At 73.0% G+C, this 112,858-nt stretch carries 100 protein-coding genes and 2 pseudogenes (2 of these 102 cut by a window edge); 47 read left to right on the top strand and 55 right to left on the bottom strand.

What is annotated here, in order from left to right; all coding sequences use genetic code 11:
- Together ACFZCD_RS10915 and ACFZCD_RS10910 are read right to left on the bottom strand one after the other, a co-directional pair.
- Positions 1–590, bottom strand: the 5' portion of a protein-coding gene (locus tag ACFZCD_RS10915; protein WP_391829489.1) for a FecCD family ABC transporter permease. It extends 535 nt beyond the left edge of the window; 590 of the gene's 1,125 nt are visible here — the first part of the coding sequence; it begins with the start codon at positions 588–590; its stop codon lies off the left edge, out of view.
- Positions 587–1,540 carry a FecCD family ABC transporter permease gene (locus ACFZCD_RS10910; protein WP_391829488.1) on the bottom strand — a complete coding sequence of 318 codons (954 nt, stop codon included), beginning with the start codon at positions 1,538–1,540 and terminating at the stop codon, positions 587–589. The genes ACFZCD_RS10915 and ACFZCD_RS10910 overlap by 4 nt, the downstream gene beginning before the upstream one ends.
- Positions 1,541–1,791: 251 nt before the next feature.
- Here ACFZCD_RS10910 and ACFZCD_RS10905 point away from each other — a divergent pair, with 251 nt between their 5' ends.
- The gene (locus tag ACFZCD_RS10905; protein ID WP_391829487.1) at positions 1,792–2,742 is read left to right on the top strand and encodes an ABC transporter substrate-binding protein; all 951 of its coding nucleotides are present in this window, start codon (positions 1,792–1,794) and stop codon (positions 2,740–2,742) included.
- Between the two features lie 105 nt (positions 2,743–2,847).
- Here the strand turns inward: ACFZCD_RS10905 and ACFZCD_RS10900 are convergent, their stop codons facing one another.
- Positions 2,848–3,690: a (2Fe-2S)-binding protein gene (locus ACFZCD_RS10900; RefSeq protein WP_391829486.1), complete on the bottom strand. Its 843-nt coding sequence runs from the start codon at positions 3,688–3,690 to the stop codon at positions 2,848–2,850.
- A 113-nt stretch (positions 3,691–3,803) separates the two neighbouring features.
- Here ACFZCD_RS10900 and ACFZCD_RS10895 point away from each other — a divergent pair, with 113 nt between their 5' ends.
- On the top strand, positions 3,804–4,841 hold the full coding sequence (locus ACFZCD_RS10895; protein ID WP_391829485.1) for an NAD-dependent epimerase/dehydratase family protein: 1,038 nt from the start codon (positions 3,804–3,806) through the stop codon (positions 4,839–4,841).
- A 110-nt stretch (positions 4,842–4,951) separates the two neighbouring features.
- Here the strand turns inward: ACFZCD_RS10895 and ACFZCD_RS10890 are convergent, their stop codons facing one another.
- Positions 4,952–7,711: a discoidin domain-containing protein gene (locus tag ACFZCD_RS10890; RefSeq protein WP_391829484.1), complete on the bottom strand. Its 2,760-nt coding sequence runs from the start codon at positions 7,709–7,711 to the stop codon at positions 4,952–4,954.
- A gap of 101 nt (positions 7,712–7,812) precedes the next feature.
- Entirely contained in the window at positions 7,813–8,601 is a 789-nt protein-coding gene (locus tag ACFZCD_RS10885) for a 3-hydroxybutyrate dehydrogenase (RefSeq protein WP_391829483.1), read from the bottom strand.
- Positions 8,602–8,728: 127 nt separating this feature from the next.
- Here ACFZCD_RS10885 and ACFZCD_RS10880 point away from each other — a divergent pair, with 127 nt between their 5' ends.
- On the top strand, positions 8,729–9,409 hold the full coding sequence (locus ACFZCD_RS10880) for a transglycosylase SLT domain-containing protein (protein WP_391829482.1): 681 nt from the start codon (positions 8,729–8,731) through the stop codon (positions 9,407–9,409).
- 686 nt (positions 9,410–10,095) lie between these two features.
- On the opposite strand, the pseudogene ACFZCD_RS10875 reads toward ACFZCD_RS10880, so the two are convergent.
- Positions 10,096–10,650, bottom strand: a pseudogene (locus ACFZCD_RS10875) (TerD family protein); the annotation flags it as partial.
- Between the two features lie 169 nt (positions 10,651–10,819).
- Here ACFZCD_RS10875 and ACFZCD_RS10870 point away from each other — a divergent pair.
- Positions 10,820–11,395 carry a TerD family protein gene (locus tag ACFZCD_RS10870; RefSeq protein ID WP_391829481.1) on the top strand — a complete coding sequence of 192 codons (576 nt, stop codon included), beginning with the start codon at positions 10,820–10,822 and terminating at the stop codon, positions 11,393–11,395.
- Here ACFZCD_RS10870 and ACFZCD_RS10865 read toward each other — a convergent pair.
- Positions 11,344–12,564 (bottom strand): glycosyl hydrolase family 18 protein, encoded by a 1,221-nt coding sequence (locus tag ACFZCD_RS10865; protein WP_391829480.1) that lies wholly within the window; start codon positions 12,562–12,564, stop codon positions 11,344–11,346. The genes ACFZCD_RS10870 and ACFZCD_RS10865 overlap by 52 nt on opposite strands.
- 196 nt (positions 12,565–12,760) lie before the next feature.
- Between ACFZCD_RS10865 and ACFZCD_RS10860 the strand changes: the two genes are divergently transcribed.
- Entirely contained in the window at positions 12,761–14,110 is a 1,350-nt protein-coding gene (locus ACFZCD_RS10860) for a cytochrome P450 (RefSeq protein ID WP_391829479.1), read from the top strand.
- Positions 14,111–14,165: 55 nt separating this feature from the next.
- Here the strand turns inward: ACFZCD_RS10860 and ACFZCD_RS10855 are convergent, their stop codons facing one another.
- From ACFZCD_RS10855 to ACFZCD_RS10840, 4 genes are all read right to left on the bottom strand, one after another.
- Complete coding sequence (locus ACFZCD_RS10855; protein ID WP_391829478.1) at positions 14,166–14,705, bottom strand: alpha/beta fold hydrolase; 540 nt, start codon at positions 14,703–14,705, stop codon at positions 14,166–14,168.
- Complete coding sequence (locus tag ACFZCD_RS10850; protein ID WP_391829477.1) at positions 14,672–15,028, bottom strand: alpha/beta fold hydrolase; 357 nt, start codon at positions 15,026–15,028, stop codon at positions 14,672–14,674. Before ACFZCD_RS10850 ends, ACFZCD_RS10855 begins: the two co-directional genes overlap by 34 nt.
- 62 nt (positions 15,029–15,090) lie before the next feature.
- Positions 15,091–15,525 (bottom strand): ester cyclase, encoded by a 435-nt coding sequence (locus ACFZCD_RS10845; protein ID WP_391829476.1) that lies wholly within the window; start codon positions 15,523–15,525, stop codon positions 15,091–15,093.
- Positions 15,526–15,612: 87 nt separating this feature from the next.
- Positions 15,613–16,527: a LysR family transcriptional regulator gene (locus ACFZCD_RS10840; protein WP_391829475.1), complete on the bottom strand. Its 915-nt coding sequence runs from the start codon at positions 16,525–16,527 to the stop codon at positions 15,613–15,615.
- 228 nt (positions 16,528–16,755) lie between these two features.
- Between ACFZCD_RS10840 and ACFZCD_RS10835 the strand changes: the two genes are divergently transcribed.
- The 8 genes from ACFZCD_RS10835 (at position 16,756) to ACFZCD_RS10800 (ending at position 26,137) form a co-directional block, all read left to right on the top strand.
- Positions 16,756–17,160 (top strand): hypothetical protein, encoded by a 405-nt coding sequence (locus tag ACFZCD_RS10835; RefSeq protein WP_391829474.1) that lies wholly within the window; start codon positions 16,756–16,758, stop codon positions 17,158–17,160.
- A gap of 97 nt (positions 17,161–17,257) precedes the next feature.
- Positions 17,258–19,087, top strand: coding sequence for a hypothetical protein (locus ACFZCD_RS10830; RefSeq protein ID WP_391829473.1), 1,830 nt, complete (start codon positions 17,258–17,260; stop codon positions 19,085–19,087).
- 442 nt (positions 19,088–19,529) lie between these two features.
- Positions 19,530–21,566: an RICIN domain-containing protein gene (locus tag ACFZCD_RS10825; RefSeq protein ID WP_391829472.1), complete on the top strand. Its 2,037-nt coding sequence runs from the start codon at positions 19,530–19,532 to the stop codon at positions 21,564–21,566.
- A 5-nt stretch (positions 21,567–21,571) separates the two neighbouring features.
- The gene (locus ACFZCD_RS10820; RefSeq protein WP_391829471.1) at positions 21,572–22,183 is read left to right on the top strand and encodes a hypothetical protein; all 612 of its coding nucleotides are present in this window, start codon (positions 21,572–21,574) and stop codon (positions 22,181–22,183) included.
- Between the two features lie 83 nt (positions 22,184–22,266).
- Positions 22,267–23,106, top strand: a complete 840-nt coding sequence (locus tag ACFZCD_RS10815) for a papain-like cysteine protease family protein (protein WP_391829470.1) — start codon at positions 22,267–22,269, stop codon at positions 23,104–23,106.
- A 14-nt stretch (positions 23,107–23,120) separates the two neighbouring features.
- The gene (locus ACFZCD_RS10810; RefSeq protein ID WP_391829469.1) at positions 23,121–24,062 is read left to right on the top strand and encodes a hypothetical protein; all 942 of its coding nucleotides are present in this window, start codon (positions 23,121–23,123) and stop codon (positions 24,060–24,062) included.
- Between the two features lie 296 nt (positions 24,063–24,358).
- On the top strand, positions 24,359–24,523 hold the full coding sequence (locus ACFZCD_RS10805) for a CsbD family protein (RefSeq protein WP_391829468.1): 165 nt from the start codon (positions 24,359–24,361) through the stop codon (positions 24,521–24,523).
- Between the two features lie 150 nt (positions 24,524–24,673).
- Positions 24,674–26,137 carry an aminotransferase class I/II-fold pyridoxal phosphate-dependent enzyme gene (locus ACFZCD_RS10800; protein ID WP_391829467.1) on the top strand — a complete coding sequence of 488 codons (1,464 nt, stop codon included), beginning with the start codon at positions 24,674–24,676 and terminating at the stop codon, positions 26,135–26,137.
- An 88-nt stretch (positions 26,138–26,225) separates the two neighbouring features.
- Here the strand turns inward: ACFZCD_RS10800 and ACFZCD_RS10795 are convergent, their stop codons facing one another.
- Complete coding sequence (locus tag ACFZCD_RS10795) at positions 26,226–26,813, bottom strand: hemerythrin domain-containing protein (protein WP_391829466.1); 588 nt, start codon at positions 26,811–26,813, stop codon at positions 26,226–26,228.
- Between the two features lie 97 nt (positions 26,814–26,910).
- The gene (locus ACFZCD_RS10790) at positions 26,911–27,141 is read right to left on the bottom strand and encodes a DUF5133 domain-containing protein (protein WP_391829465.1); all 231 of its coding nucleotides are present in this window, start codon (positions 27,139–27,141) and stop codon (positions 26,911–26,913) included.
- Positions 27,142–27,328: 187 nt separating this feature from the next.
- Here ACFZCD_RS10790 and ACFZCD_RS10785 point away from each other — a divergent pair, with 187 nt between their 5' ends.
- Positions 27,329–27,457, top strand: a complete 129-nt coding sequence (locus ACFZCD_RS10785) for a hypothetical protein (protein ID WP_391829464.1) — start codon at positions 27,329–27,331, stop codon at positions 27,455–27,457.
- Between the two features lie 141 nt (positions 27,458–27,598).
- Positions 27,599–28,258 (top strand): phosphoribosyltransferase, encoded by a 660-nt coding sequence (locus ACFZCD_RS10780; RefSeq protein ID WP_391829463.1) that lies wholly within the window; start codon positions 27,599–27,601, stop codon positions 28,256–28,258.
- Between the two features lie 56 nt (positions 28,259–28,314).
- On the opposite strand, the gene ACFZCD_RS10775 is transcribed toward ACFZCD_RS10780, so the two are convergent.
- Positions 28,315–30,489 (bottom strand): catalase, encoded by a 2,175-nt coding sequence (locus ACFZCD_RS10775; RefSeq protein ID WP_391829462.1) that lies wholly within the window; start codon positions 30,487–30,489, stop codon positions 28,315–28,317.
- Between the two features lie 79 nt (positions 30,490–30,568).
- On the opposite strand from ACFZCD_RS10775, the gene ACFZCD_RS10770 reads away from it, so the two are divergent.
- Entirely contained in the window at positions 30,569–31,501 is a 933-nt protein-coding gene (locus ACFZCD_RS10770; protein WP_391829461.1) for an NAD-dependent epimerase/dehydratase family protein, read from the top strand.
- Between the two features lie 152 nt (positions 31,502–31,653).
- Positions 31,654–32,310, top strand: a complete 657-nt coding sequence (locus tag ACFZCD_RS10765; protein WP_391829460.1) for an HAD-IA family hydrolase — start codon at positions 31,654–31,656, stop codon at positions 32,308–32,310.
- A gap of 40 nt (positions 32,311–32,350) precedes the next feature.
- Here the strand turns inward: ACFZCD_RS10765 and ACFZCD_RS10760 are convergent, their stop codons facing one another.
- From ACFZCD_RS10760 to ACFZCD_RS10750, 3 genes are all read right to left on the bottom strand, one after another.
- Complete coding sequence (locus ACFZCD_RS10760; RefSeq protein ID WP_391829459.1) at positions 32,351–33,451, bottom strand: PP2C family protein-serine/threonine phosphatase; 1,101 nt, start codon at positions 33,449–33,451, stop codon at positions 32,351–32,353.
- Positions 33,452–33,572: 121 nt separating this feature from the next.
- The gene (locus tag ACFZCD_RS10755; RefSeq protein WP_391829458.1) at positions 33,573–34,988 is read right to left on the bottom strand and encodes an amino acid permease; all 1,416 of its coding nucleotides are present in this window, start codon (positions 34,986–34,988) and stop codon (positions 33,573–33,575) included.
- A 149-nt stretch (positions 34,989–35,137) separates the two neighbouring features.
- Complete coding sequence (locus tag ACFZCD_RS10750; RefSeq protein WP_391829457.1) at positions 35,138–35,968, bottom strand: class I SAM-dependent methyltransferase; 831 nt, start codon at positions 35,966–35,968, stop codon at positions 35,138–35,140.
- Between the two features lie 76 nt (positions 35,969–36,044).
- Between ACFZCD_RS10750 and ACFZCD_RS10745 the strand changes: the two genes are divergently transcribed.
- Together ACFZCD_RS10745 and ACFZCD_RS10740 are read left to right on the top strand one after the other, a co-directional pair.
- Entirely contained in the window at positions 36,045–36,650 is a 606-nt protein-coding gene (locus tag ACFZCD_RS10745; RefSeq protein ID WP_391829456.1) for a TetR/AcrR family transcriptional regulator, read from the top strand.
- 63 nt (positions 36,651–36,713) lie between these two features.
- Positions 36,714–40,412 (top strand): hydantoinase B/oxoprolinase family protein, encoded by a 3,699-nt coding sequence (locus ACFZCD_RS10740; RefSeq protein ID WP_391829455.1) that lies wholly within the window; start codon positions 36,714–36,716, stop codon positions 40,410–40,412.
- Between the two features lie 19 nt (positions 40,413–40,431).
- On the opposite strand, the gene ACFZCD_RS10735 is transcribed toward ACFZCD_RS10740, so the two are convergent.
- Positions 40,432–41,475, bottom strand: coding sequence for a zinc-binding alcohol dehydrogenase family protein (locus ACFZCD_RS10735; protein ID WP_391829454.1), 1,044 nt, complete (start codon positions 41,473–41,475; stop codon positions 40,432–40,434).
- 366 nt (positions 41,476–41,841) lie between these two features.
- Here ACFZCD_RS10735 and ACFZCD_RS10730 point away from each other — a divergent pair, with 366 nt between their 5' ends.
- The gene (locus ACFZCD_RS10730; RefSeq protein ID WP_391829453.1) at positions 41,842–41,976 is read left to right on the top strand and encodes a hypothetical protein; all 135 of its coding nucleotides are present in this window, start codon (positions 41,842–41,844) and stop codon (positions 41,974–41,976) included.
- A gap of 309 nt (positions 41,977–42,285) precedes the next feature.
- Here ACFZCD_RS10730 and ACFZCD_RS10725 read toward each other — a convergent pair whose 3' ends face one another.
- The gene (locus ACFZCD_RS10725; RefSeq protein WP_391829452.1) at positions 42,286–43,191 is read right to left on the bottom strand and encodes a phytoene/squalene synthase family protein; all 906 of its coding nucleotides are present in this window, start codon (positions 43,189–43,191) and stop codon (positions 42,286–42,288) included.
- Positions 43,192–43,441: 250 nt separating this feature from the next.
- On the opposite strand from ACFZCD_RS10725, the gene ACFZCD_RS10720 reads away from it, so the two are divergent.
- From ACFZCD_RS10720 to ACFZCD_RS10705, 4 genes are all read left to right on the top strand, one after another.
- Positions 43,442–44,593, top strand: coding sequence for a glycosyltransferase family 4 protein (locus ACFZCD_RS10720; protein ID WP_391829451.1), 1,152 nt, complete (start codon positions 43,442–43,444; stop codon positions 44,591–44,593).
- Entirely contained in the window at positions 44,593–45,522 is a 930-nt protein-coding gene (locus ACFZCD_RS10715; protein WP_391829450.1) for an NAD-dependent epimerase/dehydratase family protein, read from the top strand. The genes ACFZCD_RS10720 and ACFZCD_RS10715 overlap by 1 nt, the downstream gene beginning before the upstream one ends.
- 36 nt (positions 45,523–45,558) lie before the next feature.
- On the top strand, positions 45,559–46,461 hold the full coding sequence (locus ACFZCD_RS10710; protein WP_391829449.1) for a phytanoyl-CoA dioxygenase family protein: 903 nt from the start codon (positions 45,559–45,561) through the stop codon (positions 46,459–46,461).
- A 93-nt stretch (positions 46,462–46,554) separates the two neighbouring features.
- Positions 46,555–47,139 (top strand): class I SAM-dependent methyltransferase, encoded by a 585-nt coding sequence (locus ACFZCD_RS10705; protein ID WP_391829448.1) that lies wholly within the window; start codon positions 46,555–46,557, stop codon positions 47,137–47,139.
- 39 nt (positions 47,140–47,178) lie between these two features.
- On the opposite strand, the gene ACFZCD_RS10700 is transcribed toward ACFZCD_RS10705, so the two are convergent.
- The 4 genes from ACFZCD_RS10700 to ACFZCD_RS10685 form a co-directional block, all read right to left on the bottom strand.
- On the bottom strand, positions 47,179–48,159 hold the full coding sequence (locus ACFZCD_RS10700) for an aKG-HExxH-type peptide beta-hydroxylase (protein WP_391829447.1): 981 nt from the start codon (positions 48,157–48,159) through the stop codon (positions 47,179–47,181).
- A gap of 344 nt (positions 48,160–48,503) precedes the next feature.
- Positions 48,504–49,397: a class I SAM-dependent methyltransferase gene (locus ACFZCD_RS10695; protein WP_391829446.1), complete on the bottom strand. Its 894-nt coding sequence runs from the start codon at positions 49,395–49,397 to the stop codon at positions 48,504–48,506.
- A complete protein-coding gene (locus ACFZCD_RS10690; RefSeq protein WP_391829445.1) occupies positions 49,390–50,187 on the bottom strand; it encodes a class I SAM-dependent DNA methyltransferase in 798 nt (265 codons plus the stop codon). Before ACFZCD_RS10690 ends, ACFZCD_RS10695 begins: the two co-directional genes overlap by 8 nt.
- 76 nt (positions 50,188–50,263) lie before the next feature.
- The gene (locus ACFZCD_RS10685; RefSeq protein WP_391829444.1) at positions 50,264–51,529 is read right to left on the bottom strand and encodes a YcaO-like family protein; all 1,266 of its coding nucleotides are present in this window, start codon (positions 51,527–51,529) and stop codon (positions 50,264–50,266) included.
- Between the two features lie 145 nt (positions 51,530–51,674).
- Between ACFZCD_RS10685 and ACFZCD_RS10680 the strand changes: the two genes are divergently transcribed.
- Complete coding sequence (locus tag ACFZCD_RS10680; RefSeq protein ID WP_391829443.1) at positions 51,675–52,511, top strand: sulfotransferase domain-containing protein; 837 nt, start codon at positions 51,675–51,677, stop codon at positions 52,509–52,511.
- 51 nt (positions 52,512–52,562) lie between these two features.
- Here ACFZCD_RS10680 and ACFZCD_RS10675 read toward each other — a convergent pair whose 3' ends face one another.
- Positions 52,563–53,339, bottom strand: a complete 777-nt coding sequence (locus ACFZCD_RS10675) for a carbonic anhydrase (protein WP_391829442.1) — start codon at positions 53,337–53,339, stop codon at positions 52,563–52,565.
- Between the two features lie 275 nt (positions 53,340–53,614).
- On the opposite strand from ACFZCD_RS10675, the gene ACFZCD_RS10670 reads away from it, so the two are divergent.
- From ACFZCD_RS10670 to dmpI, 4 genes are all read left to right on the top strand, one after another.
- A complete protein-coding gene (locus ACFZCD_RS10670) occupies positions 53,615–53,836 on the top strand; it encodes a hypothetical protein (RefSeq protein WP_391829441.1) in 222 nt (73 codons plus the stop codon).
- Between the two features lie 162 nt (positions 53,837–53,998).
- Positions 53,999–55,624, top strand: a complete 1,626-nt coding sequence (locus ACFZCD_RS10665) for an ABC-F family ATP-binding cassette domain-containing protein (protein ID WP_391829440.1) — start codon at positions 53,999–54,001, stop codon at positions 55,622–55,624.
- Positions 55,625–55,718: 94 nt separating this feature from the next.
- Entirely contained in the window at positions 55,719–56,657 is a 939-nt protein-coding gene (locus ACFZCD_RS10660) for a LysR substrate-binding domain-containing protein (protein ID WP_391829439.1), read from the top strand.
- Between the two features lie 138 nt (positions 56,658–56,795).
- The gene (gene dmpI / locus ACFZCD_RS10655; RefSeq protein ID WP_190021457.1) at positions 56,796–56,978 is read left to right on the top strand and encodes a 4-oxalocrotonate tautomerase DmpI; all 183 of its coding nucleotides are present in this window, start codon (positions 56,796–56,798) and stop codon (positions 56,976–56,978) included.
- Positions 56,979–57,079: 101 nt separating this feature from the next.
- On the opposite strand, the gene ACFZCD_RS10650 is transcribed toward dmpI, so the two are convergent.
- From ACFZCD_RS10650 to ACFZCD_RS10630, 5 genes are all read right to left on the bottom strand, one after another.
- Entirely contained in the window at positions 57,080–57,691 is a 612-nt protein-coding gene (locus ACFZCD_RS10650) for a restriction endonuclease (RefSeq protein WP_391829438.1), read from the bottom strand.
- Between the two features lie 585 nt (positions 57,692–58,276).
- Positions 58,277–58,837 carry a GNAT family N-acetyltransferase gene (locus ACFZCD_RS10645; protein WP_391829437.1) on the bottom strand — a complete coding sequence of 187 codons (561 nt, stop codon included), beginning with the start codon at positions 58,835–58,837 and terminating at the stop codon, positions 58,277–58,279.
- Positions 58,838–59,019: 182 nt separating this feature from the next.
- Positions 59,020–59,757 carry a transglycosylase SLT domain-containing protein gene (locus ACFZCD_RS10640; RefSeq protein WP_391829436.1) on the bottom strand — a complete coding sequence of 246 codons (738 nt, stop codon included), beginning with the start codon at positions 59,755–59,757 and terminating at the stop codon, positions 59,020–59,022.
- A 325-nt stretch (positions 59,758–60,082) separates the two neighbouring features.
- Positions 60,083–61,201: an aspartate kinase gene (locus ACFZCD_RS10635; protein ID WP_391829435.1), complete on the bottom strand. Its 1,119-nt coding sequence runs from the start codon at positions 61,199–61,201 to the stop codon at positions 60,083–60,085.
- A 51-nt stretch (positions 61,202–61,252) separates the two neighbouring features.
- The gene (locus ACFZCD_RS10630) at positions 61,253–62,668 is read right to left on the bottom strand and encodes an aspartate aminotransferase family protein (RefSeq protein ID WP_391829434.1); all 1,416 of its coding nucleotides are present in this window, start codon (positions 62,666–62,668) and stop codon (positions 61,253–61,255) included.
- Between the two features lie 756 nt (positions 62,669–63,424).
- Here ACFZCD_RS10630 and ACFZCD_RS10625 point away from each other — a divergent pair.
- Positions 63,425–64,714 (top strand): GDSL-type esterase/lipase family protein, encoded by a 1,290-nt coding sequence (locus ACFZCD_RS10625; RefSeq protein ID WP_391829433.1) that lies wholly within the window; start codon positions 63,425–63,427, stop codon positions 64,712–64,714.
- A 9-nt stretch (positions 64,715–64,723) separates the two neighbouring features.
- Positions 64,724–65,269, top strand: coding sequence for a GNAT family N-acetyltransferase (locus ACFZCD_RS10620; protein ID WP_391829432.1), 546 nt, complete (start codon positions 64,724–64,726; stop codon positions 65,267–65,269).
- Positions 65,270–65,328: 59 nt separating this feature from the next.
- Here ACFZCD_RS10620 and ACFZCD_RS10615 read toward each other — a convergent pair whose 3' ends face one another.
- The gene (locus ACFZCD_RS10615; RefSeq protein ID WP_391829431.1) at positions 65,329–67,050 is read right to left on the bottom strand and encodes an acyl-CoA dehydrogenase family protein; all 1,722 of its coding nucleotides are present in this window, start codon (positions 67,048–67,050) and stop codon (positions 65,329–65,331) included.
- Between the two features lie 108 nt (positions 67,051–67,158).
- Entirely contained in the window at positions 67,159–67,719 is a 561-nt protein-coding gene (locus ACFZCD_RS10610; protein ID WP_391829430.1) for a PadR family transcriptional regulator, read from the bottom strand.
- Positions 67,720–67,936: 217 nt separating this feature from the next.
- Between ACFZCD_RS10610 and ACFZCD_RS10605 the strand changes: the two genes are divergently transcribed.
- Complete coding sequence (locus tag ACFZCD_RS10605; RefSeq protein WP_391829429.1) at positions 67,937–68,911, top strand: hypothetical protein; 975 nt, start codon at positions 67,937–67,939, stop codon at positions 68,909–68,911.
- A gap of 74 nt (positions 68,912–68,985) precedes the next feature.
- On the top strand, positions 68,986–69,990 hold the full coding sequence (locus ACFZCD_RS10600; RefSeq protein WP_391829428.1) for an NAD-dependent epimerase/dehydratase family protein: 1,005 nt from the start codon (positions 68,986–68,988) through the stop codon (positions 69,988–69,990).
- A 55-nt stretch (positions 69,991–70,045) separates the two neighbouring features.
- Here the strand turns inward: ACFZCD_RS10600 and ACFZCD_RS10595 are convergent, their stop codons facing one another.
- Positions 70,046–70,405: a zinc ribbon domain-containing protein YjdM gene (locus ACFZCD_RS10595; protein WP_391829427.1), complete on the bottom strand. Its 360-nt coding sequence runs from the start codon at positions 70,403–70,405 to the stop codon at positions 70,046–70,048.
- Between the two features lie 95 nt (positions 70,406–70,500).
- The gene (locus tag ACFZCD_RS10590) at positions 70,501–71,226 is read right to left on the bottom strand and encodes a transglycosylase SLT domain-containing protein (RefSeq protein WP_391829426.1); all 726 of its coding nucleotides are present in this window, start codon (positions 71,224–71,226) and stop codon (positions 70,501–70,503) included.
- 528 nt (positions 71,227–71,754) lie between these two features.
- On the opposite strand from ACFZCD_RS10590, the gene ACFZCD_RS10585 reads away from it, so the two are divergent.
- From ACFZCD_RS10585 to ACFZCD_RS10575, 3 genes are all read left to right on the top strand, one after another.
- Positions 71,755–72,372 (top strand): hypothetical protein, encoded by a 618-nt coding sequence (locus ACFZCD_RS10585; protein WP_391829425.1) that lies wholly within the window; start codon positions 71,755–71,757, stop codon positions 72,370–72,372.
- A gap of 60 nt (positions 72,373–72,432) precedes the next feature.
- Complete coding sequence (locus ACFZCD_RS10580; protein WP_391829424.1) at positions 72,433–73,365, top strand: LysR family transcriptional regulator; 933 nt, start codon at positions 72,433–72,435, stop codon at positions 73,363–73,365.
- An 87-nt stretch (positions 73,366–73,452) separates the two neighbouring features.
- A complete protein-coding gene (locus ACFZCD_RS10575) occupies positions 73,453–74,997 on the top strand; it encodes an AMP-binding protein (protein WP_391829423.1) in 1,545 nt (514 codons plus the stop codon).
- A 76-nt stretch (positions 74,998–75,073) separates the two neighbouring features.
- Here ACFZCD_RS10575 and ACFZCD_RS10570 read toward each other — a convergent pair whose 3' ends face one another.
- The 4 genes from ACFZCD_RS10570 to ACFZCD_RS10555 form a co-directional block, all read right to left on the bottom strand.
- Positions 75,074–76,081: a lytic polysaccharide monooxygenase gene (locus ACFZCD_RS10570; protein WP_391829422.1), complete on the bottom strand. Its 1,008-nt coding sequence runs from the start codon at positions 76,079–76,081 to the stop codon at positions 75,074–75,076.
- Between the two features lie 111 nt (positions 76,082–76,192).
- Positions 76,193–77,611 (bottom strand): cellulose binding domain-containing protein, encoded by a 1,419-nt coding sequence (locus ACFZCD_RS10565; protein ID WP_391829421.1) that lies wholly within the window; start codon positions 77,609–77,611, stop codon positions 76,193–76,195.
- A 195-nt stretch (positions 77,612–77,806) separates the two neighbouring features.
- Entirely contained in the window at positions 77,807–79,258 is a 1,452-nt protein-coding gene (locus ACFZCD_RS10560; RefSeq protein ID WP_391829420.1) for a sensor histidine kinase, read from the bottom strand.
- A complete protein-coding gene (locus ACFZCD_RS10555) occupies positions 79,255–79,992 on the bottom strand; it encodes a response regulator transcription factor (protein WP_391829419.1) in 738 nt (245 codons plus the stop codon). Before ACFZCD_RS10555 ends, ACFZCD_RS10560 begins: the two co-directional genes overlap by 4 nt.
- A 33-nt stretch (positions 79,993–80,025) precedes the next feature.
- Here ACFZCD_RS10555 and ACFZCD_RS10550 point away from each other — a divergent pair, with 33 nt between their 5' ends.
- Positions 80,026–80,562, top strand: a complete 537-nt coding sequence (locus ACFZCD_RS10550) for a hypothetical protein (RefSeq protein WP_391829418.1) — start codon at positions 80,026–80,028, stop codon at positions 80,560–80,562.
- 50 nt (positions 80,563–80,612) lie between these two features.
- Here ACFZCD_RS10550 and ACFZCD_RS10545 read toward each other — a convergent pair whose 3' ends face one another.
- The 8 genes from ACFZCD_RS10545 to ACFZCD_RS10510 all read right to left on the bottom strand — a co-directional run bounded on the left by ACFZCD_RS10545 (position 80,613) and on the right by ACFZCD_RS10510 (position 89,210).
- Entirely contained in the window at positions 80,613–81,290 is a 678-nt protein-coding gene (locus ACFZCD_RS10545) for a GntR family transcriptional regulator (RefSeq protein ID WP_391829417.1), read from the bottom strand.
- Positions 81,291–81,423: 133 nt separating this feature from the next.
- Positions 81,424–82,803: an aldehyde dehydrogenase family protein gene (locus tag ACFZCD_RS10540; protein WP_391829416.1), complete on the bottom strand. Its 1,380-nt coding sequence runs from the start codon at positions 82,801–82,803 to the stop codon at positions 81,424–81,426.
- The gene (locus ACFZCD_RS10535; protein WP_391829415.1) at positions 82,800–83,804 is read right to left on the bottom strand and encodes a proline racemase family protein; all 1,005 of its coding nucleotides are present in this window, start codon (positions 83,802–83,804) and stop codon (positions 82,800–82,802) included. The genes ACFZCD_RS10540 and ACFZCD_RS10535 overlap by 4 nt, the downstream gene beginning before the upstream one ends.
- Positions 83,805–83,847: 43 nt before the next feature.
- Positions 83,848–84,756, bottom strand: coding sequence for a dihydrodipicolinate synthase family protein (locus ACFZCD_RS10530; protein ID WP_391829414.1), 909 nt, complete (start codon positions 84,754–84,756; stop codon positions 83,848–83,850).
- Positions 84,753–86,225: an NAD(P)/FAD-dependent oxidoreductase gene (locus tag ACFZCD_RS10525; RefSeq protein ID WP_391829413.1), complete on the bottom strand. Its 1,473-nt coding sequence runs from the start codon at positions 86,223–86,225 to the stop codon at positions 84,753–84,755. The genes ACFZCD_RS10530 and ACFZCD_RS10525 overlap by 4 nt, the downstream gene beginning before the upstream one ends.
- Positions 86,206–86,520 (bottom strand): (2Fe-2S)-binding protein, encoded by a 315-nt coding sequence (locus tag ACFZCD_RS10520; protein ID WP_391829412.1) that lies wholly within the window; start codon positions 86,518–86,520, stop codon positions 86,206–86,208. The genes ACFZCD_RS10525 and ACFZCD_RS10520 overlap by 20 nt, the downstream gene beginning before the upstream one ends.
- Before the next feature lie 91 nt (positions 86,521–86,611).
- A complete protein-coding gene (locus tag ACFZCD_RS10515) occupies positions 86,612–87,763 on the bottom strand; it encodes an NAD(P)/FAD-dependent oxidoreductase (RefSeq protein ID WP_391829411.1) in 1,152 nt (383 codons plus the stop codon).
- Between the two features lie 76 nt (positions 87,764–87,839).
- The gene (locus tag ACFZCD_RS10510) at positions 87,840–89,210 is read right to left on the bottom strand and encodes an aminopeptidase P family protein (protein ID WP_391829410.1); all 1,371 of its coding nucleotides are present in this window, start codon (positions 89,208–89,210) and stop codon (positions 87,840–87,842) included.
- 140 nt (positions 89,211–89,350) lie between these two features.
- On the opposite strand from ACFZCD_RS10510, the gene ACFZCD_RS10505 reads away from it, so the two are divergent.
- The 6 genes from ACFZCD_RS10505 to ACFZCD_RS10480 all read left to right on the top strand — a co-directional run bounded on the left by ACFZCD_RS10505 (position 89,351) and on the right by ACFZCD_RS10480 (position 97,631).
- Positions 89,351–91,099, top strand: coding sequence for an ABC transporter substrate-binding protein (locus tag ACFZCD_RS10505; protein WP_391829409.1), 1,749 nt, complete (start codon positions 89,351–89,353; stop codon positions 91,097–91,099).
- Between the two features lie 13 nt (positions 91,100–91,112).
- Positions 91,113–92,063 carry an ABC transporter permease gene (locus tag ACFZCD_RS10500; protein WP_391829408.1) on the top strand — a complete coding sequence of 317 codons (951 nt, stop codon included), beginning with the start codon at positions 91,113–91,115 and terminating at the stop codon, positions 92,061–92,063.
- Entirely contained in the window at positions 92,060–93,046 is a 987-nt protein-coding gene (locus ACFZCD_RS10495; protein ID WP_391829407.1) for an ABC transporter permease, read from the top strand. Before ACFZCD_RS10500 ends, ACFZCD_RS10495 begins: the two co-directional genes overlap by 4 nt.
- Positions 93,046–94,074, top strand: a complete 1,029-nt coding sequence (locus tag ACFZCD_RS10490) for an ABC transporter ATP-binding protein (RefSeq protein ID WP_391829406.1) — start codon at positions 93,046–93,048, stop codon at positions 94,072–94,074. The genes ACFZCD_RS10495 and ACFZCD_RS10490 overlap by 1 nt, the downstream gene beginning before the upstream one ends.
- Positions 94,071–95,045 carry an ABC transporter ATP-binding protein gene (locus ACFZCD_RS10485; protein WP_391829405.1) on the top strand — a complete coding sequence of 325 codons (975 nt, stop codon included), beginning with the start codon at positions 94,071–94,073 and terminating at the stop codon, positions 95,043–95,045. Before ACFZCD_RS10490 ends, ACFZCD_RS10485 begins: the two co-directional genes overlap by 4 nt.
- A 207-nt stretch (positions 95,046–95,252) precedes the next feature.
- Complete coding sequence (locus ACFZCD_RS10480) at positions 95,253–97,631, top strand: collagenase (protein WP_391829404.1); 2,379 nt, start codon at positions 95,253–95,255, stop codon at positions 97,629–97,631.
- Between the two features lie 48 nt (positions 97,632–97,679).
- Here the strand turns inward: ACFZCD_RS10480 and ACFZCD_RS10475 are convergent, their stop codons facing one another.
- Positions 97,680–98,276, bottom strand: a complete 597-nt coding sequence (locus tag ACFZCD_RS10475) for a dihydrofolate reductase family protein (RefSeq protein ID WP_391829403.1) — start codon at positions 98,274–98,276, stop codon at positions 97,680–97,682.
- A 146-nt stretch (positions 98,277–98,422) separates the two neighbouring features.
- Here ACFZCD_RS10475 and ACFZCD_RS10470 point away from each other — a divergent pair, with 146 nt between their 5' ends.
- Entirely contained in the window at positions 98,423–98,920 is a 498-nt protein-coding gene (locus ACFZCD_RS10470; protein WP_391829402.1) for an Appr-1-p processing protein, read from the top strand.
- 59 nt (positions 98,921–98,979) lie between these two features.
- Here the strand turns inward: ACFZCD_RS10470 and ACFZCD_RS10465 are convergent, their stop codons facing one another.
- The 3 genes from ACFZCD_RS10465 to ACFZCD_RS10455 form a co-directional block, all read right to left on the bottom strand.
- Complete coding sequence (locus ACFZCD_RS10465; protein ID WP_391829401.1) at positions 98,980–99,351, bottom strand: peptidase inhibitor family I36 protein; 372 nt, start codon at positions 99,349–99,351, stop codon at positions 98,980–98,982.
- Positions 99,348–99,968 (bottom strand): hypothetical protein, encoded by a 621-nt coding sequence (locus tag ACFZCD_RS10460; protein WP_391829400.1) that lies wholly within the window; start codon positions 99,966–99,968, stop codon positions 99,348–99,350. The genes ACFZCD_RS10465 and ACFZCD_RS10460 overlap by 4 nt, the downstream gene beginning before the upstream one ends.
- 67 nt (positions 99,969–100,035) lie before the next feature.
- Entirely contained in the window at positions 100,036–101,247 is a 1,212-nt protein-coding gene (locus ACFZCD_RS10455) for a cytochrome P450 (protein ID WP_391829399.1), read from the bottom strand.
- 6 nt (positions 101,248–101,253) lie between these two features.
- Here ACFZCD_RS10455 and ACFZCD_RS10450 point away from each other — a divergent pair, with 6 nt between their 5' ends.
- Positions 101,254–102,111: an NADPH-dependent F420 reductase gene (locus tag ACFZCD_RS10450; RefSeq protein ID WP_391829398.1), complete on the top strand. Its 858-nt coding sequence runs from the start codon at positions 101,254–101,256 to the stop codon at positions 102,109–102,111.
- 13 nt (positions 102,112–102,124) lie between these two features.
- Here the strand turns inward: ACFZCD_RS10450 and ACFZCD_RS10445 are convergent, their stop codons facing one another.
- From ACFZCD_RS10445 to ACFZCD_RS10435, 3 genes and pseudogenes are all read right to left on the bottom strand, one after another.
- On the bottom strand, positions 102,125–102,832 hold the full coding sequence (locus ACFZCD_RS10445) for a DUF5701 family protein (RefSeq protein ID WP_391829626.1): 708 nt from the start codon (positions 102,830–102,832) through the stop codon (positions 102,125–102,127).
- Positions 102,833–102,885: 53 nt separating this feature from the next.
- Positions 102,886–103,827, bottom strand: a complete 942-nt coding sequence (locus tag ACFZCD_RS10440; protein WP_391829625.1) for a virginiamycin B lyase — start codon at positions 103,825–103,827, stop codon at positions 102,886–102,888.
- Positions 103,822–104,412: pseudogene (locus tag ACFZCD_RS10435) on the bottom strand (alpha/beta hydrolase fold domain-containing protein); the annotation flags it as partial. The gene ACFZCD_RS10440 and the pseudogene ACFZCD_RS10435, both read right to left, overlap by 6 nt.
- Positions 104,413–104,662: 250 nt before the next feature.
- Between ACFZCD_RS10435 and ACFZCD_RS10430 the strand changes: the two are divergent.
- Entirely contained in the window at positions 104,663–105,316 is a 654-nt protein-coding gene (locus ACFZCD_RS10430; protein WP_391829397.1) for a TetR/AcrR family transcriptional regulator, read from the top strand.
- A gap of 41 nt (positions 105,317–105,357) precedes the next feature.
- Here ACFZCD_RS10430 and ACFZCD_RS10425 read toward each other — a convergent pair whose 3' ends face one another.
- Complete coding sequence (locus ACFZCD_RS10425; RefSeq protein ID WP_391829396.1) at positions 105,358–106,998, bottom strand: FAD-binding oxidoreductase; 1,641 nt, start codon at positions 106,996–106,998, stop codon at positions 105,358–105,360.
- Between the two features lie 288 nt (positions 106,999–107,286).
- On the opposite strand from ACFZCD_RS10425, the gene ACFZCD_RS10420 reads away from it, so the two are divergent.
- Positions 107,287–109,083, top strand: coding sequence for a protein-arginine deiminase family protein (locus ACFZCD_RS10420; RefSeq protein ID WP_391829395.1), 1,797 nt, complete (start codon positions 107,287–107,289; stop codon positions 109,081–109,083).
- Between the two features lie 30 nt (positions 109,084–109,113).
- On the opposite strand, the gene ACFZCD_RS10415 is transcribed toward ACFZCD_RS10420, so the two are convergent.
- Positions 109,114–109,854, bottom strand: coding sequence for an HNH endonuclease family protein (locus ACFZCD_RS10415; protein ID WP_391829394.1), 741 nt, complete (start codon positions 109,852–109,854; stop codon positions 109,114–109,116).
- 199 nt (positions 109,855–110,053) lie between these two features.
- Positions 110,054–112,858: the 3' portion of a hypothetical protein gene (locus tag ACFZCD_RS10410; RefSeq protein ID WP_391829393.1), read on the bottom strand. Its footprint extends 1,500 nt past the window's final position; the window shows 2,805 of its 4,305 coding nt (coding positions 1,501–4,305); its start codon lies beyond the right edge, outside the window — the gene reads right to left on this strand; the stop codon is at positions 110,054–110,056.

Genomic DNA, 112,858 nt, shown 5'->3' with positions numbered 1-112,858 from the left:
TTGACGCCGACGCCCACCAGCAGCACGCGATAGCCCGACAGGCCGCGGTGTACGGCGAGCAGGTAGACGAGCACGGTCGCCAGGACACCGCCGAGCATCGCGGCGGCGGGGATGCCGACGCTGGCCAGGGAGCCGCCGACGCCGCCGTAGGCGCCGCCGAAGACGATGACGGTCACGGCGCCCACGCCCGAGCCCGCCGTGATGCCCAGGATGTCGGGGCTCGCGAGGGGGTTGCGGGCCAGGCCCTGGATGACGGCCCCGGCCAGCCCGAGGGAGGCGCCGACGAGGGCGCCGGTCACCGAGCGCGGCAGGCGCAGCTCCGTGACCACCATGCGGTTGCCCTCGTCTCCCCCGCCGAAGAGGGCCTGGGCCACCTGGCCGACGGAGATGTCGATGTCGCCGCGCCCGCAGTTGACGAGCACGCCGAGGAAGAGGATGCCGAGCGTCAGCAGCGGGATCAGCAGCGTGCGCGGGCGCCATACGGCGGAGACGGGACCGGCCCGCAGGGGGGTGCGTCCGGGAACGCGCAGGGTCGCGCGCCCGGACACGCCGGCTCCGGGCGTGCCGTTCCGTGCCGAGGTGTCGCTCATATCCTCACCGCCTTGCGGCGGCGGACGAGCTGGATGAAGACCGGCGCGCCGATGAGCGCCAGCATGATGCCCACCTGCAGCTCCCCCGGCCGGGCCACCAGCCGCCCGAGGGTGTCCGCGACGAGCATGAGCGTGGCGCCGATCAGCGCCGCCTGGGCCACGATCCAGCGGTAGTCGGGCCCGGAGAAGTACCGGGCGATGTGCGTTCCGACCAGGCCGACGAACCCGATGGGGCCGCACACGGCCACCGCCGTGCCGGTGAGCAGGGTGATGGCGGCCATGCCCAGAGCCCGGTTCCAGCCGATCCGCACGCCCAGCATCCGGGCGACGTCCTCGCCGAGGGAGAGGGCGTTCAGGCCGGGGGTGTTCAGGGCGGCCAGCACGAGCCCCGCCCCGATGAACGGCAGGGCCTGGAGCGTGAGGCCGAGGGGCTGTCCGCTCACCGACCCGACCGTCCAGAAGCGGTAGGTCTCCAGCGCCTGCCGGTCGAAGAGCACCATCCCCGCGGTGAGCGCGGTGAACAGGGCGTGCACCGCGGCACCGGCCAGAGCGAGGGTCACGGGCGTGGCGCCGCCGCGGGTGAGGGCACCCACCGCGTACACCAGCGTCCCGGCGACTGCGGCCCCGAGGAAGCCGAACCACACGTAGCCGTACAGGCTGCTGACGCCGATGAGGAAGAGCGAGGCCACGACCCCCACGCCCGCGCCGGCGCTGATGCCGAGCAGCACCGGGTCGGCGATCGGGTTACGGGTGTGACCCTGCATCAGGGCCCCGGCGGCGCCCAGCGCGAGGCCGGCGACCAGTGCGGTCACGGTCCGGGGCAGGCGCAGCGAGCGGACGATGACGTCCCCTTCGGTGCCGGAGGCGTGCCACAGGCCGTGCCAGATCTGTCCGGGGCCGAGGGGTTGCGCGCCCAGCCCGATGCTCAGCAGCACGGCGAGAACCAGCATGCCGAGCAGAGCAGCCGTCCAGATCCGCCGTGTTCTGACTCTCTCGGACGCAACCTGTCGGATATGCCCCTTTTTTACGGGTGGCGCAGGTAGCGCTTCGATCACGATCCCCTCCACAGCGAAATTCGGCCACTTAGGTGAGCCTATCCTTAGGATGTACAACGCGAACAGAGAAGGGACCCCCGCCGATGAGAGCCCGTTGGCTCAGTCGTTTCAGCCGCACTGTCGGAGCCGTCGCTGTTACCGCAGGCTTGCTCGCCACTGCCGCCTGTGGCGGCAGCTCGGACAAGGATACGGACGACAAGAGCGACAAGTCCCCGGCCGCCGTCGGCGGAGCGTTCCCGCGCACCATCGACCACGCCATGGGCAAGACGGAGATAAAGAAGGCTCCCAAGCGCGTGGTTGCGCTGGACATGACCTTCGTCGACGCCACGCTGGCCCTGCAGTCGGACGTCGTGGGCTACACGACGTTCGCCTCTCCGGACGAGAAGCTGCCGGCCTACTTCGGTGACGACGCGGCCAAGTACGGTGGCAAGGCCAAGCCCGTCGGCATGCTCGACGAGCCCAGCCTGGAGAAGATCCAGGCCCTCAAGCCGGACCTCATCCTCTCCGCGAAGGTCCGTCACGAGAAGCTGTACAAGCAGCTGTCCGCCATCGCGCCCACCGTCTTCACCGAGGACACCGGCGCGACGTGGAAGGACAACCTCAAGCTCGTCGGCAAGGCGCTCGGCAAGGAGAAGCTCGCCGACGAGAAGGTCGCGGCCTACGACAAGCGCGCCAAGGCGGTCGGCGACAACGTCCGCAAGAAGAAGGGGGCCAACCCCTCCGCCTCCGTGGTCCGCTTCGTGGACGGGCCGACGCGCCTGTACAAGGAGGACACCTACATCGGCGTCATCATGAAGGACCTCGGCTTCGACAAGCCGCAGGACGCCAAGGGCACCGGCTTCAACGCCGACATCTCCGAGGAGCAGATCAAGAAGGTCGACGCGGACGACATCTTCGTCACCGCCTACCCCGACCCTCAGGGCGCCTCGAAGAAGAGCCAGGAGAAGTTCCAGGCCAACCCGCTCTGGAAGCAGCTCAAGGGCCAGGTCCACGAGGTCGACGACATCACGTGGATGCTCGCCGTCGGACTCTACGGTGCCAACTCCGTGCTCGACGACGTCGCCAAGACGTACGGGGTCGACGCGGCTCGCGCCTGACGCACACGGAAGGCCGGGCACTCCCGAGAGGAGTGCCCGGCCTTCCGGCGTTCCGGGAACAGGGCGGCGTGCCCCGAGTCCGGCTCGGTAATGAATGACGGGGCGTCAGGCGCGGTTGGTGCGCGGGCAGGTGGCGCACAGCTTCTGCGGGCTGAGCGTGTACCACAGGCAGCAGTTGACCCGGGTGCGGGTGACCTCGCCGCTCTCGCCCCCGCCACCGTCCCCGTCTCCGCAGGAACGGAAGCCGGCAGCACCGACGAAGGGCCGGGTGTTCCCCGGCAGCAGCGCATCGGCCGCGGCCGCGGCCCGGCCCTCCTCGCCGGTGACCCGGCCGACGTACCAGATCCCCTCGGTGAGCTCGTCCGTGGCCAGACCCCACACGGCCCGCGGGCCCCGGCGCAGCAGCGGGCGGAACGCCTCCAGCACCGGCCCGAGGTGATGGGCCACCGCGGCGCGCAGCACCGACCGGAGTTGCTCCTCGTCCGCCACGACGCGGACGCCGGGCAGGCCGGCCGCCGGGTCGTCCGGCAGGCAGGTGATGTACGACGGAGAGACCGTCAGCGACCCCGAGGCCTCGTCGTAGCCGATGCCGTCGGGACCGACCCACGGCACGCGGCGCTCCAGGAACCAGGGGCCGCTCATCGCGAGTGCGGCGAGGAAGGCGTACTGGTGGAGCGCGTCGAGGGCCGCCACGTCACGGCGGGGCGTCACGCCGTGCGCGTCCTCCATGCGCCGGCCCGCCATGTCCACGAGCCACTCGCGGAGCCCGGCATCCCGGACGAGCCGCTCGCCGGTGACCGGCGCGCCCGCGGCACGCGGGCCGGCGTCCAGGCGGACGAGGGGGCGAAGCGTCTCCCCCAGCCGCGCGTAGGTCTCCCGCAGGACATCCGCACGGGTCGCCGTCCCGGGTACGCTGACCACCCGGGAAGTGGCCACTGCAGTCGTCACGAAGACCCCCAGCGGGTACTCGGCACAAAATCTAGGTAGGTAAGGCTTACCTTAACCTAGAAAATCATGCAAGTGCCCGTCCCGGCGTTCCTCCGCCACTACGCTTCCATTCCATGTCTCGTGCACTGATTCTCGGAGGAACCGGCCTCATCGGCCGCGCAGTCGCCCGGCGGCTGCTGGACGCCGGATGGGACGTCGACGTCACCGGCCGGGACCCGGAGCACATGCCGGCCGGGCTCGCGGCCGCGGGGGCCCGCTTCGTCGCGGCGGAACGGGCCGACGCCCGGGCCCTTCGCTCCGCCCTCGGCAAGGGATGCGACCTGCTGGTCGACTGCATCTGCTACACCGCTGCCGAGGCCCGGCTGCTGCTCCCCCTCGCCGGGGACGCCACTTCCACGGTGCTGATCTCCAGCCGGGCGGTGTACGCCGACGCCGACGGCAACCACTCCAACTCCGCCGTCCCGCCCCGCTTCGACGGGCCCGTCCGCGAGACCCAGCCCACCCTCGCCCCCGGCGACATGGACTACCGCTCCCGGGAGGGCTACGGCCCCAACAAGGTGGCGGCCGAGCACGTCTGCCTGGACAGCGGGCTGCCCATCACCGTGATGCGCCCGTCGCGCGTGCACGGCGTGGGCGCGGCCCGCCCGCGTGAATGGGTCTTCGTCAAGCGCGTCCTCGACGGGCGCGGGGCGGTGCTGCTCGCGCGCCGGGGTGCCGGGGTCGTCCACACCACGGCGGCGGCGAACATCGCCTCCCTCGTCGAGACCGTCGCCACGAAGCCCGGTGCCCGCGTCCTCAACTGCGCGGATCCCGACGCGCCGAGCGCGCTGGAGATCGCTCGCATCATCGCCCGGCACCTGGGCCACACCTGGGCGGAGGTCCTGCTCGACGAGTCGGCCCCGGAGAACCTCGGCCGGACGCCCTGGGACTCACCGCACCCGGTCGTGCTCGACACGAGCGCCGCCGCTGCGCTCGGATACCGGCCCGCGGGAGACTACGCGACGACCGCCGCCGCCGAGATCGACTGGCTTGTCGAAGCCGCACGCACGGGCGACCCCGCGGGGATCCTGCCGGCCGCGGACGACGAGTACTTCCGCCGGTTCGGCGACTACGCGGCCGAGGACGCCTTCCTCGCGGCCCGTCAGCACTGATCGCGGACGACCGCGTCGGGAACGCCGCTTCCCCCGCCTGCACCGAGGCGGGGGAAGCGGTGCAGGATTCCGTTCCTGTCGTTCCTTTCCTTCGTCCGCCAGGAAACCGGCTAGGAAACCGACACTTCGGCGATGCCCGTGCGGGACTTGGCGGTGGCGTCGCCGCGCACCACCACCCGTACGTACCGGGCCGGCGCCGGTGTGCCGGTGCTCTCGCGCCAGTGCTTCCCGTCGGCGGACAGCTGGACACCGTACGAGACGGGCTCCGGCCCGCTCCAGGCCGGGGTGACCTTGCTGACGCGCACGGCCTTCCCGAGGTCCGTCGTCAGGCTGCCTTCCGGCCCGTCGGGCACCCAGGCCGTGGCCGGATTGCCGTCGACGGCGGCGGCCGCGTACATGCCCGGCTCCTCGGAGGAGGCGGTGGCAGGCGTGCAACGGGCCAGGTTGGCGGTCGGGGCGAGGTCGGGGCGGCGGGTCTTGAGGACGGCCGGGGCGGCCTTGGTCAGGACCTGTTCCCCCTGCGGGGTGTCGAGGGTCATGGGAGCGCCGCCGGTGAGCCGGACGGTGGTGGCGTGGGCGCCGAGCTCGATGTCGTACGTGCGGCCCTGCCACTGCAGACCGCGCAGGGTGACGCCGCGGCCGAGCTGCGGGGGCAGCACCGGGTCGAGACGGAGCCGGTCCTCGCGCATCCGCATGCCGGTCAGGCCGTGGGTGAAGATCTGCAGGAAGCCGCCCTTGCCGGTGAGGAAGTCGTGCGCCGGCGAGCCGGCCAGCGGGTCCTCGGCCCCCGCCTTGGCGCCACGGGCCTCCGAGAACTGGGCGAAGGGCCCACGGACGAACGGCCTGATGGAACGCTGCAGGTAGGTGTACGTCGAGCAGCCCGGTTCGCCCGTGCCGGCGGCGGCGATGGCGTGCACCGAGTCCGTCATGGCGGGGCCGTCGGGGTCGGTCCGTTGGGCGTAGTAGTCGAGCGTGGCGGCCGCGGCGCCCTCCGGCATCGGCCACTCCAGGGGGTACGCCAGCAGCACCGTGTCGGCTTGCTTGATCTTGCTGCCGCGGTAGCCGTCGTACTGCTGGAAGACCTTGCTCCGCGCGTCGTACGGGATCCGGATCCGGTCGGCGATCGCCGTCCACTCCCCCGGGGCCCGCTCGCCCAGCAGCTGCGCGGCGCGGGTGGCGTTGCGCAGCGCGGTGACGGCGCCGGCGTTGGTGAAGACCGCGTCGTCGACGCCGTTGCTGTACTCGTCGGGGCCGGCGGTGTCCTTGACGGAGTAGCTGCCGTCCGTGTTGCGGCTGACCCTCCCGGCCCAGAACTCGGCGATGCCCTTCATCACCGGCCAGCCGCGCGAACGCAGCCAGCCGGCGTCGCCGGTGGCGAGGTAGTACTGCCAGGTGGCGAGGGAAATGTCCGACTGGAGGTGGATCTGGGTGCGGCAGTGGGGCGGGTCCACACTGTGGCACTCCTGGGCGAGGTCGCCCTTGCTGCCGCTGTTCCACGGGTAGAAGAGGCCCTGGTAGCCGAGCTTGCGGGCGTTCTCGCGGGCGCCGGGGAGGGTCCGGTAGCGGTAGTCGACGACGGTCCTGGCGAGTTCCGGCTGGGCGGCCAGCAGCGCCGGGTACATCCAGGTCTCGGCGTCCCAGAAGACGAGGCCCGCGTAGTTGTCGCTGGTCAGCCCGGCCGGGGCGATGCTGTTGTCGGCGCCTTCCCGGGTGCTGGACAGCAGCCCGTAGCGCGCGGAGCGCACCCATGCCTGCAGGTCACGCCGCCCCGGCACCTCGATGTCGGAGCGCCAGAGCCGGGCCCAGGCGGCGGTGTGGGCGCGAAGCAGCCCGTCCCAGCCGCTCCGGGCGGCGCGCAGGGAGGCGGTGGTGGCGTCCTGGCGGGGGGCGTGCGAGGTCAGCGCGGTGTCGACGCCGACGTACTTGGTGAGCTCGTAGGCCTGCCCCTTGCGGACGGGGAAGGCGAGGGACTGCCGTGCGCTCAAGTCCCGGGCGGCACCTGCCTCGTCCGCCTTCGCCGCGCGCACGCCGCGCCCGGGGCTCAGGGTGGAGGCGACGGCGCCGTCGGTGTCCGTGCCGTCGGTGCGGAAGGTGACGTCCATGGTGCGGCTGTCGGAGGAGCCGTCCCGGCCGGGCCCGGTGGTGGTGCGGTCGCCGCCACCGGTCTGGCGTATGCGCCGGGCGCCGTGCCCGTCGAGCAGATCGGTGACGGTGGCCTCGCCGCTCCAGTGCGGGGTCATGCTCAGGCGTACGGCGCCCACGTGGGGGTTGTCGCGGTCGGCCAGCACCTCGTAGACCAGGTCCGTCTTCCGTCCGTCGGCGGCGGTCCAGGTCAGGGAGGTGCGGACGATGCCGCAGTGCAGGAAGAGGGTCTGGCGGTACCCGGAGATGCGGCCCGCCTTCGTCAAAGAGTTGAAGGTATCGCCGTGTTCGCCGCCGGTGCCGACGGTGAGCCCGGTCCAGGTCGGCAGAGCCGCGACGGCCTGCCGGTCCTGGGCGGTCTGCTGGTTGTGCGCGTAGAGCCCGGACACGAACGAGCCGTCGTAGCCGGGGGTGAAGAGCGGCCAGCCTGTTTTGGCGCTGCTGCCGGTGTAACCGGCGCCGTTGGGCGGTACGCGCTGGCCCAGGTAGCCGTTGCCCACGTAGGCGTGGTGGGTGTCGTCGCTGCTGACCTGGGTGGTGTCGAGTGTCCAGCCGTCGCCCGTCCGGCAGTCGCCGGCGGGCGGGGCGGAGGCGGGAGGACGGTCGGCGGTGGGGGGATGTGGTGCTTGTGCGGCGGCCGCGGGTGGCACCGAGGCCACGAGCGCGCCTGCGAGCAGCAGTGCGGCCATGCGGGTGGGACGCGGCCGCGCACCGGGAGAGTACGTCATCGTTCTCCGTCGTGTTGACTCCTGCGAGAGTCCCGCGACCTTAAATTTAGTAAATGGCCGACGTCAACAGCCGTCCACTACTTGTACGACTTCCGAAGGCGTCAGTGGGCGGTCCAGCCGCCGTCCATGGTGAGGGTGGTGCCGGTGATGAAGGATGCGTGCGGTGCGCAGAGGTAGGCGACGGCCTCGGCGACCTCCTCCGGTTCGACGAGCCGCTTGAGCGCCTGGCGCGCGAGCAGCACCTCCGTGAGGACCTGCTCGGCGGGGAGGGAGTGGGCGGAGGCCTGGTCGGCGAGTTGTTTCTCGACCAGAGGGGTGCGCACGTAGCCGGGGCTGACGCAGTTGGACGTGACGCCGTGGGGGGCACCTTCGAGGGCGGCAGTCTTGGAGAGTCCTTCCAGGCCGTGTTTCGCCGCGACATAGGCGGACTTGTAGGCGGAGGCCCGCAGCCCGTGGACGGAGGAGATGTTCACGATCCGGCCCCACCCCTGCTCGTACATGTGCGGCAGCGCACCCCGTATGAGCCGGAAGGGAGCCTCCAGCATGACAGTGAGGATGTTGTGGAAGGCGTCCGGGGGGAAGTCCTCGATGGGACGCACGAGCTGGATCCCGGCGTTGTTGACGAGGATGTCGGCGCCGGTCGCGGCCTCCTCCGCCGCATCGAGATCGGCGAGGTCGAGCACCACGGCCTCGACGCTTCCGGGCAGGCGGTCCGCTCTGCCGGCGAGCTGCGCGAGCCCTTCGGCATCCCGGTCCACGGCGCGGACCGTGGCTCCGGCGGCGGCGATCCGCAGGGAGCAGGCTGCGCCGATACCACCGGCGGCGCCGGTGACGAGGGCGGTACGGCCCGCGAGATCAAGCGAGTTGACGGGGTCGGCATAGGTGGTCATGCCGGGATCCTAGGGCGCCGCGTGCGACCATACTGGTGTGAGCACCGGCGGCAGCCGGACGCCCCCGGAGCGCCTTGCAGATCACGAACGAATCGGGTGGTCGATTCACATAAGGAGAGGTGTGGCGATGGCGTACCGAGGGCTTCGGCAATGGAGTGTTGTTCCCGTTGTCTCCCTTGTCTCCCTCGTCGTGGCCGGTTGCCTGGTGGCCGGCTGCAGCGCGAGCGGCGGGACCACGACATCACCTGACGGCAGGGCTTCCGGGTCGGCCGGCGCCGCGCCCGGCCGGCAAGGGCAGGCCTCTCCCTCTTCCAATGCATCGGCCAACGACCCGGCCCGCCATGCCGCGAAGGTGGTCAAGCGCGCGTCGCAGGCAGGCGTCAGCGCCCAGTTGCTGATGGCGATCCTCTACAACGAGTCGTACAAGCCTCACGACCCCGAGCTGGAACGGCAGTGGCAGCGGATGAAGCCCGATGCCGCCTTCGGCGTCGCGAACATGCACAAGGCGACGTTCGACGAGGTCAAACAGGGCCGCGACTTCGCCGGCCGGTCGTGGGACGAGCTTCCGGACGACCCGGACCTGGCCATCGAGGCCGCCGCGTGGTACTTGCACGATCTCGCCGCCCAGCTGCCGGCGGGCTCCCACGGCTCCTACACCAAGGAGGAGTTGCTCGCCCTGGGGTACAACGCCGGCCCGGGCAACATGAGGGCCTTCGCCAAGGGCGCGAAGCCGGGGGCCATGGCCCAGTCGTACCTGGACCGGCTGCGCGGCAACTGGGACAAGGCGCGGCAGGCGGTACGGTCCTGAACGGTCCTGAGACCGCCGGCCGTACGGTGCTGAGGCAGACTGCCGTACGGCCCTGAGGCCGCTGTACGGCAGTCGGTGACCTCTTGCCCCGCGCCGCCCTTCCCCGGGTGGCCGGGCGCAGCCGGGTCGGCGGGTCCGGGTCAGTCCTCGTAGTAGTTGTTGACGACCACGTCCGGCTCGTCGTCGCTGAACGCCTCGTTGAGCAGCGCACCGCCGACCAGACCGGCGGCACCGGCGCCGATGAGGGCGCCGGTGCCGAAGCGGCGGCCGCCCTGCTGCTGGTCGCCGTGCTGGGCCGGATACCCCTGCGGCTGTGCCTGCGGGTAGCCCTGCTGCACCGGCGGCTGCGGGTAGCCGGCCTGCGGGTACCCCGCCTGGGGCTGCGTGTAGTGCGGAGGCGGCGTGGTCTGCACCCGGTGCGCACAGCCGCCGCACACCTGGACCGGCCGGGGCACGCCCCACTGCGGTGACCACGTCACCGTCGTCGCGCCGGCGCCGTGGCTGGGGTCGAAGAAGCAGGTCACAGAAGGACTCCCTGTCGATTTCTGGGATGCGGCGACCGGCGGCGCCACGGGTGGAGCGGGTGCCACGGGCGGAGCAGGTGCCACGGGCGGAGCGGGTGCCGATGAGGTGACGGCGGCCGGGGCGGAAGTAGAGACGGCGGCCGGGGCGGAAGTGGAGGTAGCGACGTCGACGCCGTAGTCGGAGGCGATGCCCGCCAGGCCGGAGGCGTATCCCTGTCCCACGGCCCGGAACTTCCACTCGGCGCCGTGGCGGTAGAGCTCTCCGAAAACCATCGCGGTCTCGTCCCCGGCGTGCGCGGCCCCGAGGTCGTAACGGGCCAGTTCGGCGCCGCTCCGCCGGTCGGTCACGCGGATGTGGGCGCTGCGGACGTCCCGGAAGCCCTGGCCGCGGGCCGCGGCGTCGTAGAGGGAGACCGGGAAGACGATCTTCGCGACATCCGCGGGGACCCGGTCGAGGTCGACGTGGATCTGCTCGACGTCGGCGCCGGAGCCGGTGGTGCCGGAGTGGCGGACGGAACCGTCGGGGCTGGTCAGGTTGTTGAAGAAGACGAAATGCCGGTCGGAGAGCACTTTCCCGGCCGCGTTGCACAGCAACGCCGAGGCATCCGGATCGCATCCGGGACCCGTCTGCCAGCCCACCCCGATCGTGACTGCGGTCAGGCCCGGGGCCTGTCTGCTCAGCGAGACGTTGCCGCCCTTGGTCAGGGGCACACCCATCTCCACTCCCTTCACAACTCCCCCGGCGCCCCTCGTTCAGCGCGAAGGCGCGCCCGGTCGTGCCATCACTCGACACAGAGACTTTAATACTTGCGCAAGCAGGGAACTGTATCGGCCGGCCCGGCGTTACCCGGTTCGAGCACAGCTTGAACGATCATTGGAGGATGCAGTGGCAGTGACCCTGTCCAAGGGTGGCAACGTCTCTCTGAGCAAGGAGGCGCCGGGCCTGACCGCCGTCACGGTCGGCCTGGGCTGGGACGTGCGGACCACGACGGGCGCGGACTACGACCTGGACGCCTCCGCGCTGCTGTGCGACGCGGCCGGGAAGGTGCTCTCGGACCAGCACTTCGTCTTCTTCAACAACCTGACCAGCCCCGAGGGCTCGGTCGTGCACTCCGGTGACAACCTCACCGGCGGGGGTGACGGCGACGACGAGCAGATCCAGGTGAACCTCGCCGCGGTCCCGGCCGAGGTCGCGAAGGTCGTCTTCCCCGTGTCCATCTACGAGGCGGAGCAGCGCGGACAGAGTTTCGGCCAGGTGCGCAACGCGTTCATCCGCGTCGTCAACCAGGCCGACGGCCGGGAGATCGCCCGCTACGACCTGAGCGAGGACGCCTCCACCGAGACGGCCATGGTCTTCGGCGAGCTCTACCGCCACGGCCCGGAGTGGAAGTTCCGCGCCATCGGGCAGGGCTACGCGTCCGGTCTGCGCAGCATCGCCCAGGACTTCGGCGTCAACGTCTGACGCCCTCGGCCATGCCGATGCGCCGCAGGCGGTGCCGGATTCCGGCCGGGCCGGGTCTCGGCCGGCGTCGGCGCCTGCCTGCGGCCACGACCCTTCGCGGGCGGTGAGCCGGCGAGTGTGGGCCATAGCCGGGGGTCCTCGAAGTCCAGTGCCCACAGTGCGGTGTTCTCGACTCCGTACTTGCGCAGGACGGGCAGGTGGGCCGCGATCCCCCGCGCGTCCTGGTACCAGACCTCGCGCTGCCGGCCGTCCTCGGTGTAGGTGAAGTGCGGCGTCCTCGATGCGGGGTCGAGCGCGTAGGGAGCGCCGACGCGCTGCCGCAGCGCCTCGGCCTCGCGGGACGTGCGGTGGGTGGCGCGGGCGGGGTCGCCCACGCGGTGGTCCCAGCCGTAGGCGGGGATGCCCATCTCGATTTTCCGCGGGGGTACGAGCGCGGTCGCGTAGCGCAGGATGTCGTCGTACCACGCGGGGCTGGACAGCGGGCCGGGCGGGTCCAGGGCGTTGTGCAGGTTGTAGCCCATGATCCGCAGACGGTCGAGGGTGCGGCCCAGGTGCGCGTAGTCGTAGACGGGTCCTTCGTCGCGGTTCGCCGTACGGGGGAAGACGGCGGCCGTGCATTCCTTGTGCAGGGCGTGCAGGCGGCCGCACACCTCGGTGACCAGGGAGTTGAAGCCCGTACGCACCTGCCGGACGACCGCCGGGGCGGCGCCGGTTTCGTTCATCTTCTCGTAGTCGAGGTCGAGCCCGTCGTACGGGCGGCCGGTCGCCAGGCGCACCAGGGTTTCGACGTGCACCGCGCGGGACTCCGGATCGCCCGTCAGGCGTGCCATGCCGGCCGCGTCCAGGCTTTCGGTGACGGTCGGCACGACCTTGATCCCGGCGTGGTGCAGCCCGTCGACCACGGCCCGGTCGCCGGCGCCGTCGTGTTCCTCGATGCGGTCGGCGGCGGTGGCCTCGTACCAGAAGGGGCTGACGGTGCGGAGCTGGTCGGCGTGCGCGAGGGCGTCCCGGTAGGCGCCCGGTTCCCAGAAGGGCAGCCAGGCGGATACGGTGCGCCGCTCCGGGGCCCGGGAGGCGGGCGGCCCGCCGGTCGCCGTTGCGGTGGCGGGCAGCAGCGCGCCGAGGAGGGCGGCCACTCCGGTGAGGGCTGCGGCGTATCTTCGGGCCATCCACTCAGCGTGGTACGGGGGTGCCCGGCGAGCGAGCCGGATGGTCCACTCGGGGAATGCGGTGCCGCACCGCCGCGCGCCTCGGAACCCCAGGCGCTCCCCTCGGAATTCACCCGGAAACCCACCCCGGAACTCGCCCCGCGCACCGATATGATCCGTGGCCATGTCGCCGTCCCTGCCGTCAGAAGAGCCCTTCGTGACCACGGCCGCCGCAGCCCCCGCGCCGCGCCCGCCCGCCGGCCCGGCGGTTCCCGCAGACCCTCCCGAACTCGCGGCCGAAGACCTCCGGCGGTGGCAGCGGAGCGGCGGCGAACTGATCGACCTGTTGCACATGGCGCACGCGCTCGGCCCCGTCAGCCTGCTCCGGCTGGGATCGAACCCGACCGTGCTCCTCACCGACCCCGCGGGAATCCAGCACGTCCTGGCCCTCAACCCGGACCGCTACCCCAAGAGGTCGCACCGTGCCCGGGCGCTCCTCGGCGACGGTGTCCTCACGGCGGGCGGCGAACTCTGGAAGCGCCAACGTCGCCTTCTGCAAAGCCACTTCACGGGCCAGGGGATCCGCCGTTTCACATCGGTCATGCACGATGCGGCGCGTCAGCTCGCCACGCGGTGGAGCCACAGCGCCGACAGCGGGCAGACCCGTGACATCACGGCCGACATGCGCTTCTACGCCCTCGACGTCATCTGGCGCACCCTCACCGGCCACGGCGCCACCGCCGACACCCTCCGCGTGCTCGGCGCCCTGGACGTCATCCTCACCGCGCTGCCCCTCCTGCCCCCTCCCGACGGCCACCAGCCGGACCTCGGCGTCCACCTCGCCACCATCCACGGCATCGTCGATGCGGCCATCGCCGAAGCGCGCGCCACGCCCGACCCGCCCGGTGGTCCCGCGCTCCTGCATTCCCTGATCCACGCCGCGGACGACCAGGCCTGGCCCGGCAACCTCATTCGCGACGAGGTGATGACCCTCCTCGTCGCCGGGCAGGAGACCACCGCCAACACGCTCGTCTGGCTGCACCTGCTGCTCGGCCGGCACCCGGAGGAACGCACCCGCGCCCTCGCGGCGGGCCCGGCGGGCAGCGACGGCCGCAACCGCGCCTTCCAGGCCCTGGTCAGCGAAACCCTGCGCCTGTACCCGGTGGCCTGGCTCCTCCCCCGCCACGCCACCGAGGACGACGTCGTCGCCGGCCACCGGGTGCGAGCCGGCACCACCGTGCTCGCCTGTCCCTACCTCACCCACCGCGACCCCGCCGTGTGGCCCGAACCGGACCGTTTCCTCCCCCACCGCTTCACCACCGGCCACCACCGCCCCACCCAGCCGGGCGCCTACTACCCCTTCGGCCTCGGCCCGCGCGCCTGCCTCGGCGCCCAGTTCGCACTCCGCGAAGCCACCATCCTCCTGGAGCACCTCCTCCCCTCTTACGCCGCCGTCCCCGACACCCCGCCGACCGACGCGGCCTTCGGCATCACCGTCTCCCCCGCCACCACCGTCCACGCCACCATCACGCGGCTCCCGCACGCTTCGCCGACGGAGGGCCGGTAGCGACCACGCCGGCGGAGCGTAAGGCCGCCCACGACGGCTGCACGCTGTCCGTCTTCTATCCCGAGGGCTGACCCCGCCGGTCGAGGAAGGCCGCAACCGTGCGGGCGAAGTACGCGGGGTCGTCGAGCCACGGGTAGTGGCCGGCGCCCGGCTGGACGGCCAGTTCGGCATGGGGGAACAACTCCGCCACGTCAGCGGCCACCCGGGGACGCGGGCCGCCGTCCAGTTCACCTGCGAACACCAGCACCGGCGCCGCCAAGCGGGCAACGGCGGCACGGGCTGCGGCGGGGTCGAAGGCACCGGACGACGCGTAGGCCTCCGCTGCCGCCTCATTGATCTGCTCGGCGTCGGCCGCGGCATGCGCCCGGGCGGCGGCGTCCCAGCGGCCGTAGAAGAACGGGACGGCCGCGTCGAAGTCGGCATCGGTGGCGGAGCCGTCCCAAAGCGATTCGTAGGCGGCGCGTGCCCCCTCGAACCACGGCTCGCCCGCGCGCAACGCGATCACCTCCCGCCGCTGCTCTCCGGTGAAGTCGACACCGAGGGCGCGGGCGCGGGCCGTGATCAGACTGAGGGTACGGACGTGCTGCGGGTACACCGGGCCGCGTAGAGGATGGCCAGGTCACCGCCCGCCGAGTGCGCGAGGATGTCGACGCTGTCCCGTCCGAGGTGTTTCCGGAGGGTCTCGACGTCGTCGACCTGCCGGTCACAGCGGTATGTGGCCGGATCACCGGGGACGGAGGAGTCGCCGGTGCCTCGGAGGTCGAGCATGACCAACTGCCGCCGCCTCGGCAGCCCGCCGAGGTCTCCGAGGTAGGCGGACGCGCGCATCGGCCCGCCGGGCAGGCAGAGCAGCGGCTCGCCTTCCCCCGTGACGTGATAGGCGAGTTCCGTCCCGTCGGCAGTGGTGAGCGTAGGCATGGCGCAATCCTCAACACCGGCTACGGCCGCGGCAATCGGATTACGCAGGGCCGCCCCGCCGTTCAGTCCATCGGTCCGCCGAGTGGTGGCACGACGCCGAGCTGCTGCAGGAAGCGCAGGGTGTCCCTGTCGGACCACTTCTCGGCCAGCTTGCCGTTCTCGATGCGGTGGACGACCGTCGCCGTGATCTCCACCTGGTTGCCCGTGGCGGGGATTCCCGGCAGGTCGCCCTCGTGGACGCCGCGGCACAGCAAGCGCGTGGCGACCTTGTCGCCCTCCGCCACCTGGTCCTGGATCTCGTGCGTGCCCGGCGTCGCCTCCCAGAAGACGTGGAAGATCTGTTTCAGCCCCTCCAGGCCCGGGCCGAAGCCCGGGAAGGGCGGCGGAGAGTGGTCCAGGTAGTCCTCCGCCACGAGCTCGTCGAGGGCGTCCACGTTGCCCTTGTCGATCTCCTCGTAGAAGCGGCGGACCAGTTTCTTGTTGTCTTCGGTGAGCACCTGTGCAGTGTGACGAAGGGCGTCACGTCCCACGGACATGACGCGCCCTGCCTCCGCCGAGGATCACTCCTCCGGCAACCCCGGACGCTATGGCGTGTCCCGGGGCTGGGGCGGACCCGTGAGGTGGGTCCGGGCCGCTTTGCGGAAGGCGGTGACCAGGCGTCTGTGGTCATCGGCGCGGGTGGCGAGCACGACGTGGCCCGGTTCGACGCCTTCCAGGGCGATCGTGACGAGGTCGGGGCGGCGGTTGGTCGTTCTGGCGCCCGCCGGCACGATGGCCACGGCCTGCCCGCTCGCGATGACCTCGTGCTTGTCCTCGACCGTCCCCACCACGGGACCGCCGGGTGCCCGGCGCCCGTCGGGGCGCGGGTCGACGCGCCAGAAGGCGTTCCACATCGGGTCGGGGAGACAGACCATGGGCTCCTCGGCTATGTCGTCGAGCGTGACGGAATCCTTGCCGGCCAGGCGGTGGTCGACGGGCACCATGAGGAGCCGGGGTTCGTCGTGCAGGACCGTCACGTGGAGGTCGTCGGTCGCGAACGGCATCCTGGCCACGGCCGCATCCACCTGGTACTTCAGCAGGGCCGCGCGCGGCTCGTTCCACGCGAGGTACCGCGTGCGCACCTCGGCTTCCGGGTGCCGCCGGCGCAGGTCGCGCACGGCGGGGGTGACGATGAGGCCGGTGGTGTAGCCGATGGTGATGTGGGAGGGCTCGGCGACCGCCCTGGTCCGCGCCACGGCCTGGCCCGCGGACCGCAAGAGCGTCCTCGCGTGCCGGAGAAACGCCTCACCGGCTTCGGTCAGCCGGGTGCCTTGAGGTGTGCGGTCCAGCAGGCGGGCTCCCAACTGTTCTTCCAGGCGGCGGATCTGCCGGCTCAGGGACGGCTGGGCGACGTGCAGGACGTCGGCCGCGCGACCGAAGTGCCGTTGCTCGGCGACCACGGTGAAGTAGCGCACCAGGCGTAAATCCAGATCCGGGGAGGACTCGGACGTCTCAGACATGCTCCGACTGTAATCGTGCAGGAGCGCGCCCGGAGGGCGGCGTCTGAGCTGTAGTGATGCTCATGGGGCATCGGGCGTTCCGGAACAGGTCTTGGACGGCCGGCACTCGGTACCTCCAGGGTGGAGACACCGGCCGGGAAATCCCTTTCGTTCGACTTCGTCGACCAGTCGAGCAGCCGCACATGCACGTGAACGAGACATCCACGTAAACGAGCAAGCGAGGTACTCATGAAACTCATCACCCGAACCGGGATCGCCGCAGTGCTGGCCGCGGGCGCCATCGCCGCGGCAGTCGTCCCCGCCTCCGCCGCCGTTTCCGGGGCCGAGCACACCGCTGTGGCCGGCGCGCACTCCGTGGTGGCCAATCCCAAGACGATCAAGGCCGCCGCGTACAACCAGGCGCGGAGCATCCTGGCGGCCGCGGGCAGCCAGACGGCCGCCAAGTCGCACCCCGTGCACGGGAAGCCCGACGTGCCCGTCAGCTACGGGACCAGCCTCCTGGCCGCCGCCCGGGACGAGTTCCGGCACGCCGACGCCAAGCTTCCGGCGAAGCAGAAGAAGTCCGGCATGTCGATCGCGCACTACAACGCCATTCACAGCGCGGCGAAGACGATGGGCATCACCCACTGGTGACCCGCCGCTAGTGCCTTTAGTGCCTTGACGCACAGGCCCCGCCCCCGGCAACGGGGGCGGGGCCGTGCGCGCTGGTGGCGGGACATAAGGTCCCGCCATGCCGGAGGGAATCGACGACATCGACTGGGCCACGCTGGAACACGCGTACGGGCCCGCTGACGACGTGCCCGGCCTCCTCCGGGCGGCCGGCTCGGCGGACGCCCGGGTGCGGGACGAGGCGCTGGAGGAGCTGTATTCGTCGCTCTGCCATCAGGGGTCGGTGTATCCGGCGACGGCCGCGGCCGTGCCGTTCGTCGCGCGGCTGGCCCTGGACGGCCCCGGTCACCGGCTGCCGCTGCTGTGGCTGCTGCACGGCGCGGCCGACGGAGCGGGGCGCGAAAGCCGGCAGGTGCGCAAGGCGGTGGCCGCGGCGCTTCCGGCGTTGCTGGGCCTGGCGGCCGGCGAGGACGTGTCCGTCCGGCAGGCGCTGGTGGCCATCATCGCCGCCTGCGAGGACGCTTCCCTGCCGCTGCTTCCCCTGCTGCGGGCCAGGCTGGAGGAGGAGACGGACGCCGAGGTACGGGCTGGCCTCGTCACGGCCCTCGGGCTGCTCGACGTCTCGCCGGGCGTCCGCGAGGCACGCAACCGGGCGCTTCTCGCCGATCCGGAACCACTGGTGCGCAGGGCGGCGGTGACGGATCTGCTGCGGACCGCGCCGTTGCCGTTGCCGGCCGCCCTGGTGGAGTCGGCGCTCGACGCGCACGAAGCGGCGGGGTCCACCGACGACACCGGCCCTCCCCCCTGGCCCGACGCGTACCGGCCGCTCACGGACCGGCTGATGGACGACCCGGATGCGGCGCTGCGAGCAGTGGAGCGGGGATTGCCGCTGGCCTGGGAGCTCACGGAGGCGTGGCGCGACCGCGAGCGGCACGTCCTGCCGTGGCTCGCGGCGTCGGCCGCGGACGCGGAGGACCTGTGCCGGGTGGCGAGGGTGGGGGCCGCGCTGGAGGGTGGGAAGCCGGCGCCGCGGCTGGAGCCCCACCTGGGTGCGGAGGACCCTGCCGTGCGGGTGGCGGCGACGCACGCTGCGGTGCGGTTGCGCGTTCCCGGTGCGCTCGGCCTCGTCCTGCGCCTGATGGACGAGCTGCCGGAGGAGGCCGCGGCGCTTCAGCTCACTCCCTTCACCGCGCCGGGCACGGTGGTGCCGGTGGCGGTGGAGGTGTTCGGCGCCGCGGCGGAGCCGGTGGCGCGGCGGGTCGCGGCCCGGCCGCGTGCCGAGTGGCTGGGCGCTCTGCTGCGCTTTCCCGTGCTCGCGGCCGGCTGCGTCGGCGACCTGGTCCGTCTGCTGCCGGCCTCGGCCGGGGTCCTGGCCTCGCTGGGCCCGGCGGCAGGCCCGGTGGCGGAACGAGCGCTGCGCGCCCGGGCGGGGGACGGTGACCTGACGGCGGCGACGGCACTGGCGCGCATCACGGGCGACGCGGGCCCTGCCGTGGCCGCGGTGCAGGCGCTTCCGGATGCCCGGGCGCGGCGCACGGCGGCCGTCCGGGTGGCCGGCGAACTCGGTCCGTCCGCAGGGCCCTTGCTGCCACTGCTGGAGGAACGGCTGGCGGCTCCGAGCCCGGAGGGCCGGGCGGACGCGGCCGCCGCGATCTGGCGCGTCACGGGCCGCACGCACGACACCGCCCCCGTGGTCGCGGGCCGGCTCGCCCGCCGCAGCGGCATGCACGAGCCGCACCTCGGCGCCCTGCGTGCGCTGACGGCGATGCGCCTGCTTCCGGCACCGGCCCGCCCGGCCGTGCAGCACATCGCCTCCTCCCGGCGCCGTGTCGTCTCCGGCTTCCCGTGTGACGGGACGCCGCACCCGGACGTGGCGGCGAGGAGGCTGGCGCGGGAACTGCTGCGGCGGACGCTGCCGGCGTCGCGGGAACTGCCGGGGCCGACCGGCTGAGAACGGGCGGCGGAGATGTACAGCGGCCGCACGGACCGTGCCATAAGCCGTCCTTGGGGTTCCTCCAAGGATTTCCCCGGCAAAGTGATCACGGGGTAACAGTCCTGCCACTCAGCGCCATTGCACACAAGCGGATTACACCCTTCCAAGGTAACGATCTTATTAAGCCTCCACGCAAGAACTGTCCGGGACTTGGAATGGACCATTTGTTTCCACCCGGTAAGGCTCCGCATTTCCCAGCGAGTTGACTGAGGGTAACCTCGATTCCCACGCCACCTATTGGCACATACACCGACTTTCGCGAACCAAGATCAAGACTGTCTGACGCTGCGTCCGGTCTGGCACACTTCCGGCCACCCACCATTCCCCCCACAGGAAATGAGGTACGGCCTTGCCCGGTCGCAGAAGACAGGTACGACAACGGCCGCGAAAACGCGGCCTGTTGATAGCCGCGACGGCCGCCACAGCGGTCGTCCTGGCCGGAAGTGCGGCACTCGGCGGCGTCTTCGACCACGAGTCGCCACGGCCGCAGGCCGTCACCGCCCAGACGGCGGCCGACGGTCCGGCTCCGGCCCCCGCACACGACAAGACACCGGAACCGGTGACCCGAATACCCGACGACGACCGTCCTCACGGCCTCGTCTATCAGGGCCTGGCTCCCGCACCGAAGGGCGACCGCTGCGCCGGCGTCCTGCGGACCACCGACGGCCGGTGCACCCACGGCCCCGACAAACCGCCCCGCGGCGTGAACATCGCCAAGGACACCCCGCCCGTCGTGAAGACGCGCGACGTCGCCGACACCCCCGGGACAACCGGAACCTCCGGCGCAACCGACGACGACAAGCCGTCGGAGAAACCGTCGGAGAAGCCCTCCGGCACCTCCTCCCCCGGCACCCCGGCCTCCGTCGACGCCCGCCAGGCGGGCACCGCCGCCGCCAAGACCCCGCCGGCCGCCCCGAAGCAGCCCGTCGCCGGCGGCAAGAGCGCGGCCTCCGGACAGACGGTGCAGTGCGACGGCGACGGCACCACCGGCAACCGCGTGCAGGTCGTGTACGCGCACGGCCCCGGCAACGACCGGTACGCCGAGTACCTGGCCTCCTTCCGCAAGTGGGCCGCCGACGCCGACACCATCTACTACGCCAGCGCGCAGGAGACCGGCGGCGTACGGCACATACGCTTCGTGACCGGCGCCGACTGCATGCCGTCCGTCCTCAACGTCGAGGTGACGGACTCGGCCCTGTCGGAGTTCAGCGCCCTCAACTCGGCGCTCGCGGCGAAGGGCTTCGACCGGCGGGACCGCAAGTACATGATCTTCGCGGACGCCAAGGTCTACTGCGGCATCGGCACCTTCAACGGCGACGAGCGCCCCGGCGCCGCCAACCTCAGCAACTTCGGCCCGTCCTACGGCCGTACGGACGCCGGATGCTGGAGCGGCTCGACCGCCGCGCACGAGCTCGGGCACAACCTCGGCGCCGTGAACAACAGCGCGCCCAACTCCAGCCGCGCGGCGCACTGCACCGACGAGTGGGACGTCATGTGCTACTCCGACGCGCCGTACTACCCGGCGATGCGCACGATCTGCCCCGATCGCGGCCACGACGAGCGCCTGGACTGCAACCACGACGACTACTTCCACACCAACCCGCAGCCGGGCAGCTACCTGGCCACGCACTGGAACGTCGCGAACAACCAGTTCCTGATGACCGGCAACGGCACGAAGCCCGACCCCGGCCCGACGCCCACGCCCACACCCACGCCGAACCCGACCGGCAGCACCGGTCCGTCGCCGTCGACGGGCCCCGTACCGGTCGTCGGACAGCTGACCTCCGACTCGGCCGTCGTCAGCTGGCCGGCCGCGCCCTCCGCCGCCTGGTACCAACTCCTGCTGAACGGCAGCCACCTGGCGTGGATCCAGCCGAACTCGGCGCGGATCCACAACCTCCGGCCCGACACCGAGTACACGGTGGCCGTCGCCGTCCGTGACGCCGCCGGACACGACTCCCGGGCCGGCCGCGCGGTGAAGTTCCGCACTCCGGCCGTGGGCAGCACCACCAAGACTGGTACGCGCTACACGCTGACCAACGGCTACAGCGGCCTGGCCGCCGAGCTCTGGGGCGGAAAGACCGCGGACGGCACCGTCCTCGTCGGCTCCCAGGCCAACGGCTTCACACCGCAGCAGTGGTACGTCGACGACGCCGGCAGCGGGCACGTGCGCCTGCGCTCGGCCGCGTCCGGCAAGTGCCTGCAGCTCGGCGGCGAGGCGAAGGCCGGCCAGTGGGTCGCACAGCAGCCCTGCTCCGGCAGCGGCGCCCAGCAGTGGCGGCTGGCCAAGGCGGGAGACGGCCTGCGGCTGACGGCCGGGGACGGATCGCTCGCCCTCGGCGTCAGCAAGCGGCCCTACTACGGGGGCCGGCTGCTCGAACTGCAGGACGCGGACGGCTCCGGCTTCCAGCTCTGGACCCTCCAGAAGGCGGCCTGACCTCCATGTCCCCACGCCGCTTCACGGCGTCGTCCGCCGTCGTCCTCGCGGGCCTGCTCGTTCTGGGGCCCGCGGCGACGGCGCACGCCCACGGCGACACCATCCGGCTGACCGTCACGGGCGTCTCCGCCGGCCATCCGGTCACGACGGCCGTGTGGGAGAACGACGGCGACCCCGTCGACGGGAAGGACGAGAAGGTCGCGGGCACCGTCACCGCCACCGGCGCCGACGGGACGACCCTCGGCCCCTGGCGGCTGGTGCCGGTGCCCGGCAAGGCCGGCTCCTTCACCACCGCCGAGGCGCTGCCCGCCGGCCGCTGGACCATCACGGCGCAGACGGCCTTCCCGGCGCTCGGCAGCGCCGAGCCCTCGACCACCGAGGTGACCGCCGCCTCCCTGGCCGGCCCGGCCACGGCGCCGTCCGGTGCACCCGCCGGCCCGCCCGCAGCGGGGCCGTCCGCGGCCCCGGCCGTGGCGAGCGGTGCCGCCGCCGGTTCCGGTTCCGGCGGCGGAACGGGGCCCGGAGCGGTGACGCTCGGCGTCACCGCCTCGGGCGTCGCCCTCGCAGGCGTCCTCGCCGCCCTCCTGCTGCGACGCCGCCGCGCCCGCCGCACCTGACCGGCACCGCGCCGGTACGGCATCCGCACCGCTACGGCATCCGCGCCACTTCGCACCACCTCCGCACTACCGAGGAAACCCCCATGCACAGATTCCGCATATCAGCGCGTAAGAAGGCGCTGCGCTCCACCGTCGTCGCCGCCCTCTCCGGCGGTCTGCTGATGGCCTTCGGGCCCCAGGCCCAGGCCGCCGCCACCGGCACGGTCGTCGGCGGCCAGGGCAACTTCAGCACCGTCAACCAGCGTTCGCAGCCGTCGCTGTCCGCCGGCATCACCGGTACTTCCCGGGTCGGCGACCGCGTCCCGATGGTCTGCCGGACCACGGGTGACGTCGTCGAGAACAACTCCCGCTGGATCTGGTCCGGCGGCTACTACCTCGCCGACGCCTTCATCCGGGAGGACACCGGCAGCCTGCCGGTCTGCTCCACCGCCCGCCCCGCCGGGCAGAAGCTGCTCAACATCGGCATGCAGAAGCAGGTCCGCGACCAGTGGTGCTGGGACGCCTCCGGCCTGACCATCGCCAACTACTGGGGCTACACCAACTACAACCAGTACGACTTCTGCCGTCTGGCGTCCCAGGGCAACAGCGGCCTGGACTGCAACAACCGGCCCGCCACGCTCGGCGACATGGCCAACGGCCTCGCCAACATGGGCTTCCGCGACAGCGGCCGCGACATCTACCGCGCGTCCTTCGGCGAGACGCAGACCGAGATCGCCAACGGGCGCCCGTTCGCCGTCCGCATCGGCTGGACCTCCGGCGGCGGCCACATGAACGTCATTTACGGCTACGACAGCAACAGCAACATGATCGCGGTCGGCGATCCCTGGCCGAGCACCCAGACCTACACGTGGTGGGACTACTCCACCTACGCCGGAAACAACTCCTTCCGGTGGACCCACTCGCGTACCGGCATCCACGCCTGAGGAGACCGCCGACCATGGACCAGAACCACACCACCCACGGAACCGGACGCACCAAGCGCACGACCGGACGCACCGCCGCCCTCCTGATCGCCACCGCTGCCGCGGCCGCCCTGTCGGCGGCGGGCCCGGCGCAGGCAGCCGGTGGTCCCACCGCTCCCCCTGCTCCCGCCCCCTCCGACTACGCCGCTGCCCAGCAGGTCCTCGGCTCCGACCAGGTCCACTCCACCGTGTCCCGGTTCCTGACGGCCGCCGCCCGGCAGGGCCAGGCCCCGGCGCCGGGCGCCGGGGCGGACGGCGGCACGGCGGGGGGCAGGCGCGGAGTCGTGCAGCAGCCCGCCGCCGCGCCCCGCTTCGACCTCCGGAAGCCGGTGCCGCTGTACGAGCTCGCCCCCGAGTTCGTGGCCGGCAAGGCCCGGCCCACCGCGGGCACGGCACTGCGGATGTCGTACCTCGCCTCCCGCGTGTCGGCCGCCGACGGCCACCAGGCCGCCGTCTTCCTGATGCCCAAGCCCGGAGGCAGCGGCTCCTGGCAAGTGGCCGGCATCCGCGACGGCGAGGCGGACATCAGCGCCGCCGAGCGCGGTGACGACCGGACGCACACGTTCCTGGAGCCGCAGATCCACGCCTGGTACCGGCTGACCGGTGCGGGTGCGGTGGAGCCCCTCAACAAGGAGGCCTCCACGGCCCTGCAGGGCAAGCAGAGCATCACGCTCGCGGCGTACCAGCAGCTCGTCACCAAGCGTTACGGCGACAAGCTGCCCGGCTCGTCCTACGACCGCAAGGGCCTGGCCGGCGGCTACGCCCAGCCCGGGGACGAGCCCGAGACCCTCGCCGCACAGCGGAACGACGCCGCGACCGTCTCCGGCCCGTGGCTCCCCGCCGCCCTGGGCACGACGGCCGTCGCGGCCTCGGGCGCGGCGGTGGTGGCCCTGCGGCGCCGGCGCTCCGCGGCCTGACGCCGCCCGCCCGCGGCCCGGCCCGCCCCGAACGGGGTGGGCCGGGCCCGGCCATGCTCAGGTTTGCCCGGGAGTGCAGCGGACATGCGGAGGATTACTCACCCGGCGGGCCGGGCGCCGCCCGGATTACGGTTCCGGAATACGGCTTCGGATGTGCGGTCCGGAATATGGATTTCGCCGCTTCGGAGCTTCGGAGTTCGGAGCTGAAATCCTCGGGAGTGGTGCACGCACAGTTGCGACCGGCCCGGTGCGGGTTGATGGTGGACTGGTTGTCCCAACAGGGAGAAAGGAACATCATGAGCAAGGCTCAGGGCAAGGCCAAGCAGGTCAAGGGTCAGATGAAGGAAACCACCGGCCGGGTCACCGGGAACCGGAAGTCTCAGGTCGAGGGCCGCGCGGAAAAGGTCGAAGGAAAAATCGAGGAGGCCGCCGAGAAGGCCCGTAAGAACCGGGACCGCTAGTCTCCCCTGCCTTTCGCCGCGGGGGACGGGTCATGCTGCGTGGTCCGGGCGGCCGGCGCGAGCGCCGGCGATGCACGACCGCATCCTCGATGGACGAGGCCGAGCCCCCCGCTTGAGGCTCACAGCCGTTTCGAGGAGGCGGAGGCCTTCATGGATCATGTGCACGCCCCCGTGCTGGAGGCGCTCGCCCGGTACCGGGCGGAGAGGCAGACGCCGTTCACCCCTCCCGGGCACAAACAGGGCCGCGGGGCCGACCCCAGCGTCCTGGACGTGCTCGGCGAGGCGGTGTTCCACGGCGATGTCCTGGCCACCAGCGGTCTCGACGACCGCAAGAGCTCCCACGACGTGCTGGAGCGGGCCGAGGCCCTCATGGCGGACGCCGTGGGAGCCGAGCACACGTTCTTCTCGACCTGCGGCAGCTCGCTGTCGGTCAAGGCCGCGATGCTGGCGGTCGCCGGACCCCACGAGGAGCTGCTCGTCGGCCGGGACGCCCACAAGTCGGTGGTCGCCGGGCTGATTCTCTCCGGGATGCGCCCCGTGTGGGTGGATCCCCAGTGGGACGGCGAACTGCACCTGGCGCACCCGCCGTCCGCCCGTGCCTACGAGGACGCCTTCGAACGGCACCCGGACGCCAAGGGCGCCCTGGTCACCAGCCCCACCCCCTACGGGACCTGCGCCGACGTGGCGGGGATCGCGGAGGCCTGCCACCGGCGGGACCGGCCTCTCATCGTGGACGAGGCGTGGGGAGCGCACCTCCCCTTCCACCCGGACCTGCCGGCCTGGGCCATGGACGCCGGGGCCGACGTCTGCGTCACCTCGGTGCACAAGATGGGCTCCGGGCTCGAACAGGGCTCCGTCTTCCACCTGCAGGGCGAGCGGGTCGCCGCGGAGAAGCTCAGCACCTGCGCGGACCTGCTCGGCACCACCAGCCCCTCCGTGCTCCTCTACGCGGCGCTCGACGGGTGGCGCCGCCAGATGGCCCTGCACGGCAAGGACCTCTACGACCGTGCTCTCGCCCTCGCGGGCGACGTGCGCGACCGCATCGAGGCCGTCGACGGCCTGCACGTCCACGGCCGCGCGGACTTCTGCGGTCCCGGCCTCGCGGCCGACCTCGATCCCCTCCAGGTGATCATCGACATCTCCCCCCTCGGCACCACGGGTTACCGGGCCGCCGACTGGCTGCGCGCACACCACCAGGTGAACCTGCACGTGTGCGACCACCGCCGCATCAGCGCCCAGCTGACCCACGCCGACGACGAGGGAACCACCGGGGCCCTGACCCGCGCCTTGGAGGACCTGGTCCGGAACGCGGCCTCCCTGCGGCCCGCCCGCACCGTTGCCGTACCGGATCCGCCCGAACTGCGCCTGGAGCAGGTGATGCTGCCCCGGGACGCGTTCTTCGGCCCGGTCGAGCACGTGCCCCGGGACGAGGCGGACGGGCGGATCGCGGCCGAGATGCTCACCCCGTACCCGCCGGGGATTCCCGCGGTGTTGCCGGGTGAGCGCCTCAACGCAGCGGTCCTGCGGTACCTGCGGACGGGCGTGGAGGCCGGCATGGTCGTCCCCGATGCCGCCGATCCTTCGCTGGACCACGTCAAGGTCGTCCTGGAATAGGCCGGTCGCTCAAAGCAAGCGGGGCAAGGCAAAGGGGCTGCCCCTCACCCGTTGCCGGGTGAGGGCCAGCCCCTCTTGTGGCCTCCGGTCAGGACCGGGAGGACGCTTCCTTGATGGCGTCCTTGGCGCGGTCGACCAGCGACGCGAGCGGGCCCACGCTCCACTGCGCGACCGGATTGCCCGCCGCCCCGGGGTGCGGGTGGGTCGGTGCGATGCGCTCCGCGGCGCGCAGCATGGTGCCCATGTGGCGGAGCTGCGCCTCGTCCCGCCCCTCGCGCAGGGCGGGGAACTCCTCGCGTTCCTCGTGCTCGGCGTGGCTCAGGACCGCGCGTTCGAGCTCGCGCAGGCGGGCGTCGAAGCCCTCGCTCGCGACGTCCATCTTCTCCAGCTCGCCGAGCACCCGGTTCGCCTCCGCTTCCTCACGGTTGCGGGCATCCGTTTCGCCCTTGCCCACGGTGTTCCGGGCGACCGGCCGCACCACCATCTCCTCGCCGGTCTCGTGCACCGCCAGCAGGGCCCTGAGCTCGTCGAACGCCTGCTTCTTGTGTTCTCCTCGCGCCGTCTTCACATCGCCGAACAGCTCCTGGATCCGTGCGTGCTGCTCCAGCAGGATCGCGACGACGTCGCCCTCGGGCAGGCGGGCGGCCCGGTCGCGAAGCGTCTTCACACCAGTCATGCGTCTTCACTCCTTCGGTAGGTCCCGGCAGGTCCTGAAGGTCACGTGACCGCGTGTCCGTACCGCGACGCGAGAAACATCGGATCCCGGTCAACGGTCAGAGGCCCTGGAGGACCGAGTCGTCCAGGGGGCGGGCGCCGGGCAGCCGGTGCCGGGCGGCGGCCAGGGCGGCGTCGACGTCGCCGGTGCCCGTGGCCACGCACAGGGTGTAGGCGATGTCGTCCATTCGCTGACGGGCCTCTTCACCGCCGTGGTCGGCGCCGAGGATCCGCAGGGTCTCGTACTCCCGGACCAGATCCCTCAGTACGACCGGGTGCGCCATCAGCATCGTCGTCCCCTTTCCGTCTCTGTGACCTCATGGCACGCAGGCGCCTTCCCGCAAGTGCCCCTGTCATTCCTGCCGGCACAAGACCTGCGGCCGGACCGCGTATCCCGGCGTGAGCCGTGAAGTGCCGGGCATGCGAAATGCTGACGACGGAACAAGCCGGAACACGACAATGGAAGGAGCAGCCGGTATGACGACCGCACGCGAGATCATGGCCGAAGGCGCCGCATGCATCGGCGTGCAGGAGAGCGTCCTGACGGCGGCACATCTGCCCGGCCCGGAGGTGGGCGACCTGGTCCGGGCCCTCTCCGCCGGCTGACCGTCCCGTCAGCGGCCCCGGGCGGGGAGCGGACGGCCGTCCCGGCCGCATAGTCTCCGGCCCGGCGGCTACTCGGAAGCCCAGGTTCCGGATCCTCCGGGGCCCCCGCAGACCCCGAGGCCCCGGAAGGGACGGTCGCCGATGCGGTTCCACGACCACCGGCACGCAGGCCGGGAGCTGGCTCTCGAGCTCCTGGAACGAGCCTCCGGCGGCGGCCTCGCCGACGCCGTCGTCCTGGCCCTCCCCCGCGGCGGCGTACCCGTCGCGGCAGAGGTCGCCCGAGCCCTCGGGGCTCCCCTCGACGTCCTGAACGTCCGCAAGATCGGCGTACCGGGCCATCCGGAGGCCGGCATCGGGGCGATCACCGGCGACGATCCCCCGCTCTACGACCGGGACCTCATGGCCCGCCTCGGCATGACCGAGGACCGCCTCGCCCCGTACGTCGATCGCGAACGCATGGAACTGCGCCGCCGCGAGGACCTCTACCGGCGCGGCCGCCCCCTGCCGGAGGTCATCGGCCGGACGGTGCTCGTCGTCGACGACGGGCTGGCCACCGGCCTCACCGCCCGCGCCGCTCTCCGCGCGCTCCGCCGGCGGGAACCGGCGCGCCTGGTCCTGGCCGTCCCCGTCTGCTCCCCGCAGGCGGCGGCCGCCGCGCGTCAGGAGGCCGACGACTTCGTGTGCCTGCACCAGCCGGACGGGTTCCGGGCCGTTGGCGAGTGGTACGAGGAGTTCGCCCAGGTGACGGACGACGAAGTGCTCGGCGAACTCCGCGCCTTCGACGCGTCCCGTGACGCGTGACGCGACGCGTCACGGGAAGGCGGCGGCCCGGCCGGAGAGGCATGACAGCCAGGAGTTCAGTTCAGAAGTCCCGGACGGTACGGGAACCGGTGCTGCTCCAGAGCACCGATGAGGCCCTCGGCCACGTCCTCGGCCGTCGCGGTGCCGTTGCCGGTGATGACGCCGTGGCCGGCGGCGGAATCGCCCAGGACGACGTCCTCGGGGAGTTTGGCCGCCGTCAGCAGCCGGGTGCCTTCGCCGAGGACGGCCAGAGGCTTGCCGTGCCGGTAGGCCTCCTCCACGAACCGCACGGCCGCCGGGTCGGCCGCGAGCTCGTTCACGGCCGCGGCCCCGTCCGGCACGAACACGGCGTCGTAGAGGACCGATGCCATGGTGGGCAGCGCCCGGTCGACCTTCAGCCCCTCGCCGCCGGCACCCTGGACCTCTCCGTCCTTGGCGGCCAGGACCTCGACCAGCGCGCCGGCGCCCGTCAGCCGCTCGCGGACCGAGGCGACCTGGCCGGCGTCCGCGCCGCCGGCGACCAGCACCGCCACCTTGCGGGTGCGGACGCCCTCGCCGCGGAGGTTCTCCTGGCTCAGGGCGGGCGACGCCGCCGTGGTGATGCCGGTGACGGGCTGCGGGGCGGGCAGCCCCAGCCCGTCGGCGACGGCGGCGGCCAGTTCGCCGCTGACGTTCGCCAGGTTTCCGGTCATGCGCTCGCGCACCTGGACCGAGACGACCTTGCCCAGCTCGAAGCGGAACGCCTCGACGATGTGCCGCCGTTCCCAGTCCGCCATGCTGTTCCAGAAGAGCGCGGCCTGGCTGTAGTGGTCCTGGAAGCTCGGGCTGCGCTCCCGGATCTTCCGCCCGTCCACCCGCTCCGCGTAGTGCCGGAACACTCCCGCGCCGCCGCCCGCGCCTGCGTGGGCGGGACAGCCGCCGCCGAGCGAGTTGGGGAAGTAGTTCGTGCCGGGGTGGATGACCTGCTGCCCGTAGCCGTCGCGGTGGTTGTGGTGCACGTCGGCGACGGGGCGGTTGACGGGGATCTGGCTGAAGTTCGGGCCGCCGAGCCGGATCAGCTGCGTGTCGAGGTACGAGAAGTTGCGGCCCTGCAGGAGCGGGTCGTTGGTGAAGTCGATGCCGGGGACGACGTTCGCCGTGTGGAAGGCGACCTGCTCGGTCTCGGCGAAGAAGTTCTGCGGATTGCGGTTCAGGACCAGCCTGCCGACCGGCCGGACCGGTACCTGCTCCTCCGGGATGATCTTCGTGGCGTCGAGCAGGTCGAAGTCGAACGAGAACTCGTCCTCCTCCGGCACCAGCTGCACGCCCAGCTCCCACTCCGGGTACGACCCCGCCTCGATGGCCTCCCAGAGGTCGCGCCGGTTGAAGTCGGGGTCGCGTCCCGCGGTGATCTGTGCCTCGTCCCACACCAGCGAGTGCACGCCCAGCACGGGCTTCCAGTGGAACTTCACGAACGTGCCGCGCCCGTCGGCCGTCACGAACCGGAACGTGTGCACCCCGAAGCCCTGCATCATCCGGAAGCTCCGCGGAATGGCCCGGTCGGACATCAGCCACATCAGCATGTGGGTGGCCTCCGGCTGCAGCGACACGAAGTCCCAGAACGTGTCGTGGGCCGAGGCGCCCGTCGGCATCTCGTGCTGCGGCTCCATCTTCACCGCGTGCACGAAGTCGGGGAACTTGATGGCGTCCTGGATGAAGAACACCGGCATGTTGTTGCCGACCAGGTCGTAGTTGCCTTCGCGCGTGTAGAACTTCGTGGCGAAACCCCGCACGTCACGGACGGTGTCGGCCGAGCCGCGCGGTCCCTGGACGGTGGAGAAGCGCACGAAGACGGGCGTGCGGCGGCCCGCCTCGGCGAGGAAGTCGGCGCAGGTGTACTCGCTCAGCGATGCGTACGGCTCGAAATAGCCGTACGCTCCGGCGCCGCGGGCGTGGACGACCCGCTCGGGGATCCGCTCGTGATCGAAGTGCGTGATCTTCTCGCGGTTGTGGAAGTCCTCCAGCAGCGTCGGGCCCCGGGTCCCGGCACGCAGCGCGTTGTCGGTGTCGTCGACGCGCACGCCCTGGTCCGTGGTGAGGGCGTCGTGCTCCGGAGCAGCACGGAATCGCTCCAGCTGCTCGTCCTTCGGATCCTGGGGCACGGCGTTCTCCCGGTGCGACGAGTCGTGGTGAGCGGACACGCGAGCACTTCCTTTCGCCGGATCGAGGCTGAACCGATCGTTCCGGCTCATCCGGGTGCCCCGGACACGCAGGCTGAAACGCCGCGAACCGGGGGCTGAGCGCATCGCACATTCGTACTAGTGTGCGTGGGTGAGTCTTTATGTCGTCGTGGGATACGGGGCCGCCGGGGCGGCCACTGCTCGTCTGCTGGCCGAAGAGGGCCATTCCGTACGGGTCATCACCAAGTCGGGCCGGGCCCCGGAGCCCGGAATCGAACACGTCGCACTGGATGCGGCGGACGGCGAGCGGCTGGCCGGGGCCGTGCGGGGTGCGGCCGCGGTGTTCGGCTGCGCCGCACCGCCCTACCACCGCTGGGCCGCCGGCTGGCCTCCCCTGGCCTCGTCGCTCTGCGCCGCGGCCGAGGCGTCCGGGGCCGTCCTGGTCATGCTGGGCAACCTCTACGGCTACGGGCCGGTGGACGGTCCCCTGACCGAGGACCTGCCGCTCGCGGCGACCGGCCCCAAGGGGCGGGTCCGCGCCGCCGTCTGGGAACAGGCGCGGACCCTGCACGAGCAGGGGCGCATCAGGGCGGTCGAGGTGCGGGCCTCGGACTTCTTCGGGCCCGGCGTGACCGACGGCGGACACCTGGCCGCACGGGTGATGCCCCGCCTGCTGCGCGGCAAGCCGGTCTCCGCGCTCGGGGACCCGGACGCCCCGCACAGCTGGAGCTACCTCCCCGACGTGGCCAGGGCCCTGGTCGAGGTCGCGGGCGAGAAGCGGGCCTGGGGGCGGGCCTGGCACGTCCCCACGGAGCCCCCGCTGTCCGTCCGGGAGATGACCGGCCGCCTCGCCGCCCGGGCGGGAAGGGAGCCGGTCGCCGTGCGCCGGACGCCGCCGGCCGTGCTGGGCCTCGCCTCGGTGTTCTCCCCGATGATCCGCGAACTGAAGGAGATCCGCTACCAGTTCGACCGCCCGTTCGTCATCGACGCGAGCGCTTACGAGGCCGCGTTCGCGGTCCGCGCCACGCCCGTCGACGAGCAGGTCGAGGCGACGGTGAACTGGTGGCGTGACATGACGCCGTAGACGGCCCGGCGCCGGTCCGGGCCGGGCCGGCGACGGTAGAAGCTGCCGCAGCGGCAACTGCAACCCCGGCAGACCTCCGGGGTGCACCACCGCGCGGCGGCAGGCGGGCACCGCCCGATGGCAGCATGTTCACGCCAGGTACGCTCCCGGTCATGCAATTCTCAGCGAGCGCCCTCCTGTTCGACAGCGACGAGACGCTGGTCTCGTCCTTGCGGTCCGTCAAGCGCGTGTGGAGCGCGTGGGCCGAGTCGTACGGCATGACCCTCGAAGAAGCGATGGCGCGCGTGGAGGTGCACGGCCGGCCCGCCGCCGAGATCGTCGCCGCGCTCCTGCCCGCCGGGCAGGCCGCCGAGGGGCTCCGGCGGCTGGTCGACGCAGAGGTCGCCGACGCGCTGGCGGGCGGGGTGGAGCCGGTTCCCGGTGCCCTCGCGCTGCTGGCCTCGCTGCCTCAGGACCGCTGGGCCGTGGTGACGTCCAGCAGCCGGCGCGTGGCGGAGACCCGGCTGGCGCAGGCGGGGATCGAGCCCAAGTTCCTCATCACGTCGGACGACGACCTCACCCACTACAAGCCCCACCCGGAGCCGTTCCTCCTCGCCGCCGAACGGCTCGGCTTCGACCCGGCCCGCTGCGTCGTCGTCGAGGACGCACCCGCAGGCCTGACGGCCGGCCGGGCGGCCGGCATGGCGACCATCGCCCTGACGACGACGCACCGGCCGGAGGAGCTCCGGGCGGACGCCGTGGTCGCGGACCTCACCGCCGTGTCCGCCCGGGTCACCGGGACGGGAGAGCTGGAGATCGTCGCGGGCTGAGCCCCGGGCCGGAGCCGGAGCCGGAGCTGCAGCACGGTCGTCACTCCGGCATCGCGCCCACCTGGGGATCGGCTTCCTCGGACCGGTCGAGGACGAGCATCGCCGCGTCGTCCGCCAGGCGCCCCCCGGTGTGCCGGATCAGCCCCTGGTGCAGCTCGTCGAGGAACTCCTGCGGGGTGCGGGCCTGCCCGGCCGCCATGGTCTCCATGGCCTCGGCCAGGGGGAAGAAGTCGTTGTCGCGGTTGCGGGCTTCGGTCACGCCGTCGGTGTGCAGGAGCAGGCGGTCGCCGGGGGCGAACGGGTAGCACTCCGCCTCGGAGAGGCCGATGGTGAGGTCTTCCAGCCCGAGCGGCGGCTGCGGCGAGGCGGGCCCCAGGCTCCGGGCCTTGCCGCGGCTCAGCACCAGCGGAGGGGGGTGGCCGCGGTTGACGATCTGGACGACGGGCCCGTCCGGCACCTGGGCCACGAGCACCGTCACGAAACCCTCGTCCAGGGCCTCCTGCCCGAACGCGCCCGGCACGGCGCACTCCCGGCGGAGCGCGGCCATGCAGTGCTCCACCACCTCCACCAGGTCGGTCTCGTAGTGCACGGACTCCCGGAACGCGCCCAGGACGGCCGCGGCCGCGCGCACGGCGGGCAGCCCCTTGCCCCGGACGTCCCCGACGATCACCCGGACCCCGTACCGGGTCTGGACGGCCTCGTACAGGTCGCCGCCGATCTGCGCGCCCTTCTCGGCCGCGAGGTACAGGCTGGCGGCCCGGACCGGGCCCAGCCGGGCGGGCACGGGCCGCAGGATGACCTCTTGGGCCGCGGCGGCGATCCGGCGGACCTGCTCGAGCTCGTTGTGCCTGCGCGTCCGTACGGCCGTGCTCATCGTGAGGCCGGCCACGGAGACCAGGAAGAGCGCCAGGAAATTGGTATAGACCTGCAGGGTGCCCCACGCCTGGTTGTAGGTCGCCGTGCACACGCTGACCGCCGCGGCGGCCCCCGCCGCGGCGAGGGTGCCCTTGGGTCCCATCGTCACCGCTGCCAGCGCCGGTATCGCCGTGAGGAGGGGGCCGGTGTAGAGGAAGTGCGCGGGGGAGAACTCGATGCCCACCACGATCAGGGCGATCGCGAACGGCGCACCCTGCATCAGCATGAAGAGGCCCCTGCTGTAGGCGCCCGTTCCTGGCCGAGGGGGTGAGCGGAGGAGCGACCCCATGTCTCCAGGCTCCCCCGGGGAGGCCCGGCGGTCCAGCCGGGCCCGGCGGTACGGCTCCTCACCCGCCGTGTCCGGCTTCGGCCGCCACCTCCCGGACGCCCCGCGGGCGGCCGGCCCTCACCCACAGCCGGTACAGCAGGGCGGCGATGAGCAGGGCCGCCACGAGCGAGACGACCGGTTCGCCGCGTGCCAGGTTGATCACCAGGACGAACGCGACCGCCACCGCCCCGACGACATTGATCAGAAACCGGACGGTTTTCCCCTCCGCCGCGGAGAAGCGCGCCATGGCGATCAGGCCGGCGAGGAACGACATGAACACCGAGACCGCGTAGAAGAGCACGAGCCGCTGGTCCTCTCCCCCGGCCGCAGCGATCACGGCCGCGGAGACGACGAGGAAGAGCAGCACGCCCCAGTACGGGGTGTGGTGACGGTTCGTCGTTCCCCACAGGGCGGGGAGGATTCCGGCGCCGGCGCTGCCGTCCGCCCGTCGGTGCCGTGCCAGCGCCTTGAGCAGACCGGGGCCGGCCTGGAAGGAGGACGACGCGGCGGAGAGCAGCAGCAGGGCCGTGACCAGCTGGAACGTGGCGTAGAGCGCGCCCGGGGCCGCTTGGTGTGCCAGCTCCGAGATCTGTGTCCGGTCTGCGGGCGGGATGCCGGTCTGCAGGTGGCGGGCCTCGGCGGTCAGCGCCAGGGTGATGCTCCCGACGATGCCGAGGGTGAGCCACAGGGTGATGCGGCCGAAGCGGCGGCGCCCGGCGTCGTCGAGCTGCCCGAGCTGGGCGATGGCCGAGGACGGGGCTTCGACGCCGGTCGCCAGGGCCATCGCCACGGGGAAGGCGAGAGCAACCGCCAGGGGAGCGGTGTGCGGTGCGGTGTGCGACACCGTGCCGACGGCGTGCACGGGGGCGCCGGCTCCTTCGACGAGCACGGCGGTGGTGACGGCGATGAAGGCCAGGGTCATGACCGCGAACACGGCCCGCCCCAGGTGCCCGAACCAGGTCAGTCCCGCGACTCCGGCGGTCAGGCCGATCGCGAGCGCGACGCGCCACGGAGCGGCCGCCGGCAGATAGGCGATGATCGCGGAGGCGCCCGCTGCCGAGCTGATGGCGATGGTCAGCACGAAGTCGACGATCAGCGCGCCGATGGGCACGAACGCCCACGCCTCGCCGAACGCCTCCCCGGCCGCGGCCGCCGCGCCGCCGCCCTGCGGGTAGCGGGCGACGATCTGGTGGTAGTTGAGGATCACCAGGGCGATCAGTCCGACGACGAGCCCCATCGTCGGCATCAGGAGCGCGAGGTCACCGCCCAGGGCCCGCAACGCGGCCTCGATCGCGTACGCCACCGATGACACCGGATCGGCCATCACCGCGAAGGCGAACGCCAGCAGCAGCACCGGACGCGCGTGCAGCACGGTCCTCACGGAGCGGTGGCCGGTGGTCTCGGACGACCCCCGGCGGATGACGCGCTTGGTCAAGGGCCTGCCCTCAGGACGGTGAAGGACACGACGTGGCCGGTCGCCGGCCGTACTTCCCGGCACACCGGCTCGAAGCATACGCATCCGCCGGCGCCGGGGAGGGGCGAAGCGCGCGGACCGCCGGACAGTCCCGGCAGCCCGGCGCGTGCTCAGGTGACGCCGCTCCGCTCCGCGACGACGGTCACCGTCGTGTAAGGCACCGTGAAGCAGCCGCCCATCGCGTCGATCGCGGCCCCCACGCTCTCCAGGACCTCCGTCAGCCGGTCCGGCGGGAGCCGGGTGAGGGGGCCGTGGGTGGGCATCTGGTCCAGCCAGGCGGCCCGCGTGTACGACCACTCCCAGTCGAAGCGCCACTGCTCCGGCTCGCCGAACCCGCCCGTCCCGCGGATCGCGTCGGCGGTCTTCGCGAGCAGAGGCTGGTTCCTGTCCAGGGACTGCTTCGTCAACGTCTCGCGGCCGAACGGGGAGCCGGGAGCGACCCGCTCGTAGGCCGTGGCGAAGGCTTCCACCACGGCGGCCGGCAACTGCGGCACGTTCCAGAACACCGCCAGCCGGCCGCCGGGCCGCAGCACCTGCGCGGCCTTGGCCGCGCCCGCCACCGGGTCGATCCAGTGCCAGGCCTGGCCCGCGACGACCGCGTCGAACGTCCGGCCGGCCGGGTCCCAGGTCTCGAACGTGGCCGTCTCGGCCTCGACCCCGAACCGCCGTGCCACGCCGGCCATCCGCGCGTCGGGCTCGACCCCCAGCACCCTGCAGCCGGCCTCCTGGAACTGCCGGGCGGCGATGCCGGTGCCGCAGCCGACGTCGAGGACCTCGGGGCCGGGACTGGCGGCGACGATGCGGTCCACCATGGCGTCGGGATAGCGGGGCCTGGCCCGGTCGTAGCGTTCGGCGTCCGAGCCGAACGACTCCGCCATCTGCCGCTGCCGGTGGAGTTCCTGCGCGGAGGGGCGCGATTGCCCCGGAGGTAGAGTGGGCATGCGCCCACTATGGTGGGCGAGTGCCCACTCGTCAACGGTCGCGGGCGGGCCCGGCGAAGCAGGAAAGGTGCGTCACATGCCGACAGGGGTGGCCTTGCGCGATGCGCGTGAGCAGCTGTTCGACGCCGCGGAGCGCATTCTGCTCCGGGCCGGGCCGAGCGCGCTGACCAGCCGCGCGGTCACCACGGAGGCGGGCTGCGCCAAGGGCGTCCTCCACCGGCACTTCGCCGACTTCGACGCCTTCCTCGCCGACCTCGTGCGCGACCGCGCCGCCCGCATCGACGGCCAGGCCACCGCCCTGCGCGACGCCGCCGGGACCGGGACCGTCGCCGGCAACCTCAGCGGCGCGCTGACGGACCTCTTCGGACCGGTCGCCGTGGCGATCGTCGCCCTCATCACCTTCCGGGACGACCTGCGCGCCCGGCTGCGCCGGTCCGGGCCGGCCGGCGTCCCGGTGCTGACGGAGGCCACGGCCATGCTCGCCGCGTACCTGACCGCCGAGCGCGAGCTGGGCCGCATCGCGGCCGATGCGGACGTCGAGGCCCTGGCTCCCGCCCTGATCGGCGCCGGGCACCTGCTCTTCGCCGACCGCAGCGGCACCCCGCCGGAGCCCGAAGCCGTCCGCAAGGTCGTGACGACGGTCGTCGGTGGCGTCCTGGGCCCGCACCGGCCTGCACCGTAGCGGCGGACGGGGCATGCTGAAGGCAGACCCCGGCGGGCGGCGGGCAGGGCGGAAAGGGGTGCCATGAGCTCCGGCACGACGCCGGCGACACCGTCCGGCACGTCCCCCGGCCCCGGTCGCGGCTGGCAGTTCTGGGTCGACCGGGGAGGCACCTTCACCGACATCGTCGCCCTGCGCCCGGACGGCGGCCTGCTCACCCGCAAGCTCCTGTCGGAGAACCCCTCCCGCTATCGCGACGCGGCCGTCGCGGGCATCAGGGAGCTGCTCGGTCTGGAGGAGCACCAGGAGATTCCCGCCGGCAGCGTCGAGGCCGTGCGGATGGGCACGACGGTGGCGACGAACGCCCTCCTGGAGCGCACGGGCGAGCGGACCGTGCTGGTGATCACGCGTGGATTCCGGGACGCGCTGCGGATCGGCTACCAGAACCGTCCCCGGATCTTCGACCGGCGGATCGTCCTCCCCGAGGCCCTGTACGAGCGGGTCATCGAGGTCTCCGAGCGCGTCACCGCCGACGGGACGGTGCTGCGCCCGCCCGGCCTCCGTGCCCTCGCCGCGGAGTTGCGGCGCGCCTACGACGACGGCATCCGCGCCGTGGCGGTCGTGTGCATGCACAGCTCCCTCCACCCGGAGCACGAGGAGGCGATCGGGGAACTGGCCCGGCGGCTCGGCTTCCCGCAGGTGTCGCTGTCCGGCCGGGTCAGCCCGCTGATGAAGCTGGTGCCGCGCGGCGACACGGCCGTCGCCGACGCCTACCTCTCCCCCGGCCTGCGCCGTTACGTGCGGCAGGTCGCCGACCGGATGCCCGGTGTCCGGCTGATGTTCATGCAGTCCAACGGCGGGCTCGCCGAGGCCGGCCGCTTCCGCGGCAAGGACGCCGTGCTGTCGGGCCCGGCGGGCGGCATCGTCGGCATGGCGCGCATGGCGCAGCTGGCGGGCTTCGGCAAGGTCATCGGTTTCGACATGGGCGGCACTTCCACCGACGTCTCCCACTTCGCCGGCGCGTTCGAGCGGGTCGTCACCGCCCAGGTCGCGGGGGTCCGGCTGCAGGCGCCCATGCTGGACATCCACACGGTCGCGGCCGGCGGCGGATCGGTCCTGCACTTCGACGGCAGCCGTTACCGCGTCGGCCCGGACTCCGCGGGGGCGCACCCGGGCCCGGCCTGCTACCGGGCGGGCGGCCCGCTGACCGTCACGGACGCCAATGTGATGCTCGGCCGCATCCAGCCCGCGCACTTCCCCCGCGTCTTCGGCCCGGACGGCGGCAGTCCGCTGGACGCGGACGTCGTACGGAGCGGGTTCGCCGGGCTCGCGCGGGACATCGGCGCGCGGACCGGTGACGAGCGCAGCCCCGAGGAGGTCGCCGAAGGGTTCCTGCAGGTGGCGGTGGCGAACATGGCGGCCGCCGTGAAGCGGATCTCCGTGCAGAAGGGCCACGACGTCACCGAGTACGCGCTGACGACCTTCGGCGGTGCCGGCGGCCAGCACGCCTGCGCCGTCGCCGGCTCGCTGGGCATCCGCACCGTCCTCGTACCGCCCATGGCCGGGGTGCTCTCCGCGCTGGGCATCGGTCTCGCCGACACCACCGCCCTGCGCGAGCAGTCCGTGGAGCTGCCCCTCACGGAGGCGAGCATGGAGCGGATCCACGCGGTGGCAGGGGACCTGGAGGAGGCGGCCCGGGCCGTGCTCCGCGCCGAGGACGTCCCCGCCGGACGCATCCGGGTGGCCAGGCGCGCACGGCTGCGCTACGACGGCACCGACACGGCGGTGACGGTGTCACTGGCCGGGCCCTCCGCGATGACCGAGGAGTTCGCCTCGGTTCACCGGGCGATGTACTCCTTCCTCCTTGACCGCCCCGTCATCGTCGAGGCCCTCTCGGTCGAGGCGACAGGCCTCACCCCGCAGCCGGACGCCCGCAGCCTGGCCGGCCCCGGGCCGGAGCCCGGCAGCGCCCCGGCCGCCGGCACCGTCCCGCTCTACACGGGCGGGGCATGGCGCGACGTCCCCCTGCGGGAGCGCGAACTCCTGCGCCCGGGCAGCGTCGTGGACGGTCCCGCCGTCATCACCGAGGCGAATGCGACCACGGTCGTGGACCCCGGGTGGCGGGCGCGCTCCGACACCACCGGGCACCTGGTCGTCGAGCGCGTGGCCGAGCCCGCCGGGTCCGGCGTGGAGGCCGCGGCCGACCCCGTGATGCTGGAGATCTTCAACAACCTCTTCGTGTCGGTCGCCGAGCAGATGGGGGCGCGGCTGGAGTCCACGGCGCAGTCCGTCAACATCAAGGAGAGGCTGGACTTCTCCTGCGCGTTGTTCGACCCCGGCGGCAGCCTCGTCGCCAACGCGCCGCACATCCCCGTGCACCTCGGGTCGATGGGGACCGCGGTCCGCGAGGTGATCCGCCGCCGGGCGGGGACCATGCGGCCGGGCGACGCGTACGCGGTCAACGACCCGTACCACGGGGGCACCCACCTGCCCGACGTCACCGTGGTGACCCCGGTCTTCGAGGAACGCCCCGAAGACCCCGGCCGCCGGGCGGATCCGGCCATCCTCTTCTTCGTGGCCTCCCGCGGTCACCACGCGGAGATCGGCGGGATGACGCCGGGGTCGATGCCCGCCGGCAGCCGCACGATCCACGAGGAGGGCGTGCTCTTCGACAACTGGCTGCTCGTCCAGGACGGCAGGCTCCGGGAGGCCGAAACCCTGGAGCTCCTGACCGGGGCGCCCTACCCGTCGCGCGATCCGGCCACCAACCTCGCCGACCTGCGGGCCCAGATCGCGGCCAACCGCAAGGGCGTCGAGGAGGTCGGCAGGATGATCGGCCACTTCGGGCCGGACGTGGTGCGCGCCTACATGCGGCACGTGCAGGACAACGCCGAGGAATCCGTGCGCCGGGCGGTGGTCTCCCTGGCCGACGGCGCCTGCCGCTACGAGATGGACTCCGGTGCGGTCATCGCCGTGCGCGTCGCGGTGGACCGCGGGCAACGGTCCATGACGATCGACTTCACCGGTTCGTCACCGCAGCTGGCGACGAACTTCAACGCACCCACTTCCGTGGTGAACGCCGCGGTGCTGTACGTCCTGCGGACGCTGCTCGCGGAGGACATCCCGCTCAACGACGGCTGTCTGCGGCCCCTGCGCATCATCGTCCCGGCCGGGTCGATGCTGGCGCCCCGTCACCCCGCGGCCATCGTCGCGGGCAACGTCGAGACGTCCCAGGCGATCACCGGGGCCCTCTACGCGGCGCTCGGCGCGCAGGCGGAGGGCAGCGGCACGATGAACAACGTCACCTTCGGCAACGACCGGCACCAGTACTACGAGACCGTCGCCTCGGGCTCCGGCGCGGGCCCGGGGTTCGACGGGGCGGCGGCGGTCCAGACCCACATGACGAACTCCCGGCTGACGGATCCGGAGGTGCTGGAGTGGCGCCTGCCCGTCCTCGTCGACGAGTTCGCCATTCGCGGGGGCAGCGGGGGCGCGGGCCGGTGGCGCGGCGGCGACGGCGCCGTGCGCAGGCTCCTGTTCCGGGAGCCGATGACGGTGAGCGTCCTGTCCGGGCACCGCCGCGTCCCGCCCTACGGCATGGCCGGCGGGGCCCCCGGCGCCCTGGGCTCGAACCGGGTGGAGCGGGCCGACGGCACCGTCACGCCGCTGGCGGGCTGCGACTCCGCCGAGGTCCTGCCCGGTGACTTCCTGGTGGTCGAGACGCCGGGGGGAGGCGGCTACGGCAGCCCGCCGGGCGCCCCGCCGGGCGAGGGCCCGGCCTGAGCGGCGCCTCGGTCCGCCATCAGTCCGCCATGAGCACGGCCGCTCCCGTGACGCGGTCCGCGGCCAGATCGGCGAGCGCCTCGGCGGCCCTGCTCAGCGGATAGGGCTGGACGTGTACAACGGGGCGGTGGCGTGCCGCCTCGGCGAGGTACGCGCGGCCGTCGGCGCGGGTGTTGGCGGTGACGCTGCGCAGGGTGCGTTCCTGGAAGAGGTGGCGCCGGTAGTTCAGGGGCGGGACGTCCGTCAGGTGGATGCCGGCCACGGCGAGCGTGCCGCCGCGGTCGAGGGCCGCCAGGGCGACGGGCACGAGGTCGCCGACGGGCGCGAACAGGATCGCTGCGTCGAGAGGTTCGGGGGGAGCGTCGTACGCCCCTGCCGCGGAGGCGGCCCCGAGGGCGAGGGCCAGGCGGCGCGCCTCCTCGGCGCGGGTCATCACGTGGACGGTGGCTCCCCTGGCCGTGGCGAGCTGGGCGGTGAGGTGGGCTGAGGCGCCGAACCCGTAGATGCCGAGGCGTCCGCCGGGCGGCAGCGCGGCGCGTTCCAGGGCCCGGTACCCGATGATCCCGGCGCACAGCAGCGGCGCCAGTTCCTCGTCCGGGAGGCCCTCGGGCAGGTGGTAGGCGTAGCGCGCGTCGGCCACGGCGTGGCGGGCGTAGCCGCCGTGGACGTCCCATCCGGTGTAGCGCGAGTGCGGGCACAGGTTCTCCCGGCCGGCCCGGCAGTACCGGCAGGCGCCGCAGGTGCCCGCCAGCCAGGCGAGGCCCACCCGGTCGCCCGCGGCGAAGCCCTCCGCGCCGGGGCCGGTGGCGAGCACCCGGCCCACGACTTCGTGGCCGGGGGTGCATCGCGGAACCCGGGGCGCCAGGTCGCCTTCGGCGAGGTGCAGATCGGTGCGGCACACGCCGCAGGCGCGCACCTCGATGAGGAGGCCGGCCGGCCCCAGGGGGGCCAGAGGGCGCTCGATGCGGCGCAGCGGGTGCTCGGCGGCCGGCGCCGTACGGTCGACCACCCAGGCCAGGGTGGTGGCCGGTCCGTCGTCCGTCGCGTGCGTCCGGCTCGGCACGATCGGGCTCCTCCCACAGGTGCGGCCACCCGTTCCATGGTGCGCCGCCGCGGCCCTCCCCGCCAGCGCCGCGTCGCTGCCGCCGGGCCGCTGCGCCCGCCGGCACTGCGCTCTCAGGGGCTCTCCTCTACTCCTCCCGGCTCCTGCACAGGAGGGGACTCGCCGACGTTCATCTGCCAAATGCCCCGCATTCAGGTACTTCGCCCGATAAAGTCACCTCGTGTCGTACCAGCGCTGACCCCGGGTCAGCACGTCACGTCGGGGCCTCACCCAGGGGTCTCGGGAGGGTCGGTAGCGCTGCCGCACCCCGAGGGCCCTAGGGTCTCGCCGGCCGGCGGGTCTCCTGGTCCGAGGAAAGGCGCACACATGGTGCAGCACAAAAGGCCGAAAGCGCCGGTCGACTGGAACCTGGTCCGCAGCGTGGCCCGAGCAGTGACGCCGTGGGTGGAGCTGCTGACGGCCCTGACCGCTCTGGCCCTGGCGATGACCGGCAGGGGCTGACCCGCGGGGCGTATCACCAGTACGCCCCGTGGAGCCAACCCTCGGCCGCCCGTCGCGGGGTTCGCCCCGCGACGGGCTCTTCTCGTCCGCACCGTCTGCGCGACGGCACGGACGGCACGACGGCGGGCCTGCCGTCGCCTCCCGTCAGCTGCCCGACGAGCCCACACACTAACGCACCGGACCGCCCGCGGCCCGGGACCGCGACACGACGAACAGCCACCTGGAGGACACCGTCACGCGCGTCCGGCGGCCCCGCGTCCCGCCCTCCGGGCGATGCCCGGACAGGAGGACGAGGCAGCGCGGCGGGGGTCAGCGGCCGCGCCGCGCGTACTCCCGGCGGAGCACTCCGAGCGCAGCGGGCACGGAGGGGCGCGCCGCTCCGCGGAGCACTCCGGTGCCCTTGCGCGCGGCCGCGTCGGCCGTGAGCACTTCCAGGGAGACGAACGCCCGGATGAACGCGCGATGCGCGGGCGGCGCGAAGCGGTGCAGGCCCCGGCTGGCCAGCAGGTCACGGCGCGCCGAGGCCAGCGAATCAGTCAGCAGGGCGCGTACGCCCGGGGTGTCCCGTCCCTGCTCCAGGTCGGCCCGGGAGACGCCGTGCTGCTGCAGCGTCTCTTCGGAGAGGGTGAGCCTGCCGTCCCGCAGGTCCTCGGCGAGGTCGTTGACGAAGTCGAGCCGCTGGCTTCCGTCGATGTAGGCGCGGCACAGTTCGCGGCCGCCCGTCTCCTCGGCGTCCGGCGTCAGCAGGAGGCAGGCGACCAGCATGAACGCCGGCAGTGAATACGCGTCGACGTACCGCTGGTACTCCGCTTCGCCGGCGAAGCCGGTGAAGTCCCGGTCGAGCGGGGCCCCGGCGAGGAACCGCCCGATGTGCCCCTCCAGCCGGGGGTGGGCGGAGACGGTGTGCAGCAGGGGGCGGAGCACCGGATGGCCGCTCTCGCCGGTGGCCAGCCCGCCGGCGACCTCCTTCTCCCAGGCGGCGAAATCCTCACCGTCCGGCCCCGGGCCCTTCCGGTCGAGCAGCTTGTCGGTGTGGTGCATGAACGCGGTGGCGGCGATGACGTGCGGAACGAGCTTCGCGGGCAGCAGCAGACGCACGGCCGCATACGCGTGACGGCGGTAGGCGGCGACCACGGAGCGCTGCCGGGTGTAGTCGTCGCGCAGCTGCGGGCCGTCGATTCCCGCGGCGGTGAGCGTCCTGCTCCATGGGGTCATGGCGGTGTCTTCCTGCGAAGGGTGCCGGAAAGCGCCGAGCCTACCGACCGCGGCCGGCCGCCCCGGACACCGCCCGGCAGCGCTGCCGCCCGGCGCATGAGGGCTCATTGACGGGCACCCCCGTCCGTAGTCACTGTGGAGGGCGTGGATCCCTCCGCCCGCCGTGCGGCCGGGCTCTCCCTGCATGACGTGAGTGTGCTTCCGGATCGGTGTCTTCTCGTCCGCCTTCTCGCGTTGGAGGTCACTGCTCATGCGGATCGCCTACCTGCACGGCGGGAGCGTCCCGTCGGTCTACGCGAACGGGGTCCACGTCATGCGGATGTGCGACGCGTTCGCCGACGCCGGGCATCACATCGAGCTGTACGCCGTGCCGGGGACCGTCCGGACCGGTGACCTCCACGCGTACTACGGCACCCGCAACCGGTTCCCGGTGCACACCGTCCCGCTGGGCACGGCGCCTGGGCTCGGGCCCCTGGTGCGTGCCCGGCGCGTCCGGGACGGTGTGCGGCGCGGCACCGTCCCGGACGTCGTGTACGGACGGGACCCCCACGCGCTTCTCGCCGCCGCCGGCACGGCCCCCGTGGTCTACGAGACGCACCTGTTGTGGACGGACCGCGTCGTGCGCGGCGTCGAGCGGCTGCTGTTGCGCCACAGAGGGCTCCGCCGGATCGTCTTCGTGTCCCAGGCGCTCGCCGACGACTACCGCGCGGCGTTCCCGCGGCTCGCGGCGCGCCGGGACGTCGACTGGGTCACCGCCTCGGACTGCGCCGACCCCGTGGCGGCCGGCGGCCCGGTGGCCGCACTGCCCGGCAGACCCGGAGCGCTCAAGGTCGGCTACGTCGGCCACCTCTACCCCGGCCGGGGCACCGACGTCATCCGCGAACTCGCCCGGCTCCTGCCCGCCGCGGACTTCCACCTGGTCGGCGGCACCCCGGAGGACCTCGCACACTGGCAGGACCGGTGCCGGGGCGAGAACGTGTTCTTCCACGGCCACCGTCCGCCGTCCTCGCTCCACCCCTACTACCGGGCCTTCGACGTCGTGCTGGCGCCGTACCAGAGGAAGGTGGCGTGCGCCGGCGGCATCGGCGACATCAGCCGCTGGGTGTCACCGATGAAGCTGTTCGAGTACATGGCGCACGGCAGGGCGATCGTCGCCTCGGACCTCCCGGTGCTGCGCGAGGTGCTGACCGACGGGGAAAACTGCCTGCTGTGCCCGCCCGGCGACGTGGCGGCCTGGGCGGAGGCCGTCGGGCGGCTGAGCGCCGATCCGGCCCTGCGGCGCGCCCTGGGAGAGACGGCCCGGCGCGAACTGACCACCCGTTACACCTGGCGGGCGCGCGCCGACCGCGTCCTCGCCGGCCTGCCCGGGCACGCGCCCGCGGCTGCCGCGGGGCGGCCGTGATGCGGGCGCTCGTGACCGGCGCCGCCGGGTTCATAGGCTCCCACCTGTGCGAACACCTCCTGGCGGAGGGGGACTCCGTCGTCGGCGTCGACGCCTTCACCGACTTCTACGACCCGGCCCTGAAAGAGCGCAACCTCCGCCGCCTGACCGGCTCCCCCGGCTTCTCCCTCGTCCGCGCCGACCTGCTGGAGGCGGACCTCGGTCCCCTCCTTGACGGCACGGACGTCGTCTACCATCTCGCCGGCCAGCCCGGGGTACGCCCCTCCTGGGGCGCGGAGTTCCCGGTGTACGCGGCCCGCAACATCCTCGCCACACAGGCCCTGCTGGAGGCCGTGCGCAACCGCCCGGTGGGCAGGTTCGTCTACGCCTCCAGCTCGTCCGTCTACGGGGACGCGCAGGAGTTCCCGACCGCGGAGACCGCCCCGCCCCGGCCGGTCTCCCCCTACGGGATCACCAAGCTCGCCGGGGAGCACCTGTGCGAGCTGTACCGCACGACGTACGGGTTGCCGAGCGTCTCCCTGCGGCTGTTCAGCGTCTACGGGCCCCGGCAGCGGCCCGACATGGCCTTCGCGCGCCTGCTCACCGCGGCGTCCGGCGGCGCGCCGTTCCCCCTGTACGGCGACGGCGAACAGACCAGGGACTTCACGTACGTCCTCGACGCCGTCACCGCCATGCGCGCCGCGGCCCGCTCCGGCTTCACCGGCGTCGCCAACCTGGGCGGCGGCTCCCCCGTGTCCGTCAAGCAGGCCGTGGCCACCGTCGAGAGCATCCTGGGGCCGGTCGAGCTCCTCCCCCGGCCCGCCGGGCCCGGCGACGCGCGCCACACCGGCGCCGACATCACCCTCGCCTCCCGCGCCTTCGGCTACCGGCCCCGTACGACGCTGCACCAAGGGATCACGGCCATGGCGGAGGAACACCTCCGGCCGTGATCCCTCCCCCCACACCTTCCGCCGGCAGGAGCCACGATGAACGAACCGACCGGCGTACGGCCCGCCCTCGTCCACACCGTGACCCCGGCCACGCACCGCATCCCCGTCTCGCTGCGCCACGTCCTCGACGGCGCGCTGGTCGTCGTCAAGGGCGGCCTGCACCACGGCGGGGCCCTGGAGCGGATCCGGCGCGAGACCGGGCGAGCCGTGGCGCAGGCGCTGCCCGGCCCCCGGGCCGCTCGGGCCGGGGCCTCCCTGGAAAAGCTGCACCTGGAGGCGCACACCGAGCAGATCGCGTCGATCCGCACGGATCTGGAGACCCGGCTCAGGGCGCTCGCCGAGACCGTCCTGCGCGACGTCGCACGGTCCCTGGAGCCGCAGGGCCGGCGCCTCTACCTCGGCGGCCATCTGGGCATCCGCATCATGCCCCCGCAGCACTCCCTGGCGGCGGGCAGCGAACCGCCCGGGCTCGAAGGGTTCCTGACCCCGCGCGAGGCGCACATCGACTCGTGGTTCAACACCGCCGTCAACTCCGTCAACCTGTGGATGGCCGTCGGCCCGGTGCGCAGGGGCAACGGGCTGGTCTTCTACCCCGGCGCCTACCGCCGCGGCCTGCGCCACGACGGCCGGCACGCGCTCCTCACCGGCCAGTACACCGGCCCGCCCATGGACATCGCCCTCGACCCGGGGGACATCCTGTTCTTCGCCGGGGACCACCTGCACGCCTCGCAGCCCAACACCACCGACGAGACGCGCTTCGTCATCACCAAGCGGCTCTGCCTGGGGACCCCGCGCTACTCCCGGCACGCCACCGGCTGGGTCCCCTACCAGGACCCGCGCCTGCTGGGGACCCCTCTCGAACCCCTCGCCTCACTGCGCTCCCGGCTCACCGCCGGGGGTGCCCGCCAGCTGTTGCGGGAGCGGCTCCGCCGCGGCTGAAGCGCGGCTCTAGAGTGTTCTCACGTGACTTCACCTTCCTCGCCTCCCTCACCTCCTTCACACCTGCGTGCGACCGCGGACGCCTACGATGCGATGGCCGTCCGGTACGCCGAATTCGTCCGCAACGGACTCGACCCCCTTCCCCTGGACCGTGCGGTGCTCGCCGCGTTCGCCGAGTTCGCGCGCGAGGCGGGTGCCGGCCCCGTCGCCGAGCTGGGGTGCGGGCCCGGGCAGACGACGGCCCACCTGCGGGACCTGGGGCTGGACGTCTTCGGTGTCGACCTCTCCCCGGCGATGATCGGTCTCGCCCGCGAGGCGTATCCGGACCTGCGGTTCGACGTCGGTTCGATGGACGCCCTGGACCTGGCCGACGGCGCCCTGGGCGGCATCGTGTCCTGGTATTCGCTGATCCACACCCCGCCGCAGGACGTTCCGCCGTACTTCGCCGAGTTCCGCCGGGTCCTGGCGCCGGGAGGCCATCTCCTGCTCGCCTTCTTCGAGGCCGAGGGCGGGCCCGTCACGGCGTTCGACCACAAGGTGACGACGGCCTACCGGTGGCCCGTGGACGAGCTCGCGGAGACGGCACGCCGGGCCGGGTTCACCGAGGTTGGCCGGATGCTGCGCGAGCCGTGCGAGGGGGAGCGCTACCGCCGGGGCCATCTGCTGCTGCGCGGGTAATAGCGCGTAACAGCCGGTAATAGGGGGATCGTTCGCCCCTCAGCCGCGGGCGGCGACGCGGGCGCTCCGGTCCAGCAGCCGCCGGCCGTGCTCCGTGAGCCCGGCCCGGTGGTCCTCCAAGGTGGCGACCGCCGCGCGCAGGTCGCGCAGGAGCCGGTCGTGCCGGGCCCGTACCGCCGCGGCGGCGGCCGTGTCCGGTCCGGCCGCCGCAGCCGGGGCCATGGCCGTCCCGGCGCCGGCGGCCCGCCCGTACAGCCGGACGCAGCGGGCCAGCACCACCGTCTGCTGGAACAGCCCGCTCAGGGGGCGCGGGTCGGCCCGCAGCGGGGTCGCGAGCGGGCCCGCGCACGCGTCCGCGGCGGAGGTGAGGAACGGTTCGCGCACCGCAGCCGCGTTGCAGCGGTTGTGCGTGCCTTCGTGCACCAGGGCCTCGGCCAGCCTGACGGCTCCGGGGAGCCCGGAGCGGGCCGGCGCGAGCCGGCGGCGGTTGATCAGGACGGCGCCGTGCACGGTGAAGTCGGTGTAGCCGTCGATGGCCATGCCGTCGAGGAGGGCCACCTGGGCGACCACGGCCCGCAGCTCGCCGAGCATCCGCGGCCATACGGTGCCGAGCAGCCCGAGCGCCTCCGCCAGCACGGCCCGGTCGGCGGCCGACCAGGTGCCCAGAGCGGCGGTGACCGGTGTCCCGTCACCTCCGGGGCGGTCCGGCCGCTGGGCCAGCGCGCGGCTCAGGCTGCGCCGGAGATGGTCCTGGCCCTCCGGGTCGACGGGCTCGGCCCCTTCCGCGGCCGGGCGGCGCGCCAGCTGCCGGACCAGCTCTTCCGTACGCTCCGGGGCGTACGTGCCGGAGCGGCGCTCGCGTTGCGCACGGTGGACGGCTTCCACGGCCGCCGGGTGGAGCGGCAGCGGGAAGTGAGGGGCCGGCCCGGGCAGCCCGGTGCCCGCCACGACCTTCAGGAGCAGGCGGCGCAGGGCCTCCTGGTCGTCCTGTGCCGAGGAGGGGTCGGGCTCGACGTCCACAGCGGCTCCTCTCCCGTGCCGCCGCGGCGGGCGGGTGACCGGCGGTGCCGGCGCGAGGGCCGGCGCGGGGCGGCCGGCCGGTCAGGGCCGGCCGGCCGCCGTGGCGCGCCCGGGGGCGCGCCGCGTGTCAGTCCTCGCAGGGGATGTCGATCATCAACGCGAGTTCGGGGAGTTCCTCGGCCGGTACTTCCTCGACCTCTACGACGTCACGGGGCATGTTCACTCCTTCGCTACCGGAAGACAGTGCAGGGGCGCGGCACCTGAGGACCGCGCTCCCGGCTCTCATCGTGCGCCGGGAAAGCGGTGATCGCCATGGTGAGCCCGCCCACAGCCGGGGCGGGGAATCATGATTGAGTCAACGGCCCGCCGTTCACCGCGGCTTGCGCGCCAGGAGGGAGCGGCTTTCTCGCCATGAGGGAGAGGGACAGCGGAACGGACGGGACGCCGTCCGGCAGGTGCCACCAGCCGTCCTCCCGTTCTTCCAGGAAGGGGAACATGGGCCAGCCCACGAAGGGCCACTCGTGCAGGAACTCGATGGTCAGCCCGGCGCCGAGCAGGGCGTTGACGAGGGTGCCCATGCCGTGCCCCCAGCTGAACTCCCAGCCGTCCGTCTCGGTCCCGGGCACCGAGAGGGGGCTGCGGTAGCGCCAGCGCAGAGGTTCGCCGGAGCTGAAGTATCCGTAGCGGACGCGCAGTTCGCGGGAGTCCGTGCGCTGGTCGAAGAGCCAGGCGGTGGGGTGTGCCTCGAAGAGGTAGAACCGCCCGCCCGGCGCGGTGAAGCGGGCGACGACCTGCGCCCACTTCTCCAGGTCGGGCAGCCAGCCCAGGACGCCGTGGGAGGTGTAGACGAGGTCGAAGGTCTCGTCCAGGCGGTCGGGGAGGTCGTAGACGTTCGCGCAGACGAAGCGGGCGTCCGGGGCGACGTCCCGGGCGAGGGAGCGTGCCGTCGCGGTGCCTTCCGCGGAGAAGTCCGCGCCGGTCACGCGGGCGCCGAGGCGGGCCCAGGAGAGCGTGTGCACGCCCACGTGGCTCTGCAGGTGCAGCAGGGAACGGCCCGCCACGTCCCCGACCTCGTCGATCTCCAGCTGCCGGAGGCGTACGCCGCCGCGCCGGAAGCCGTCGAGGGCGTAATGGGCGGAGGCTGCCTTCAGGGGCGTCCACGTCTCCCATTGCCGCAGGTTCTCCGCCATGTAGGTCCCGGGGTCCTCGGCCCTGCCCGCCGCGAAACTTTCATTCATCCGCGTTTCCTTCACGCGCCGGGCGCTCGTACACGGAAATGTGGCCCGTACTCGACGAGGTGAACGGGGCGCCTTTCCAGTTCCCCCACCGCTCGCGCAGCCGCAGCCCCGCCATCCGCGCCATCAGGTCCAGCTCGCCGGGCGCGGCGTAGCGGAACGAAACGGTCGTGCGGTGCATGTCCACGCCGCCCGTGCTGCGGTTCGCGAAGACGACGTAGTGGGAGCGGTAGTGCTGCGCCGCCCGGTCGGTCTCCCGGTAGCGCAGGACGAGCTGGCCGCCTTCGGCGGGGACGACCCGGCCTCCGGACGACGCGCTGGACGTGAGGGCTTCGGGGAGGTGGGCGTCGAGGACGAACAGGCCGCCTGCGCGGAGACGCCGCGCGGCGTTGGCGAAGCAGTCCACTTGCGCTTCCTGCGTGGGCAGTTCGGCGAAGGTGCCGTTGACGACGTAGACGAGCGCGTAGTGGGTGTCCGTGCCGTCTGGGGCGTCCGGGCCGGCGGTGCTGAAGTTCCCGAGCGTCACGGGGATGTCCTGCCCGCCGGGTTTGGCCCGCAGTTGCCCGACCATGGCCGGTGAGGCGTCGATGCCGTGGATCTCCACGCCGCGCGCGGCCAGGGGCAGGGCGATCCGGCCGGTGCCTATCCCGAGCTCCAGAGCGGGGCCGGGCCCTGCCGTCTTCAGCAGGCCGGCCAGGGCCTCCACGGTGTCGTCGGTGGTGGCTGCGGGTCCGAACCATTCGTCGTAGTGCGCGGCGAAGGCGGTGTAGTCCGGCGCGTCGGCTCCGGTCATGGCGGCCTCTCCTCACGGTTGCGGGCGGGGGCGTGACGGGTGCGGGCGGGGCGTACGGGCGGGCGGGCCTGCACTGTCAGCCGAAGGGGTGCGGCAGGGCGCCCGGGATCCCGCCGTCGCCGGTGGGCAGCGCCGCGGCCCCCGGGGCGATCAGCCGGACCACGGACACGTGCTCCTCGGCGAGCTGCGGGGCGTCGGTCTCCACGAGGAGGACGTCCTCACCGGTGTGGGCGGCGAGCGCGGCGACTCCGTCCTCCGGGTCTGCGGGCGGGGGCAGTCCGGTGCCGGGCGGGCGGTCGTGCGGGCGGTTCAGCCAGTGGGCCAGGCTGTCCTGGCGGTGGAACGTCCACAGTGCGTGTTCCAGTGCCGTGCGGGGCGGGGTCCTTCCTTTCCGGCCGGCCCAGGTGCGGACGGCCTCCGGGCCGGTCATGCTCCACCGCACCATCAGCGCCTCGTAGGCGGCGCCCGCCACCGCCGAGGCCTGCAGGCGCGCGGGGGTGCAGCGGGCCCCGAAGCTCTGCGCCGAGCCGTCGTCACGACGGTGTACGCACACGACGGTGCACACCGGTCCCGCGGGCGACGCCAGCGACAGGACGGTCGCGCGCTCGCCGCGGGCCTCCAGCACCTTACGTACGGCAACGGGCAGCAGGTCCGAGTCCGCCGGGATGAGGACCGGCCGGGGGGCGTCCGGTCCGTACCAGCTGCGTCTGATGAGGTCGCGTTCGAGGATCTCGCGGGCGGCGTGGCCGGCGGCCTGCCGCGGGTCGGGGTGGGCTCCCAGACCCGTCGAGCCTGCTCGCGCCAGGGGGGCGCAGCCGGCGGGGGGCCTGTGCCGGAGGTAGGCGGCCCCCGCCGGGACCAGCAGTTCCTCACCCGTGCGGAGGGACCGGGCCGTGACCCACAGCCCCCGGAGCGTGCGCGCGGCCGGGTCGCCGGAGAGCGCGGCCGGGTCGAGGGCGGGCACGCCCCGCCGCCGCCAGTCGTCGTGGGTGCCGATCCGGTGCCGGGCCCGCTCGGCTTGCCGGCCCGCCAGGATGTTGCCCATGCGCTCCAGCAGTTCGCCGCGGGCACGAGCGGCCACGTCCGCGGGGTCGTCCCCGGCGGCGCTGCCGACGATCACGGCCTTGGCGCCGTCCGGGGCCGCCGCGGGGGCGAACTCCGCCGAGCGGGCGGCGGTCCGGGCGAAGACGACAACCGGGCTTTCCGGGTCCGGACTCTTCCCCTCGCGGCTCTTCCCGTCCGGGTTCTTGTCGTCCGGGTTCTTGTCGTCCGGGCTCCTTGCGAACGGCGTGAACACCTGCGGCTGCCAGCGTCGCAGGGTGGTGCGTACATCCGTGGACATCGCGCCTCCCGGCACGGCCTGACGGGCAGCGCCGTCACGGCAATTGGACCAAAGGCACCGCTGCGGCACAATGGCGCCGCCGCACCGCGGCCGGCGCCGGACGCGTCCCCGGCCGCGCACCGTTGCAGAGCCGGAAGGGAATCCCATGCCCCTGACTCCGCCCCCGGACCACGCCGCGCGCACCGTCGACGCGGACGGCGACGTCTACGTCATCTCGTTCCCGAAATGCGGCCGGACCTGGCTGCGGGTCCTGATGGCCAAGGCCCTCTCCGCGGGGCACCGCATTCCCCTGGAGGTGTGCCGGAACCTGGACCTGACCCGGTTCAGCGAGGCAGAACCGGCGATTCCGCGCATCGTCTTCTGGCACGACGACCGCGTCGCGTGGCGCACCCCCGCCGAGCTGTCCCGGGACAAGGGCTTCTACCGCGACCGCAAGGTGGTGCTCATCCTCCGCGACATCCGGGACACCGCCGTCTCCCGCTACTTCCAGCGGGCCCACCAGCAGGGGCATCCCTACGACGCCGGGATCGGAGCCTTCCTGAGCGAGGAGCAGGGCAGCGTCAGGACCTGCCTGGCCTTCTGGAACATCTGGCACGCCAGGCAGGACGTGCCCGCCTCGTTCCTCCTCACCTCCTACGAGCGGCTCGCCGCCGACACCGCCGGCGAGCTCGCCCGCGTGCTCGCCTTCTGCGGCCTGCCCCCGTACGGCGAAGAGGTGCTCAAGGCCGCGGTGGACTTCGCCGGCTTCGAGTCCATGCGCGCCATGGAGCTCTCCGACGCGCTGCGCACGGACCGGCTCCGGCCCGCCGTGCCCGGGGACCCGGAGTCGTACAAGACGCGGCGCGGTGTCATCGGCGGATTCCGTGACTACCTCACCGGCCCGCAGATCGCTTACGTGAACGACGCCGTGCGCCGGATCCTCGCGCCCGAGTGGCAGCCGGCGGCCCTCGCGGCGGACGCACCGCTCCCGCGGACGCCCTGACGTGCCGGGCGCCCTGGCGCGTGGGCGGGCGCCGGCGCGCGGGCGGGCGGCTCAGGCAGGGGCACCCGTGAGGACGTCCACCCGGCCCGTGTCGAGCGAGTAGTAGGCGCTGACGACAGCGAGCGAGCCCTTCTTCACCAGCGGCGAGAGGTCCTTGTTGGAGCGCAGGGCGGCCGCGGTCAGGTCGGCCTGGTTGCGGATCATGGTGTCGACCGCGTCCGGCCCGTGCCGCCTGACGGTCTTCTCGTACGCGGGCCGGAGGGCCTCGACGACGGCCTGCAGGTTGCCCGGCAGTGTCGCGCCGTCGCGCAGCGCCTCGTACGACGCCTTCACGGCGCTGCAGCGCTGGTGCCCGAGGACGACGATCAGCGGGGTGCCGGTCGTCAGCGGCCCGAACTCGACGGAGCCGGTGACCACCGGGCCGGCCGCCTGCGCGGCGGTGCGCAGCACGAAGAGGTCGCCGAGGCCGGTGTCGAAGAGGAGCTCGGGCGGCACGCGGGAGTCGATGCAGGACAGGACCACCCCGTACGGTTCCTGCGTCTGGGCCACGAACTGGCGCCGGTCGGGGTCGCGGTCGGGGTGCTGGAGGTTCCCGCTCACCCAGCGCTTGTTGCCCTCCAGCAGCCTCGCGAGCGCCTCCTTGGCCGTGGCCGGGCGGGCGGGCGGTGACGGTGACGCGGGCGTCGCCTTCAGGTCCGCGGGCACGGCCTTCCCCGAGGTGCTCCTCCTCCCGGTGTCCCGCGCGCATCCGGAGAGCACGGCCGCGGCGGCGGCCGCGAGACCTCCGGTGAGCATCGCCCGGCGATGCGGGTGTCCTGCTGAGTCCATCGGTCGTTTCCCCTCGGCGGCGTCGCTGACGCACGCTCACACGGCGGCACGTCCGCGCACGGACGGCACCTGCTTCCCGGTCACCACGGCGAGAAAGATTGTTCACGGCGGGGCGGGTGGTCCTGCGGGAGGCGCGGAGGAACGACGGCTCATTTACCACCGACGGCCCACAGCCACGGGCCCCCGCCGAGCTGCTCCGGACGCGTCCGTCCCGCTCCGGATGCGTCCGTCCTGCTCCGGATGCGTCCGTCCTGCTCCCGGCGCAGGCTGGAGGTATGTCCCGTGTGCACATCGTCGTACACCCGCCGTCGTCGTCGGGCGGCCGGCGGGTGACCGCCGGTGCGGAGAACCTGGGCGTGGCCTACGGCGTCGTCGACGTGATCGAGTTCCTGCGGCGGGCCGGAGTCACGTCGGAGGACATGCAGCTCGAGGACCCGCACCTGATCGACTGGCGCGGCGGCGGACCCGCCGTGTGGTCCCGGCCCGGGGAAAGCTGAGCACTTTCCCGGGAGTGCCGGGCGCTTGGGGGCGAGAAAAGCAGGTGCGCCGGGCGCGGGGTGGCGGTTACCGTGACGGCATGTCTACGCCCCGGATTTCTTAGCTGAGGACCCGCTTCCACGCCAGAAGTGTGTCCTTTTGCTTTTCCGGAGCGTTATTTCATGATTACCGTTCGCGACGCCGAGCTGCGCGCCGGCGCGCGCCTGCTGCTGTCCGGCGTGTCCTTCACCGTCTCCCCCGGCGACCGGATCGGCCTCGTCGGCCGCAACGGCGCGGGCAAGACCACCCTCCTGACCGCCCTTGCGGGCCGGTCCAAGCCGGCGGCCGGTGACATCGTCCGTACGGGCCCCGTCGGCTTCCTCGCCCAGGACTCCCGCGCCGCCGACCCGGCCGTGACCGTCACCGACCGCATCCTCTCCGCCCGCGGCCTGGACCGGGCGCTCCGCCGGCTGCGCGGCGCCGAATCCGCCATGGCCGAAGCCGCCGCCACGGCCGGAGCCGGCGGGCGGCCCGGCGCGCTGGAGCGCGCGATGGACGCCTACGCCCGTGCGGAGGCCGCGTTCCAGGCGGGCGGCGGGTACGCGGCCGAGGCCGAGGCCGCCCGGGTGGCGGCCGGGCTCGGGCTGCCGGGCCGGGTGCTGCACGAGCCCGTGGGCGCGCTGTCCGGCGGGCAGCGACGCCGCGTCGAACTGGCCCGCATCCTGTTCGCGGGGCAGGGCGGCACGCTGCTGCTCGACGAGCCGACCAACCACCTCGACGCCGATTCCCTCGCCTGGCTGCGCACCTTCCTCCGGGCGCACACCGGCGGACTGGTCGTGATCAGCCACGACGCCGGCCTGCTCGCCGACGTCGTCAACCGGGTCTTCCACCTCGACGCGGGCCGCGCGACGATCGACATCCACAACACCGGGTGGGCCGCGTACCTGGCCCAGCGGGAGACGGACGAACGGCGCCGCGCCCGCGAACGCGCCGGCGCCGAACGCAAGGCAGCCTCCCTGCACGCCCAGGCGGACAAGATGAAGGCCCGGTCGGCCACCGCCGCCATGGCCAAGAGCATGGCCCGCCGCGCCGACCGCATGCTCGCCGCGCTCGAACCGGCCCGCCGGACCGAGAAGGCCGCCAGGATCCGGCTGCCCGAGCCCGCCCCGTGCGGGCGGATGCCGCTCGGCGCCGTCTCCCTGGCCAAGTCCTACGGCGGCCGCCGGGTCCTGGACGGCGTGGACCTGGCCGTGGACCGGGGCAGCCGCCTCGTGGTCCTCGGTCTGAACGGCGCCGGCAAGACCACCTTGCTGCGCGTCCTCGCCGGTGAGGAGCGCCCCGACGCCGGGCGCGTGGTGCACGGGCACGGTCTGCGGCTGGGCTACTTCGCCCAGGAGCACGACACGCTCGACGGCTCCCGTACGGTGCGGGAGAACCTCGCGGCCGCCGCCCCGCACCTCACGGACGGGGAGGCGAGGCACGTGCTGGGCGCGTTCCTGTTCTCCGGGGCCGACGCCGACAAGCCGGCGGGCGTCCTGTCGGGCGGCGAGAAGACCCGGCTGGCGCTGGCAGGGCTCGTGCACTCCGGAGCGAACGTGCTGCTGCTGGACGAGCCGACCAACAACCTCGACCCCGCCTCCCGCGGCGAGGTCCTCGCGGCCGTCGGTTCGTACCCGGGCGCGATCGTGATGGTCACCCACGACGAGGGCGCCATCGACGCCCTGCGCCCCGACCGCGTCCTGCTGCTGCCGGACGCGGACGAGGACCTGTGGAGCGAGGACTACCGGGAGCTGGTCGCCCTCGCCTGACCGAGCCGCGCCGGCGTCCCCGCCCCGGTCCTGCCCCGCCCCGTTTCATCGTCGATGAGGCAAGATCAGCGGCAGTGGAACGGGGAGGGGAACGGTGGAACTGCGTCAGCTGCGCTACTTCGTGACGGTCGCGGAGGAACTGCACTTCGGGCGGGCGGCCGAGCGGCTGGTGATCGGCCAGCCGGCCGTCAGCCAGCAGATCCGGCGGCTCGAACGCGAGCTGAAGATCGAGCTGTTCGACCGGACGCCCCGGCTGGTCCAGCTGACGGCCGCCGGACAGGCATTCCTCCCCGCGGCCCGTGCCGTGCTGGCGGCGGAGGACGCCGCCCGGGCGGTGGCCGCGGAGCTGGCCGGCGGCGGAAGCGGCGTCTTCCGGCTCGGGACGGTCACCGGGCTCGGCGAGAGGCTCGACCGGATCCTGGATGCCTTCGAGGAGCATGCGCCGGGCGTACGGGTGGAGCTGGTCGCGCTGCCCGTCCGGGAGCGGCTCGCCCGGCTCTCCGACGGCAGGCTGGACGCCGCCTTCGTCCGGGGCGCCGCCCCGGCGCCCGGCGGGGCGGCGGCCCCGGACAGCGACGAGCTGCGCCGCCGCCCGCTCTGGGAGGACGAGCTGCTGGCCGCGGTGCCGTCCCGGCACCCGCTCGCGGGGCGGGCGGCCGTGCATCTCGCCGACCTCGCGGGGCTGCCGCTGCGCCTGACGGAACGCCGCCATCACCCGTCGCTGGTCGACCTCGTCCTGGACGGCTGCCGGCAGGCGGGCTTCGAGCCCACTCCCGGACCGGCGTACAGCACCCTCCAGGACACGCTCGCGGCGATCGGATCGGGCACGCCGATGTGGACGGTGGTGTACGCCGGCAACGCCCGCCGGATGCGGCTGCCGAGGGTCGCCTTCGTCCCCTTCGCCGCGCCCGGCCTGCGGCTGCCCGTCGAGCTGGTGACCCGGTGCGGCGCGCCCTCCCCGCTGCTCGGCCTGCTGGAGGGCGCGTGCGCGGCGGACGTACCCCTTGCCTCCCCTTCTCCCTCCCTCACCTGAGCAGGGACGATCAGCAATCGTGATCGCTGCGATAGCCGTTCGGGTCTGGGTGGCGAGGGGCCCTGCGCGGTGAACTGTTCCCGGCAGCAAGAACGCACCGGAACCGCCGGTGCAGGCCTCACCGTGAAGGAGCGCATCATGCCCATCGTCACCATCCAGCAGGGTCCCCGTGACATCGAGCTCAAGCGTGACCTGGTCGCCCGCGTCACCGACGCCTTCGTGGACGCCCTGCAGATCCCGGCCGAGGCCGTGCAGGTGTGGATCCACGAGGTGCCGGCCGACAGCTGGGGCGTGGCGGGAAAGCTGACCGCCGACAAGTAGGCGTCGTTGTCACGGAGCAGAGCCGACCGGCCGGAGGCTGATCCTTCCGGCCGGCCGGGGCCCCGCCGGAGCCCCGGACCCGCCCTCGCCCCCGCCGCCGGTCAGGACAGCGGCGAGGCGCGGCGGGGCGGTGGGAGCGCCCGCAGCAGCTCCCACAGCGGCCGGCCACCGGCCGCCCACTCCCCCAGCAGGCGACGGTCGACCAGGTGTATTCGCTGGGTCCTGGCCAGCGGCGGGCACTGCGAGGAGAAGCGGCCGTTGGTCACCATGACCGCGACGTCCGCACCGTGCAACTGGCGCGCGGTTCCGGCGACGACGTGCAGGTCCGGGGTGCCGACCGCCGAACCCCGGTCACCGTCCCGGCGGTGCTTGCACTGGATCACCCATCGGCGCCCGAACGGATCCGTGGCCTTCACGTCGGCCCCGTTGTCGCCCCTCCCGCCGACCTGTCGTGCCTCCCTGCAGCCGTCCCGGTCCATCAAGTCCCGTATTGCGTGCTCGAATTGCGTGGGGTTCAGGGAGTCCAGGTGCGACATCGCGTACCGCAGCTCCCGGGCACGGAGACGCTCCCACCGACGACGCTCCTGCCGCAGGTGGAACCAGGCTCCGCCCGCCACGGCGGCCACGACCGTGAGCAGCAGTGCGACCCACCAGTGCGCGGCGAGCCACCGCACCAGCGTGAGGACCGCCCCCACCGCAACAATCGCTGCCACCGCGAACGCGAGCACCCGCGTGTCCGACTGCCGCTGCCTCACTGAGCGCCGACGGCGAGCGGGCGGACGCGGGCGAGCAGGGCGGCCACGGCCCGCAGGCCGGCCCCGGCGCACGGGCCGGCGACGGCTCACCACGCCGTCCCCGTGGCCCACGGGATCGGGTACGTCACGCCCTGCCGCGACCGAGGCTTCTCCTTGCTCTTCTCTTGCTGGTCAGGCCACTTGACCGGATACACCGCCGACGGAACGGGCTTGGGCACGGAAGTGCCGCCGCCCTCCGCAGGTCCCCGAGCCGTGCCGTCCGCCGAGCGCCCCAGCGCCCAGCCGACGACCAGCACGGCCGCTATCGCCACCAGCGTCGTGCCCCGCCGCGCCCCGGGCGCCGATCGCCAATACCCCCTGACGGGTGTGCCGTCCGCCCGCTCGTACGGATTGACCCATTGCACGTGTGGATCCCCCTCCGGCTCCGTGCGCTTCCTGCGCAACCTCCATGGAACCAGGGCCCACTGACACTCCCGGGTCAGCCGGTTCGCTACAGGCTGCCCGGGAAGGGCTCGGTGGCCTCGCCGTGCACGGGCGGGCGCGTCACACCCCGCGGCTCGCCGCTCGCCACTCCGGGGCGAGCACCGACCAGATCTCCTCGTCGTACCGCTTCCCCCGGTACAGGTAGCTTTCCCGCAGCACGCCGTCCTTCCTCATGCCGAGGCGCCGGGCCACCGCGATGCTGGGCGCGTTCTCCGCCACGACCCACCACTCCACGCGGTGGATCCCCCGCTCCTCGATAGCCCAGTCGATGAGCACCCGTACGGCGCGGGTCACCAGCCCCTTGCCCACCGCCGACGGCTCCAGCCAGCAGCCCGCCTCGGCAGTGCCCTGCGCGACGTCCATCGTGCGGAGGCTGACCGCGCCGACCAGCTCGCCGCCCGTCCGGATGCCGCAGATCCGTCCGGCGTCGGCGGCGAGCTTGTCCGCGTACGTCTGCAGGAACGCCCGGCTCGACGCCAGGTCCGTGATGAGGTCGGGCAGCCCGTTGTACTGCCCGATGAATTCCCTGCCCCGCTCCACGTGGGCCAGGAACTCTCCGGCCTGCCACGGCTCCAGCGGGCGCAGTTCCGCGCCGTCGTCGCCCAGGGATATCGCGTACATGGTCACCCTCCACGGTCGGAATCAGTGCAGCCGGCCGAAGGATCTTCGCACGCCGACGTCGCACCGGTGGCCGCCCGCGGAGCCCGTAGCCGGGGCGACGCGCAAATGCGGAAGGGCGGTGGCGCCCCTTTGGTCAGGGGTGCCACCGCCCTCGCGGTGTTTGATCTACTGGCCGCTGTGGATCAGTACGCGGAGTTCACGTTGTCCATGGAGCCGTACTTGTCGGCCGCGTAGTTACAGGCGGCGGTGATGTTGGCGACCGGGTCGTAGATGTCCCACGAGGTGCCCTCGACGTGGTACGCCTTGAACGTCGGGTCGATCATCTGCAGCAGACCCTTCGACGGCACACCGTTGACGGCGTTGACGTCCCAGTCGTTGATGGCACGCGGGTTACCGGTCGACTCACGCATCACATTGCGCTTGATGCCGTCGTAGGAGGCCGGGATGCCCTTGGCCCGCAGAATGTCCATCGCCTCGCTGATCCAGCCATCCACGTTGTTGCCGTAGGCCTTCTTCACCGGAGCAGCCGGGGCAGCGGGAGCGGCCGGGGCGGCCTTCTTCGCCGGAGCAGCCTTCTTCGCCGGGGCGGCGGGCTTGGCCGCAAGGGCCTTGCGCTCGGTGGAACGGTTGGCAGCCTGCTTCTCGGCCCGCTCCTTGTCCGCCTTCGCCTTACCGGCATCCGCCTTCGCCGCAGCCACAGCAGCAGTGGTCTGCTGGTCCAGCGCGTCCTGCTGCGTCTCACCGAACGCCTCAGCACTCCACGCCACCGGCTTCACCGACGCCGAGGAGGCAGCATCGGCAGCGAAGGCGTGCGGGGCGACGGCGACCGCGACGACGGCGGCACCGGTCGCGGCAATGCCGGCCACGGAGAACTTGTGAATCTTGGGCAGACGGGTATAAGCGGAGACGGTGGAGCGCATGTCTGAGCTGAACCTTCCAATCGCGGATGCCGCCTGGCCCTGAATCGGCGCAATAACGAAGCGCCGTTTCTCGGTCGACGGCGCCCAGCGACCCCGTAATTGTTAGCGGCGCCCAAAACCCCTGACAAGCACTGTGACCTACTACCCCCTTTCATCGACCCCCGCGAACACCCCGAACGGACCCCCTATTTCGGGCAGCACACATCACTAAAAGAATTCGTAAGTGACCCAGGCCTCATGGGCCGCCTCACACGACAAGGCCCATTCCGTCACCAGGTGCGAGCACTTGAGTACGCAAAAACGCGCCGCGGCTGCGGCGCGAACCTCACCCCGTCACCTTGCGCGGACCGGCAACGCGCGCGGCGACCGCGCAACCGGTCATGGCGCGCTCCCCACCCTGTGCGCTGCCCTCGCCGGAGGAACCTCCGGAGCAGGCGCACTGTGCGGCGGGCTGCGGGCCCGGGCTCGGGCTCGGGCTCAGCACCGGCTCGGCGACATCGGCCCGCCCCTCGCCCGCGCCGGCAAGGTCACGGAAGATCCTTTCCGTGGACCCGGGCCCGCCCGGACCACCCGGCCCACTCGGACCACCCTGACCGCCCGGACCACCCTGACCGCCCGGACCACCCGCGGCCGGAGCCACGGCCGTCTCCGCAGGTGCGCGAGCGGCACCCACGATCCCCGCGGGCCTCACGAGGCTCTCCGCCGAGTGCGCGGTGTCCGACACCACCGTGCCGGGCAGGTCGTTGTAGGACGACCGCACGTGGACGGTCACGCCGTACCTGCGGGCGTACTCCACGCTGCGCAGCGCCAGCACCTCGGCGCCGTGGACGGCCATCTCCTGCATGGTCTCGTACGTCACGTGCCGCAGCAGCCGGGCCCCGGGGAACACCTTGGGATCCGCCGTGTAGACCCCGTCCACGTCCGTGCAGATCTCGCACAGGTCGGCCTTGAGCGCCGCCGCCAGGGCGATCGCCGTGGTGTCCGAACCGCCGCGCCCCAGAGTGGTGACCTCCCCGGTCTCCCTGCTCAGTCCCTGGAACCCCGCGACCAGCACGACCTCGCCCCGGTCGAGGGCCTCCCGGACGCGCTGCGGCTCGACGGCGATGACCCGGGCCTCACCGTGGCTCGCCGTGGTGATCACACCGGCCTGCGGGCCTGAGAAGGAGCACGCCCGGCCGCCCAGCTCCTGGACCGCCATCGCGGTCAGGGCGTTCGATACCTGCTCGCCGGCCGCCAGCAACATGTCCAGTTCGCGGGGGGACGGTGCGGACGTCACTTCGCGCGCCAGTCTCAGCAGCTCATCGGTGGTGTCCCCCATCGCGGACACCACGACGACGACGTCGTGGCCCGCCTCGTGCGTCGCCACGATGCGCTCGGCCACGTGCTTGATCCGCTCGGTACTCCGCACCGAGGAGCCGCCGTACTTCTGGACGATGAGTGCCATCGTGTGACTCCTCTCTGGGGAGCGTCCCGCGGGGGACGGCGGGCGAGCCGGCTACTGGGGACCGCCCGCGGCCCGGTCGGCGTGAGCGGGTCCGGCGGACGACCGGGGACTGCACGCGGTGACGGCGTCGACGAGGATCGAGCAGGCCGTGTCGACCACGTCGGGGGTGACGTTGAGGGGCGGGAGGAGGCGGACGACGGCGTCGTCGCGTCCGCCGCGTTCGACGATGAGGCCGTTCCGCAGGGCGCGGGCCTGGACCGCGGACGCGACCTCGGTCGCGGGGCGGCCGTCGCCGGGGTCGGCGAGCTCGATCCCCCACATCAGGCCGCGGCCCCGCACCTCGCGGACCCACGGGTCGGTGGTCAGCGCCGCGAGCCGGTCGGCGATCTGGTCGCCCCGCCGCCGGACGTTCCCGAGGACGTCGTCGCGCTGCATGATGCGGATCGCCTCCACTCCGGCGGCGAAGGCCAGCTGGTTCCCGCGGAAGGTGCCGATGTGCGCGCCGGGCGACCAGACGTCCAGCGCGGCGTCGTAGAGGATGAGGGCCACCGGCAGACCGATGCCGCTCAGCGCCTTGGACGCCACGATGACGTCCGGCTCGATGCCGTACTGCTCGAAGGCGAACCACGTTCCGGTGCGGCCGCAGCCCGTCTGCACCTCGTCGGCGATCAGGGGGATGCCGAGGGACCGGGTCAGGTCCCGCACGCGCCGTACGAAGTCGGTGCGGGCGGGGATGGTCCCGCCCTCCCCCTGCACCAGCTCGATGATGACCGCGGCGGGGAGGGGGATGCCGCCGTTGCTGTCGCCGAGGGCGTGTTCCAGGTAGGTGGCGCAGTTCGTGGCGCAGCTGTCGGGCGTGAGGCCGACGGGGCACCGGCTGCAGTAGGAGTACGGGAAGAAGTGCACTCCGGGCATGCCGTTGGGTACCGCCTCCTTGGGGGAGACGAGGCCGCTGAGTGCCATGGCGGCGTGCGTGCTGCCGTGGAAGGCTCCCTGGAAGGAGACGACGTCGCTGCGGCCGGTCGCAATCTTGCAGAGCTTGACGGCGGCCTCGACGGCGTTGGCCCCGGTCGGCCCGCAGAAGTGCACCTTCATCCTCTCCCGCAGGTCCGGCGCCAGCATGGACAGCTGGGCTTCGGTGAAGGCGTCCTTGGCGGGGGTGGGGAAGTCGAGGCCGTGGGCGAGGACGTCCAGTTGCCGGGCCACGACGCGGACGAGCTCGGGGTGGCTGTATCCCAGGGAGAGCACACCTGCTCCGGCGAGGAAGTCGATGAAGACGTTCCCGTCGACGTCCCGGACGAAGCTCCCGGCGCCGTCGGCCAGCGCGATGGGCAGGTGGCGGGGGTAGGTGCGGGCGGACGACTCGCGCTGCTCCTGGCGTGCCAGGAGTTCGGCCGAGCGGGGGCCGGGCAGGTCGCCGCGGACGTACGGACCCCTCAGGGAGCCGGGCTGCAGGGACGAGGTCATGGAGTGCCTCCACGGGGTGTGCCGGAGGGCGGTGCCGGCGGGTGCCGGCGGGCAGCGGTGCGTCTTTCACGGCTTTCACGGCGCGGGGCTGTCACGGCGGGGGACATCGCATCCGGCAAGGCCCCGCCCGCGGCCCGAGCGGCTGTACGGGCGGCTGTACGGGCGGTGGACCGGGCGCGACCAGCCTCGCCGCCTTCCCCTTCGGCCGGCGTGCGCGGGCGGCCTTCGAGCGTGCGCAGGCGGCCTTCGAGGACGTGGAAACGGCAGGTGGGCAGCAAGCTACCGGTGGTGACCGGCCGGTACGGGGGTGCCTCGCCGCAGCAGACGGTGACCGCCACCCTGCTCTCGTCCTCCGCGAGGAAAGCGGTGGGAGCCCGCGCGGGCGGAGCGCTTGCGGCGGACGGCTGTGAGAGGCCGCCCGGAGCGGTATCCGTCCGAGTGGATTCGACGTGCGCCGCGCACCCTGCCATGGCAGCTCCTGCGGCGCGCCGCGGCGAACGACGTCGGTCGGTGTCGCCGCGTGCGCACCGGCCGGCTTCAGCCCGGGGCCCTTCGTGCCCGCCCGACGAGCCTTGCCACCGGCTTCTCGCTGCCGGGACGGCGGGGCGGCCGGATCGGCCCGCTTCCCATCACATCCTCCAAGAGGAATCCTTGACGCTTCTATCTTACGAACTTACGCAGTCCTGCGGACGTGGCGGCGAAAGGTGCGGAAGAAATGCGTGTGCGGATCAGGCGCCGGATTGACAGGCTATGGTCATGAATTCCCCGTTCAACGACCACCCCGGACCCAACGGCCACCCCGGCCGCCCCGGCGACCCGGCCCACTCCGGCGACTCCGCCCTCCGCAACGAGGCACCGACGGACTGGATCACCACGCCGATCGAGCCGCGCTTCCTGCGCGGCGCCCTCGACCTGGAGCGCACCCCCCACGGTGTGCTGCCGCACCGGCTGCCCGCGTGGGCCCGGAAACAGGCCCCCGACGGGTCCCTGGCCCTGGTCGAGACCCAGCCCTCCGGTGTGCGACTGGTGTTCCGCACCCGGGCCACCGCCGTCGAACTGGACGTCCTGCCCACGAAGACCGTCTTCCGGGGTGCTCCAGCCCGCCCCGACGGCGTCTACGACCTGGTCATCGACGGCCGTACCGCCGGCCGGACCAGCGTGACCGGCGGCAACGTCGTCACCGTCGACATGGTCACCCAGGCCGCCGACACCCGCCCCGGCCCGGCCGGCACCGCCCGGTTCGCGGACTTGCCCCCGGACGCGAAGGACGTCGAGATCTGGCTGCCGCACTCGGAGATCACCGAGCTGATCGCCCTGCGCACCGACGCCCCCGTCGAGGCCGTACCGGAGCGCGGCCGCCGGGTGTGGCTGCACCACGGCAGTTCCATCAGCCACGGCTCCGCCGCCGCCCGGCCGACCGAGATCTGGCCGGCCGTGGCCGCCGCCCGCGGCGGCGTGGAGCTGGTCAACATGGGTTTCGGCGGCAACGCCCTGCTCGACCCGTTCACCGCGCGCACCATGCGCGACACCGCCGCCGACCTGATCAGCGTCAAGATCGGCATCAACCTGGTCAACACCGACCTGATGCGCCTGCGTGCCTTCGCCCCGGCGGTCCACGGCTTCCTCGACACCATCCGCGAGGGCCATCCCACCGCTCCCCTGCTGGTCGTCTCCCCCGTCCTCTGCCCCGTCCAGGAGAACACCCCGGGGCCCCTCGCACCGGACTTCGAGGGCGGGAAGATGAGCTTCCGGGCCCTCGGCGACCCGTCGGACCCCACGCGGCTGACGCTCACCGTCATCCGGAAGGAGCTCTCCCGCGTCGTTGCGCAACGGGCGGCCGACGACCCGAACCTGCACTACCTCGACGGTCTCTCGCTCTACGGCGAACCGGACTTCGCCGAGGTGCCCATGCCGGACGGCCTCCACCCGGACTCCGCCGGTCACCGCCGCATCGGCGAGCGCTTCGCCGAGCGGGCCTTCGGTGACGGCGGGCCGTTCGCCGTCCCGGCCGACGTCCGATCGCTCCGTTCCGGCCGGTCGCATTAGGTCGCCGCAATGCCCGAACTGCGAACCGAACGCCTCGTGCTCCGCGAATGGCGGGATGCCGACCTGGGCCCCTGGGCCGCCATGAATGCCGATCCCGAAGTCCGCGAGTACTTCCCGGACGTGCTCACACCGGAGCGGAGCGCGGCCTCCGCCGCCCGCTTCCAGGACGACCTCGTCCGGCGGGGCTGGGGATGGTGGGCGCTGGAGGTCGCGGCTACGGGCGAGTTCATCGGCTTCGCCGGGCTGGATGCGGTGGACGAGGACACGCCGTTCACCGGCGTGGAGGCCGGATGGCGTCTGGCCCGCGCGGCCTGGGGGCACGGATACGCCACCGAGGCCGCCCGGGCGGTCGTGGCCTTCGGCTTCGAGACCCTCGGCCTGCCGGAGATCCTCGCCGTGACGACGGCCACCAATCTCCGGTCGCAGGCCGTGATGCGCCGCATCGGCATGACCCGCAACCCCGCCGACGACTTCGACGACCCCGGCGTACCGGAGGGGCCGCTGCGCCGGAACGTGGTGTACCGGCTCCGGGCGGGCGAACAAGCGGGAAGGTAGGGCTGTTCTGACCGGGGCGGGTGCCGGGACCGGTCCCGGCACCCGCCCCGGGCCCGTTCCTACGGCGCCATCTCGTACGCCCCGGACAGCGCCTCGACGCGCTCCCACACCCGCGCCGAGCGGGCGTCGTCGACGACCGGGCGGCGGACCGCACCCAGCGCCCAGCTCTGCTGTTCCGCGGTGGCGGAGTCCTTGCCGTGCAGCTCGACGGCGTGCGCGGAGAAGTCCCGTACGAGGACGGCGAACAGCTCGTCCAGCACGTCCTCGTCGAGCTCCGTCAGGCCCGCCTGCTCCAGGATCAGCTGGCCGTGGACGACGAGCGCGAACAGCTGCCCGACGGCGAGGAGGAGGTCGAGGTCGCGGCTCTGCTCCTCGCCGGGGGCGGCGGTGGTGACGAACGCGCACAGGGCGTCCGCCTGCTCCCGGAAGCGGCCGACGTTGGGCACGTGGGCGTACGCGTCGTAGGCGGCGCGCCAGTCGTGGAAGCGTATGGAGCCCAGGCCGCGGGCGGGGCCCTGCCGGAAGAGGAACGCGTCGTCGGCCGCGTCGAGGCGGGTCGGGACGGGTGCGTACTCCGCCGGGTTCAGCAGGTGGTTGCCCATGAACTTGAGGATCAGCGCAAGGTTGACGTGGACCGTGCCCTCCAGCTTCGGCAGGCCGCGGATCTCGGTGGCGGCCTGGGCGAAGTAGGTGTCCTTCTCGAACCCCTTGGCGGCGATGACGTCCCACATCAGGTCGATGACCTTCTCGCCCTCGGTGGTCACCTTCATCTTCGTCATGGGGTTGAACAGCAGGTAGCGGCGGTCGTCGGGGCCGGCGGAGCGGAAGTAGTCGACGGCGCGGTCGCTGAAGAGCTTCATGCCGACGAGCCGGACGTAGGCGTCGGTCAGCTCGCGGCGCACGTGCGGGAAGGCGGTGACGGGCCGGCCGTAGAGGATGCGGTTGTGCGCGTGGGTGACGGCCTCGTACATCGCGTGCTCGCAGATGCCGATGGAGGCGGTGCAGAGGTTGAACTTGCCCACGTTGACGGTGTTGAGGGCGGCGTCGAAGGCGGCACGCCCGGTGTGCAGGATGTCGTCGGGGGCGACCGGGTAGCCGTCGAGGCGGAACTCGCTGACGTACTTGGACGAGTCGACGACGTTCTTGACGAGGTGGTAGGCGGGGTGGCGGCTGTCGGCGGCGAAGAAGACGTAGCCGTCGGGGCCCTCGACGTCGGTGCGGCGGCCGAAGACGGAGACGAGCCCGGCGGCGTTGCCGTTGCCGATGTAGTACTTGGAGCCGCTGGCGCGGAAACCGCCCTTGCCGTCGGGCTCCAGCAGCATGTCGGTGGAGTAGATGTCGGCACCGTGGGACTTCTCGGAGAGGCCGAACGCGAACACCTCGCCCTCGGAGAGGAGTTCCGCCGCACGGGCGCGGGCGGCGGCGTTGTCGCTCTGCCAGACCGGGCCGAGGCCGAGGATGGTGACCTGCCACGCGTACCAGTAGTCGAGCCCGTAGAAGCCGAAGATCTCGTTGAGGGCGGCGATCCGGGCGGTGTCCCACCGCTTGTCCTGCTGCTCGCCGGCGGCGGCCGCCGGGGTGAGGAAGGTCGCGAACAGGCCTTCCTTGGCGGAGAACGCGAGGAAGTCCGCCAGCCAGGCGCGGGAGCGGTAGTCCTCGATCAGCTTGCGCTTGCCGCGCTCCTCGAACCAGTCGACGGTGGCGCGCAGCAGCCTGCGGGTCTCGGGGTCGAAGTGCGCGGGGTCGTACGTGCGCGGGTTGAACAGCAGCGGGTCGGCCATGGGAGTTCGCCTTTCCGGCTCGGGACGGGACGTGAGGGGACGAGAAGTGACGGGAGCTGGCGGGAGGTGACGGGTGGTGCGGGACGGCGCGGGGCGCGGGGCCGGTGCTTACCGGCGCTCGGAGCTGATGCGGTGGAGGGTGGCGAGGACGTCGTCGAGCCAGGCGAGCGTCATCCGCTCGTAGGCGATGCCTCCGCGGAGGACGACGTGCTGCAGTTCCTGCCCGGCGTCGGGCGGGCCGGGCGCGCCGGGCCCGGTGAAGTCGCGTTCTTCGCCCGCGAGGTAGTGGGCGAGCCGGTCGGTGTGCGCCCGGTGGTGCCGCTCGACTTCGCGGATCAGCGCGGCGGGGTCGTCGAAGGCCGCGCCGCGGATCTTCACGGCGAGGTCGTGCCGGACGCTCTCCGGTTCGATCGGCTCGTGGAGCCACCGGGAGAGGGCGGTCCGGCCCGGGGCCGCGACGGAGTACTCCTTCTTGTCCGGGCGGCCCTGCTGCGGCACCTCACGGACGTCGAGCCGGCCGTCGGCCTCCATGCGCTTGAGGACGCGGTAGATCTGCTGGTGGGTGGCGGTCCAGAAGTAGCCGATGGACCGCTCGAAGCGCCGGGCCAGCTCGTAGCCGGAGCCCGGCTTCTCCAGCAGGGAGACGAGGATCGCGTGCTCGAGCGCCATGACCCGGATCCTTCTATGCAACTCGTTTCATAGACAAGAGGTGGCGCACGGGTGAGACGTGGCTCACCCGGGGCCGGACCGGGCGCAACCGGGCCGATCCGGACGGCCATGAGGCGGGAACAGGCCAGCCCGAACCGTCCGGGCTCCGCGTCGCCGGAGGGCCGGGATCCTTGAAGGGGCGCGGTCACTGCACGGGCCGGAGGAACGGGGAAAACGCATGTTCGGGTGGGGGAAACCGGCGGACGACGGGGCGGCGGAGCGGCGGATCCTGGCGGCCGTGGCCGGCCTGCAGGAGAAGACCACCGAAGCGCTACGGGAGGGGTTTTCGGAACTTCGCCGCCAGAACGCTGAGCTGCGCGAGGAACTGCGCGAGCTGCGGCGCGCGGTGACCGACGCCCACAAGGACGTCGCGGAGCACCGCCGGGAGACCGAGACGCTGAGGCAGGAGCTGCAGACCGCCCGCCGGGAAGCGGCCGGGATCCTCGCCGAGGCGGGGGCGCGGGCGGAGGCGGAGGCGAGGGCGAGGTCAGCCGCCGGAGCCCGGGCCCGGGGCGAAGCGGAAGCCGAAACCGCAGCCGCAGGGGAGGTGCAGGAGGAGGATTCGGGCGGCCGGGCGGAGCGGGGGCGGGACCAGGACCAGGGCGGGAGCCAGGACCAAGGCGAGGGCCGGGACCGGCATACGGTCGCGGAGCCCGGTGCGGCTTCCGGCCGCTCGGCGCCGGGGTCCGCGCCCGCCCGCTCCCCCGGCGCGGAGCGGCCGGAAGCCGCCGGACCCGGTCCTGATGAGGACACGCAGAAGCAGCGGCTGGAGAGGGCCGCCGGAATCAGCGCCGCGGATCTGGTGTGCCACCGCGACACGTGGGCGTTCATCGTGGAGCAGGCCGCCCGCAACGCTCACTTCCGGGTTCCCGGCGAGATCACGGCCGGGAAGGACGGCGCGACGCGGATCACCGTGTCGGGGCGCAGCCTGATGGCGATCCTCACCGCCCTGGACGCCGTCGAGCGGCAGGACCACCGTGCCGACCCCGGCGACCGCGCGCTGGCCGGAAAGATCTACGAGCGCATCACCGACGTCGTGGACACGGTCGGTCCGGGCGACGGGCATGGCCGGCGCGCAGCTGCCGGGCATGCGGCCGACGAGACGCCTCAGCGGGCCGTGATCGTGATCGACGACCGTCCGGGCCCGCCCTGACCGGAGCAGCCGGGGAGATCTGCCGTCGGCGAATTTTTATTCGCACCACGCGCATTCGATGCTTGGGTGGCGGAATGGAGATCCTGATTCTTGGCGGGACGGCCTGGCTGGGCCGGGAAGTGTCGCGGCAGGCGATCGCACGCGGCCACCGGGTCACGTGCCTCGCCCGCGGCGAGAGCGGAGAGGTTGCCGAAGGGGCGCTCCTGGTGACCGCCGACCGGAGCGATCCTTCCGCCTACGAGCCGTTGCTCGACCGGGAGTGGGACGCGGTCGTCGAGGTGTCGTGGCAGCCCGGCTTCGTCCGCGGGGCCCTGGAGGCGCTGGGACGCCGGACGCGGCACTGGACGTACGTCTCTTCCGTCAGCGCCTACGCCTCCCACGCCGCGACGGACGCCGACGAGTCCACGGCGCTCCTGGCTCCCACCGAGCTGGCCGAGGTCGGCCGTGAACTGTACGGCGAAGCGAAGGTGGCGTGCGAGAGGGCGTCGACGGCCGCGGTGGGCGACCGTCTCCTCATCGCGCGCGCCGGCCTCATCGGCGGCCCCGGCGACCACAGCGACCGGTCCGGCTACTGGGTCGCCCGCGCGGCACGGGACCCGCGGGGCCCGATGCTGGTCCCGGCAGAGCCGGACCTTCCGACACAGGTGATCGACGCACGCGACCTCGCCGCCTGGCTGCTCGACGCCGCGGAGGCCGGAACCGTCGGCACTTACGACGCCGTCGGCCCGGTCGTTCCCTTCCAGGACTGGATCACTCTGTCCCGCACCATCGGCGGGCACACCGGACCGGTGGCGGAGGCCGGCTCCGCGTGGCTGATCGCGAACGACGTGGCCCAGTTCATGGGGCCGGAGTCACTGCCGATGTGGCTGGCCGAGCCCGGCTGGGAGGGATGGTCGGCCCGGAGCGGCGCCGCGGCGCGGGCCGCCGGGCTGCGCCACCGTCCCCGGGCGGAACTGCTCACCGACACGCTGCGGTGGGAGCGCGAGCGGGGCCTGGACCGGGTGCGGCGCTCGGGCCTCAGCCCCCGGCGGGAGAGCGAGCTGCTCGCCGCACTCGCTGAGGACCGGGGCGTGGAGTAAGCGGAGTAACAGGAGGGGCAGGGGAAGAGAGGGACGGGGAGGGGAAGGCCGCTGGTCAGGCCTTCCGGACCACGCTCGACTTGAGCTGCATGGCCCCGAACCCATCGATCTTGCAGTCGATGTCGTGACCGTCCGTGCCGTTCACGAGCCGGATGTTGCGCACCTTCGTGCCGGCCTTGATCCCGGTCGGGCTGCCCTTGACCTTCAGGGTCTTGACCACGGTCACCGTGTCACCGTCGGAGAGGACGTTGCCGACCGAGTCCTTGATCACGGCGTCCTGCGCCGCACCGCTCTCGGGGGCCGCTGCGGAGGCGGGCGACCACTCGTGACCGCATTCGGGACAGACCAGGAGCGCGCCCATCTCGTAGGTGTAGGCGCTGGAGCATTCGGGGCACGGCGGCAGGGTTTCGTTCACTGAGGGAGTGTATTTCAGAACGGCGAAGGGCGGTGGCGCCCCTTGATCAGGGGTGCCACCGCCCTCGCGGTGATTGATCTGCCGACCGCTGTGGATCAGTACGCGGAGTTCACGTTGTCCATGGAGCCGTACTTGTCGGCCGCGTAGTTACAAGCAGCGGTGATGTTGGCGACCGGGTCGTAGATGTCCCACGAGGTGCCCTCGACGTGGTACGCCTTGAACGTCGGGTCGATCATCTGCAGCAGACCCTTCGACGGCACACCATTCACCGCGTTGACGTCCCAGTCATTGATCGCACGCGGGTTACCCGTCGACTCACGCATCACATTGCGCTTGATGCCGTCGTAAGAGGCCGGGATGCCCTTGGCCCGCAGAATGTCCATCGCCTCGCTGATCCAGCCATCGACGTTGTTGCCGTAGGACTTCTTCACCGGAGCAGCAGGAGCGGCCGGGGCGGCCTTCTTCGCCGGAGCCGGGGTGGCGGGGGCGGCGGGCTTGGCCTGGAGGGCCTTGCGCTCGGTGGACCGGTTAGCAGCCTGCTTCTCGGCCCGCTCCTTGTCCGCCTTCGCCTTACCGGCATCAGCCTTCGCAGCGGCCACAGCAGCAGTGGTCTGCTGGTCCAGCGCGTCCTGCTGCGTCTCACCGAACGCCTCAGCACTCCACGCCACCGGCTTCACCGACGCCGAGGAGGCAGCATCGGCAGCGAAGGCGTGCGGGGCGACGGCGACCGCGACGACGGCGGCACCGGTCGCGGCAATGCCGGCCACGGAGAACTTGTGAATCTTGGGCAGACGGGTATAAGCGGAGACGGTGGAGCGCATGTCTGAGCTGAACCTTCCAATCGCGGATGCCGCCTGGCCCTGAATCGGCGCAATAACGAAGCGCCGTTTCTCGGTCGACGGCGCCCAGCGACCCCGTAATTGTTAGCGGCGCCCAAAACCCCTGACAAGCACTGTGACCTACTACCCCCTTTCATTGAACAGAGCAGCCGCGGCCGTCATGCCGCTGCATTCCACAGTTCCGCCCACTAAGCTCCCTAGTAAGTGATCCAGGCCTCATGGGCCGCCTCACACCACAGGACCCCGAGGGTGACGTGGAGCGAGCGCACCCGCGCGCTGCGTCAGGCGCCGCCCTTTCCCGGCCGCCACAGATCAACAAATGCGCGCGATTCCCTCTGTGACCTGCAGAGCTTGCCAATTCACCCGGAGAGTGTTCAGTCTTATCGGGCACTTAACCCGTTCCTTGAGGAAATGAAGGATTCACGCCGGTAACCAGCCGGTCACCTTTCAAGGCCTTGGCCGCCATGAAGTCAGCCCCGCAGTCATGAGGGTCTGCGTTTGGAGAATCGCGTGTCCGCTCTGCCGTCCGAACCGTACCTGTCCGTCATCCGCCCGCCGGGCTCGCTCCGCGCCGCCACCACGACCGCCCGGCACGCAAAGCCGCTGGGCCTGTACGACTCCTGGTGGACGGTCGCCGGGGCCGGGTTCGCGATCTGTGCGGCCTGGGCCGTCTCCGTGTGGATCTCGGTTCACCTGCAGGCCGACGCGACGCTTCACACCGCCGCGCTCTTCGTCCACCTCTCGAGCCTGGTGCTCGGTTTCGGCGCCGTGCTCGTGGCCGACTACTACGGGCTCCTGTGGATGACCGGCCGCTGCACCCTCAAGGAGGCCCTCGGCAGCGCCGGCCGCCTGCACACGCCCATCTGGGCCGGTCTCGTGGGCCTGGTCGCGAGCGGCATGCTGCTCCACCCCAACCCGTCCGCCACCCTCACCTCCGTCAAGCTGGTGCTGGTGCTGCTCCTCAGCCTGAACGGCCTGCAGGCGGGCGTGCTCAACCGCCGCATGGCCGAGCAGCCCTCCGCTTCGCCCTCCCCGCGCATCCTGGCCTGGGGCGGAGCCACCGCTGTCGTCTCCCAGGTCTGCTGGTGGGGAGCGGTCGTCATCGGCTTCCTCAACAGCCAGCACTGACCCGCTGCCACGATCGGGGTCCCGGGATCCTCAAGGGAAGGGTCCGGCGAGACTGGCGGCATGGATCTGCTCTCGCTGCGATATTTCCGGGCCGTGGCCCGTCACGAGCACATCAGCCGGGCCGCGGAGGAACTCCGGGTCGCCCAGCCGTCGGTGAGCCGCACCATCATCCGGCTGGAGGCCGAGCTCGGGGTTCCGCTCTTCGACCGCCGCGGACGCCGGATACGGCTCAATGAGCACGGCACCGCCTTCCTGCACCGGGTCGAGCGGGCGCTGGCCGAAATCGACGACGCCCGGCGGGAGATGGCCGATGCCGCCGGCGACGGCCCGGGAAGGGTCTCCGTCGCCGCCGAGACCCTGCTTCAGCTGGCCGCGGTACTGGCCGCCTTCCAGGAGCAGCGCCCCGGGGTGAAGGTGCGCCTGTTCCAGACCACGGTGGAGTCGATGCGGCGTCATCTGCGCTCCGGCGAGGTGGACTTCGCGCTCGCCTCCCAGCCACTGGCCGGCCCGGACCTGTGTTCGCTGGAACTGGTGCGGGAAGAGGTGCTGCTGGCCGTGCCGCGCGGGCATCCGCTGGCCGGACGGGAGCGCGTCGCGGTGGCCGAGCTGGCCGGCGAGGGGTTCGTCAGCACGCGCGCCGGTCACTGGCAGCGGGCCCTGCTGGAACGGCTCTTCGCCCGCGAGGGGCTCACGCCCCGCGTGGTCTGCGAGGGCGACGAGGCCGCGGCCACCCCGGAGCTGGTCGGCGTCGGCCTGGGCCTCGGTCTGATGCCGGCCGTCGCCCGGTGGACCCTCGGCGAGCGCAGCCCGGTGGCCTGGCTGCGGCTGGACGCCGCGGACTGCCACCGGACGCTGACCCTGGTCTGGCGCCGGGACGCCTACCTCTCCCCCGCCGCGCTGGACTTCCGCCGGCTGGCCATGGAACGACTCATGCCCGAAGGGCTCGTGCCCGGGCGGCTCATGCCCGAGCGGCTTATGCCTGACGGGACATGAGCACATGGCAAAACTGGTCGTGGAAGGCATGAGAGGGCGGCACTAGCGTCGAGGACGTCCATCGGGTTCCGACAAGGGAGAGCAGCGATGAGCCGCCGACAAGACGCTACGGAAAACGGCTTTACCGGCTATGTGGAGACGGTCCTCGACGTGCTCTCCGCCGAGCCGCAGCGGGCGGCCGTCACCACCGCCGAGGGACGGGTGATCAGCGCGGCGGAGCTCCGGGACCAGGTCTACCGGCTCGCCGGGGAGCTGGCGGAGCGCGGTGTGGGCCGAGGCGCCACGGTCACCCTGCTCACCGGCAACACCGCCGAGGCCCTCGTCGCCCGGTACGCCGCCAATCTGGCCGGTGCCCGGGTGGTCGGCCTCTACGAGGGCATGAGCCCGCCGACCATGGCCCGCATCATGGAGAGCGTCGACTGCTCCCTCCTCCTGGTGGACGACCGGCGGCACGCCACGGCCGGGGAGCTGCTGCAACTGGCCGGCGTCCCCCGGGCGCTCTCCCTCGGTCCGAGCACCTTCGCCGAGGACGTCCTGGCCGCGGCCGCCGGGCGCCCGGCGCGGCCGGTGGGCGGCCTGGCCGGCCCGGACGACGACTGGTGCATCCGGCACACCGGCGGCACCACCGGGATCCCCAAGGGCATCCGCATGACCCACGGCTCGTACCGGCGCGGCCTGGACCACGGGCTCGCCGGCGCCGGCGACCCGCCCCGCTACCTCGCCTGCACCTCGCTCGCCCACCTGGCCGGGATCTTCACCGACATGACGCTCCACCAGGGCGGCTCGGTGGTCCTGCAGCACGACTTCGAGCCCGGCGACGTGCTGGCCGCGATCGAGCGCGAGCGCATCACCCACACCTGGCTGCTGCCGCCGCTGCTCTACCAGTTGCTGGACCACCCGGACCTGGAGGGGACCGACCTGTCCAGCCTGCGCCGGATCACGTACGGCGGCACCGCTGCTTCTGCGGCCAGGCTGCGGCAGGCCGCCAAGGTCCTCGGGCCCGTGCTCTACGGCGTGTACGGGCAGGCCGAGGTGCAGTCCGTCACGGAGGCGGGTCCCGGGGAGCAGGAGGTGACGGGCCACGGCGGGCACCTGACGGTCGGCCGGGCCCTGCCCGGTGTGGAGATCGCGATCCGGGACGCCGACAGCACCGACCTGCCGCCCGGCGAGCCGGGCGAGGTACTGGTGCGCTCGCCCTTCGTGATGGAGGGCTACTGGAAGCAGCCGGAGCTGACCGCCGAGGTGCTGCGGGACGGCTGGGTGCACACCGGCGACGTCGGCTACCTCGACGAGGACGGCTACCTCTACATCGTGGACCGGATCAAGGAGATGATCGTGGTCGTCGGGGGCCACGTCTACCCGGCGGAGCTGGAGGACCTGCTGCTGAGCCATCCGGCCGTCGCCCGGTGCACGGTCTTCGGCAGCCCCGACGAGGAGTCGGTGGAGCACGTCCACGCCGCCGTGGTGCCCGCCGCGGGGCAGCAGCCCACGCTGGAGGAGATCCGCGACTTCGTCACCGCCCGCAAGGGGCGTCTCTACGCTCCCGAGGCCCTGCACCTGGTGTCCGACCTCCCCCTGACGGCAGCGGGCAAGCCGGACAGGCGGACGCTGCGGTCCCGGCTGTCCGGCTGAGGTACGGCGGGCGCCTCCCGCCTCCCGCCCAAGGCTCCGGGCGCGAGCGGGAGGCGCCTGCCGTTCAGGCCCTGGCCTAGGCGCGGTTCCGGGCGGAGCGTCGTCGCGCGGCCATGAACAGGACGGCGGAGCCGGCCGCCAGGGTCCCGGCGCCCGCGACGGTGAGCATCGCCGTACGGCCGTCGCCGCCGGTCTCGGCCAGGCGCCCGCCCTGGGCCGAGGGGCCGTCGGCGGCCTTCGCCTCGGTCTGCTGGTCGTGCCCGCCCATGGCGTGCGCGTTCTCGGCGTGCGCGCCCCCGCCGTATCCCGCCTCGTCGGGGCCGTCACCGCCGTGGCCGCCGTGGCCGACGGTCGACTTGGCGGCTTCCTGGGTGATCTGCTTCTCGCTCGGGGCGGAGGCCGCGGGGGCCTGGGCCACGGCCTTCGTCACCGCCGCCGTCCCGCCGAAGTCCACGTCGGAGCAGGTGTAGAACGCCTCGGGGCTGTCCGAGCGCTGCCAGATGCTGTAAATGAGGTGACGGCCGGACTTCTTCGGGACGGTGCCGTCGAAGACGTAGCTCCCCTCCTTCAGCGTCGGGTTCGTGACCTTGGCGAACGGCTTCGCCTCCAGGTCCGACCACTTCAGCGGCTTCCGCGGGTCGTATCCGTCCTTGGTGACGTAGAGCTCGAACGTGCCGCGGTGCGCGGCGGTCGCCCGGTACGTGAAGGTGTGCTTCCCCGGCGCGAGCTTGGTCCCCGGCCAGTCGGCGCGGGCCGCGTCGAGGCCCTTGTACTTGTCGCGACCGGCGCTGCACAGCTTGCCGTCCGGGATGATCTGGCGGTGGCGGCCGGCGGCGGTGCCGATGTTGACCTCGTTCCAGTCGTAGAGCGGCTGGGTGCCGCCGGCCGCGACCATCGCCTTGCAGGCCGCCGAGCGCGGATGTTCCGGCCCTTCCGCGAAACAGGCGGACACCCGGCTGACCGGGTCCGTCATGGAGCCGTGCGCGGAGGCCGTTCCGGAGGCCAGCACGGTGACGGAGAGGGAGAGCGCGAGGGGGGCCGTGACGAGCGCTGCGGTACGGACGGCCTTGTGGCGGGGGTGCATGGGGGGTGTCTCCTCCATCGTCAGGGGTGGGAAAACGTGGGGGTGTGGGGGTGTGGGGGGTGTGGGGGGATTCCGGACGGGGATCCGGACAGAGGGGGAACGGGAAGCGCGTCAGCTCCGGACGGCGGCAAAGGCCTTCGTGAACGCGAACTCGTCCTGCGGGACGGAGCTGCAGGTGGCCGAGGCGGAGTTCTGCGCACCGCCCGGGCACTGCTTGTCGCGCGTGGCCGACCACATGGAGAGCCAGCCGATCCCCTTGGGCCGCGCGAACGCCACCAGCCGGTCCGCGTCGCCGGTCTTGAAGACCTCACTGGCCACGTCGTTGACGCCGATCATCGGAGTGACGGCGACAGCCTTCCACGCGGCCGCGTCGCTCAGCCCCAGCACGCCCTTGACCTGGGCCTGCGTCGCCGTGGCGGCATCGATCGCGTACTGCCCCATGTTGCCACTGAACGACGAACCGTAGTCCATCGCCATGATGTTGACCGCGGAGACGGACACGCCGTTCTTCCTGGCGTTCTCGACGAGGTTGACGCCGTCCTGGGTGAGGCCGGTGGGCATCACCGGCAGCGTGAAGGAGACGTCGAGGCCGGGGTGCTTCTTCTGGAGCAGCGCGACGGCCCGGGCGCGGCGCGTGTTGGCGGCCGTGTCGGGCAGCGCGCCCCCTTCGATGTCGAAGTCGACCTTGGTGAGCTTGTACGCGTCCACGACCTTGCCGTACGCGGCGGCGAGGTCGTCGGCGGAGGAGCAGGCGAGGGCGAGCTCGGAGCCGGCCGCGCCACCGAAGGAGACCCGCACGTCGCCGCCCGCCTCGCGCAGCGGGCCGATCTGCCGGGCCACGGGGTTGCTGTCCAGGTCGCTCACGCCGCCCCACTTGGGGGTGCAGCCGCCGCCGGAGGTGACGAAGGCGAGGGTGAAATTCTTGACGCCGGTCTTCCGGGCGGTGCCGAGGAGGTCGTACGCCGGGTTGAGGAGGGTGTCGACGTAGGGGGCGAACGCGGCCTTGGCGCCACCGGGGCCCGGGGTGTTCCCGGTCGGCCGCGGCCGGGGCGGGGCCGGCGCCGAGCCGGTCGGCTGCGGGGGTTCGGGGTTCTTGTCCGTCGAGCACTTCGCGCCGCTGATCCGGCAGTTCACGGGCGCGGTGGGTGCCGCCGCGCCGGTCGCGACGAAGCCGACGGTCACCGAAGCTCCGGGGGCGAGGGTGCTGTTCCAGTTCTCCGGAGCGACGGTGACGCTGCGGCCGCTGACGGTGTGCTTGCCGTTCCACAAGGACGTGATCTTCGCGCCTTCGGGGAGGTCGAACGACAACTTCCAGTCCGGCAGTTCCTTGCCGGTGCCGTTGGTGATGACGTACTGCCCGGTGAAGCCGCCCGACCAGGAGCCGGTCGTGGAGTAGGCCGCGCCGACCGGTGTGGCCTGCGCGGTGCCGGTGAGGGTGAAGGCGGCGCCGGCCGCGATCGCGGCGGCGATCCCGACGCCGGCGAGCCTCGCCTTCCGGCTCACTCGCCGGCGGTGTGCGGAGGAACCCATCGCGTGTCTGCCTGTTCTGCCTGGGGGGTAGGTACAGGCGGCACGCTAGCGAGCGCGAACCAGGCAAATCCCCCAATCACCGTCGGGGGCGGGCTTCTTATGGCCGCCTTAAGGTCCGCATGTGCGGGCGTTAATGCCGAAGCCCATGCCCGGAGCCCATGCCCGGAGCCCATGGCCGGAACCTATTGCCGCGGCCTATGGCCGGAGCCGGCGCCGCACCCGGCCCCGCACCCGGCTCCGGCGTTCGCGGCGGCGCGGCCCGCCCCGTCCGTCCAGCGCGAGCCACACGCGGACCTCGGTGCCGCCGAGCACCGACCGCCCGATCCGTACGTCGCCGCCCGTGGACTCCGCGACGCGCCGCACGATGTCCAGGCCGAGGCCGGTGGAACCGGGTCCGCCGTCGCCGTGGCCGCGGCGCAGCGCGGCGTCGGGGTCCGCGATGCCGGGGCCCGCGTCGGAGACGAGGACGATCACGGCGTCGTCGCTGCGGTGCACGTCCACGGCGAAGGCGGTGCCTTCCGGGGTGTGCCGGAAGACGTTGCCGAGCATCGCGTCCAGCGCGGCGGCGAGTTCGGGGCGGGCGACGGGGACGCGTACGGTCGCGTCGACGCCCGCGAGCCGGACCGTGCGTCCCTCGTCCTCGGCGAGCGCGGACCAGAAGTCCATGCGGTCGCGGATGACGTCGCAGGCGTCGCAGCCGAGCGGGGGCCGCTCCTTCTGCTCGCCCTGTTCGCGGGCGGTGCGGATCAGCTGGTCGACCTCGCGCTCCAGTTGCTCGACGGCGGCGCGGGTCTGGTCGGCGGCCGGGCCCTCGCCGAGCGAGGCGGCGTTGAGGCGGAGGACGGTGAGCGGGGTGCGGAGCCGGTGGGAGAGGTCGGCGGCGAGTTCGCGTTCGCCCGCGAGGAGCTGCACGATCTTGTCGGCCATGGAGTTGAAGGCCACGGCCGCGGCGCGCAGTTCGGCCGGGCCGCCTTCGCGGACGCGCACCCCCAGCTTTCCCTCGCCCAGTTCGGCGGCGGCCTTGGCGAGCCGTTCCGCCGGGCGGACGAGGCGCAGGCCGAGGCGGTCCGCGACGGCGACGGAGCCGACGACCAGGCCGAGGGCCACGGCGGCGAGGATCGCCCAGGACGTGGTGACGCCGTTGCTGACGGCACGGTGCGGGACGTAGACCTCGACGACCGCGAACTCGCCGGTGCTCAGGGCCGTCGGCTGGAGGAGGGCGTAGCCGCCGGGCACGGAGGTGACGGCGGAGCGGCCCCGGCGGGCGGTCTCCACGTCGTGCGGGGCGGCCCGGCTGCGGCCGATGCCGTAGGGCTCGCGCGGTGACCCGGTGGGTGCGTCGTGCGGGCCCGGGCCGGCGTCCGCGCCTCGTCGCGCGGCGCCGCCGCCCCCGCCCCCGCCATCGCCGGGTACGTGGACGGCCAGGCGTTCCTCGCCGCCGGCCTGCGAGCTGGCGACGGCGCGTTCCAACTGGTCGCGGTCGGTGGTGATGGCGAGTGCGGGGCGTATCTGGGCCGCCTGCCGTTCGGCGTCGGCGAAGGCGCGGTCGCGGGCGAGTTCCTTGACGACCAGGCCGAGCGGGACGGCGAAGGCCAGCACCACCATCACCGTCACGGCCAGCGACACCCGGACGAGCGCCCATCTCATGCCGGCTCCGCCGGAGGCTGCTGCTGCGGCGGCATCGGCCGGGGCTGTTCCAGCTTCACTCCGACGCCGCGGACCGTGTGCAGGTAGCGCGGCCTGGCGGCCGTCTCGCCGAGCTTGCGGCGCAGCCAGGACAGGTGCACGTCGATGGTCTGGTCGTCGCCGTAGGACTGCTGCCAGACCTCGGCGAGGAGTTCCTTGCGCGGGACGACGACGCCGGGGCGGCCGGCAAGGTAGGCGAGGAGGTCGAACTCACGCCGGGTCAGGTCGAGGGGGGCGCCGTCCAGTTCGGCCAGGCGGCGCAGCGGGTCGACGGCCAGGCCGCCGACGCGCAGGGCCGCGGACGGCGCCGGATCGCCCGCCGTGCCGCCGCCGCGGCCCGTCCGGCGCAGTACGGCGGCCATGCGCGCGGTGAGGTGGGCCACGGAGAACGGTTTGACCAGGTAGTCGTCGGCGCCGTCGGTGAGCAGGCGGATGATCTCCGCTTCGTCGTCCCGTGCGGTGGCGACGATGACCGGTACGTCGGTGATGCCGCGCAGCATCTTCAGGGCCTGCGCTCCGTCGAGGTCCGGCAGTCCGAGGTCGAGGATGACCAGGTCGAAGCCGACCTGGGCGACTTCGCGCAGCGCTTCGAGAGCGGTGCCCACGCTGCGTACGGTGTGCGAGGCCTCGGTCAGCTCCCGGATGAGGGCGGAGCGCACGAACGGATCGTCCTCGACTACGAGCAGTCTTGCCATGGGCGGCACCGTACGCCATACGGGTGCGGCACTATGAGCCAGGTGAGACGAGGATTCCTGCAGGCTCTGGCGTGGGCACTGGCGACGGCGGCGGCCACGGCGGTGTCCTGGTACGGGGTGCGCACGGTGCTGACGGGCACGGCCTACGAACCGCCGCGCGCCCTGCCGATCTCGGGTACGACGCCGCCGCTCGTGCCGGCGGTGGGCGAGCCGGCGTCGTCGGCCCGTGCGCCGGAGCCGTCGTCCTCCGCCCCGGCGAGCGCGGCGCCGTCCGCGAAGAGCGCTGCTCCCGCGCCGGAGACCGGCGCCGGGCGGCGGACGGGCGGGCAGCAACCGCCGCCGGGCACCGGCGGGGTGAAGAGCTATCCGGTCCGGGGCGGGCGAGCGGTCTTCGACCTGGGCGAGGCCTCGGCCGCGCTGGTGTCGGCGACGCCGGACGAGGGCTGGCAGATGCGGGTGTGGAAGCAGAGCGCCTGGATCCGGGTGGACTTCATGGCCGGTACGCGGACCACGTCGGTGTTCGTCACCTGGAACGGCCATCCGCCGCGGGTGCAGACGGTGGAGAACTGACCCGGGACCGGTGCCCGCCGGGGCGCGGGCGGGCCGCACGGCGCCGGCCGTCACTCCTGTGCGCCGCCGCCCTTCGCCCACAGCGAGCGCACGTGGCCGAGGTGCCGTGCCATGCACTTCTCGGCGCCCTTGGCGTCGCCCGCGAGCATCAGGTCCAGGATTTCGAGGTGTTCCTCGGCGGAGGGGATGAGCTCGCCGCGCTCGTCGAGGGCGGTCAGCCCGTACAGGCGGGAGCGCTTGCGCAGGTCGCCGACGGTCTCGACGAGGCGTTCGTTGCCGGAGAGGGCCAGCAGGCTGAGGTGGAAGAGGCGGTCGGCCTCCAGGTAGCCGATGAGGTCGTGGTCGCGGGCGGCGCGCACGATCTCCTCGGCGACCGGGCGGAGCGCTTCGAGGTCCTCGCGGGCCGCGGTGCGCGTGATGCGGCCGGCCATGGGGACCTCGATCAGGGTGCGGATCTCGGTGTACTGGTCCAGGTCGCGCTCGTTGACCTCGGTCACCCGGAACCCCTTGTTGCGGACCGGCTCGACCAGGCCCTCGCGGGCGAGGTCGAGCATGGCCTCGCGGACGGGGGTGGCGGAGATGCCGAAGTCCTCCGCGAGCTGCGGTGCGGAGTAGACCTCGCCGGGGCGGAGTTCGCCGGAGATGAGGGCGGCGCGCAGGGCGTGGGCGACCTGGTCGCGCAGCCGCTCGGTGGCGGTGATGAGGTTGCGCTGCTTGAGGTGGCCCATGGTGTCCTGTGTCCCTTCGTCGCCGGTGCGGCGGCCGGGGCCGGCCGCCGCGTCCGCGGCACGTGCCCGGCCGCGGCTTCCGCAGCTGGTCCGTACCTGGCCGGAACACCGAGCGTACAATGTCACATCGTGCTCAGGGCGCCAGGGTGTACGTGCGGCTGGAGGTGTAGAAGTCCAGTGCCGCGCGGCCCTGTTCGCGCGGCCCGTGACCGGAGGCCTTGGTGCCGCCGAAGGGCAGGTGGAAGTCGACGCCGGTGGACGGGGCGTTGATGCGGATCATGCCGGTGTCGAGCCGGTCGAGGCCGTGCAGCGCCGCCTCCAGGTCCGCGGTGTGGACGGAGGTGACCAGGCCGTACGGGACGGCGTTGCTGATCCGTACGGCGTGCTCCAGGTCGTCCGCGGGGATCAGGGCGGCGACGGGGGCGAAGACCTCCTCGGTGAGCAGCGGGTGGCCGTCCGGCACCTTCTCGGCGACGGTGGGCGCCGCGTACCACCCGGGGCCCTCCACGGCAGGGCCCGCGGCGAGGACGGGGACGCCGTCCGTCGCCTGGTGGAAGCGGTCGTGGGCCGCGGCCGAGACGAGCGGGCCGCACACCGTCGCCGGGTCGGCCGGATCGCCTACGGGCAGGGTGCGCAGGGCCTCCGCGAGGGCGTCGCGCAGCGGGCCGAGGGCGGCGCCGACGGCGATGACGCGGCTGGTGGCGGTGCACTTCTGCCCCGCGTATCCGGCGACGGCGGCGGCGATGTGGGCGGCGGCGCGTTCGATGCCGGCGTCGGGCAGGACGATCGCCGCGTTCAGCCCGCCCGTCTCGGCCTGGACCGGTACGCCCCGGGCCGCGGCGGCCCGGGCGACGGCGCTGCCGGCGGCGGTGGAGCCGGTGAAGGAGACGGCGTCGGCGGCCGAGACGACGGCGCTGCCTTCCGTCGCGCCGCCGGGGACCACGGCGAACACCCCGCCGGGCACCGCCTGCTGGATGATCTCGGCCAGCCGCATGGCGCACGCCGTGGCTTCGGGCGCGGGCTTGAGGACGGCCGTGTTGCCGACGGCCAGGGCCGGGGCGGCCTTCCAGGACGGGATGGCGAACGGGAAGTTCCAGGGCGTGATGAGGCCGGCGACGCCGTGCGGGCGGCGCCGGGTCAGCAGCAGCCCGGGGCCGGCGGCCGTCTCGTGGACGGCGCCGGCCGCCTCGTAGGGCGCCTGGGCGTAGTACCGCCAGATCGCGGCCGTCCGCGCGACCTCGGCGCGGGCCTCGGCGAGCGGCTTGCCCACCTCGCGCACGGCGAGGGCGGCCAGTTCGCCGGCGGCGGCCTCGACGGCCGCGGCGACGGCGGAGAGCGCCGCGGAGCGGGCGGCTGCACCGGCGAGGAGCCAGCCGGGCTGGACGGCGCGGGCCCGGTCGACGGCGGCAGCGGCGGCCGGGGCGCCGGCGGCGGGCACTTCGGTGACGATGTCGGAGGGGTCGGCGGGGTTGACGGAGACGACGGGGGTGGTGGACGTCGGGTCGGCGGTCACAGGAGGAAGCCTCCGGGGAAGGGGTCGTCCGGGTCGAGGAAGTACTGGGCGGTGCCGGTGATCCAAGCGCGTCCGGTGATGGCGGGCACGACGGCGGGCACCCCGCCGACCTGCGTCTCCCCCACCAGCCGGCCGGTGAACCGGGTGCCGATGAAGGACTCGTTGACGAAGTCGCGCTCCAGGGGGAGCGCGCCGCGGGCGTGCAGCTGTGCCATCCGGGCGGACGTGCCGGTGCCGCAGGGCGAACGGTCGAACCAGCCGGGGTGGATGGCCATGGCGTGCCGGGAGCGGCGGGCGTCCGAGCCGGGGGCGGCGAGGTAGACGTGCTTGAGGCCGTTGATCTCGGGGCGTTCCGGGTGGACGGGCCGGTCGGGCGAGGCGTTGACGGCGTCCATGACGGCGAGCCCGGCGGCGAGCAGGTCGTCCTTGCGGGCCCGGTCGAAGGGCAGCCCCAGGGCGTCGAGTTCGACGAAGGCGTAGAAGTTGCCGCCGAAGGCGAGGTCGTAGGTGACCGTGCCGTAACCCGGCACGTCCGCCTTGCGGTCGAGGCCGACGCAGAAGGAGGGCACGTTGGTCAGCGTGACGGCCTTGGCCGCGCCGCCCTCGACCTGGACGTCGGCGGTGATCAGGCCGGCCGGGGTGTCGAGGCGCACGGTGGTGACGGGTTCGCTGACGGGCACCATGCCGGTCTCGACGAGCACGGTCGCCACGCCGATGGTGCCGTGCCCGCACATGGGCAGCAGGCCGGAGACCTCGATGTAGAGGACGCCGTAGTCGGCGTCGGGCCGGGTGGGGGGCTGGAGGATCGCGCCGCTCATGGAGGCGTGGCCGCGCGGCTCGTACATCAGGAGCGTGCGGAGGTGGTCCATGTGCTCGGTGAAGTGGAGCCGGCGCTCGGCCATGGTGGCGCCGGGGATCACGCCGACGCCACCGGTGATGACGCGCGTGGGCATGCCCTCGGTGTGCGAGTCGACGGCGTGGAAGATGTGGCGGGTGCGCAACGGACGTCCTTCCGCTGAAGTACGGGTGGGCTGCCGGTACGGGTCAGTGGTGGCCGTCGGCGACGGCCTTCTCCGTGGCGGCGCGCACCGCGGCCTCGGCCTCGCCGGTGAGCGGGAGGCGCGGCGGGCGGACCGGGCCGCCGTGCCGGCCGGTGAGGTCCATGGAGAGCTTGATGGCCTGCACGAACTCCGTGCGGGAGTCCCAGCGCAGCAGGGGGTGCAGCGAGCGGTAGAGAGGCAGGGCCGTCTGCAGGTCTCCGGCGACGGCGGCGTGGTAGAGCGCGGCGCAGGTGGCGGGGAAGGCGTTGGGGTAGCCGGCGATCCAGCCGACGGCGCCGGCGGTGGCGAGCTCCAGGAGGACGTCGTCCGCGCCGATCAGCAGGTCGAGTTCGGGGGCGAGTTCGGCGATCTCGTAGGCGCGGCGGACGTCGCCGGTGAACTCCTTGACGGCCACGATGTGGCCGTCGGCGTGCAGCCGGGCCAGGAGCGCGGGGGTCAGGTCGACCTTGGTGTCGATGGGGTTGTTGTAGGCGACGACGGGTATGCCGGCCGCGGCGACGTCCGCGTAGTGGGCGCGTACGGCCTGCTCGTCGGCGCGGTAGGCGTTGGGCGGGAGCAGCAGGACGGATCCGCAGCCGGCTTCGGCGGCCTGCTCGGCCCAGCGGCGGGCCTCGGCGCTGCCGTAGGCGGCGACGCCGGGCATGACCCGTGCCCCGTCGCCGGCCGCTTCGACGGCGGTGCGCACCACCCGGGCGCGCTCGTCCGGGGTGAGGGTCTGGTATTCGCCGAGGGAGCCGTTGGGGACGACGCCGTCGCAGCCGTTGTCGAGCAGGTGGCGGACGTGTGCGGCGTAGGCGTCGTGGTCGACGGAGAGGTCCTCGCGCAGCGGGAGGGCGGTGGCGACCATGATGCCGCGCCAGGGGCGGGCGGGGGTCCAGGAGGTGGTGGTCATGCGGGTCGGCCTTTCGGTGGGTGGGGTCGGTCTTCGGGTGCGGAGCCGAGGAGCCCGAGGGGTACGGGCACGGCGAGCGGCCGGCGTTCGGCGGAGGGCGGTACGGTCCCCTGTTCCGTACCGCCCTCCGCCGCGAGGCAGGCCACGGCCGCGCCGCACACGCGGCCCTGGCACCAGCCCATGCCGGCGCGGGTGAGGAGTTTGACGGTCCGGGCGTCGCGGGCGCCGAGTTCGCCGGCCGCCTCGCGGATGCTGCCGGCGGTCACTTCTTCGCAGCGGCAGACGTCGGTGTCGTCGGTGAGCCAGGCCGTCCAGCCGGGGCGGGGGGCGTGGGCGGCGGCCATGGCGCCGGCGAAGGCGCGCAGGCGGTCGCGGCGCCGGGCGAGGCCCCGGGCGCGGCGGCTGCCGGTGAGGGCGGGGCGGCGGCGCAGCCGGGCGGCGATCGCGATGCCCGCCAGTTCGCCCTCGGTGCGGGCGAGTTCCCAGCCGCCGGTGCCGCCGGTCTCGCCCGCGGCCCACAGGCCGGTCACCGAGGTCTGCTGGAGGCTGTCCAGGGCGAGGGCGTGCGTGCCGTCGGGCGTGCGCCGGGTGGCGCAGCCGAGGCCGGTGGCGAGTTCGGTCTGGGGGGCGAGTCCGTGTCCGGCGGCCAGGGCGTCGCAGGGGATGCGGCGGCCCGTGCCGGGCAGGGGGCGCCAGTCGCGGTCGAGCCGGGAGACGGTGACGGCCTCGACGCGGTCGGTGCCGTGGACAGCGGTGACGGCGCTGCGGGTGTGCAGCGGTATGCGGTGGCGCAGCAGTGCGCTGCCGTGGACGGCGGCTTCGAGGAGCTTGCCGGGGTTGGTGGCGAGGGCGCGCGGGCTGCGGGCGTAGCCGAGGTAGCCGGAGGCCTCGACGACGGCGGGGACGCGGGCGCCGGCGGTGGCGAGCGAGGAGGCGACGGCGAGGAGGAGGGGGCCGCTGCCCGCGACGACGATCCGCTGTCCGGGCAGGACGAGCCCGGATTTGAGCATGGCCTGGGCGCCGCCGGCCCCGACGACTCCGGGCAGGGTCCAGCCGGGGAAGGGCAGGTGGCGTTCGGCGGCGCCGGTGGCGAACAGCACGGCCCGGGCGTGCAGGCGTACGGGCCGTTCGCCTTCGCCGTCGGCGCCGGTGAGGGCGTGCACGGTCCACGCCTCGTCGCCCTGGCGGGTGACGGTCCAGACGTGGTGGCGGGCGAGGTGGACGGCCCGGCTCCGCTCCAGGCGCCGGCGCAGTGCGGTGAAGGCGGGCCAGTCGTGGTGCAGGGCCTGGGGCCGCGCGGCGCCCAGGGCGGGGGCGGGGTGGCGGAAGTACTGGCCGCCGGTCTGCTCCGCGGCGTCCAGGAGGGCCACGGTCAGGCCGAGTTCGCCGGCGGTGACGGCGCCGGCGAGGCCTGCGGGGCCGGCGCCGATCACCGCGAGGTCGTACGGTTCAGACGGCGAGCCCGGCATGGCCGTGTCCCTCCTGGGTGGTGATCGCGTCGCCGGGGCGGGCGGGTGTGAGGCAGGCGCGGCGGTTGGGTTCTCCGTTGACGGTGGCGAGGCAGTCGTAGCACTGCCCGATGCCGCAGAAGGCGCCGCGCGGGCGGCCGCCGTGCCGGGTGGTGCGCCAGGCGAGGATGCCCGCGCCCCACAGGGCGGCGGCGAGGGACTGTCCGGGCAGGGCGGTCACCGTACGGCCGTCGAAGGTGATCTCGAAGGGCGGGCCGGGCTCCGCCCTGACCAGGCCGGCGGGGGTACGGGCCACTGCGGGCCTCCTTTCGGGGAAGGGCGGTGCGGGGAGCCGGGAGACCGGGGCTCGCACCGGGAGAACTGGGGGGGGCGGCGGGACGGCGGGATCAGGCAGCGGGGGCGAAGCGCCCGGGCCGGAACGGGCCCAGGTCGAGCGGAGGCCGGTCCCCCGTCAGCAGCCGGGCGACGGCGAGGCCGGTGGCCGGGGCGAGCCCGATGCCCGCGCCCTCGTGGCCGCAGGCGTGCAGCAGCCCGGGGACGCGGGGGTCGGAGCCGATGGCGGGCAGGTGGTCGGGCAGGTACGGGCGGAAGCCGCCGTACGTGCGGATGGCCCGTACCGCTGCCAGCACCGGGAACAGCGCCGTGGCCTGGGCGGCGAGGCGCCGGAGCACCTCCACCGACAGCGTGCGGTCGAAGCCGACCCGTTCGCGGCTGGCGCCGATGAGGACCGGGCCCGCGGGGGTGCCCTCGACCACCGCGGAGGTCTGCAGCGCCGCCGAGCCGCTGGCCACGTCGGCGACGTAGTCGGCGGCGTAGACCTTGTGCCGCACCACGCGCGGCAGGGGCTCGGTGACGAGCACGAAGCCGCGGCGGGGCAGGACGGGCAGGTGGGAGCCGGCGAGCCGGGCCACCTCGCCGCCCCAGGTGCCGGCGGCGTTGACGACGTACGGGGCGTGCAGGTCGCCGGCTGCGGTGCGGACCCCCCGCACTTCGCCGTTCGCGCCGGTGAGGACGGCGGTGACCTCCTCGCCGGTGCGCACGCGGGCGCCCGACGCGTGCAGCAGGCGGGCGGCGGCGAGGGCCGGCTGGACCTGGGCGTCCTGCGGGTAGTGGAAGCCGCCCGCGAGGCCCGGGGCCAGGTGCGGCTCCAGGTCCTGCAGCCGGGCGGCGGGTATCTCCTCGGCCGTGACGCCGGCCTCGGACTGGGCGGCGGCGAACTTCCGCAGCGCGTCCATGCCGCCGGCGTCGGAGGCGACGACGAGGCCGCCCTTGGGCTCGTACTCGACCGGCGCCGGGAGGTCCCGGACCAGCTCCCGCCACAAGCGGGCGGAGAGCAGGGCGAGTTCGAGCTCGGGGCCCGGTTCCTTGTCGGACACCAGGAGGTTGCCTTCGCCGGCGCCCGTGGTGCCGCCGGCGACGGGACCGCGGTCGATCACGGTGACGGAGAGGCCGGAGCGGGCGGCGTAGTAGGCGCAGGCGGCGCCGACCACTCCCGCCCCGACGACGATGACGTCGGTGACGTCCGGGGAGTTACTCATGGGCACGTCAGTAATATTTCACATTGCACTACGCGCTGCCAAGAGCTGGTCCGGACCTGACGCCCCCGATCTCCGGTCAGCCGGCGAGGAGTTCGCCCATCCACGTCTCGACCGCGTCCGGGGTGCGCGGCAGCGCATGCGACATCAGGCGTGCCCCGTCGGCGGTGATGACCAGGTCGTCCTCGATACGCACGCCTATGCCGCGCAGCTCGGCCGGCAGCGTCTCGTCGTCGGCCTGGAGGTAGAGGCCGGGCTCGACGGTGAGGACCTGCCCCTCCTCCAGGACGCCGTCGAGGTAGACGTCCGCCCGCGCCTGGGCGCAGTCGTGGACGTCCAGGCCGAGCATGTGGCCGCTGCTGCACAGGGTGTAGCGGCGGTGGAGGTCGCCCTCGGGGCTCTTGAGCACGCCCCACTCCGCGAGTCCCTCGGCGATGACGCGCATGCCGGCCCGGTGGAAGTCGCGGAAGCTCGCGCCGGGCCGGAGGGCGGCGATGCCGGCCTCCTGGGCGGCGAGGACGAGTTCGTAGACCTGCCGCTGGACGGACGAGAAGCGCCCGGACAGCGGCAGGGTGCGGGTGATGTCGGAGGTGTAGAGGCTGTCCGTCTCCACGCCGGCGTCCAGGAGCAGGAGTTCGCGGGGGTCGAGCCGGCCGTCGTTGCGGATCCAGTGCAGGGTGCACGCGTGGGCGCCGGAGGCGGCGATGGTCTCGTAGCCGGTGCCGTTGCCCTCCGCCCGGGCGCGCAGGCCGAAGACGCCCTCGATCCAGCGCTCGCCGCGCGGGTGGGCGAGGGCGCGCGGGAGTGCCCGTACGACGTCCTCGAAGCCGGCGACGGTGTGGTCCACGGCCTGCTGCAGCTGCTCGACCTCCCACGCGTCCTTGACCAGCCGCAGTTCGCTGAGGGCGGCGGCGAGGCCGGCGTCCCGGGAGGCGTCGCGGCCGGGCGGCAGCCGGCCGTAGGTCTCCAGGTGCTCGCAGCGGATGCCGGTCATGCGCTCGGCCTCGGCGAGGTCGGGGCGGCGGCCGACCCAGAACTCGCCGTAGCGGCGGTCGCGGTAGAACTCCGGGCCCCTGCGGGACGAGCGCGGCCGGACGTACAGCACGGCTTCGTGCCGCTGCGGGCCGTCGGGCTCCAGGACCAGCACGTGGCCGGCCTGCTCCTCGCCGGTCAGCCCGGTCAGCCAGGCGTACGCGCTGTGCGGGCGGAAGCGGTGGTCGCAGTCGTTGGACCGCACCCTGAGCTCACCGGCGGGAATGATCAGCCGCTCACCGGGGAAGCGCGCCGACAGCTTCGCCCGGCGGGCCGCGGCGAGGTCCGCCACGGGCAGCCGGATGCCGCCGGGCAGCGGGGTCGCCGCCCAGCCGCACGCCATGAACGCCTCGAACTCCGGCGAGGGCGGCAGGTCGTGACTGGCCGGACGGGTCGCGCCAACTGCGGGGTCGTTCACGGGAGTCCTCCTCGGACACAGGTGGGTAACGGAGTGCGGGACGAGCGACTGACACCTTGTCAGTGCAATTTCACATTACTATGTTACGGGTCACATTTCAGCCTCGACCGGCTGTTCGACTGTTCACGGAGTGACCACTGATGAACAAGCGCACGTGTACCGCCCTGGCCGCCGCCACGGCGGCCGTCCTCGCCCTGGGGGCGACCAGTTGCTCGACCGCGAAACGGCAGTCCGGCGGCGGCCAGGACGGCAAGAACCCGGCAGCCGCCCACGAGGGCGCGGCGATCGGCGGCACTCCGCAGAAGGGCGGCACCCTCACGGTGCTGTCCAACCAGGACTTCACCCACCTCGACCCGGCCCGCAACTGGGTGATGAACGACATGGACTTCGGGACCCGGCTGCTCTACCGCACCCTGGTGACGTACCGGGCGGCGCCCGGCACCGAGGGCGGCAAACTGGTCCCGGACCTCGCCACGGATCTCGGCACCCCCTCGGACGGCGCCAAGACGTGGACGTTCCACCTCAAGCCGGGGGTGAAGTACGAGGACGGCTCGCCCGTCACCGCGCAGGACGTCAAGTACAACGTCGAGCGGTCCTTCTCCCCCGACCTCCCCGGCGGCTCCGACTACGCGGCCCGCTACCTCGCCGGCGCCGAGGGCTACCAGGGCCCGGCCCAGGGCAAGCACCTGGATTCGGTCAGGACGCCGGACGAGCGCACGATCGTCTTCGAACTGCGCAAGCCCTTCGCCGAGTTCCCCAACGCCACGGCCATGCCCGCCTTCGCGCCCGTACCGCAGGCCCGGGACAAGGGGCCCCAGTACGACAACCGGCCGTTCTCCTCCGGCCCCTACAAGGTCGACGCGTACGACCGGGGCAAGAAGCTGGTCCTGGTCCGCAACGACCAGTGGGACCCGAAGACCGACGAGGTCCGCAAGGCGTACCCGGACAAGCTGGTCGTCGTCATGGGCCTCAAGGCCAACCAGATCGACGACCGGCTCATCGCGAGCCAGGGCGCCGACGCCTCCGCCGTCTCCTGGGGCGCCCTGCGCCCCGAGAGCGCGGCGAAGGTGCTGCCCGACGCCGCGGTGCGCGAACGGCTGCTCGCCGAGTCCCAGAACTGCACCGACATGGTCCAGATGGACACCGGGCGCGCCCCCTTCGACGACGTCAGGGTGCGGCGGGCCGTGCAGTACGCCCTCGACCGCGACGCCGTCCTGACCGCCTCCGGCGGCCCCGCCTTCAACGACCCGTCGACCGCCTACATGCCGGCCACGCTCTTCGACGGCAAGCAGCCCGACACCCTGAAGATCCCCGCCACCGGGGACACCGCGAAGGCGAAGGAGTTCCTGAAGGAGGCCGGCAAGCCGGACGGCTTCTCCACGCAGCTCACGGTGTCGTCCGGGGACAAGGGCCGGGCCGAGGCGATCCAGCAGTCGCTGGCGAAGGCGGGCATCAAGGTCACCATCGAGACGGTGGACCCGTCCGCGTTCTACGCCACCATCGGCGACACCAAGAACCGCACCGGCATGGTGTACACCGGCTGGTGCCCGGACTACCCCTCCGGCTCCACCTTCCTGCCCTTCGTCTTCGACGGCCGCTACATCAAGGAGAAGGGCAACTCCGGCAACCACTCGCTCTTCCGCGACGAAGCCGTCATGAAGCGGATGGACGAGATCGCCGCCATGACCGACCCGCAGCAGGCCGCCCGGGCCTGGCGGCAGCTGGACGGGGAGATCCTCGCCAAGGCGCCGGCCGTCCCGGTGCTGGTCCGCCGCTGGCCGCTGGTCCTCGGCACCAACATCGCGGGCGCGTACGGGCACACCTCCTTCGCCGGCCAGATCGACTACGCCACGGTCGGTCTCAAGGACCCCGCCAAGAGCCGGGGCTGAGGGCCGCCGCACCATGACCACCACCGCACCCGTACCCCCCACGGCCGCACCGGCGGACGTCCCCGCGGGCAAGGGCCCGTGGCAGCTCGCCCGCGCCGAACTGCGCCGCCGCACCGCCGTCAAGGTCTCCCTCGCCGTCGTCGTGCTCTTCCTGCTCATGGCGGCGGGCGCACCCCTGTGGAGCGCGCTCGCCGGCTGGTCGCCCGAGGAGTTCGACAAGACCGCCGTCGACCCCTACCTCGGCGGCCGGCCCCTCGGCCCGCTCGGCGGCGTCTCCCCCGCCCACTGGCTCGGCGTCGAACCCGTCACCGGCCGCGATCTGTTCGCCCGCGTCGTGCACGGCGCACAGGTCTCCCTGCTGATCGCCCTGACCGCCACCGCGATCGTGGTCGTCGCCGGCACGGCCGCCGGCATCGCCGCGGGCTACTTCGGCGGCCGCACCGACACCGTCCTCTCCCGCCTGATGGACCTCACCATGTCCTTCCCCTCCCTCATCTTCATGATCGCCATGATGTCGGTGGCCAAGGACGTCAACCGCATCGTGCTGATGACCGCCGTCATCGGGCTGTTCGGCTGGCCCGGCATCGCGCGCGTCGTCCGCGGCCAGACCCTCTCGCTCAAGCACCGCGAGTACGTCGACGCCGCCCGCGTGGCCGGCTCGGGCCCCTGGCGCATCCTCACCCGCGCCGTCCTCCCCGGCGTCTCCGGCCCCGTCATCGCCTACACCACGCTGATCATCCCCGGCATGATCGCCACCGAGGCGGCCCTGAGCTACCTGGGCGTCGGCGTCCGCCCGCCCACCCCCTCCTGGGGGCAGATGATCGCCGAGAGCGTCGCCTTCTACGACACGGACCCCATGTACTTCGTCATCCCGAGCGCGTGCCTGTTCCTGACGGTGCTCGCCTTCACCCTGCTCGGCGACGCGCTGCGCGACGTCCTCGACCCGAGGAGCGGCCGCCCGTGATCCTCTACCTCGGCCGCCGGCTCCTCGCCGTCGCCGGCGTGCTCGTCGCCATCGCCGCCGTCACCTTCACCATCTTCTACGTCCTGCCCTCCGACCCGGCGGCCGCCGCCTGCGGCAAGTCCTGCAGCGCCGACCGGCTGGCGGCGATCCGCGCCCACATGGGCCTGGACCAGCCGCTGTGGCGGCAGTTCGCGGACTTCGTCACCGGCATCTTCACCGGCCGCACCATGGGCAGCGGCCAGTACGCCCTGCACTGCGCCTTCCCCTGCCTCGGCTACTCCTACGAGAACTCCGAGGCCGTCTGGGACCTGCTGATGGACCGCCTGCCGGTCTCCGCCTCCCTCGCCCTGGGCGCGGCCGTGCTGTGGCTCGTGCTCGGGCTGGGCGCCGGGGTCACGGCGGCCCTGCGCAAGGACACCCTCACCGACCGCGCCCTGATGGTCGGCGCCGTCGCCGCGGCCTCGCTGCCGGTCTACTTCACCTCGGTGATGCTGATCTACGGCCTGATCCGCACGGCCGGGCTGCTGCCCTACCCGCAGTACGTGCCCTTCTCCGGCGACCCCCTGCACTGGGCGTCCAACCTGCTCCTGCCGTGGCTGGCGCTGGCCGTCCTGTACGCCGCCATGTACGCGCGCCAGAGCCGCAGCTCGATGATCGAGACGATGGCGGAGCCGTACATCCGCACCGCCCGCGCCAAGGGCCTGCCGCGCCGCACCGTCGTCGTCAAGCACGGGCTGCGGGCGGGCATGACCCCGGTCCTCACCCTCTTCGGCATGGACCTGGGCGGGCTGCTCGCGGGCGCGGTCATCACCGAGTCCATCTTCGGGCTGCCCGGCATCGGCCGCCTCTTCTACGGCGCGCTGTCCACCGGCGACCAGCCGGTCATCCTCGGCGTCACGCTGCTGGCCGCCGCCTTCATCGTCGTCGCCAACCTGGCCGTCGACCTGCTCTACGCCGTCGTCGACCCGCGAGTGAGGTACTGATGGCCGCCCCGCAGGAACAGCCCCTGCTGACCGTCGAGGACCTCACCGTCACCTTCCCCACCCGGCGCGGGGACGTACGGGCCGTGGACTCCCTCGGCTTCGCCGTGCACCGCGGGCGGACCCTCGGCATCGTCGGCGAGTCCGGCTCCGGCAAGTCCGTCACCTCCCTGGCTGTCATGGGCCTGCACACCGGCGCCCGCGTCAGCGGCTCCGTCCGCCTCGACGGACGCGAACTGACCGGCCTGTCCGAACGCGAGCTGAACCGGCTGCGCGGCCGCCGGATGGCGATGATCTTCCAGGATCCGCTGTCCAGCCTCCACTCCTACTACACCGTCGGCGAGCAGATCGCCGAGCACCACCGCGTCCACTTCGGCTCCCGCCGCGCCGCCGCCCGGCGGCGGGCCGTCGAGATGCTCGGGGAAGTCGGCATCCCCGAGCCGGCCCGCCGGGCGGGCGACTACCCGCACCAGTTCTCCGGCGGCATGCGCCAGCGCGTCATGATCGCCACGGCTCTCGCCTGCGAACCCGACCTGCTCATCGCCGACGAGCCGACGACCGCCCTCGACGTCACCGTCCAGGCCCAGATCCTGGAGCTGATCGCCCGGCTGCAGGAGCAGCGCGGCCTCGCCGTCGTCATGATCACGCACGACCTCGGCGTCGTCGCGCGCGTCGCCCACGAGGTGCTGGTGATGTACGGCGGCCGGGCAGCCGAACAGGCTCCGGTCGACGCCCTGTTCGCGGCACCGGCCCACCCCTACACCCGCGGACTGCTCGACTCGCTCCCCCGCCTCGACGACAGCGACGACGAGCCCCTGCGGGCCATCCCGGGCAGCCCGCCGTCCCTGCTGGACCCGGCCCCCGGGTGCGCGTTCGCGCCGCGCTGCCCGCGCGCGGCGGCCGCGTCCCCGGCCGAGCGCAGGCGCTGCGAGGAGACCCTGCCCGCGCTCGCCCCGTCCGGTGGCCACCTGGTGGCCTGTCACCTCTCCCTGCACACCAGCGCCGCACCGGCCCGCGGAGGCACCCGATGACCGCACCCCTGCTCTCCGTGCAGGACCTGACGATGACCTTCCCCGGCCGGCGCGGGCGTTCCGCGCCCGTCCGGGCCGTCGACGGCGTCTCCTTCGAGCTGGCGGCGGGCGAGACCCTGGGCCTGGTGGGCGAGTCCGGATGCGGCAAGTCGACCACGGGCCGCATGATCGTACGGCTGCTGGAGCCCACCGCGGGGTCGGTCGTCTACGACGGGCAGGACATCAGCCGGCTGCGGCAGCGCGCGCTCAAGCCGCTCCGGCGCGAGCTGCAGATGGTCTTCCAGGACCCGCACTCCTCCCTCAACCCGCGCCAGACCGTGGCCCGGATCATCGCCGACCCCCTGCTCGTGCAGGGGACTCCGGCGGCGGACGCGCGCAGGCGGGCGGCGGAGCTGATGGAGCTGGTCGGGCTCATCCCCGAGCACCTCGACCGCTATCCCCACGAGTTCTCCGGCGGGCAGGCGCAGCGCATCGGCATCGCCCGTTCCCTGGCCACCGGTCCCCGGCTGATCGTCGCCGACGAGCCGGTCTCGGCGCTCGACGTCTCCGTACAGGCCCAGATCGTCAACCTGATGGAACGGCTGCAGCGGGAGCTCGGGCTCGCGTACCTCTTCATCGCCCACGACCTGTCGGTGGTGAAGCGGGTGTGCGACCGGGTGGCGGTGATGTACCTCGGGCGGATCGTCGAAGTGGGCGACAAGCAGCGGGTGTACGGGGCCCCGGCCCATCCGTACACCCGGGCCCTGCTCTCCGCCGTGCCGCTGCCGGACCCGGCCGCCGAGCGGGCGCGGGAGCGGATCACCTTGCTCGGCGATCCTCCGAGCCCGGCGGCTCCTCCGCCCGGCTGCACCTTCCACCCGCGGTGCGCCAAGGCCCGGGAGGTCTGCCGGACCGAGGCGCCGCTGCTGCGGATCGCGGCGCCGGGCGAAGCGCGGGAGGTCGCCTGCCACTTCCCGGAGACCGCCGGCTGACACCTTGGACAACCTTTGGTGTCTGAGGGGTTGTCAGTGCAATTTCACATTACTACGTTACACATGACATGGCGCGGCCAATCGGCTCCCCCACCTCCCGCCCGGCGGGCGGGAGTTGAAGCCCGCTCACGCCATCCCTCACCGCCGACGCCGTCACGCGCGTCCGCACGTCCTGCACCACCCACACCTCCCACACAGGAGTCATCGGTGTATCGCTCCAGAACCTCGCGCAGATCCCTGCGCGCAGCCCTGCTCACCACCTCCATAGCGACGGCCCTCTGCGCAGGCACCGCCGTGCAGCCCGGCTTCGCGGCCTCCACTCCCCCGCCGGCGTCCTCGGCCGCGGCACCCGCGGCGGCCGTGCACCGGGACACCCCCACGCCGAACCCCTTCGACGAGGTCACCCGCCTCGCCGAGGCCCCGAAGACGGCCGTCCGGGCCCCGTCCGCGCCCGGCGGTCTCACCGACGGGCGCGTGCCCGGCCCGAAGACGGACAAGCCGAAGGACGCCAAGGGCAAGACGGGTTCCGCCGCTCCGCACGCCACTCTCCGCGGGGGCACCGTCCCGTGCACGCTCGACGGCATCACGGGGCTCTCCCCCGAGCAGTTCGCCGACTTCCTCGCCGACCAGGCCGTCACGGCCGACGGCTGCCTGCGCAACGTCCTGTGGACCTGGGACCAGCGGCTGGTGCCGGTCATGTCGCGCGACCACGTCCAGGCCGTCTCCCGCCGGATCGAGAGCCTCGCCGCCGGGCACGACGGGAAGAACGGCAGCCACCTTCTGGAGATGTTCACCTACCTCCACGCGGTCGCCTACCAGGACTTCTCGCACAGCGAGATCGACATCACCGACGCGCCGACCGTGGAGGCCATGCGGCGCGCCGTGGACGCCTTCGGCACCGCCTCCCGCACCTTCGACGTCACGCCCACCAACGCCGAGTCCCTGCGCGAGGCCCTCTACGCGGCCAGCGCCCCCGGGCTGCGCCAGTACCAGCTGCCGCTGATGAAGCGCGTCCTGGCCACGATGGACGCCGCGCACCCCGCCACCGCCCAGGACAAGTCGTGGGCCGGTGCCGCACTGGCCGCCCTCTCCCTCAGCTACCTCGGCGTCTACCCCGGCAACCACGACAGCGCCTTCCACGCCGCCGTCGCCGCGGACCCCGCCTACCGCGCGGCCCTCAAGGCCTTCGCCGGCTACGCCCACCTCAAGGGCACGGCCAACGCCTGGGTGGCGCGCGACGGCGTCAGCGAATACGGACGGCTCGGCCAGGTCGACGCGCTGAAGGCCGAGATCACGACCGGGCTCGGCGAGGTGCTGTCCACGGTCGTCCGCACCTTCGGCGAGGGCAGCGAGCCCTGGGGCAAGACCGTCGGCTGGCTCAACGACCTCGGCGCCTGCAAGCAGTACGGCGTGTGCAAGACGGACATCGAGGCCCGGCTCTTCCCCAACACGTACACGTACGACGAGGGCGGCATCAAGGTCCGCACGGCCCTGCCCCGGGCCACCGTCGACCGGCTCTACTACGCGAGCAAGCAGGTCAAGGCCCAGTTCCACCGCGTCCTCGGCACGGAGGAGCCGCTCGCGGGCGACACCAACGCCACGCTGAATATCGTGCTGTACGCCTCGCGCTCCGACTACGAGATCTACCACCCGCTGCTGACGGGCATGAGCACCAACAACGGCGGCATCTACATCGAGAAGGGCGCCACCTTCTACACGTACGAGCGCCGCGTGCCGCAGGACTCCTCACTGACGCTGGAGGAGCTGTTCCGCCACGAGTACACGCACTACCTCAACGGCCGCTGGGCGGTCCCCGGCCTCTTCGGCGAGGGCCACTGGTACGAGGGCGACCGCACGACGGCCATGGACGAGGGCACGGCGGAGTTCTTCGACGGCGCCACCCGGGGCGAGGGCATCAAGGTCCGCAAGTCGCTGGTGCAGAGCATCATCAACGACACGGCCGGCGGGAAGCCGCGCATGACCATCGACCAGTTCCTGCACGCCGAGTACGACCGGGACGGCTTCCGCTTCTACGCGTACGCCGGCACCTTCTTCGAGTTCCTCTGGAGCGAGCACCCGTCGCTGCTCAAGGAGATGTACGGTCACCTCCGCGCCGACGACGTGGCCGGCTTCGACGCCTGGCGCTCCCGCCTCGGCCACGACGGCTCCCTGCAGCGCGCGTACGACACCTTCCTGGACCAGCAGATCGCCAAGGTCAAGGACCTCTACGTGCCGGAGACCGCGTTCACCCCCGTCGGCGGGCTGGACGCCGGCCACCCCGCCACGGTGCGCGCGTCCTTCAAGGCCACGACCGGCGCGGGGCCCGACTGCCGCGCGGCCGGCTCCCCGGACCGCCCGCGGTTCGTCTGCACGGGCCGCATCACCGCCAACCTGAGCAGCCCGGGCAACTCCGACCTGGTCTTCAAGGACATGTCCGGGACGGTCGACTACTTCATCCTCGACCGCACGAAGAAGGGCATCAACAACTTCGCCGACATGAACTGCTCCTTCGGCAAGGTCGACATCTGGACCGACCGGCCCGCCGGCACGGCGGACTTCTCCTGCGAGGGGCCGCTGAGGGGCTGACACCAGGGGCTTCGGTCCTGCCTCGGGGGTCAGGACCGAAGCCCCGGCCTACGCCCCGGCGACGGGGCGGTAGCGCACCACCTGCACCCCCGTACTGCTGGTGGTCGTGGAGACCAGTTCGAGCGTGCGCAGTACCCCGTCGTCCGGGAAGACCGACTTCCCGCCCCCGAGCAGAACCGGCATGATCATGAGCCGGAGCTCGCCGGCCAGTCCCTCGCGAAGCAGCGTCCGCACGAGCGAGGGACTGCCCATGACCAGCAGGTCGCCGCCCTCGGCCGCGTGCAGCTCGCGGATGCGGGCGACGGCCTCGTCGCCCGGGATGCGGGTGGTGTTGTCCCACGTCAGGTCCGCGTCGTTCAGCGAGCTCGACACCACGTACTTCGGCAGGGCGTTCATCCGGTCGGCGAACGGGTCTCCCGCCCGCTCGGGCCAGGCCGCGGCCATGGTCTGCCACGTGCGGCGCCCGAACAGCAGCGCTTCGGCCTCGGTCAGCGTCTCCGCGAAGGTGCCGCCCACCACCTCCGGGTCGAAGAACGGGTGCGACCATCCGCCGTGGGCGAAGCCGCCGTCGGTGTCCTCCTCGGGCCCGCCGGGTGCCTGCACGACACCGTCCAGGCTCATGAATTCACAGACCACGATGCGCATGGGAATCGCCCCTCGTCTTCCACTCGTCAGCAATGCCGCGGCACGTGCTCGCCCCGCGTTGAACGAGCATCGCACCCACCACTGACAACGGACTTCACCGGTGGTGTCGAAGACGAGGTGTCAGACCCTCGCAGTAGCTTGCGAACATGAGCACCGAGATCGAATACAGGAGCGGTGACGCGACGCTCCCGCAGGCCTCCGGACCCAGGATCATCGCCCATGTGTGCAATGACGCGGGCGGCTGGGGAGCGGGCTTCGTCGTCGCCGTCTCCCGGCGGTGGCGGCAGCCGGAAGCCGCCTACCGCGCGTGGCACCGCGACCGGGCGACCAGCGGCTTCGCCCTCGGAGCGCTGCAGCTGGTCCGGGTCGAGGACGAGCTGTGGGTGGCCAACATGGTCGGGCAGCACGGCATACGGAAGCGCAACCGCACTTCGAAGGCGTCCGGCGACGCGCCCGTGCGCTACGAGGCCATCGACCGGGCCCTGGCATCGCTCGCGGACGAGGCCGTGGCCCTGCGGGCGTCGGTGCACATGCCCCGGATCGGCTGCGGGCTGGCGGGTGGGCGGTGGGATGTCGTCGAGCCGCTGGTCACACGGAATCTGACGGGTCGGGGGGTCGCCGTGACGGTCTACGACCCGGTGTAGGGAATGAGTGGGGCCGGCGTGCCCGCGCAGGCCGGCCCCGGCTCAGCGCCGTGCGCGGCTCAGCAGGTCTTGGTCCAGGTGTGGGAGCCGCCGCTGTCGTTCGCTCGTGCGTTGTAGCCGACCTCCTGGCCGGGTGCCAGGCAGAGGGTGACGTGTCCGAGCAGCTTGCGGCCCTCGTACACCTTGACGTGGTCGGGGACGCCCGGACCGGAGACCCCGTGGTTCGCCCAGGAGGAGTCGTGCTTGAACATGTCCCCCTCCCACCAGTGGTCGTCGCCGCTGTGCTCGATCTTCATGCCCTGGAAGTTCGCGTCCGTCCAGACGCAGAAGAAGCCGCTGCGGCAGGACGCCGCCTGGGCGCTGCCCGAGGTGGCCAGGCCGGCGCCGGTGGCGATCAGGGCGGCGGCGAGGAGGGCGGTCAGGCGCTTCATGGTCGTGGTTCTCCCGTCGGTGGTGGGTTGTCGAGCAGGGCTGTGGCCCCGGTGAGGGCGTGTTCGCGCATCCGCCGCCAGTCGGCGATCTCCGCGCGGTGCCGGTCGCGGACCTCGGCGAGGCTCCGGTGGGTGCGGTCGGCTTCGGGCTGAAGGTTGTTGACGATGACCGATGCCCGGAACCAGCGGCGCTGGTCGCCGTAGAGGCGCTGCTGGGCGGCGGCCAGGCAGCCGTCGGTGTGGGCGCGTACGACGTAGCCGGTGGGCAGGGCGACGGACAGCTCCGCCCGGCCCGCGCCGAAGAGCGCGTCGGAGATCTGCTGCTGCCGGCCGGGCGGCGGGGTCTGTCCGGGGCGGGGCGGGGTGAGGCCCTGACGGGCCAGGCAGGCGTCGGTCAGGCGCTGGGTGGCCGCCTTGATCACCTCGTCCGGGGCGGGCCGGGGCGGAGGCGCCGTGCAGCCGGACAGGAGGAGCCCGGCCGAGAGGACCAGGGCCGGGAGGAGGACCAGGGGGCGGGTCGGGAGGCGGGTCGGTGAGCGGACCGGGAGGTGGGTCGGGAGAACGGCGGCCTGGAGGGGGACGGTGAGCAGCCGGGCCGCCCGCGTACGAGAGAGCATCGGTGGTCACTCTCTCCACCGCTTGCTCAGGTATGCGCCGTATCACCCGTAAAGGTGACTATCGGGCTCAGCACTCGACGAGCAGTTCCCGGAACCCCCGGATGACGAAGCCCGGCTTCCGTTCCGGTTCCGCCACGAGCCGGAGCCGGGGTGCCCGGCGCAGCAACGCACCGAAGGAGGCGGTGAGTTCCAGCCGGGCGAGCGGCGCGCCCAGGCAGTAGTGGATGCCCGCGCCGAGGCTGATGTGGGGGTTGTCGGCGCGCGTGACGTCCAGGCGGTCCGGCGCCGGGAAGCGGGCGGGGTCGCGGTTGGCCGAGCCGAAGAGCAGGGCCACTTCACTGCCGCGCGGGATGAGCGTGCCGTCGATCTCGATGTCGTCGAGCACCCACCGTTCGAACAACTGCAAGGGGGTGTCGTAGCGCATGAGTTCCTCCACCGCGCCGGGCAGCAGACCGGGGTCGGCGCGGAGAGCGGCGAGCTGGCCGGGGTGGCGGAAGAGCGCCCGCCAGCCGTTGCCGGTGGTGTTGACGGTGGCCTCGTGTCCCGCGTTGAGCAGCAGGACGCAGGTGGAGACCATCTCCTGCTCGGTGAGCCGGTCCCCTTCGTCGTGTGCCAGGACGAGTGCGCTGATGAGGTCCTCGCCGGGGCGGGCGCGGCGGTCGGCGATCAGCTCCCGTAGATAGGCGGAGAAGTCCAGTGAGGCCCGCACCGCTTCCCGTGCCGTCGCCTCGTCCGGGTTGAGCTCGTACATTCCGCAGATCGCCGCCGACCAGGGGCGGAGCAGTTTCCGGTCGGCCGCCGGGATGCCCAGCATCTCCGCGATGACGGCGACGGGCAACGGCTCGGCGACCGCGCCGATCAGGTCTCCGCCGCCCGCGGCGAGCAGGTCGTCCACCAGTTCGCCGGCCAGCCGCGCCACGACGGGCGCCAGGTCCTCGACCGTGCGCGGGGTGAACGCCTTGGACACCAGGCGCCGGATGCGCGTGTGGTCCGGGGGCTCGAGGTCCAGCAGGCCGTGGCCGTTGAGGACGTGGAACGGCTCGTGGGCCGCGGGAGGCGCGGTGCGGCCGAACTCCTCGTGGGAGAAACGGTGGAGGTACGTGCGCCCCAGCCGGCGGTCGCGCAGCAGCGCCCGGACGTCCTCGTAGTGCGGCACGAGCCACTGGCGGCTCGGACCGAACCAGTGCACGCGCCCGGCGGCCCGCAGCCGCTCGTACGCCGGGTAGGGGTCTGCGACGAACTGCGGGGACCACGGGTCGAATCCGGCACTCGCATCCATGTGCGGATGCTAGCGGCGGGGCCGTACGGCCGGGCAGTGGGGAGGGGGTGCCGGCCCGTTCGCGCTGGAGCGGGATCAGTCGCCGGCCTCCGGCACGGACCACTGACACGGCCGGCGGAAACCGGTCCCGCAGCCGGAATAGTCCCCGGTCCCCTGGAGTTGGCCACTGACACGAGATCATCACCAGCCCTCGAAGGACCCACCATGAAGATCGGGATCATCGGCGCCGGCAACATCGGCGGCAACCTCACCCGCCGGCTCACGGCCCTGGGCCACGACGTGTCCGTCGCGAACTCGCGCGGCCCCCACACCCTCACCGAGCTCGCGGCGGAGACGGGCGCGACGCCCGTGACCGTCGCCGAAGCGGCCCGGAACGCCGAGGTCGTCGTGGTGACCGTGCCGCTGAAGGCCGTCCCGGACCTGCCGTCCGGGCTCTTCGACGAGGCCGCGCCCGGCGTCGCCGTCATCGACACCGGCAACTACTACCCCAAGGAGCGCGACGGCCGGATCGCCGCGATCGAGGACGGCCTCCCGGAGAGCCGGTGGACCGAGCAGCACATCGGCCACGGCGTCATCAAGGCGTTCAACGGCACCTACGCCCAGGACATCCTCGACAAGCCGCTGCCCGCCGGTCACCCGGAGCGGCTCGCCGTGCCGGTGGCCGGTGACGACGAGGCCGCCAAGCAGACCGTCCGGCGCCTCATCGACGAGCTCGGCTTCGACACGGTCGACGCCGGCGGTATCGACGACTCCTGGCGCCAGCAGCCGGACACACCCGTCTACGGCCTCCGGGCGGGCGTCGAAGCCGTCGCCAAGGCCCTCTCCGAGGCGCCGAGGGAACGGCCCGCGGCGTTCCGCGCGTAGGGATCCTGCCGGGTTACTCCGTGCGGCTGCGGGCCGCCGCCGAAGCCATGCCGAGCCAGGTGTGCGGGTTGCCCTGCCAGCACCACCCGAGCTTGGGGGCCTTCCCGCTGATCCAGAGCGCCGGGACCCGGCGGTCGCCCGAGCGTGAGCCGCCGAGGGAGAAGCACTTGTTCTTCACGAGGATGCGGGGGAAGAGGGTGATGAGCGCGACGCCCTCCTCGATGGTGAGGAGGGTGCGCCTCCTCCCGGCGATGGTGGCCATGGCCTCGTGCGGTACGACGCCGCAGAACTCTTCGCCGCGCTCGACGCCGAAGAGCAGGTAGGCGTCCCGGTCGTGCGGAAGCCCGGTCTCCTGGGTGGCGACGAACCGTTCGAGGGAGCCGGGTTCGAAGGAGTGGTCGACGAAGCCGGGACGGCTTCCGCCCGGCAGGGCGGTGCGCGGCATCGTCTCCTCGACGGGCGCCAGGTTCCGGGTGACGACCAGCAGGAACGGCACCCGGCCGCCCGCGGGGTCGTACGGCCGGCTCTCGGCCGCCCCGTACGCGACGGCGTCGGCGCGCAGGGGCGCGAGCCGGGCGCCGAACTCCTCGGGGGCCAGGCCTGCGAGCGCCGGGTAACCGAGCTCGGTCAAGGTGCGGAGCTGCCGGTCGAACTCGGCTCCGGCGTCGAAGGTTTCCGGCTGCGTCACTCGTGCCCCCTGTGCCGTGGCGTGCGTCTGCATGTGCGTGTACGCGTAGGTGTGCGGATGTGTGTCGAGCTCCCGTGGCTCCGGTGTCACCCGGAGACCTCGATCCGGGCCAGGGAGCCGGTCTCCAGGGCGCACCACAAAGCCCCGCCGTAGGGGGTGATCCCGTGCGGTTCGGAGGTGGGCGCGGACAGGTCGTGGGAGGTGATCCTGCCGTCGACGGTGATCCGCCCGACGCGGCCGCGGCCCCATTCGGTGAACCACAGGGCCCCGTCGGGGCCGGTGGTGATCGCGTGCGGCCGGGAAGCGCGGTCGGGAAGCGGGTGTTCGGTGACCGTGCCGTCCACCGTGATGCGGCCGACCTGCCCGGCGCCGATCTCGACGAACCACAGCGCCCCGTCCGGCCCTGCGGTGATGCCCACCGGTGCTGCGGCCTCGGTGGGCAGCGGGTAGGCGGTCGTCCGGCCGTCCATGGTGATCCGGCCGATCGCGTTGCCCTGGTTGAGGGTGAACCACATGGCTCCGTCGGGGCCGGCCGTGATGGCGGACGGGAAGGCGCCCGGCGCGGGGTATTCGGTGATGTCGCCGGTGGTGGTGATCCGGCCGAGGCGGTCGGCGCCGGAGAGGGTGAACCACATCGCCCCGTCGGGTCCGGCGGCGATGCCGAACGGGCCGCCCTCGGCGGTCGGCGGCGCGAAGGAGGACACCTTGCCGTCGGTGGTGATCCGGCCGATGCGGTGCGCCTGGTACTCGCTGAACCACAGGGCGCCGTCGGGGCCCTGTGCGATGACCGTCGGGCCGGTGCCGTCGCCGAGCGGGTGGACGGTGAGACGCCCGTCCGCTTCTCTGCGGCCGATCGCACCCTGGTGGGTCAGGGTGAACCACAGGGCGCCGTCCGGTCCTTCGGTGAGGGCGTAGGGGCCCGCTTCCGGCGTGCTGACGGTGAACTCGCGGACGGGGTCGGCCAGCCACCGGCCGATCGTCTCCAGCAGGACGTCCCCCTGGTCCGTCAGGTGGAAGGCGTGCGGCATGCCTTCGTGGATGTCCAGGCGGACGCTCGCTCCGGCGGCGTCTGCGGCTTCGGCGAACCGGCGGACGTCGCCGAGGAGCACCTCGTCACCGCCGGCCGCGAGCAGCAGCGGCGGCAGGCCGTGCAGGTCTCCGTACAGCGGCGACTGCGGCGCCCGGTCGGCCGGAGCGCCGGCGAGGTACTGGGCGCTGACGGTTTCGAGGGCGCTGCGGCTGATCACGTCTTTGCCGTCGCTGCCGTCATCTGCGGACGGTGACGCCCCCGTGAAGGCCAGGTCGGGGACGGGCGAGATCGCGACTGCGGCGCCCGGGAGCGGTCCGCCGGTCCGCCGGAGCTCCAGCAGGGCGGAGAGCACGAGGGTGGCGCCGGCGGACTCGCCGGCGAGGACGGCCTTCGAGGCGGGGATGCCCCGGTTCACCACGTCCTGCCAGGCGGCCAGGACGTCTTCGAGCGCCGCGGGGTAGGGGTGGGCGGGAGCGAGCCGGTAGTCCACGCGCACGGCCGGGCGACCGGTCGCCGCCGACAGCCGGTAGGCCATGACGCGCTCGGCCTCGGGCAGGGAGCGCGTGAACCCGCCCCCGTGCACGTAGACGAGGGCGCCCTCGCCGGCGCCCGGCGCGCTGACCCAGTCGCCGGAGACGTCCGCGTCGGCGGGGAGCCGGGTGGCGGGCGCCTCCGCGAGCCGCCCGCGGACGGCTTCGGCCCGGCCGGGAGCAGCGGGAACAGTGGTGACGATCAAGAACAGTCCCCTCGGGGTAAATTTACGTCGGAGGTAACTTTAGGCATAACGATCTTGGGGAGTCAATGTAAAAATACGTCAGGGGTAATATTCCTCCATGGGTACTGAGACGACCGGCGGCCCCGCCACCACCGGCCTGCGCGAGAGCAAGAAGCGCGAGACGCGGCAGCTGATCTCGGATCACGCCACCAGGCTCTTCATGCGGCAGGGCTTCGAGGCCACCACCATCGCGGAGATCGCCGACGCCGCCCGCGTCGCCAAGAAGACGGTCACCAACTACTTCCCGCGCAAGGAGGACATGGCGCTGGACCACCAGGACGCGTTCGTCACCGGCCCGGCGCGTACCGTCGCCGCGCGGGAACCCGGCGAGTCCGCCCTGGCGGCCCTGCGGCGCGCCTTCCTCTCGGCCGTCGCCGCCCAGGACCCCGTGGCCGGTTTCGCCGGGCCGGAGTTCACCCGCATGATCGCCGGGAGCCCCACCCTCTCGGCGTGCCTGCGCGGTCTGCACGACCAGCGCGAGAAAGCCCTGGCCGCCGCCCTCGCCGAGGCCACCGGCGCAGCTGCGGACGACATCACCCCGCGCGCGGCCGCGGCCCTGCTGATCGGCGTGCACCGCGTCCTCTTCCGCCGCATCCAGGACCTCACCCTCGCCGGACGCACCAACGCCGAGATCGCGGCGGTCCTCGAGGGAGAGGCCGTCCGGACGTTCGGCCTGCTCGACCCGGCCCTCGGCGACTACGCGCGGGCATAACCGCCGAGGGCGGCGAAACGCTGTTCCCGCGCCTGTGCCCGCTACCGGGGCAGGCGGACCGACAGGGCGTGGCGGAACTCGTCGCGGGGGTCCCAGCGCGCCTTCACCTGCTGGAGGCGCGGGTAGTGCTGCTTGTAGTAGAGCGTCTGCCACGGCGTGCCGGACGTGTTGAGGGCCGGGTCCGCGAGGTCGGTGTCGGGGTAGTTGATGAAGGAGCCGTCGCTGACGGCGCCGGGCACCGGTACGCCGCCGGTGTCCGCGTACACGGCACGGTAGAGGCCGCGCACCCAGGACAGGCTCCGCTCCTCGTCGCGCGGGTCGTCCCATCCCGTGAGGTAGACCGCCTTGAGGACGGAGTCCCGCTGCGCGACCGCAGTCGCGTCGGGAGCCACGGTGGCGACCTCCCCGCCGTAGGAGACGAGCCACACCGAACCGCTGATCCTGCCGCCCTCCGTGCCGCCCAAGTGGTCGTGGAGGGCATCCGCCTGCCGGTCCGTGAACCGTTTGCGCAGATAGCCGGCCTTGGCCTTGAAGAACGCGGGAGGGGTCTCCTGCACGTTCGCGGCGGCCTGCAGCCACGGCTGCTCCTCCCGGCTCCGGGTGGGCTTTGCCCGCACACCGCGGCCGACCGCGGCCACGTAGTCGTCCACCAGCCGCTCGGCGCGGGATCCGGTCGGGTCGAGCGTCCCGACCAGGTCGATGGTGCCGGACTTGCGGCCGTTGAGCATGAAGACGCTGAACAGGCCCGCGTAGGCGGAGCCGGGGGCGCTGTTGTGCTCGTACCAGCCCCCGTGGTTGCGCACCAGCCGGGTGAAGGAGGCCTTGTCGAGGTCCTTCCAGGACCACGAAGCGCTGAAGGTGAGCGCGGACGAGGGGGCGCGGGGCAGCAGCCGTGCGGGATCGGAGCCCTCGGCTCCGGGAGAGCGGAACCAGTAGCGGGTGACGATGCCGAAGTTGCCGCCCCCGCCGCCGGTGTGCGCCCACCACAGGTCGCGGTGGGGATCGTCCGCCTCCCGTGTGGCCACCACGGCCGAAGCCTCGCCCCGCTTGTTCACCACCACGACCTCGACGGCGTACAGGTGGTCCACGGCCAGGCCGTACCGGCGGGACAAGGCGCCGTAACCGCCTCCGAGGACGTGCCCGCCCACGCCGACCTCCGCGGTGGCGCCCGCCGGGATGACCACTCCCCAGCCGAGGAAAAGTCTCCGGTACGCCTCGCCGAGCGAGGCACCGGGCTCGACGGCGAACGCCCGCCGGCCGGCGTCGTAGTAGACGGCGGTCATGGGAGACACGTCGATGAGGACGCGGACGGCGGAGTCGTCGACGAAGTTCTCGAAGCAGTGCCCGCCGCTGCGGACGGCGATGCGCCTGCCCTCGCGCACGGCTTGCTGCACGGCATCGACGACCTGCTCCGTCGACCCGGCCACGCGGACGTAGTCCGGCGTGCCGGCGAAGCGCGCGTTGCATCCGCGGTGCGTCAGTGACCGGTAGCGCAGATCATCCGGGCCGGCAGTGACGGGACCCAGCGGCGGCGGGACGGCTTCTGCCGCCGTCCGTGCGCCTGCTGCCGCGACCGTCGCGGCCGCCGCAGGGGTCGCGAGGCCGGGTGCTCCCAGCCCCGCGGCCGTTCCGCCGAGCGCAGCCGCGCCCGCCAGTACCCCACGCCGTGTCACTTCTGCCATGGACCGCTCCTGCTCTCACGCGCACGGATGTCTGCTGCCGAAGGTGAACTCCTCCTTCCACAGTCGGGCCCGATGAGCGACGGGACATCGTCCGCGAAGACCAGCTGGGCCTCCGCCCGGAGAAGGACGGAAGAACAGCGGCTCCGTCCGGGAGAACGATGCCGGGGCGGGATGCGATCTCCACCTGTGAGTGGAGGAGCCTCCACCCCGGGGTGCATCGAAGGATTCAACCCGGGCTCCACCCGGTGGCCGATGCGGCACGGCAGCCGGCGGCGTGACAGTAAAGGCATGAAAAGACCACTGCTCACCCGGACTTCGCTGGCCGGCGCGCTGGCCTGTACAGCGGTCGCCACTGCGCTGGTCGCCCCGGCCGGTGCCCGAGCTGCTGCCCCGCCCGCTGCTCTCTCCGCCCGTCCCGAACTGCGCATGCCCGAGGGCCCGGTCGTGCTGCCGAATCTCGACGACGACGCGCGCCGCTGCACCCTGCGCCCCGGTGACCTGGACCGGCTCGACGTGGCCGTGGACGAACGGCTGGCCGCGTGCAACGACGCCGCCGACGAGGTGGTGAACGGCGCCGACGACGCCAAGGACCTCACGCCGCTGAGCGTGCCGCCCCTGGCGGTGGGCGGGCAGGCCCGGGCCCGAGTCGCGCTGCCCGCCGCCCAGGGTCCGTACGCGCGCATCTTCGTCATCCGCGGCGGGAAGTACGTCTCGCTGGGGGCCGGCGGCCGGCTCGGCGCGGAGGAGCTGCGGCGCGGCGTGCGGCTGGCCGTGGAGGCCCGCGACATCGTCCGCGACCGCAAGCGGTGGGACGGCCGCATAGCGGTGACGCTGTCCGTGGAGGAGCACGGGGACACCCGTTCCGCCCGGGCGGAACTGCAGGTGGCCCCGGTGCTTCTCCAGCACGACCTGCAGCGCGCCCAGCACGTCTTCGCGGCGGCGCCGGGGCCCGGGGTGGGGCAGCCCGCCGAGGTCCCGGCCTCGTCCCGGCCCCCGGGGCAGTGGCAGGAGTTCGCGGACTCCCTGCGCAAGGCCGCGAAGGAGTCCGGCCTGCCCGAGGGCGAGCTGCGGTTCCAGCGCGGCACCTCGCAGTGGTGGCGTGACATCTGGCGCCAGGACATCGCCGAGCCCGGGTATGTCACCAGGCCGACGCCCCACGGCCCGCAGATCCTGCGCATCCTGCTGCGCTCCCCCAACTACTGGACGTCGCCCGACGGCCGTTCGGCCAGCCTGCGCCGCGCCGGCCGGCTGCTCTTCCGCGACCTGCGCGGACCCGGCGTGGGCGTGGTCCAGCAGTACACGCCCACCGCGCAGCGCGAGAAGAACGTCGACGAACTGCTGAACTTCACGGGCAACTTCGAGTCCCTCCCGCCGTACGCCGGCCACCCGCGGGGCCGGATCCTCTACGGCAGCAGCGCCGAGCGCCGCCCCGACCCGTCGTTCGTGGGCATGCTGAACGCCCAGGGGCAGCAGCCCCCGGTCGTGCTGGACACGTCCTGGCTGCTGGTCGGCCATGCCGACGAGACCGTCCACGTCGTCCGGGCGGACAACGCACGCGGCTGGACGCTGGCCGTGTCCGACCCCCGCAAAGCCGTGGAACTGCTCCAGCGGGCCCGGCGGGCGGGTGAGGGCGGCCGGCACCTCTTCGCCGGCACGGCCGCCGGTGACCGGCCGACCGTCGACCAGTTCCTGCGCTACGAGCAGCAGGCCGGTGACAATGCGGATGCCGCCCGCCACATCGACGGGCAGCTGGCGGTCCTGCTGCGGGAGACCGGGCTGAAGCCCCAGGAGATCGTGCGCCTGCCGGTGCTCTACGTCCGGGCCGATGCGGGCAAGGGCCTGCCGCGCCGCCACATCGCCTTCTCCCCCGCCCTGGCCAACGGTCTGTCCCTGACCGCCCGCGACTACGCCGCCCCCGCCCCGCACGGACCGCAGGTGGCCGGCCGTGATCTCTTCCGCGCAGAGACCGAGCGCGCCCTGGCCACCGGTGGCGTACGCGTCCACTGGGTGGAGAACTTCTCCTGGGCGCACCTCGGCGGTGGTGAAGTGCACTGCGCCACCAATGCCCTCCGGGAGGTCATATGACGGCCGGTGCCGCCGGCCGGCCGCGTGAGGTCACGAGGTACAGGTGTCCAGCATGGTGTTGAGCATCTTCTTCTCGTCCTCGGTGACGGTCAGCCCGTAGGTGGACTTCACGGAGGTCCAGGCCCGGCCGTAGACGCACCAGGCGGTCTTGGCCGGGGGCTGCCACTGGTCGGGGCTCTGGTCGCCCTTGCTGCGGTTCGACGCCGCCGAGACGGTCAGCACCTGCGGGTGGGTGAGGTCGTTGGCGAATGCCTTGCGCCGGTCGGTGGTCCACTGGTCCGCGCCCGAGCGCCAGGCGTTGGCCAGCGGCACGATGTGGTCGATGTCGACCTGGGAAGCGGCGGAGAAGGTCTTGCCGTCGTAGAGGCTCTGCCACGTGCCGGACACCGCGCGGCACTGGTCGTCGCGCTTCACGCCCCGGCCGTCGCGCTCCAGGGTCGTCTCGCGCGTGTCGCACTTGTTGCCCTGCTGGGCCCAGTGGGGGAACTTGTCGCGGCTGTAGCCGGTCATCGGGCGGGGCTTGGCGACCGTCAGCCCGGAGAGCTGCTTCCGCGCCTCGCCCGCCGACGGCAGGCCCGGCAGGACGTCACCGCCGCCGCTGCCCTTCCCGTTCCCCGGCGCCGGCCGGGAAGGGGACGCGGTCCGGGCGGGCGACTTGGAGCCGCCGGCGCCGCCCGCCTCGTCCGAGCCGCCCCCGCCGCAGCCCGCCAGTGCCAGGCCGGCCGCACACACCAGCGCCACGCCCGCACCGACCCGCAACTGATGCCCCATCACTACCGCACTCCCCCGCGCATCGCCGGAACGCCCGCTGCCAGGCTGCCCGTCAGACATTGCCGCAAACGGAACGAAAATGTCATTGATCAACTTATTCGGCAAATCCGGCACCCAGGGTGACCGTGCACTCACTCCCACCAAGGGCGGTTGCTGCCAAGGGTCTCACCCCACCGCCTACGGGCCGGCGGTCAGGCGTTCACTCCTCCAGGACGATGCGGCCCAGCAGCGTCACGGTCAGGCCGAAGTAGTCGGCGTGGACGAGCCGGCGCGCCACCGGGTGCTCGGCGCCGCCGGCCGTGAGGGTGCCGGTGGCCGTGGCCCGGTCGGTGAGGTAGGTCTCGTGTTCCTCGATCAGGAGGCGGTAGTCGGTGAGCAGGGCCGTGGCCGGCGGGGTCAGGTCGCCGGCCCACACGAACCCGGTGCCGCGCTCGGCGCAGGTCAGTTCCACGGCCGGTCCGGCGGCCGACCACTCCAGGTCGCCGGCGCCGCGGGCGCGTTTCTGCACCGTGGCGAGGACGCGGCGGCTCGCCGCCATCGCGGCCCGGCCCGTGCCCGCGAGTCGGCCGAGGGCGTTGGAGGCGGCCGGTCCGCTCAGTTCGAGGTGGATCCGGTTGCCGGGCGCCATGGCGGCGGTGACGGTCCGGTCGGGCAGCAGCTGGACGAAATCCGAGAGGGCGACCTTCGACAGGTGCAGCGGGTCGAGGGAGAAGGGCTGGTAGCGGGCGAGGGCGAAGCGCACGTACGGGAAGTAGGCGGGGCTGTCGGCCAGGTCGCCGAGGTCCACGTCGATGTCGCAGGACCAGAGCCCCAGCCTGCTGTCGAACGCGGGCGGGAAGAGCGCCAGCGGCACGCTCACGGGCGCGTCGCCCACGTTTTCGGCGAGCACGCCCTCGGCGGTCCGTGCGGCGTTCGGGAAGTTGCCCGGCCTCAGGCGGGGCAGGACGGCGTCGTCGGCCCATACGGGGTCGGTGCCGCAGCGGGTCACCAGTTCGGCCGGCAGGTGGCTGCCCGGGTCGAGGACGACGGCGAGGAGTTCGTCGTCGCCCGAGGAGAACCAGGGGCGTTTGAGGTAGACGCGGACCCCGGCGTGCCGGCGGGTCCGGGTGACCTGGTGGAGTGCGTGGTCGACGCTGCGCTGCCGGCCGAACGTCGGCACGAGGTGGCTGATCTCGGGCGGTTCGGGGCGGCGGCTGCTGGGCACGGGCCATCCGTTGCCGGAGGGGCCCGCGCTGCCCGGGCCCCGGCTGGTGATCAGCTCGGCCCGGTCGGTGATCGCCGGGTGGAAGTACTCCCGGAAGCGGGTGGTCGCGGTCGGGGTGTAGGTGACGTTGCGGTGCCGGGTGTCGCGGAACTCGTGGCGGATCTCGTGCCGGAAGCCGCCGAGCCGGATGTCGTTCTCGAAGGGCTCCAGTGTCGTCTCGGCGGCGTGGTCGTGCCCGGTGATCCGCCGGGGCTCCGGCTCGGTGACGTCGTCGTGCCACTCAGTCCACGTCGCGTCGAGGTCGATCCGCCCGGTGCTCCCGGCGTGCGTGCGGAGGGAACCGGAGATCCCGGCGGAGGTCCCCCCGGGCTCGCGGGCGAACGTCAGGTCCCCCAGCACCGGGGGCTCCAGCGGCCGTTCCACGGCGTGTACGAGGGTGACGTCCACCCATGGCGTGATCATCCAGTTCTCGCCGGCGGCGGCCGCGGCGGTGAGCTCGTCCTTCTTCTGCTGCGGCAGCCGTACGGGGTCGTTCCACAGCGCCGATCCGGTCAGGAGCCGCCAGACGCGGAAGAGGCCGAGGTCCGCGGCGTCGACCCGGCAGCTCATGCGGACGGTCGCGGTCCGGCCTTTGGGCAGGAAGACGGTGATGACGCCGTTGACCGGCGGGGACGGCGGGCCGTCGCCCTCCTCGATCCTCAGCCGCAGGGGCCGCGCCTGCGGCCAGGGCCCGGTGAAGTCGTACGTCTCGTTGGGCCGCGCGCCCGGCAGCCCGCGCAGCGAGACGCCGCGCGCGAGGACGTCGGGCAGGTAGGGCAGGAGCAGCTGATCGGCGGTGTGGATGACATACTCGCCCTGCCGGAGGCCGCTGCCGCGCGCCACGGGGAGCTCGGTGGGCGGCGATGTGTCGTGCGGGTTGTGCTTGACGACGTGGATGGCGTGGCCGGCCTTCAGGTCGCGGCTGAGGTGCGGGTTCTCGGCGAGGCGGACCACGGTGTCGAGGTAGGTGCCGTCCTCGCGGGAGGCGGCGGCGAAGTACTCGGCGCGGACGGAGTCCGGTTTGCCGGGGCCGAAGACGCCGTCGTACTGCCCGTGCTGTTCGGCCATGAGCAGCGAGGACTTGGGCGGGCTGAGGTGCCGTTCGTCGAAGGAGCGGTAGCGCCGGTCGGGGCCGTCGAGGGGGTCCCCCCGGCCGTGGTCGGGCACTTCGCCGTTCCTTCGCGTCGCCCACTCCAGCGGGGACATGGGTGCCCCGTGCTCGTCGACGGTGCTGCGGATCACCAGGCGCGGCTCGGACTCGCCTTCCAGGAAGGGCCACTTCGGCACGATCGCAGGGGGCGGGACGGGTTCCCACCGGGCGTAGGTGACGGGATCGGTCGCGGTGCCTTCGACGGCCGGGGCGCCGGGTGCGAGGCTGTTGCCGGCGAGGTCGGTCAGGCGGGCGCGCAGCCGGTAGGTGCGGCCGTAGCGCAGCGCGGGCAGGCTGCCCGGGGCCGGCCGGAACCTGGCGGCCAGCGGGAAGCGGTCCGAGACCTCGGGGTCGGGCACCTGGGGCTGGTTGTCGGCGCCGATCGTCCGGCCGGGCGGTGGCGCGGCCAGGCTCCAGCCGTGCCAGCCGAACAGGGCCTGGTGGACGAAGAGCTGGTTGGCGCCGGTCTTGTCGCCGGTCACGGCGGTGGCTTTGACGTGGCCCTCGTCGGGTCCCGCCGCGAGGGGGACGGGGGGCTTGCCGGGCGGCCTGACGGCGTAGTCACCGGTGCGGGCGCAGAGCGGGAACCAGGCGGTGACGCGGCCGGTCGT

Origin of the sequence: Streptomyces sp. NPDC008001, assembly GCF_042958085.1 — a bacterium.
Classification (GTDB): domain Bacteria; phylum Actinomycetota; class Actinomycetes; order Streptomycetales; family Streptomycetaceae; genus Streptomyces.
The sequence above is the reverse complement of the archived record's forward strand: the minus strand, read 5'-3'. Positions and strand labels throughout refer to the sequence as shown.

Coding starts and splice junctions, on each gene's coding strand:
- ACFZCD_RS10460 (WP_391829400.1), bottom strand. CDS start 99,968: ATGCTCTCTCGTACGCGGGCGGCCCGGCTGCTCACCGTCCCCCTCCAG.
- ACFZCD_RS10665 (WP_391829440.1), top strand. CDS start 53,999: ATGATTACCGTTCGCGACGCCGAGCTGCGCGCCGGCGCGCGCCTGCTG.
- ACFZCD_RS10690 (WP_391829445.1), bottom strand. CDS start 50,187: ATGACCGGAGCCGACGCGCCGGACTACACCGCCTTCGCCGCGCACTAC.
- ACFZCD_RS10545 (WP_391829417.1), bottom strand. CDS start 81,290: ATGGGCCACCTCAAGCAGCGCAACCTCATCACCGCCACCGAGCGGCTG.
- ACFZCD_RS10670 (WP_391829441.1), top strand. CDS start 53,615: ATGTCCCGTGTGCACATCGTCGTACACCCGCCGTCGTCGTCGGGCGGC.
- ACFZCD_RS10640 (WP_391829436.1), bottom strand. CDS start 59,757: ATGCGCTCCACCGTCTCCGCTTATACCCGTCTGCCCAAGATTCACAAG.
- ACFZCD_RS10635 (WP_391829435.1), bottom strand. CDS start 61,201: ATGGCACTCATCGTCCAGAAGTACGGCGGCTCCTCGGTGCGGAGTACC.
- ACFZCD_RS10895 (WP_391829485.1), top strand. CDS start 3,804: ATGTCTCGTGCACTGATTCTCGGAGGAACCGGCCTCATCGGCCGCGCA.
- ACFZCD_RS10485 (WP_391829405.1), top strand. CDS start 94,071: ATGACCGCACCCCTGCTCTCCGTGCAGGACCTGACGATGACCTTCCCC.
- ACFZCD_RS10810 (WP_391829469.1), top strand. CDS start 23,121: ATGGACCAGAACCACACCACCCACGGAACCGGACGCACCAAGCGCACG.
- ACFZCD_RS10615 (WP_391829431.1), bottom strand. CDS start 67,050: ATGGCCGACCCGCTGCTGTTCAACCCGCGCACGTACGACCCCGCGCAC.
- ACFZCD_RS10880 (WP_391829482.1), top strand. CDS start 8,729: ATGGCGTACCGAGGGCTTCGGCAATGGAGTGTTGTTCCCGTTGTCTCC.
- ACFZCD_RS10455 (WP_391829399.1), bottom strand. CDS start 101,247: ATGGATGCGAGTGCCGGATTCGACCCGTGGTCCCCGCAGTTCGTCGCA.
- ACFZCD_RS10805 (WP_391829468.1), top strand. CDS start 24,359: ATGAGCAAGGCTCAGGGCAAGGCCAAGCAGGTCAAGGGTCAGATGAAG.
- ACFZCD_RS10625 (WP_391829433.1), top strand. CDS start 63,425: ATGAATTCCCCGTTCAACGACCACCCCGGACCCAACGGCCACCCCGGC.
- ACFZCD_RS10505 (WP_391829409.1), top strand. CDS start 89,351: ATGAACAAGCGCACGTGTACCGCCCTGGCCGCCGCCACGGCGGCCGTC.
- ACFZCD_RS10620 (WP_391829432.1), top strand. CDS start 64,724: ATGCCCGAACTGCGAACCGAACGCCTCGTGCTCCGCGAATGGCGGGAT.
- ACFZCD_RS10850 (WP_391829477.1), bottom strand. CDS start 15,028: ATGCCTACGCTCACCACTGCCGACGGGACGGAACTCGCCTATCACGTC.
- ACFZCD_RS10730 (WP_391829453.1), top strand. CDS start 41,842: ATGGTGCAGCACAAAAGGCCGAAAGCGCCGGTCGACTGGAACCTGGTC.
- ACFZCD_RS10740 (WP_391829455.1), top strand. CDS start 36,714: ATGAGCTCCGGCACGACGCCGGCGACACCGTCCGGCACGTCCCCCGGC.
- ACFZCD_RS10765 (WP_391829460.1), top strand. CDS start 31,654: ATGCAATTCTCAGCGAGCGCCCTCCTGTTCGACAGCGACGAGACGCTG.
- ACFZCD_RS10550 (WP_391829418.1), top strand. CDS start 80,026: ATGAGCCAGGTGAGACGAGGATTCCTGCAGGCTCTGGCGTGGGCACTG.
- ACFZCD_RS10420 (WP_391829395.1), top strand. CDS start 107,287: ATGAAAAGACCACTGCTCACCCGGACTTCGCTGGCCGGCGCGCTGGCC.
- ACFZCD_RS10840 (WP_391829475.1), bottom strand. CDS start 16,527: ATGTCTGAGACGTCCGAGTCCTCCCCGGATCTGGATTTACGCCTGGTG.
- ACFZCD_RS10500 (WP_391829408.1), top strand. CDS start 91,113: ATGACCACCACCGCACCCGTACCCCCCACGGCCGCACCGGCGGACGTC.
- ACFZCD_RS10425 (WP_391829396.1), bottom strand. CDS start 106,998: ATGGCAGAAGTGACACGGCGTGGGGTACTGGCGGGCGCGGCTGCGCTC.
- dmpI (WP_190021457.1), top strand. CDS start 56,796: ATGCCCATCGTCACCATCCAGCAGGGTCCCCGTGACATCGAGCTCAAG.
- ACFZCD_RS10530 (WP_391829414.1), bottom strand. CDS start 84,756: ATGACCACCACCTCCTGGACCCCCGCCCGCCCCTGGCGCGGCATCATG.
- ACFZCD_RS10630 (WP_391829434.1), bottom strand. CDS start 62,668: ATGACCTCGTCCCTGCAGCCCGGCTCCCTGAGGGGTCCGTACGTCCGC.
- ACFZCD_RS10910 (WP_391829488.1), bottom strand. CDS start 1,540: ATGCTGGTTCTCGCCGTGCTGCTGAGCATCGGGCTGGGCGCGCAACCC.
- ACFZCD_RS10475 (WP_391829403.1), bottom strand. CDS start 98,276: ATGCGCATCGTGGTCTGTGAATTCATGAGCCTGGACGGTGTCGTGCAG.
- ACFZCD_RS10555 (WP_391829419.1), bottom strand. CDS start 79,992: ATGGCAAGACTGCTCGTAGTCGAGGACGATCCGTTCGTGCGCTCCGCC.
- ACFZCD_RS10760 (WP_391829459.1), bottom strand. CDS start 33,451: ATGCTGATGCAGGGTGCGCCGTTCGCGATCGCCCTGATCGTGGTGGGC.
- ACFZCD_RS10725 (WP_391829452.1), bottom strand. CDS start 43,191: ATGACCCCATGGAGCAGGACGCTCACCGCCGCGGGAATCGACGGCCCG.
- ACFZCD_RS10430 (WP_391829397.1), top strand. CDS start 104,663: ATGGGTACTGAGACGACCGGCGGCCCCGCCACCACCGGCCTGCGCGAG.
- ACFZCD_RS10710 (WP_391829449.1), top strand. CDS start 45,559: ATGAACGAACCGACCGGCGTACGGCCCGCCCTCGTCCACACCGTGACC.
- ACFZCD_RS10750 (WP_391829457.1), bottom strand. CDS start 35,968: ATGCCCACTCTACCTCCGGGGCAATCGCGCCCCTCCGCGCAGGAACTC.
- ACFZCD_RS10865 (WP_391829480.1), bottom strand. CDS start 12,564: ATGGCCCGAAGATACGCCGCAGCCCTCACCGGAGTGGCCGCCCTCCTC.
- ACFZCD_RS10575 (WP_391829423.1), top strand. CDS start 73,453: ATGAGCCGCCGACAAGACGCTACGGAAAACGGCTTTACCGGCTATGTG.
- ACFZCD_RS10775 (WP_391829462.1), bottom strand. CDS start 30,489: ATGAGCCGGAACGATCGGTTCAGCCTCGATCCGGCGAAAGGAAGTGCT.
- ACFZCD_RS10890 (WP_391829484.1), bottom strand. CDS start 7,711: ATGACGTACTCTCCCGGTGCGCGGCCGCGTCCCACCCGCATGGCCGCA.
- ACFZCD_RS10605 (WP_391829429.1), top strand. CDS start 67,937: ATGTTCGGGTGGGGGAAACCGGCGGACGACGGGGCGGCGGAGCGGCGG.
- ACFZCD_RS10785 (WP_391829464.1), top strand. CDS start 27,329: ATGACGACCGCACGCGAGATCATGGCCGAAGGCGCCGCATGCATCGGC.
- ACFZCD_RS10560 (WP_391829420.1), bottom strand. CDS start 79,258: ATGAGATGGGCGCTCGTCCGGGTGTCGCTGGCCGTGACGGTGATGGTG.
- ACFZCD_RS10780 (WP_391829463.1), top strand. CDS start 27,599: ATGCGGTTCCACGACCACCGGCACGCAGGCCGGGAGCTGGCTCTCGAG.
- ACFZCD_RS10680 (WP_391829443.1), top strand. CDS start 51,675: ATGCCCCTGACTCCGCCCCCGGACCACGCCGCGCGCACCGTCGACGCG.
- ACFZCD_RS10440 (WP_391829625.1), bottom strand. CDS start 103,827: ATGCCGCACGCCTTCCACCTGACGGACCAGGGGGACGTCCTGCTGGAG.
- ACFZCD_RS10570 (WP_391829422.1), bottom strand. CDS start 76,081: ATGCACCCCCGCCACAAGGCCGTCCGTACCGCAGCGCTCGTCACGGCC.
- ACFZCD_RS10695 (WP_391829446.1), bottom strand. CDS start 49,397: ATGAATGAAAGTTTCGCGGCGGGCAGGGCCGAGGACCCCGGGACCTAC.
- ACFZCD_RS10490 (WP_391829406.1), top strand. CDS start 93,046: ATGGCCGCCCCGCAGGAACAGCCCCTGCTGACCGTCGAGGACCTCACC.
- ACFZCD_RS10675 (WP_391829442.1), bottom strand. CDS start 53,339: ATGGACTCAGCAGGACACCCGCATCGCCGGGCGATGCTCACCGGAGGT.
- ACFZCD_RS10445 (WP_391829626.1), bottom strand. CDS start 102,832: ATGCAGACGCACGCCACGGCACAGGGGGCACGAGTGACGCAGCCGGAA.
- ACFZCD_RS10835 (WP_391829474.1), top strand. CDS start 16,756: ATGAAACTCATCACCCGAACCGGGATCGCCGCAGTGCTGGCCGCGGGC.
- ACFZCD_RS10600 (WP_391829428.1), top strand. CDS start 68,986: ATGGAGATCCTGATTCTTGGCGGGACGGCCTGGCTGGGCCGGGAAGTG.
- ACFZCD_RS10580 (WP_391829424.1), top strand. CDS start 72,433: ATGGATCTGCTCTCGCTGCGATATTTCCGGGCCGTGGCCCGTCACGAG.
- ACFZCD_RS10515 (WP_391829411.1), bottom strand. CDS start 87,763: ATGAGTAACTCCCCGGACGTCACCGACGTCATCGTCGTCGGGGCGGGA.
- ACFZCD_RS10465 (WP_391829401.1), bottom strand. CDS start 99,351: ATGAAGCGCCTGACCGCCCTCCTCGCCGCCGCCCTGATCGCCACCGGC.
- ACFZCD_RS10885 (WP_391829483.1), bottom strand. CDS start 8,601: ATGACCACCTATGCCGACCCCGTCAACTCGCTTGATCTCGCGGGCCGT.
- ACFZCD_RS10470 (WP_391829402.1), top strand. CDS start 98,423: ATGAGCACCGAGATCGAATACAGGAGCGGTGACGCGACGCTCCCGCAG.
- ACFZCD_RS10415 (WP_391829394.1), bottom strand. CDS start 109,854: ATGGGGCATCAGTTGCGGGTCGGTGCGGGCGTGGCGCTGGTGTGTGCG.
- ACFZCD_RS10610 (WP_391829430.1), bottom strand. CDS start 67,719: ATGGCGCTCGAGCACGCGATCCTCGTCTCCCTGCTGGAGAAGCCGGGC.
- ACFZCD_RS10720 (WP_391829451.1), top strand. CDS start 43,442: ATGCGGATCGCCTACCTGCACGGCGGGAGCGTCCCGTCGGTCTACGCG.
- ACFZCD_RS10795 (WP_391829466.1), bottom strand. CDS start 26,813: ATGACTGGTGTGAAGACGCTTCGCGACCGGGCCGCCCGCCTGCCCGAG.
- ACFZCD_RS10645 (WP_391829437.1), bottom strand. CDS start 58,837: ATGTACGCGATATCCCTGGGCGACGACGGCGCGGAACTGCGCCCGCTG.
- ACFZCD_RS10800 (WP_391829467.1), top strand. CDS start 24,674: ATGGATCATGTGCACGCCCCCGTGCTGGAGGCGCTCGCCCGGTACCGG.
- ACFZCD_RS10590 (WP_391829426.1), bottom strand. CDS start 71,226: ATGCGCTCCACCGTCTCCGCTTATACCCGTCTGCCCAAGATTCACAAG.
- ACFZCD_RS10685 (WP_391829444.1), bottom strand. CDS start 51,529: ATGTCCACGGATGTACGCACCACCCTGCGACGCTGGCAGCCGCAGGTG.
- ACFZCD_RS10820 (WP_391829471.1), top strand. CDS start 21,572: ATGTCCCCACGCCGCTTCACGGCGTCGTCCGCCGTCGTCCTCGCGGGC.
- ACFZCD_RS10565 (WP_391829421.1), bottom strand. CDS start 77,611: ATGGGTTCCTCCGCACACCGCCGGCGAGTGAGCCGGAAGGCGAGGCTC.
- ACFZCD_RS10715 (WP_391829450.1), top strand. CDS start 44,593: ATGCGGGCGCTCGTGACCGGCGCCGCCGGGTTCATAGGCTCCCACCTG.
- ACFZCD_RS10745 (WP_391829456.1), top strand. CDS start 36,045: ATGCCGACAGGGGTGGCCTTGCGCGATGCGCGTGAGCAGCTGTTCGAC.
- ACFZCD_RS10790 (WP_391829465.1), bottom strand. CDS start 27,141: ATGCTGATGGCGCACCCGGTCGTACTGAGGGATCTGGTCCGGGAGTAC.
- ACFZCD_RS10815 (WP_391829470.1), top strand. CDS start 22,267: ATGCACAGATTCCGCATATCAGCGCGTAAGAAGGCGCTGCGCTCCACC.
- ACFZCD_RS10830 (WP_391829473.1), top strand. CDS start 17,258: ATGCCGGAGGGAATCGACGACATCGACTGGGCCACGCTGGAACACGCG.
- ACFZCD_RS10450 (WP_391829398.1), top strand. CDS start 101,254: ATGCTAGCGGCGGGGCCGTACGGCCGGGCAGTGGGGAGGGGGTGCCGG.
- ACFZCD_RS10705 (WP_391829448.1), top strand. CDS start 46,555: ATGGCCGTCCGGTACGCCGAATTCGTCCGCAACGGACTCGACCCCCTT.
- ACFZCD_RS10525 (WP_391829413.1), bottom strand. CDS start 86,225: ATGCCGGGCTCGCCGTCTGAACCGTACGACCTCGCGGTGATCGGCGCC.